Below are 115343 nucleotides of genomic sequence, written 5' to 3' on the forward strand. Positions count from 1 at the left end.
TATTTTTCTATAATTTTCTTATTATAACAGTTATTTTAGAATAAATGAATCTAGTATTGTTGCTAAATCAATAGAGAAAAGAAACAGGTTATTGATATTATTTTAAGATATAAAATTAACCCCTTCTATCCGAGAAGGGGCCTTCCTTATGTCTTTCAATGAATTTCCAATAGGGATGTAGAATTGCTACATTTCTTTACCTTTTAGGGCAGGAGGGTAATTAACGACTACGTTTTCGGGCTTTGTTACTTTCTTCTTATTTACTAAGTGAAGTGCTAGGGCTGTAAAGACAAATCCTCCAATAAAGTTACCAATTGTAACGGGAATTTGGTTCCATACCCACCAATCACCTAGTGTAATATCAGCACCCATGAGAATCGCTGTTGGAATAACAAACATATTTACAACAGCATGCTCAAAACCTTGGGCGAAAAATAAAAAGACCGGTAACCACATGGCAGCAATTTTTCCAATGGTTGAACTAGAAACGAATGCCATAAAGGCTCCTAATGTTACCATCCAATTGCATAAGATGGCTTTTGTTATAACAACGATAAAACCATCTCCACCAATGCTTTTATATGTAAGGGTCTTTCCCTCTGCGACAGCTATCATCTTATCAATCATGGCTCCTTGAGTGATATGCCCGAGTTTTGTAGTAACTATATAAAATAAAACGCCATATAATAGACTTCCTAATAGATTTCCGAGAAAAGCCCAGAAAAAGTTATAGATGACATTTTTGCTTGCGGTAAGATCTCTAATTCTAGCAAGCGTGAGCATCGCGAAATTACCTGTCACAAGCTCAAGACTTAATAATAATACGAGTACAAATCCAACTGGAAAGACAAAAGCTCCAACAATACTTAGGTTCGTTTCGATTGTGGCAGTAAAGGCGAGTGTTGTTGCAAAGCCGAGAAAGGCTCCTGAAAGTATCCCTTTAATCAAAATGTCACTTATTTTTAGGGTGGATTTATAGGCACCTGCATGTGCAACATCCTCTATTAACTGAGTTGGTTTAACATAATCCAAGGTCATTGCCTCCATTTACTTTTGTATGTAGCTCTTTTATTGTACTGAGTAGGATTTTAGCAACGCAATGATTATTTACAAAAACTTACATTTAACTATATGCATGCTAAATATGGTAAACACGGAGGGAATATTGTATATGCTGGAGGTTAGTGAAAAAGTGAGCATGTATAATAAGAAAGGCCCTGCAAAACATAAATTTATATGTTTTGCAGGGCCTTGTGTGATAAAACTGAGATTCATAGATTTTTATCAGTCTAAAATCGTTACCTTTACTTGTTGGACACCATAATTAATTGCATCTTGTTTGGAAGGAATAAAGATATCAATCTTGTTTCCTTTAATCGCTCCACCAGTGTCTCCGGCAATTGCTTCGCCATAGCCTTCTACATGAACTTTGCTACCAAGTGGAATGACAGATGGGTCAACTGAAATCACCTTTGCATCTGGATTTTCCAATAGGTTAATACCAGTAGATGTAATACCTGAGCATCCTTCACATGTAGCGGTGTAAGCTGTAGCTGTTACGGTTATTTCCTTCTGACTTGTACTACTACTCGTTGATGCTGCTTGTTTTGTTGCTGAGCTTTCTTTTGGTTTTTCAGGAGCGGGTGCTACAGGTGCACTTTCTTTTGGCTTTTCTGTAGTCGCTGCAGGTGAAACAGGAGTGCTCTTATTTGTGTCTTTATCAGATGTAACTATGCTTGTAGTTTCTTTTGTTGTTTCTTCAACTGACTGTACCGGTTTATCTGCAACAGCTGTTGCAACTGTTCTTGCACCTTCAAAGAGTACTAGATTTAACCCAGGATGGATAAGATCACTATGTAATTGGTTCCATTCTTTTATTTGCGAAACTTTTACCTGATGATCAATGGCGATGTCCCATAAAGTGTCGCCTTTCTTAACCGTATATTGTTTTTCTGGTGCAATAAATAGTTCATCGCCAGGGTGAATAAGGTCTGTCGAAAGGTTATTCAACATTTTAGTATTTTTAACTGATGTATTTTGTGCACGTGATAGATCCCAAAGGGTATCTCCTTTTTGTACTGTAATCATTGAAGCTTGTACATTAGCACTTACTGTTACTGAGAGTACAGTACCTGTTAAGATTGCTACCATTTTTTTAAGCATTTTTTTACCCTCCATATTCTTTAGTTGCTAATTTTCAATAATCGTATCATAGATATTCTGTAGAAAAAGAACAGGGAGGTGTTAATTTGGTTTCATCTGTGGCAATTATATTGCAAGAATATTTCTAGCGTACTAGTGGTTGAAATATTTGGTTTATCCAGATTGTAAGGAATTCTTCTATTATTTTAGTATAGGAAACAAGTACCGGTTAATATGATATATAGTAAAATTTAACAGTGAAGAACAGCTTATTCTACTAATATAGAGAAGTTTGTAAGTGAAATGAGTATATTGTTGTAAAAATAAACAAAATGTCGATTATTGTCTACTTGACAAGACTGTTAGAACAGTATAGAATCTGATAAAGAACAAGTAGTGATGCGATACGCAACATTTCTTGGTTGGTCAATTTTCTTTAGATAAAACTTTAATAAATGTGTTGCAATTTTACCTATATATAGGACTATTACTCTAGTGGTTTATGCCACTTATTTTTATCGTCCATATGTAAGCACTTGCAGTTCCTTCTTGGGGATGGATAGTAAATGCTAGTGAATTGTACACAATATTATTGAAATCATTGTTCCTTATATAGAAAGTTTTATTTACAAGATCATCTATTGATTAGCTCAAGTGTAATAGTCCTATTTGTGCCGATGTAAAAAAATGTAACCGTATACTTGAAAATGAGAAATATAGTAAGCGGTAATAATCGGTATGTTCTAACAGACCTTTACAAAAATGAAAGCTGGTATCTCATCCATTATTTCAATTCAAATAAAAACACTCTTCAAATTAAGGGGGAAATAATTAAATGGAACCGTCAGGCATCCAAATGGTTTCCGGGCTTATACTCGGGGTAATCGTATTAATCTTACTTGTATTAAAAACAAAAATTCACGCATTTCTAGCACTCATAATAGGAGCTTCAATCGCTGGACTTGTTGGAGGAATGGTTCCTGGTGAAGTTGCTGGAGCTATCTCAGCAGGATTCGGGAGTACATTAGCTTCAGTAGGTATTGTAATTGGATTAGGTGTTATGATGGGCCGTATTCTTGAAATAACAGGTGCTGCCGAAACATTAGCCTATTCATTAATTAAATTTGTTGGTAAGAAAAAAGAAGAGTGGGCAATGGCAATAGCTGGTTATATCATTTCTATCCCAATTTTTGTTGACTCAGCCTTTGTTATTTTAAACCCATTAGTAAAAACTCTTTCAAGAAAAACAGGAAAGTCAGTTATAGCTATTGGTGTTTCTTTAGCAGCTGGACTTGTTATTACACATTCGATTGTACCTCCAACACCGGGTCCACTAGGGGTTGCTGGAATTTTTGGAGTAGACATCGGTCTTATGATTGGATTAGGTCTAGCTTTTGGTATTCCTCTTATCATTGTAGGAGTTTTATATGCGAAATGGCTTGGTAAGAAGATTTATCAACTTCCAAGTGATGAATCAGAATCTGGATATGTTAGACCTGAAAAAGAAATGACTTACCCAGAGTTATTGGAAATTGTAAATGAAAGATCAAAAGAACTTCCATCATTTGCAAGATCGTTCTTACCAATCTTAATTCCGATTATCCTTATTTTTATCAATACAACATTATCAGCTTTAGAATTAACAGAAGGTATTTATGGAATCTTTACTTTCTTAGGTACACCAATCATAGCGGTTGCACTTGGTTTAATCACAGCTATTTATGCATTAGCAGGAAAACTAGGCCGTAATACAACGCTTGAAGAAATGGAAAAAGGTATTCAAGATGCTGGTATTATCTTACTAGTAACAGGTGCAGGTGGTGCGCTAGGAAACGTATTGCGTACAAGTGGTACAGGGGATTACATTGCTCAACAAATAGCAGACCTACCGCTACCAGCAGTTCTAATTCCTTTCTTTGTAGCTAGTATGGTTCGTTTAGTTCAAGGTAGTGGAACAGTAGCGATGATAACTGCAGCGTCCATCTCAGCGCCAATTTTAGCTCAATTAGATGTGAACATGGCACTTGCTGCTCAAGCTGCTGCATTAGGATCACTTATTTTCTCATACTTTAATGATAGCTTCTTCTGGGTAGTAAACCGTATGCTTGGTATTAAAAATGTAAAAGAGCAAATCATGGTTTGGTCAATCCCAACGACTCTTATGTGGTTCACAGGATTAATTCTTATTTTAATTGCTAACATGTTTATCTAAGTTCATAAAGTAAAGAACCGAAAAAGAGCTCAATTACAGGGCTCTTTTTCTTTACTATATACACAGACGAGGAATTATATTGGATTGCCCATGCAATTTATGCCATTAATGAAATCGCTTTAGTAAATTCTTTTACTTTGGTTATAAATCGCTTATAATTAAAAGTGTTGCAAAATGCAAAGATAATTAGATCCTAAACACTATAATCTATTAAGTATCACTTGTTTACTACTAAATTATTGATATAGGTGGAATAAAGAATGCGAGATAAGTATGAACAACTTAAGGAAATATTGAAAGAGATGGAAAATGTGGTGGTTGCTTTTTCTGGTGGAGTAGATAGTACATTTTTATTAAAAGTAGCCATTGATGTTTTGGGAGCAGAGAAAGTTTTAGCGGTTACGGCTGATTCTGAAACATATCCATCCAGTGAATTAGAGGAAGCGAAGAGGCTTGCTAAAGAGATCGGTGCAACACATCAAGTTATTGAAACTTCTGAGCTGAGTATTCCAGGTTATGCGGAAAATGACAGGAACCGGTGTTATTTTTGTAAAAATGGGTTATTCGAGGAAATCGTTCCGATCATGCGTGAAAAAGGATTTAAGAACGTTGTATATGGTTTAATTGCAGATGATATGAGTGAACACCGCCCTGGCGTTCGTGCGGCCAAAGAACATGGTGTACGAGGTCCACTTCAAGAAGCGAATCTATATAAGGAAGAAATACGTGATCTTTCAAAGCAATTGGATTTACCAACTTGGGAAAAGCCTTCGTTTGCATGTTTATCATCAAGAATTGCTTATGGTGAAAAGATAACGCAGGAAAAGCTAACAAAAGTTGAAAAATCAGAGGAATACATTAAAGGGTTAGGCATTAAACAAGTGCGTGTTCGGACGCATGAAGATATTGCTAGAATTGAGGTAGAGCCTCAAGACATGGAGCGCATCTTAACCAATCATCAAGAAATTATCGAAAATCTTCAGTTATTCGGTTATAAATATGTCACTCTTGACCTACAAGGGTACGTAAGCGGAAGCATGAACAAGGTGTTAGCTAAAAGTAACGAATAAATGGATGGTTAAATCAAGTCAAGGGTGATGGGGAAATGATTAAGGCATTGGCAATTGTCCCTTATGAGGGATTATATGAAATGATGAAAGAAGTCACACAAGATGTTCATGATATTGAGTTTCAGATTGAACTAGGGAACTTGCATGAAGGAGTAGCCATTGCGAAAGAGGCTGAAAAGAACGGTTACCATGTCATTATAAGTCGTGGGGGGACAGCTTCATTAATTCAGGAGGCTGTCTCTATTCCGGTGATTGATATTCAAGTATCTGGCTATGATGTGTTACGTATTTTAACTATGGTTAAAGGATTTTCGCGAAAAGCTGCAATTGTAGGCTTCTCCAATATTACACAGGGTGCCGGTACAATATGTAAACTCCTGGATTTTGATATTAAAACATTAACGATTACAAAAGAAATAGAAGTAAAAGAAATGTTAACGAATCTAAAAGATCAAGATTATGAAGTGGTCATAGGTGATGTGGTTACGGTCCAAGTTGCAAAGGAGTTAGGTTTGACCGGGGTTCTAATTACGTCAGGTAAAGAGGCTATTTTTGACGCATTAGAAGAAACTAGAAGAACCTACAATGTCTTTTCGCAATTACAACAGGACGTTTCTTTTTTTAAAACGATTCTCAGTTTTAGCGAGCAAGCAATTGGAGTTCTTAACAAAGATGAAGAGGTCGTTTACAGTAATGAACGCTTCAACCAAGATTTTAATTGGGTGAAGGTAAAGAACTCAGATACGATAAGAAATTTAATACAAGAAATAGTCATTACAGGTCAAAAGATTTCAAAAACAATACACATAAATGATTCGTTTTGGAAAATCACAGCTTGTTCAAAAGAAGATCATATTGTTTTATTTATAGAGAATAATCTTCCTAACGAATCTGCTAACCAAGGAGAAGGGATGAACGGTAATGCAATTGAAATTCACACCCCAGATTCAACTTTCTCTCCTTTTTCAGGAAAAAGCGAACAGATTCAAAATGTCTTGAAGAAAATTGAGCAATACAGTAAAAAGGATGATGCTGTCTGGATTTCAGGCGAACAGGGAAATGGAAAATCAGTAGCAGCTCAATCGATTTACCAAAATAGAAGGTCACAAAGTGAGCCATTTATTATTTTAAATTGCGAACAATTAACCGCGGAACAACTTAAAGAAATAAATGAAGGCTTTTTTCTTACGTTATCAGATGGTGTTATTTTTTTACGAAACATCCATAAATTAAATCCATATGTCCAAAAGGAACTCTATCAAGTTTATACAAATGGAAATGGTAAAAAGCTAAAATGGATCGCGTCTGCCGATGATAATATGGACGATAAGCTGAAAAGTGGTTCTTTCCATCAAGAGCTATATAATGCTTTGGCACAACTAACAATCCATATCCCACCAATACGGGAACGTAGGGAAGATATCGAGGATTTAGTCCATCTATTTATTACAGAATTACACCCGAAGTATGGAAATGGAATCATAGGGATTCGTCAGGAAGCCATGGAAGAGATTATAAAATACGATTGGCCGGGAAATATAGAACAACTTAAACAAGTAATTGAACAATTATTTTTACAATCTCATACTTATTATATTGAAAAAGAAGAAGTTAAGGCACTATTGGAACGAATAGACCTTAAGGAAAAGAAAGATGATCTATTCGTACAGATTGATATAACAGGCACATTAGAAGATATAGAAAAACAAGTGATCAGAAAAGTATTAGAAGAAGAAGGGTTGAACCAATCGAAAGCAGCTAAGCGATTAGGGATTAACCGTTCCACATTATGGCGCAAGCTAAAATAAAGCTTGTGCCTTTCTTTTGTTTTGGGTTGATGTAAAATGCAACATATTTTAAAAATGCGAATAAATATCATTTAATCTATTGCTAAATGCAACATATTGTTTTATGATAAGTGTAAGCGTTTTTAGATCGTTGTTTAAAAATGCCACACGAAAAAGATATAAGGTACTTCAAAAAAAAGAGTTGAAACACTACATGTAGTGTGACGCTTGTTTCGAAACAAAATAAAAAAAGCTAAATTATACAAACTAAGTAGTAAAGGGGGCGGGATGTAGGTGAAACTAGCGGTAATCGCAGATGATTTAACGGGTGCAAACGACACGGGAGTTCAATTTGCAAAACAGGGTTTAAACACAACAGTGCTATTTTCATATACACAATTACAACCGTCACATCTTACTGAAGATGTCATTGTTTTAAATTCAGACAGTCGAGCAATAGAGGCCGGTAAGTCTTACAACATCGTTTTTGATCTTTCGTCACAATTGAAGCAATTAGGTGTTTCTAATGTTTTCAAGAAGATAGATTCAACGATGAGAGGAAATATTGGTCCAGAAATTGATGCAGTAATGGATGCTTTTGACTATAAGATTTCATTTGTAGTACCAGCTTTTCCAAAAAGTAATCGCGCGACTATTAATGGACAACATTTTGTAAACGGAGTTTTATTAGAGAAAGCTGAAATGGCGAAAGACCCTGCCAGTCCAGTAAATGAAAGTTATCTGCCAAAATTGGTACAGAAACAAAGTAAGAGAGATGTTGAGCTAATTACAATCTCTCATGTTAGAAAAGGAATCGACCACTTATCTAATATAATGAAGGAATTATCCTTGAGTGATACTTCGAAAATCGCCATTATCGATGCAACGACGGATGAGGAACTTGAAATCATCGTTAAAGCAGCACAAGCTTTACAAGAGAAATATCTCTGGGTGGGATCCGCAGGAATCGCTTCACACATCTTCTTCGAAGAAACCCAGGAAGAGGTTATAAATACAACTAAGGTTTGTGACCGAGATCCTGTATTAGTGGTTGCGGGTAGTGTAAATTCTATTACTCAGCAACAAATTCAGGTCCTTAAAGAAAAAAATAATGTAGCAGAAATTGTTATTTCTCCTGAAGAATTCTTTTTTGAGGATAGGAGAAAACTTGAAATTGACCGTATTGTGAAAGAAAGTAAAGCATTGCTAGATAAAGGCGACTTAGTAGTAACGACGAACCGAGACCAAGAAGTAATTGGGAAAGTAAAGGATTTACAACGTGAACTTGGTTTATCAAACTTCGATGTTGGAAATACAATTGCCCAATCAATGGGAGAAATTGCTGGTCAATTAATCGAAAGCAAGAAAATTTGCGGTGCCGTTCTAACAGGTGGAGATATTGCAGGTGCTACATGTAAAGAGTTACAAGGTGAAGGGATTCGAGTCATTGGCGAAGTAGAGCCTGGTATACCGTATGGCAAACTCTTTGGAGGATTATATGATGGCATTCCACTTGTCACCAAAGCAGGTGCGTTTGGAACTGAACAAGCACTTTCTAAGGCTCTTCAAAAGGTTACTGAATTAAGTACACGTACTCAATGAGTACTTATATAGAAATTATGACTGATTTTTGCATGTTAAATTAGAGATATTTACAGGAGGAATTAGATATGACTAGCTATAAACCAAGTATCGCGATTACAATGGGAGATCCATCTGGTGTCGGACCTGAAATTATTGTGAAATCTTTGAATGATAAAAACATTTATGATAACTGCAGTCCATTTGTTGTAGGCGACTTAAAAATTTTAAAAAGAGCTTTAAATGTAACAAATATCGATCTTGAATTAAATAGCATTACCAATCCAGAAGAAGCAAAGTCTCAATATGGCATAATTGATATTATCGATCTTGATTTAGTTTCTGAAGATTTACCATGGGGACAAGTTTCACCAGAAGCTGGAAATGCAGCTTTCCGTTATTTAGAAAGATCTATTCAATACGCGAATGAAGGCAAAATTCAAGGGATTTGTACAGCGCCACTAAATAAAGAAGCACTTCATAAAGCAGGCCATATTTATCCGGGCCATACAGAGATTTTAGCAGAATTAACAAATACAAAGGATTTTGCAATGATGCTCTCTGCCCCAGCGTTAAGAGTCATTCATGTGACAACACATATTGGACTTCTTGATGCGATTCATAAGATTAATGCTGAACGTCAATATACAGTTATCAAACTTGCACATGAGACATTACAAAAGGCAGGAATTGAATCTCCTCGAATCGCTGTTTGTGGAATTAACCCACATGCTGGTGAGAATGGGCTTTTTGGTCATGGTGAGGAAGAAGAAAAAATCGTTCCGGCTATTGAAAAAGCGCAAGCAGAAGGAATAAATGTTCAAGGACCACTTCCAGCAGATACATTATTCTTTAGAGCAAGACGTGGGGACTTTGATATTGTTGTTGCACAATATCACGATCAAGGTCATGGTCCAATTAAAGTGTTAGGTCTAGAGGCTGGAGTTAATATTACAGTAGGTCTTCCAACCATTCGTACAAGTGTTGACCATGGAACGGCATTTGATATTGCTGGTAAAAATATTGCGGACGAGCAATCATTAAAAGAAGCGCTACGTATGGCAGTTGAACTAGCTCCAAAGAAAAAAGCATAATCTGAAGAATATCAAGCAAGAGGTCAAACAGATCTCTTGCTGACTTTGTATACAAATCATTTTTTATCAATAAGTAGTATTTCTGTAAAGGAGACAAGGATCATGACTTTACCAAAGGTTGCAAAGATACGTCAGAAATTCCAAACGGAAAGTATAAAAGATATCCCAGGAGCGATTGTAGAGCAATTTCTTCATGTCAATGCGGATGAAAAAATTAAACCAGGTATGGAGATTGCGATAACCGTGGGAAGTAGAGGAATCGCCAATATTCCATTAATCGTTAAAAGTGTTGCAGATGAAATTAAAAAAAGAGGAGCGTCTCCATTTATAATCCCAGCAATGGGAAGTCATGGTGGAGCTACTGCTGAAGGACAAATCGAAGTCCTAGAGGGATTAGGTGTCACTGAGGAGTCAACTGGGTGTGAAATACGTTCATCGATGGATGTTGTTGAAGTGGGTAAAACTTCTGATGGAGTCCCAGTTTACATTGATAAGAATGCTTATCAAGCAGATGGAATTATCGTTATGGGTCGCGTTAAGCCACATACTGATTTTAAAAATAAGGTTGAGAGTGGCGTTTTGAAAATGGCGTCAATTGGAATGGGGAAACATAAACAAGCTTTAGCTTTACATACACATGGTATTAAAGGAATTAGCGAAATGATGCCTGAGGTCGGCAAAGTGGCTATCGCCAATTCAAATACTTTATTTGGTATAGCTATCGTTGAAAACGCTCATGAAGAAACAGCCATCATCGAGGCTATTGAAAATGATCGAGTTGAAGAGCGTGAAAGAGAATTATTAAAAGAGGCATTTGCGTTAATGCCAAGCCTTCCAGTCGAAAATATGGATATCTTAGTCGTTGACGAGATTGGGAAAAACTATAGTGGGACAGGAATGGATACCAATATTATTGGGCGTATCCGGGTGCTCGGAGTTAAAGAGCCCCAAAAGCCAAGCATTAAATATGTCATTGCTTCAGATTTAAGTGAGGCGAGCCATGGCAATGCGTTGGGAATTGGCTTAGCTGACTTAACTACAAAGCGCTTATTTGAAAAAATTGATTATCAGGCAATGAATGAAAATGTAATTACAAGTACATTTTTAGCTCGAGCAAGTATCCCAATTATTCTTGATAATGACCAAGAAGCTCTAAAAGCGGCACTCCGTGCAAATTGGGGTGTATCACCGGAAAAGGCTAGAATTGCTAGGATTCCAAATACACTTCATATCGGAGAACTATATGTATCGGAAGTTATTTTTAATGAACTAAAAGATAAAGAAAACATAGAAGTACTAGAGGACCTACATGAAATGAAGTTTGACGAAAACGGTTATTTCTTACCTATGTAACAGGCCTTTGAAGATCTAGACTTTATATTGAAAAAACAAACAGCTCCTGCTAGAGGGGCTGTTTGTTTTTATCGATATATAAAACCTCTTTATTATGCTTTCGAACTCTAAATAGTTTACCACCAAGTTCATTCAACGCAATCGCTGCTAATATAATGGCTGTTCCAACCCATTGAAGGGGTGTGACCGTTTCAGACAAAATGATACTAGCTGATAAGATAGCGATTGGTAATTCGATTGATGTTAGGATATTGGCAATTCCGCCAGATACCAATGGTGCTCCCACCGCGAAAAATAGTGGAGGAAAGACTGCACCAAATAAAGATACACCAACGGCTGTTGCTACTAAGTTTGTCTCTAATGGAAAAATAGATGGAATGTCGCGCACGAATATGATTAGTATTAAAATGGTTGACCCGGTTGCCATTAATGAAGTACGAGCCAATGGGTCTACATCTACAGCAACTTTTCCACTAAAAAAAATAAATCCTGCATAAGTAAATGCAGATAAAATACCAAAGAGGAAACCTTTAAGAGGTAGCCCTTGGATGTCGCCATTTATTATATTGGAAGCAAAAAAGACGCCAATTAATATTAAAAAAATGGACAAAACTGTGATAGGAGCGGGTTTCACTTTGCTGAAAATCCATTCTAATATAATACCAATCCAAACGAATTGAAACATTAAAATAATGGCCAATGAAGCAGGTAGATATTGCATTGCCCCATAATAAAAAATACTAGTTAATCCGGTAAAGCATCCAGTTATCATGATTAGAGGAAGATTTTTCTTCGTCAGTCCTTTAAAGCTAGGTCGTTTAATTAGAGTGATAGACCATAATAAAAACGAGGAAATCAGCATTTGAACAATATTGATTTGGCCTAGTGAATAGCCGTAGCTAAACCCCAATTTAGCAAAAACCGGTGTAAAGCCAAAACATCCAGCACCCAATAATACAAACAATATGCCCTTATTTACTTTCATTTATGAAACCTCCATGAAGCTAAATACTATTAAACTATTGTATCATAAAAGGGGAAAATAGATGCCTAATAGAGGCTTCCATTATCTTGATAAAAAGCTAGGGTTCGTTTGATGAATTAAAAAATACGGGGAATAAATGTGTCGATTTTATGACAAAACCATGATTCATCATGGATAAAGAAAAAACGATAGTAAAATAGGCTAGAAACAAGGTATATATTAAACTACCATATGGGTAAGAGAGAAAGTTAGGGGAGAAATTGAGACCATATAATAGATTTTTCGCACTTTTTAGTATGTTACTTATGATTAGTTTAGCAGGTTGTGGTAAAGAAGATATTGTCACAAATGTGGGAAAGCTAGACTTTGAGCAACCATTAAAACTTCCACCACTTGTAGAGCCTATAATCGAGGCTGACGGTACAAAAAACTTTACATTGACCATGCAAACGGGAGAGACAGAATTGTTACCAGGTAAGATTACGGAAACTTGGGGGATCAATGGTTCCTATTTAGGTCCAACGATTAGGGCTTCTCGTGGGGACAAGGTTTCTTTTAATGTTGTAAATAGTTTGAACGAACCATCAACTCTACACTGGCATGGTATGAGATTACCAGCCATAATGGATGGAGGTCCACACCAAATGGTGGATGTTGGAGAAACTTGGACTCCCCATTGGACAATTGATCAACCATCAGCAACCACATGGTACCATCCTCACTTACATGGGAAAACAGCCCAGCATGTATATAAAGGACTTGCAGGCATGTTTATCATCGATGATGAGGATTCAAAAAAACTTCCTTCTGAATATGGGGTAGATGATATTCCACTCATTATACAAGATAAATTGTTTACGAATGAGGGACAATTAACAGAGGATGAAGAGGGTGTATTTGGTACACTTGGTGATGAAATACTTGTGAATGGGACGTATGACCCCTATCTTGAAGTTAAAACGAGTCAGGTCCGTTTTCGGTTGCTCAATGGTTCGAATGCAAGAGCCTATAATTTTGGCTTTACCAATGGGAGAGCTTTCAAACTTGTAGGCAACGATGCTGGCCTCCTTCAAGAGCCAGTAACCCTGGAACGATTTATGCTAAGTCCAGGTGAACGTGCAGAAATTGTTGTAGAATTTGAGCCAGGTGAGGAGACGATTCTCCATAGCTTTAGCGGAAATAACGGTATAGATAATGGTGAATTCGATTTGTTAAAGATAGTTGCAGCCACTGAATTAAAAGAGTCAGACCCAGTTTCTGGGCAACTTTCAAGCGTACCACCAATTGAGGCACCAAAAGATGCTAGAGTTCGTCAATTCAAACTAACAATGGAGAATAAGATAAATGACAAGTTAATGGATATGTATCGTATTGACGAGGTTGTTCCAGCAGGAGCAACAGAAATATGGGAGATCAACAACTTTGGATGGTCACATAATTTTCATATTCATAATGCCGCATTTCGAGTCCTAGACATAAATGATAAGCCACCTTCAGAGTATGAGCGAGGAAGAAAAGATACTGTTTTTATTCCAAATGGTTCAAAGGTGAGAATTGTTGTTGAATTTGGAAATTACGCTGACCCTAATTTCCCATTGATGTATCACTGCCATTTATTGCGACATGAAGATGACGGCATGATGGGCCAATTCTTATTAGTAGAACCCGGTACTGAATCGCAGGTGCCAACAACACTTCCTAATAATGGTACGAACGGGGAACATCAGGGTCATCATTAAATAGATAGAAAAACATAATCTGTTTTTTAAGGATATAATCAAGATATGTAATATCAAATATTAAACTTTATAGGAGGAAAAATGAGTAATTTGCCAAATTGTCCAAAATGTAATTCAGAATATACGTATGAGGATGGAGCATTACTAGTATGCCCAGAATGTGCTTATGAGTGGCCATTGAATCAAGAAGAGGAAAACAATGGAGGCGATAGAGTCATCAAGGATGCAAATGGGAATGTATTGGTTGATGGAGATACTGTTACTGTTATTAAAGATTTGAAGGTAAAAGGGAGCTCTTCTGTACTTAAACAAGGCACAAAGGTAAAAAACATTCGCTTAGTTGAAGGAGACCATGATATCGATTGTAAAATTGATGGATTTGGTGCGATGAAATTAAAATCTGAATTTGTTAAGAAGATATAAAAGTAAAAAAGTCGCTATTAACCAGTTAGGTTGATAGCGACTTTTACTATTGAAAAGGATTATTGATGAACGAGATTCTTTTGACTAGAATCATCTGTAGTTGTATCCCAATTGTTTCGAATTAGGTAGTCAAATGCACTTAATGATGCAGTTGCACCTGATCCCATTGAAATGATGATTTGCTTATAAGGGCTGTTTGTACAGTCACCAGCAGCAAATACACCAGGGATATTTGTTGCACCGTGGTTATCAACAACAATCTCACCCATTCGATTGCGTTCGATTGTGTCACCAAGCCAATCTGTATTTGGTACAAGACCAATTTGAACAAATACACCCTGTAATTCAATGTGTTTTTCTTCACCAGAATCACGGTCAACATAAGTAATACCGTTTACTTTGTCAGTACCCGTAATTTCTTTTGTTTGTGCATTCTTAATTACCGTTACGTTTGGAAGACTGAAAAGACGGTCTTGAAGCACTGTATCAGCTTTTAGCTCTGAATTAAATTCAATAACTGTTACATGCTTTACAATACCTGCAAGATCAATTGCAGCTTCAACACCAGAGTTACCGCCACCAATAACGGCTACGTCTTTGCCAGCAAACAATGGACCATCACAATGTGGACAGTATGCTACGCCTTTGTTTTTGAACTCTGCTTCACCTGGTACATTAACATTACGCCAACGAGCACCAGTTGAAAGAATCACGGTTTTACTTTTTAACACAGCACCGTTTTCTAGTTCAATTTCAACAAAGTCTTTCTTTTCAATGCGTTTCGCACGCTGTAGGTTCATTATATCAACATTATATTCTTTAACATGTTCTTCGAGACTTGCTGCAAGCTTAGGACCTTCTGTGTACTTAACACTGATAAAGTTCTCAATGCCAAGTGTATCCATAATCTGGCCACCAAAGCGTTCAGCAACAATACCTGTGCGAATACCTTTACGTGCTGCATAGACTGCTGCACTGCTACCTGCTGGTCCGCCTCCGACAACAAGAACATCAAATGGATCTTTCTCTGCAAATTCTGATGCATCAGGTGCGCTGCCAACTTTTGAAAGAATTTCTTCTAGTGACATACGACCATTACCGAAAACTTCTCCATTTAGGTAAGCAGTTGGAACAGCCATGATATCCTTACTTTCAACTTCTTCCTTGAAAGCAGCACCATCAATCATTGTATGTGTGATGCCAGGGTTGAGAACACTCATCACGTTAAGAGCTTGTACAACATCAGGGCAGTTGTGGCAACTTAAGCTTACATAAGTTTCAAAGTGGTATTCACCTTTAATAGCTTTTATTTGGTCAATTAGCTTCTGATCAATCTTCGGAGCTCTTCCACTTACTTGTAAAAGAGCCAACACAAATGAAGTAAATTCATGTCCAAGTGGGATTCCAGCGAATGTAATACCAGAATCCTCGCCGATACGATTGATGCTAAAGCTTGGTGTTCTTTCTAACTGAACATACTCAACCTTAATTTTAGAAGACATCTCTGCCAACTCATCAACAAGAGCCTGCATATCTTTTGAGACACTATCAGAACCCACGCTAACTTTGAGTAGCACATCACTTTCTAAAAGTTGAAGATATTGAGCTAATTGTTGCTTTATATCAGCATCTAGTATCATTTATAGCACTCCTTAGATTTTTCCTACTAGGTCAAGGCTTGGCTTAAGTGTTGCTTCTCCTTCTTTCCACTTAGCAGGGCAAACCTCACCAGGGTTGTTACGTACATATTGTGCAGCTTTAATTTTGTTAATAAGTGTGCTTGCATCACGGCCAATACCGTCTGCATTGATTTCAACAGCTTGGATTACACCATCTGGATCAATGATGAAAGTACCACGGTCAGCTTGTCCAAGTTCTTCAACTAATACATCAAATTGACGAGAAAGTACGTGAGCAGGGTCACCGATCATAGTATAAGTAATTTTACCAATTGCTTCTGAAGAATCATGCCATGCTTTGTGAGTGAAATGAGAATCTCTAGAAGCAGAGAATACTTCAACACCAAGATCTTGTAATGCTGGGTATTGCTCTTGTAAATCTTCTAATTCAGTAGGACATACGAAAGTGAAGTCAGCAGGGTAGAAGCAAACAATACTCCAATGACCTTTTAAGTCTTCCTCAGTAACCTCGATGAAATCACCATTTCTATAAGCTTGTAATGTGAATGGTTCTACTTGTTTTCCAATAAGTGACATAATAAATTCCTCCAATTAATTATATTTAATATAGATTATTAGCATTATTGACTAATAAATCTATAATTAATACTTGTTTATAATAATTATTATATAGATGTTATTATTTATGTCAATTAAAATGCTATGACAATTATATTCAAATATCAATTAATAGGTTTTGTATTTAAGGGTACCTTTATAAATGGTAATTCTTGATTAATGCTGACTTTCATTGACACAAGTGTAAATTTGATTCATAATATTCCTAATCTATAATTTAAAAGTTATTTACGGACTAATTTAATAATAAGAAGTGATGAGAGGGAACTAGTAAGTAGTTCTCAGGTAAAAGAGAGTAAAATCCATGGGCTGAAAGATTTTATAACCTGCAATGCTATTGAACCTGTCCCTTGAACTGTTAGGAAAACCTAACCGTTGCCTGCGTTAAAGGTTTCGAGTGGATACTAAGAGCGATTCTAGTATCAATAAAGGTGGTACCACGAAAGACATGGTCTTTTCGTCCTTTTTATAGGGATGAAAGGGCCTTTTTTTATACAATTTAATGGGTGGTGAATGAAATGAAGAAGAAGCGAATTGTTGTCAAAATAGGGAGCAGTTCTTTAACAAATCAAAATGGTGGCCTTAGTAACGATAAGCTTAGAGAACATGTGGATGCGATAGCTCGTTTAAAAGAACTTGGGCATGAAGTCATACTCATTTCATCTGGGGCTGTTGCAGCTGGATTTATGGACCTTGGCTATTCTTCCCGCCCTAAAACTGTCGCTGGCAAGCAAGCAGCTGCAGCAGTGGGCCAAGGACTTCTACTAAGAGGGTATACGGAAGAATTTAAAAAGCATGGTATTGTTGCCGCGCAATTACTATTAACAAGACAAAATTTTTTATACAAGGATCAGTACAACAATGCCAATGCTACTCTATCGGAACTTCTAAAACGGAATGTTGTACCGATTATTAATGAGAATGATTCCGTATCATTAGAAGAATTAAACTTTGGAGATAATGACATGTTATCGGCATTAGTAAGTGGCCTTGTACATGCTAACTTTTTAATTATCATTACAGATGTCAATGGCATCTATGATCAAAACCCACGAACACATCCAAATGCAAAGAGGTACAACTTCCTCAATGAGATTAACGATGAATTAGTAAGTGGAGCTTCTGGAGCGGGATCAAAGGTTGGCACTGGAGGAATGAAGTCAAAAATTGAGGCAGCAAGGACAGCAGTTGGTTTAGGAGTAAAAGTGTTTATTGGATATGGTTCTGGAGACGAAAAATTTGTCGATATCCTTGCAGGAAAAGGGGATGGAACGTATATTGGAGACTCCTCACGACCTAGTATGAATACGTCAAAGCAGTGGTTAGCCTTACACTCAATTCCAAGTGGGAAAATTGAAGTCGATCAGGGTGCTGCAGCCGCTATTTTAAGGCACGGTAAAAGTCTACTACCTGCAGGTGTCACAAACATTATCGGTAATTTTAGAATCAATGATGTTGTTGAGGTCGTAAACCTTAAAGGAGATATAATCGGTAAAGGAAAAGTGAATTTTTCTTCTGATCAATTATTAGAAATTAAAGGATTATCGAGCACTAAGGCAATGGTTAAGGTAAACAGTGATCAACGTGTTGTCATTCATAGAGATAATTGGGTAAGTCAAAAAGAGAGGAGAGTTAAGTATGAGTGAGTTAATTCTAAAAGGGAAAAAGGCAAAATCGGCAGCATCACTTTTAGCAAAGGCAACCACAGAACAAAAGAACAAGGCTCTTTCGACAATTTCTGAGCAACTTATCAAAGAACAAACCTTTATTTTGGAAGAAAACAACAAGGATTTACAAGCAGGAAAAGAAAATGGAATGAGTGAGTCTTTACTTGACCGTTTAAAGTTAAATGAAAAGCGGATTCAAGATATGGCAGATGCCCTTGTTCAATTAACGAAGCTAGAGGATCCAATTGGACAATTAATAGAGGAGTGGGAGCGTCCAAATGGCCTTCAGATTGCACAAGTTCGAGTTCCTCTAGGGGTAATCGGAATGATTTATGAGGCAAGACCAAATGTGACGGTTGATGCATCAAGTTTATGTTTAAAAACGGGAAATGCAGTACTCCTTCGTGGTAGCTCTACAGCGATCCATTCAAATAAAGCCCTTGTGAAGGTTATCCAGCATGCACTTGAGTTAAGTAATCTACCAGTCGAGGCTGTTCAACTAGTAGAGGATACAAGCCGAGAAACTGCATCGGAAATGTTCAAGTTAAATGAGTATCTAGATGTGTTGATTCCACGTGGTGGTGCGAAGTTAATTCAGACAGTTGTACAAAATTCGACAGTTCCTGTATTAGAAACAGGAGCAGGAAATTGTCATGTGTATATAGATGAAACAGCTGATCCAAAAATGGCGATTGAGATTGCAATTAACGCGAAAACACAACGTCCATCGGTATGTAATGCGATTGAAAATGTTCTTGTCCAAAAGGATTGGGCATCTAAGCATTTACAAGAGTTGATAACAGCCATGCAGGAAAAAGATGTTCAAATACATGGGGATAAAACGGTCCAAAATGTAGGACAGGAAATTATTCCTGCGCGCTTGGAAGACTGGGGTACGGAATTTTTAGGGCTAGAAATTGCCGTGAAAGTGGTTGAGGGTGTAGAAGAGGCCATTACCCATATTAATCAATATGGAACAAAGCATTCCGAAGCCATTATCTCATCGAGCGTTGAAAATGTAGAGAAATTTTTTACAGAAGTGGATGCAGCAGCTGTCTACCATAATGCATCAACCAGGTTCACAGATGGATTTGAATTTGGATTTGGTGCAGAAATTGGAATTAGTACTCAAAAACTACATGCTCGTGGACCAATGGGACTACAGGCATTAACCTCCACAAAATATACAATTCGAGGTAACGGGCAAATTAAGTAAAAATTGAATACGATTATAGGGGATGTTCCCAATAATTTTGGGAGCATCTTTTTTTATTTTCTTGTTGTTTACAAGTTTGTTTACACGTACACAAAAAGTAAACAAGGTGTATACAAATGCGTTTACATGTTTACAAATCTGTATACATCCCGTCATAACAACATGTAGGCGAGTTTGTATTCAATGTTTACAGAAATGTATACAAAAAACGACATGTTTACAAAGTGTTTACAGGTTTACAGTTTTGTTTCTTTTTGCTGAGAATCATTGTGGAATCTAGTAATCTCTTATACGCTTTTATTAGGTAAAAAAGTTCAACAGACGTACATAGCAACAAATATAACTAAATTGAAAAGGGATGATGTTTGAATGACTATGTCCAGAATTGCAGCAGTTGATGTTGGAAATGACTCTATTAAGGCGATCTTCGGAGAACTAGAGTACGAATTAAATATACCTAATATTATTGCTAGAGACACCGAGGACCGTCCGGTAATTGGAATAGAAGAATTAAATAGTAAGGATCCGTTGGAAGGAATCCATATCAAGGTTCACTCCCCTGCCCTAAAAGAGAATAACGTCATTTATCGTGTAGGGCATTTAGCAACCAAGAGTAACAGTGCATCTGAGCTGGACCCAGGTAGTAGCAAATCAGAAGAGGATCAGACATTAATTATGCTTTTTGCTACTTTGGCATTGGATGCGGTTCGGGAGGGTAACACATCTTCCTTTCCAAGGTCAAAAAATGTAATTGATGCAAATTACACGCTAGGAACAGGATTACCACTTCGAGAAGTTAAAGAAGGAAAAGATGCAGGATATCGTTCAAAGTTAACAGGATCTGTTCATCAAGTGGAATTTCTTGTAACACCAAGATATCAGGGATTAAAGGTCAACATTAAATTCAATGAAGTCAAAATCTATCCAGAAGGTTTTGCCGCTTATATTAATCTTGTAATGGATAATAATCTGAAAGTAATCAATAAGGATCTAATTGATAAGCGGATTTTAATTCAGGATATTGGTGGTCTTTCTACGGATATTGCGGTGATTCGTAACCGAACTGTCGATGATGATAAGGCCCAAGGCTTTAATCTTGGGGTATCCGAATCATTAGAAGCAATTAGAGAAGAAATTCGCTCTAAGCACGGAATAGAGTTAGATAGCCGCCGAGATGTGGTTGATATTATTACAAGAAAAAACAACCGAAATCATATTATGGTAAAAGGTAGTCGGACAAGCGTTCATGACATTACGGACCGTATCTTGCTTGAATTGGCGAAAAAGCAATATCGATTACTTCGCAATGTTTGGCTGAAAAACTCTCAAACGGAAATCTGCTATTTCGTCGGTGGTGGGTCAAATGTGTTAAAAGATTATATTAAAACATTAAATAACAACCTTGACGGTTATAATATTGAATTCTTTGAAGATGAAAAAGAAAGTATTTGGATGATGGCAAACGCCTATTATAAACTTATTACTGACTTTATAAGAAAAAATGAGAAGCAAAAGGTACCACAAGAGCCAGTAAAAAAATAAGTTTTTCAAAAAAATAAGATAAGGTGATCCTATGAACAAAACCTCACCAGAGGTAAAGAGGGGCCAAGCGATTTCGTTTCGAGTACCATCTGATACACCTGATCATTTATTAAAGCATCTACAAAAACTGAAGGAAACAGAGCGAAGGAATTTTTCTAGTAAAATCGCTGAGTTTGTCATGCAGGGAGTCGGCCAGACCTATTCAAGGGAACGGGAAGTGATAACCGTTCCACTCCCTCATAAACTAAGTAAATCTCAGCGGAATTGGCTTAAGCATGAGCATTCGGAGGCATTGCTAGGAAGTATTATTTACCACCTATTATCTGACCCGGTTCGTGCTACTGCTCTACTAGCTTCGTTAAATAGCAAATCTGTAGATTTAGATGAAGCCCTGTATCTCCAAGAGGAATTATCCGTGGAGGAACATAAGGTTAAGCCTATCGCTGAGAAAGGCCATCTACAATCGGTTGACGAAGTCGCGGTAGCTGAAGATGCTGACAACTTTGAGGATGACTTAGATAATTTTAACTGGGAAGCTGCCAAGCAAGATGAACCAAAAGAAGATATTGATGCGGAGAATGCTGATTTAGACAGCCTTTTAGGGGATTTTCTTTCTGCAATGAATAAGTAAAAATGAAGGGACAGTACTCGTTACTATATGGTAGCGTGGTACTGTCTCTTTTAATTGAACGAAGAGAACTGTATCATAGGTAGAAAGAAAACCTAAGGATAAGGATGGAGAACATGGAAACGGAATTGAATATACAAGTTAATTCAAAACTCGCTAATAAGTATAAAGGAGGGTATCCTCTTGTTACAAAGCAAGTGATGAATAATACAAGCCATTTAGAAGAGGGAGCTCTAATTAACCTTGTTGATGAAAGAAATACATTTATTGGGAAGGGCTATTACGGCAAGCAAAACAAAGGATTTGGCTGGATCCTAACGAGAAACAAGGATGAAAAGATTGATCAGTCCTTTTTTGAAAGGAAGATAAAAGCCGCCTTAGAGAAAAGAAAGTCATTTTTTAATGACAAGGAAACAAATGCCTTCCGTGTATTTAATGGAGAAGGAGACGGAATTGGGGGCTTCACCATTGATTATTTTGATGGGTATTATTTAATCAATTGGTATAGTAAAGGTATCTATACATATTCCGATTATGTGATAACCTCTCTTAAAAATCTAGCCCAGTATAAAGCAATTTATCAGAAAAAACGATTTCGTGAAGACGGAAAATTTATTGAAGAAGACGGGTTTGTAGAAGGTGAACGTGGCCAGTTTCCGATTATTGTTAAAGAAAACGGGGTTAATTTTGCTGTTTATTTTAACGAAGAAGCCATGGTTGGGGTGTTTCTTGATCAGCGTGATGTAAGAAGGACAATTCGCGATAAGTATGCAGAAGGGAAGACTGTATTAAATACTTTTTCATATACCGGGGCATTTTCTGTGTATGCAGCACTGGGTGGAGCTGCAAAGACAACTAGTGTGGATTTAGCGAATCGTAGTTTGCCGAAAACGATTGAGCAGTTTAGTGTAAACGGAATTGATTATGAGGCCCATGATATTATAGTTGAAGATGTTTTTCATTATTTTAAATACGCAGGTAAAAAGAACTTGAAGTTTGACATGGTCATTCTTGATCCTCCTAGTTTTGCAAGGTCGAAAAAGATGACATTTAGTGCTGAAAAGGACTATAAAAATCTTTTGAAGGAAGCAATTGTAATTACAGAGAATAATGGGATAATTGTTGCTTCAACAAATAGTGCATCCTTTGATATGAAAAAATTTAAGAGCTTTATTGATGCGGCGTTTAAGGAGAGTAATTGCAAATACGAAATTAAAGAGGAATTTACATTACCTTCGGACTTTCAAACAATTTCGCAGTTTAAGGAAGGTAACTATCTAAAAGTAGTATTTATCAAAAAGCTAAATGGCTAGAAATGAAGATGGAGGCGATGAGATGGATGTCGTAGTGAATAAAGAATGGCTTGTTGAACAATTACATAACAAGGATGTAAAAATTGTGGATTGCCGGTTTGCTTTAGGAAATCCAACCCAAGGTGAAAGTCTCTATCAGGAAAGTCATGTTCCGGGTGCTTTTTATTTTGATTTAGAAAAGCAGTTATCCGCTCCTGTGTCAGAGCATGGGGGAAGACATCCACTTCCAGAAATAGAGCAATTTAAGCTAGAAGTTGAAAAGGTTGGAATCGATCGTTCAAAAACAGTTGTTGCTTATGATGGGGGTGAAGGTCAGTTTGCATCCCGTTTTTGGTGGTTACTAACCTATCTTGGACATGAGAAGGTTTATGTGTTAAACGAAGGCTTTAAAGGTTGGACTAAAGCGGGCTATCCTATAACAAATGAAATACCAGAACTAGAATCAACTTCATTTAACTTAAATATACGTGAAGACATGCTAGCTTCTTATGAAGAAGTTAAGGAAATCGTTGATCAGAAAAAAGACTCTCCCATTTTAATAGATTCGAGAGATGAGAGCCGTTATAAAGGGGAAATTGAACCAATCGATCGAATCGCAGGACATATTCCCCGCGCAATAAATAGATGTTGGATAGATGGTATGGAGCAAGGATCCTTTAAAGATAGTGAAGAACAGAAAAAGAGATTTGCAGACATTAATAAAGAAGAACCAATCATTGTTTATTGTGGGTCAGGTGTAACAGCTACTCCCAATTATATTGCTTTGAAAATGGCAGGATTTAAGAATGTCAGGTTATATGCAGGTAGTTATAGTGATTGGATTTCTTATGAGGACAATCCGGTTGCAAAAGGGAATGAGGGATAAGAGCCTTTCCTAAAGGGAGGCTCTTTTTCATTTACATACTGATGACGTTTACACCCTTAATAAAGTATAATACACTTAAACATTATTTGGACGGTGAGGGTACAGTGAAAAGGATAACCGTGAATGACTTGGTCCGTAAGTTTTCATTGAAGGTATTGGCTGGTGAAGACCAGTTAGAGAATACAATTGCGCAACCCAGGGTACATCGACCGGGATTGGAATTCGTTGGTCACTTTGACTTTTTTCCAACAGAACGGGTACAAATTTTAGGGGAAAAGGAAGTTACGTATTTACATAAACTTACAAAAGAAGAACGTAGAATTCGGATTGGGAATATTGTTAAATACCATCCTCCTTGTTTTATCGTAACATGTGGGGAAGAGGGGTTAACCTATTTAAAACAGCATTGTGTGGAACAAGGCATTCCGCTGTTGGTTACAAATCAGCCTGAGATTACTTCTGATTATATTGTAAGATTGGATGCCTATTTAATTAAGGAATTAGCGGAAGAAATTGCTGTACACGGTGTTTGTATGAACGTGTCTGGGATTGGTATCCTGATTCGTGGGAATTCTGGTGTAGGAAAAAGTGAGACTGCGCATACTTTGATACGCAGGGGACATCGACTTGTAGCAGATGATATCGTAGTCTTAAAAAAGCTAAGTCCACAAACGATTCTAGGTACACATGATGAAAAAACAAAGGAGTTTTTAGCCCTACGCAGTATCGGGTTATTAAATGTGGTTCGAATGTATGGACGAAAAGCTTTTCAGGATGAAACCCGCATTTCCCTTGATATTCATTTGACGAAATGGGAAAAGGATGCTTTGTATAATGATCTAGAACAAGAAATCAACTCAATGGAATATATGGGTGTTAAAATACCTTCGATTGAGATTCAGCTTCAGCCTGGGCGAGATGTCGCGGGGCTAATTGAAGCAGCCGCAAACAACTGGTATTTAAAGCAGCAAGGTTACAATGCGGCAGAGGAATTTATGAGTAGAATTGATGACGAATTAACTACCACTAATGGCGATAAATAAAGGGGAGGTTTCAATAACTGAGAAACTCAATTTGAGTTGGACTTGGTTTTCGGTTTTTATGGGCATTGCCAAATATGGATAAGGTCTTGGCTATGCCCTGAGCAAATACATTATTGCGATTAGGTACTTAGGGAACTACTGCCGGTGCCAAGTGAGGGCACCGCCCATAACCCAGTTACTCTTCTACGGTTATAAAAAAACCCTCTACATTTTTTAAGTATGTAGAGGGTTAACACGTTAAGCGACGTACTCTTCTTTTTTGATATCTGTTGCTTCTTTTTTTATATAATATTTTCCTTTTGTGGCAACGGCTAAAATGATGGTTAGGATAGAAGCAAGGATTGCCGCAAAAAATGCTGCTGTACTTTGTAAAAAGGTTCCCATAAATCCAAGTGCGGCCACTGTACCGAGGGCACTTGAAATTAATAAAGCGGCAACACCGACGGGATTCCATTTATACAAGTTCTCTTGTCTCGCCTCGTAATATCCAGGGCCAATTTTTAATAACCTCTTAACAAAGACAGCATCTGTAACTAAAATAGCTGCCCAAGATAATAAGAAGACTCCTTGGAAGGTCAAGACTGTGCCAAGATGATTGACAATATCGGTAAGCATTAAGAAGATGGCAGATACTCCGGTAACAACTACCCAAAAGCGTCTTCCGGGTTTAAAGTTAAACATGTTTTCGAAGAAGTTTGAAAGAGATAGTGAACCACTATAGATATTAGTGACGTTAATTCTTACTTGGGTAATCATCGTAAACAACGCTCCCCACATTCCTAGCAGCATTACGATATACACACCAGGATTTGGTTCACCTAGACGAACACCAAACCAAATACCTAAACCTCCCATTACACCAAAACAGAAGATTTGCGGGACAAACCCGATTGCAAATACTCCAATTTTCGTGTCCTTTGGTTTAAGGAATCGTGCATAATCGGATGCGAGTAGTGGAGTTAATCCCATAATCCCGTGCTGCATGCCAATACAAAGCAATAGAGCGGTTCCTCCAACTTGAACATTTTCTGGCATATAGGACCAGAAAGTTCCATCGTAAACAGATGGCTTGAAAGCTGCCACTACGATTGCCGCAACTAAAAAGACACCGAACAATGGCAATGACCATTTTTGCAATTTATCCAACTGCTTAATACCAAACCAGTTTAATGGAATGACAATGGTGCCGAAGAAAAGAATTAAAGCCCATTCTGGAATAATAGGTAAGAATTCATGGACTGCGGAAACTAAGATTAAACCTTCAAGTGCACAATACATGATGAAATTTGTGGCATAAATAATGGAGGTTAATGATGCGCCTATATAGCCGAACCCGCCACCCCTTGATAATAAATTTACGTTCATACCTGACTTTGCAGATAGGTACGCAATGAATGTTCCAAGAATACCGGCAACGATAATCGCATATATAGCGGAAATGATGGCGTTAATAGCACCAAATTGAAGTGCCATTACACTTCCCATTTGAAAATAAAATATAGCCGTTGCAATTCCGAATGTAATATTCGTTATACTTAACCAACTCATGTTTCTTTTGTTAAGAGGTACTCTATCCAAGGAATAGTCATCACTCAACGCTTCGTTGCGATTTTGCTCCGGTTGGATATTAGATCCCATCTTATCAACTCCCTTTTTATGTGAATGTTTTCACATTTATGTTTCTTGGTAAATAAATAAGGACGTACAGTCTGCTTAACCAATAATAATTGTAACAATGGTGTATACAAGGTTGCAAATGCGATAAAACAGCATATTTCGTGATAAAACCTATTTACAACATGTCTAGGTTACATAATCCGGGTCTATCTTAGAATTTGCCCCAAATACCGAAGTATACATCCGGAATGCTAATGAATGTGCGTATTATATAGATTGGTTTGATTTATTTACTAATTTCGATTTATAAACTTTCGGATTTTTGGTCTTTTGTTCATTCAAATAGTTACGATAAGGGGCAAAGATGAGTCGGAATCCGGGTGTGATTCGGACAAAGAAAGAGGAGAAGGGGGAGACAGAGTCAAAATCAAGGTGTGATTCAGACAAAGAAAGCGAAAACCAGATTACCAGAGTCAGAAAACGAGCTTGATTTGGACAGATGGATAGGCAAGGTCGCAGAGATGAGTCAGAATAAAGGTGTGATTCGGACAAGGTAGTAGAAAAAGAGAGTACCGGAGTCAGAAAGCAAGCCTGTTTTTGACAGAAGGAAAGGCAAAGGTGCAAAGATGAGTCAGAATGAGGGTGTGATTCGGACAAGGAAGTAGAAAAAGAGAGTACCGGAGTCAGAAAGCAAGCTTGAATTGGACAGATGGATAGGCAAGGTCGCAGAGATGAGTCAGAATAAAGGTGTGATTCGGACAAGGTAGTAGAAAAAGAGAGTACCAGAGTCAGAAAGCAAGCCTGATTTTGACAGAAGGATGCAGAAGGTCGCAGAGATGAGTCAGAATGAAGGTGTGATTCGGACAAGGTAGTAGAAAAAGAGAGTACCGGAGTCAGAAAGCAAGCCTGATTTGGACAGAAGGAAAGACAAGGTCGCAAAGATGAGTCGGAATCCGGGTGTGATTCAGACAATGAAAGAGAAAACGAGATAACCAGAGTCTAAATACTAGCCTCAATGCAAAAAATAAGAGCCCCAAGAAGGACCACCCCAAAAAAATTCACCAACAACAAAAACCCCATCGAAATAGCCAGATGAGGTTGTATCATACATTACTAATTCTTATTCATAGTACGTATTCTTTGTGTTACCAATAGAATTAAAGTTTGCCTTTAGGACTCTCAAATATGTGCGTTTGCATAAGTCAAGTTTACACCAGTCATAAATGGCTTGAGTTGTAATTTTTTGATTAGGAAAAAGCAAACTGAATTCCTTCACATTTCGCAAAATAGCTTGGTCTATTTTTTCCAGCTCTCCACAGTTATTACAAACAAGGTTATGGTGCTTTATTGTAATATGAAAGGACTTACAGTTCCTGCAAAATATTCCTTTTTTAACTTTTTCATAAGTATAAGATGGTAACTTTGTGAAGGGGTTCTTTGACTGATGTAAATCCATTAGTTTTTGGGCAATTTTTTTATGTCCGTCATTTAACTGAGAGGATCCCTTATTTATATCTCTCAAAAATCGATTTACTTGAGTTGGTAAAATAAATGGCTGTTCAAGAGGTGCTTGGTATAATGTGAACTCGGGATTGATAAAAATAATAGAGGCATCCACTAGGTATTGTTGATTGAGATTTTGGAGTAATTGGCGGAATAAAGAAGCACTTCTGTTTATTTGATTTATGGGGTTTTTATATTCACGGCCAGTTGTAACTGAATAAAGATTGTCTGATTTAAGGTAACAATCTCCTTGAAAGTTTTTTATATCTAGCAAATGAATGATGCCCTGTGATATAAGCAACGTATCAATTTGAAAAAAGGAGTTGTTCACTTCTAGTAATAGGTCATTGATTATGTATCTTTCTTCACAGAGATCCTGTAACATGGAATCAAATCTCACCTCTCCTTCATAGCCTCTTTCAAGATTTTGATAGTGAAATTTTTCTTTTGGCGTTAACTCCATTCGAGTATCTAATGAACGTAGAGCTAACAATTCCTCTGATTCAGTTCGCGCTTTAAGTAACAAACTTCCACTTCCTTTCTATTTATTCATCCCTATTTTAATAGAAAAACAAGTATTGGAGTGTAAATATTCTGTTAACATTTTGTGTCCGGTACTCCATAGGAAATACTTATCCATTTCTATAATAAAGATTAAATTTCTTAATCACTCTTTTGCTACTATACTTAAGGTACAAGGGGTGGTAATGAATGGAATATATTATTCTGTTTTTCATTGGGGTTTGTGCGACGACTTTGGGGACACTGGCTGGTGGTGGGGGATTAATCAGTTTGCCCTCGATGTTGCTTTTAGGTGTTCCTGTTCATTCGGCAATTGGAGCAAATAAGGTTTCTAATACAATTAGTTCGTTCTCGAGTTTCTTCTACTTGCTACGGAAGAAGGAGCTGTCTTTAAAAGAATCAATTTGGATTATACCGGTTAGTCTTTCTGGTGGGATAAGCGGGGGCCTTATCGCTTCACGGATTTCAGCTGAAAACATGTATATTGTGGCAATTGTCCTGCTACTATTCGCCTTTATTGTTTCTTTTGTGGGAAAAGGAGATTTTACCGGAAATGAGCCATTGAAGTTCAATAAAATTAGTGCACCTGGGCTATATAGTATTGGCATTTATGATGGGCTGTTTGGACCTGGTCAAGGGACTCTAATGCTTTATCTATATAATCATTTAAATATTGCATACATTCGTGCCGTCGGATTGGTCCGCCTTGCGACATTTTCTAGTTGTTTTGGAGCTGCGATGACCTATATTGCGACTGGTAAGATGATTTGGCCGGTTGCCATTGCCTTGTTACTTGGTTCTTTTACAGGAGCACAAATTGGGGTGCGTATTGCGCAGAAATTAAAGCCTCAATATGTAAAGCCGATTTTAAGGGTTGTAACGGTACTTCTTATTTTTCAAATTGTAACTGAGAATGTTCTTTAAATAAAAATCTGGACTCACTATCAGTCCAGATTTTTTTAGTTTCCTGTGTATTTAAACGAATAGATATGCGTTTTTGTTAATTCAATGACTTCCTCAATAAATTCCTCTTGGGACTCTTTAAAGCCGCTCGTAATCCAATTTTGGATAAGCCCGTAAAAGCCATAGGCTGTATAGCGTTTAAAATAGTCCATGTTGACCGGGATATTGTTGATTGTTTCAAATATAAATTTTTCTTGATAAATTTTTAAAATGGTTTGAGGGAAACTTGTATGTAGCCCTGGTAGAGTGTCGTCAAATTTTATGAGTTCAAAAAAGTCTCGATGCTCATAAATATAGGAAACGATATTAAAAGAAGGCTTGCCAATTTTAGATGTATACACCTTTTGTCCAGGAAGATGGTGTTTTCCAACCGAATTCCATAATCCTACCATCATGGAATCTAGCAAGTCTTCAGCTAAATCAATTTTGTCATGGTAGTGAACATAGAAGGTGCTGCGATTATAGAAAGCCTTATCTACAATGTCTTTTACAGAAACGGTATGATACCCTTTTTCTTTGATAAGGTCAATTAGGGCATGTTTTAAGTGTTCCTGGGTTCGATTTCGTCGTTTAGATATGAGGTCCAATTCATCATTCATAAAAAAACCTCCGTAAAATAGACAGTTTTATTGGAAATGTCTATTATTTAGACATTTTGAATTTCTTTGATGATTGTTAAGTCTAGTCAAGATAGTAAAATAGAATTGTGACCAAATGGTGACAAATTCTATTGGAGTAAATATTACTCTACTATAGGGTAATGCTATCCATATTATACAATAAGGGGGACTTTATAATGGGAAAATTACAAGATAAAGTGGCTATTATAACTGGGGGAGCTTCAGGAATTGGAGCAGCAACAGCTCGTTTATTTGTTGAAGAAGGCGCAAAGGTTGTTCTTGTTGATTTAAATGAAGAAAAGGGAAAAGCTTTTGAGGAAGAATTGAAAGTGCTAAATGCAGAAGCTTTATTTGTAAAAGCAAACATTACAAGTGAAGAAGAAGTAGCAAATATCTATAAACAAACAGTTGAAGCATTCGGTAAAGTGGATATTGTTTTCAATAATGCTGGTATTGGACGAGTTCAACCATCACATGAATTAGAATATTCTGAGTGGAGAAATACGGTTAATGTTGACTTAGATGGTGTTTTCTTAGTAGCACGCGAGGCGATCCGTGAATTCTTAAAAGCGGATGGTGGAGTAATCGTAAACACTGCATCTATGTATGGCTGGGTGGGATCACCAGGTTCAGCAGCCTATAATGCAGCAAAAGGTGGCGTAGTGAACTTAACTCGCTCATTAGCACTTGAGTATGCAGAACAAAATATTCGTGTAAATGCTCTTTGCCCAGGTTTCATTGATACTCCAATTATTCCTGAAGAAAGCAAAGAAGTATTACGTGGCATGACTCCAATGAAGCGTCTTGGACAAGCAGAAGAAATGGCTAAAGCTGTATTATTCCTTGCTAGTGATGATTCTACATTCATGACAGGAAATAGCTTAATCGTCGATGGCGGTTATACGGCTCAATAATAAATTTGCTCATCACCTTAAGGTGATGGGCTTTTATATTTTCGGGGAAATAGTATTCTAGTCTAACATTTTAAATATAGTTGTTGACGATATGGAGATTTTCTGCAATAATAACATTAATTTAATAACTGGTACCTTTAATTCAGTCCAGAGAGGCTGACAAGGACGGCGGGATTTTATTAAAAGACGTGGGGATACGTGTATAAACTTTCCCTGTGCTCTTTTAATAGATGAAGAGGCTAATTGTCAGGATACCTGGTAATTAGCCTCTTTTTTTTCTGCTTGCTTCTGGTATCAGAAATGATCATACAGGAGGAATCAATTATGAAAAAAATGGATTCAGAGTTCTCATGGCAAGCAGTTCCACAATCTAATCGAAACGGTTTTTGGAAGACATTATCCGTAATGCTAGGCCTAACGTTCTTCTCAGCAAGTATGCTAGCTGGTGGGGAAATTGGGATGGGCTTAACTTTTTCAGAGTTTATCATAATCGTGTTAGCAGGAAATCTAGCTTTAGGAATCTTTACAGGAACCCTCGCTTATATCGCATCGAAGACAGGATTATCGACACACCTTTTGGCAAAGTATGCATTTGGTGATAAGGGATCCTATCTACCATCCTTTTTACTAGGATTTACCCAAGTTGGTTGGTTCGGAGTAGGTGTAGCGATGTTCGCAGTTCCAGTTGCAAATGCAATGGACTGGAATGTGTACGCCTTAATATTCATCTTTGGGCTTGCAATGACAGCAACTTCAATTTTTGGCATGAAAGCACTGGTTATTTTAGGATTTGTAGCAGTACCAGCAATTGCAATTCTTGGTAGCTACTCAGCAGTTGAGGCAACCGAGTCCTTAGGTGGAATAGCGGCTCTAATGGAGTATAAACCAAGCGTATCCATCACACTATCAGCAGCACTTACGATTTGCATCGGTTCATTTATTAGCGCAGGAACGTTAACACCAGACTTTGCACGTTTTGCCAAAACATCACGCTCAGCAGTAATAGCAACAGTGATTGCCTTTTTCTTAGGAAACTCATTAATGTTCTTTTTCGGAGCAATTGGATCGATGTCTTATGGTTTAGCAGATATTTCTGAAGTAATGTTTCTACAGGGATTAATGATTCCAGCTATTATTGTACTCGGGTTAAATATTTGGACAACAAATGACAATGCCCTGTATGCTTCAGGCTTAGGATTCGCAAACATCACCAAGATTCCTAAAAAAGTATTCGTAGTTGTAAATGGACTAGTTGGAACCATACTAGCGATGTGGATGTACAACAATTTTGTAGGATTCCTAACACTTCTTGGAGCTGCGATTCCTTCAATCGGTGCCATCATTATTACAGACTATTTCTTTGTAAAGCGAAGAGAATATAAAGCTTTTGAAGAAATGACGTTTAAATCAGTAAACTGGGTTTCAATTGCGGCGTGGGGCGTAGGTGTAGCCTTTGCGCAAGTAGCACCAGGGATTACACCACTAAATGCACTACTAGGAACAGTGGTTATTTACTTCGTATTCATGAAAGTAGCGGACATAAAAAAAATTAAAGAAGCAAAGGTGATTTCAGTTGATTATTAAAAATGCAACCTTACGAGGAAAAGAAGGTCTCTGGCATCTCGTTATCAAAGAAGGTCAGTTTGAAAAAATTACTCAAGAACTAGGCGAAATAGAGGCAAATGAAGAAGTAATCGACGCAGATGGCTCACTTGTTTTGCCACCTTTTATTGAGCCACATATCCATTTAGATACAACATTAACGGCAGGCGAACCTGAGTGGAATCAAAGCGGAACTTTATTTGAGGGGATCCAGCGCTGGTCACAGCGTAAAGAATCCTTAACCCTTAAGGATGTAAAAACACGTTCGAAAACAGCACTAAAATGGCAAATTGCTCAAGGGATTGGGCATGTTCGTACGCATGTTGATGTTACAGACCCTAGCCTAACAGCATTGAAGGCAATGCTTGAGGTAAAAGAGGAAATGAAAGATTATGTAGATATTCAGCTTGTTGCCTTTCCTCAGGAAGGAATTTTATCTTATCCGAATGGAGTGGAATTGCTTGAAGAAGCAATGAAAATGGGTGCGGATGTCGTTGGTGGTATTCCTCACTTTGAATTCACCCGTGAATATGGTGTCGAGTCAATGAAGATCGCCTTTGATTTAGCAGAAAAGTATGATCGATTAGTTGATATCCATTGTGACGAAATTGATGATGAACAATCAAGATTTGTTGAAGTTGTAGCAAAGGAAGCCTATGAGCGCGGAATTGGTACTCGTACAACAACAAGCCACACGACAGCGATGGGTTCATACAATGATGCGTATACGTACAAGCTTTTCCGATTACTAAAGCTTTCTAATATTAACTTTGTGTCAAATCCACTTGTGAATATTCACTTACAAGGTCGATTTGATACGTATCCAAAACGTAGAGGTCTTACTCGTGTTAAAGAACTACTAGAAGCAGGACTAAACGTGAGTTTTGGCCATGATGATATTTTTGACCCATGGTATCCACTAGGAACGGGCAATATGCTACAGGTTCTTCATATGGGAATCCACGCTTCACAATTGATGGGCTATGAGCAAATTGTGAATTCCATTGATTTGATTACGACAAACAGTGCTAAGACACTGCACATTGAAGATCGCTACGGAATTGAAGAAGGAAAGCCGGCAAACTTCATCGTCATGTCAGCAGAAAATGAATATGAAACAATCCGTAAACAAGCGAAAGTTCGCTACTCATTTAGAAATGGAAAAATCATTGCAGAAACAAAGCCAAGTGAAACAATGATTACATTGGATCAAACAGAAGCAGTAGATTTTAATCGATGAAATGAGAAGGGGCATCCACCGACTGGATGCCCCTTTTGAATTATGCTTGTCCCATTTTTTGCGGACTATCATCATTTTTATGGATTGTAACTTGATGAGGAAATGGTATTTCAATTCCATTTTCGTCAAAGGCCTCTTTAATGGCTTTTCGAAGCTGACGCTCGACTCCCCAATGTTCCCCATTTTCTGTCTTGGCAATAACACGTAGAACCACATCTGATACTCCAAGTGCTTGAACTCCGATGACATTCGGACCTTCAACGATCATAGGATTTTCGGCAGCCACTTGGTTACAGACTTCTTGCATCACGGTTATGGCTTTATCAATGTCTTCCCCATAGGCAATTCCGATATCTACAAGGGCACGCATATTTCCGCGGGAATGGTTACTTACACTTGTAATGTCGCGATTCGGAATATAATGTAAGGTTCCATCAAAGCCGCGAATTTGTGTGGTTCGTAAACCCACTGCCTCTACAACGCCATCAATAGCTCCGATGGTGACATAATCGTTAACATCAATTTGCTTTTCTAATAACAAGAAAAAGCCTGTCACAACGTCACTTACCAGACCTTGTGCACCAAAACCAACCGCTAGTCCAACAATCCCAGCACCGGCGATCAGGCTTGCAACAGGAATATTAAAAATGCCAAAAATGGACGCAACTAACATAAAGATTAATGCATATGAAAGTATATTCTCCATAAGCCTTTGAAGCGTATGAGCGCGCCCTAAGGTAATGTTTTGTTTATCCTGTAATTTCGTAAAGGTTCGGTCAATCACTTTGTTTCCAATCTTTTTTACAATGAAAAATGCAATAAAGACCCCGATTAATTTTAAAATGATGATACCGGTATTCAGGAGTAGAGCCTCCCAATTGATATCGAGAAAATCAAACAAAAATATCATCCTTCCTTGTGTCATGAACCACAGGGACGGTTCTCTTGGTTTACGAACCAGGAGAACCGTCCCCATGGTACTTATTTTTGTTTAGTAAGAGAATACCACAAATCACAATAAGGAAACACATTTCAGAAGAAAAAATCCCCTGTTTGAGTACAGGGGATTTGGTAGTCCTTATTTTGTATAGTTATCAAAGTAACCTTGGATATAGATGAACGGGGTACCTTTGTCTCCGCTTCCTGATGTTAAATCAGATAGAGAGCCAATCAGGTCAGTTAGTCTTCTAGGTGTTGTACCTTGTGCTTCCATTTGTCCGACAAGGTCTCCTTCTTTATTTTTAATGAACTCAGAGATTGCCTTTTTAAGTTCTTCACCTTTTAAATCAGCAAAATTATTATCAGCAAGATATTTTAATTTAACCTCATTTGGTGTACCTTCAAGGCCAGCTGTGTAGGCAGGTGAAACAACTGGGTCAGCAAGCTCCCAAATTTGTCCTACAGGGTCTTTAAATGCACCGTCACCGTAAATCATAACCTCTACCATTTTACCAGTTTTCTCTTTGATGATTTCCTGGATTTGATCTACAACTGGTTGGCAATTACGAGGGAAGAGCTTCACACTTTCCTCAGTTGCTTTGTTAGAACCAAGTAAACCATAGTTTTCATTATAGCCACTGCCGTCGATTGATTCTGAAAGAATATTATCAAGGCTATAAATTTTTTCTCCGCCGTTTGCCTTTAAAATTTTCTTTGTACGGAATCTTGTGTGAATGTCACAAGTTAGCACGCTCTTTGTATAGTCTAGGATCGTTCTTGGGTTATTTGAGAAGATGACTTCACATTCAACGCCGTATTCCTCAACCAGCGATTTATAATAATCAATGTAATCTACACCTGTAAAAGTGTGTTTATTATGTCCGAATAGTTCACGGAACTGTTGCTCTGTTAACACATCCGTCCAAGGATTCACGCCTTTTTCATCAAGTAAATCAAGATCCACTAGGTGGTTACCTACTTCATCAGATGGATAGCTTAACATAAGGACGATTTTCTTCGCGCCCTTTGCAATTCCACGAAGATTGATTGCAAAACGGTTACGGCTTAGGATTGGAAAAATAACACCGATTGTGTCATCACCAAATTTTGATTGTACATCCTTTGCAATATGGTCGATTGTCGCATAGTTTCCTTGAGCACGAGCGACAATAGATTCTGTGATCGTTATGATATCTTTATCTTGAATCGTAAAGCCTTCCACCTCAGAAGCGGTTAATACAGTATCAACAACGATTTGCTCGATGCTGTCACCTGTATTGATGATTGGGCCACGTAAACCCCTTACAACTGTTCCAACTACTCTTTCCAAAACAATCACTCCTACATGCTGATAAGTTTTTATGTAAATATTATCTACTAGTACTATACATCTATCATGTGATATAAGTAAAATTAATATATCTAATAATGGGTATAAGGAGTATTAATATGGTAGGTAAATTAGATTTATATAAGGTTTTTAGTGTGGTCGCTAAGAATGGGAGCTTTTCCAAGGCTGCCAAGGACCTATTTATGACACAGCCTGCAGTTAGTCAAGCGATGATGCAGCTAGAAAGAGAATTGGATATAAGACTGTTTAACCGTACACCTAAAGGGGTTACTTTGACAGATGAGGGAAATCTTCTATTTGAATATGTTCATTCGGCAATGAATCTCATCAATGTTGGTGAGGAAATGATTTTGGAATTTAAGAATCTAACAAAAGGGGAATTAAGAATAGGTGTGGGTGATACAATATCGAAATATTTTTTGCTCGCATTTTTAGAAACCTTTCATACGGAATATCCCAATATAAAGTTTAAAATTGAAAATGGGACAACCCAGGAACTTATTTCCTTATTGAAGTTGGGTGAGGTTGATCTCGCGATTTGTAACTTTCCGGTTAGTGACCCTACCCTAGCACAAATACCATGTATGGATATTCATGATATTTTTGTGTGCGGAAAAAACTTTAAAGAACTTCTACATAAAACCGTAAATGTATCCGACTTAGTAGAGTATCCGTTAATATTTTTGGAACCAAAATCCATTTCGCGAAAATATGTCGAGGAATATTTATTGTCAAAAGGATTAAGGATTTCGCCCGAGTTTGAACTCGGTTCCCATGATTTATTATTGGAGTTTGCTAAAATAAATCTAGGTATTGCTTGTGTCACGAGAGAATTTTCGCAAGAATATTTAAAAAGTGGCATCCTACATGAGGTAAAGCTTAAAGAGCAGATCCCAAAACGGAGCATTGGAATCTGTTACGTTAAAAATGTTCCATTATCACCAGCATCAACAAAATTTGTTGAGATTATTAAAAAGGATGGGTGATGAAAGGGATGGTTCCCAAAGAACCGTCCCTAATCTACCTAATCCACATAATAAATCTGGGAATTGGTAGCATCAAGGCAGTAAAGCCTTCCTCCGTATGCACAGCCACCATCAATACCAATGATGTTATTTTCTCCAAAATAAACTTCATTACTCTTATGTAGATATTTGGTTGGTGTATGACCAAAAACAACGGTCTTATGACCGGTGTAGCCATTGTGAAATTCCTCGCGAATCCAGACTAATAAATGGGGGTCAGTTGATTCTAATGGTGTTTCAGGATGAACCCCTGCATGAACAAAAATATGAGTTTCTGTTTCATAGTAGTATGGAAACTCCTTTAAAATTTCTAAATGTGGGTGGATTTCTTTGTTTATTTGAAGAAGATTAGGCATCTCCTCCGTCGTGTACCAATATTTTGCATCATCCTTTTCAATCTGATAGCCGTAGTTTTGTAAGGTTTTAATCCCGCCATTGTAAAACCATCGTTTGACACTCATTGAATCAGCGCGGAAGGCTTCCATCATCATCTTTTCATGATTACCTATCAACGCAATTGCTCCTTTTTCGCGTAATTCAATTACTCTATCTAAAACAGCCCTTGAGTGTGGTCCTCGATCAACATAATCTCCCAACAACAAAAGTTGGTCTTCCTGATCATTGTAGTTTACTAGTTCCAACAGCCGTTCAAATTTATCTAAATCACCATGAATATCACTTATCGCAAGCATTCGTCTCACTCAACACACAACCTTTTTACAATAATAGGTTCTTCTATTTTAGCACACCCTACGTCTTAGTGAGGAATACCCATTTCGTATAAATTTTTCAAGGTGAAAAGATACTAAAAGCGATCAAACTGGAAAGAGTGTGGCGCTAATGAACATAAGAAAACCGTTATCAGTTGCAGTTATTTTTTGTCTTTCATCAATTATTGTGTTTGGGATTCTTGCCTATTTTGTTCATATCCATGATGTGCTGTATTTTGATAGTCAAGTGATAGGTTTGGTTCAGGGGATGGAATCAGTGGGATTAACTTTGCTAATGAAGTTCCTTTCGTTTATCGGATCTGCACCAGTCGTCATTGTTTTATCCCTTATTATTTTGTATTTCCTCTATAAAGTTTTGAAGCATCGTCATGAGTTGGTTTTGTTTATAGGAGTGATGGTCGGTTCTCCAATCTTGAACATCTTACTAAAAGGACTATTTGAAAGGGCAAGACCAGATTTCCACAGATTAGTCGAAATCTCTGGTTATAGCTTTCCGAGTGGTCATGCGATGAATGCTTTCACATTTTTCGGTATTTTCACATTCTTGTTATGGCGCCATATTCCAGTAGTGTGGGGGAGAACAGTACTTCTCATATTTAGTGGAATTATGATAGTAGGGATTGGGATCAGCAGAATATATTTGGGAGTTCATTATCCAACTGATATAATAGGTGGATATTTTGCAAGTGCTACATGGCTTGGATTTTCAATATGGACTTTTCAGTGGTTCAAAGATAGACAAGCCGTCAAGGACACGAGACTACAAACGGGTTGATACCGGATGGAGGATGATTCTAACCATTCCCTACACTTTTCAATTGTCGAATCTTAGGGAAAGGTTTTAATTGAAAATGAAAGCGCTATCAATTATAATGAAGTCAGGTGGATGACATGTGTGGTCATCATGGTATTTGGCGAAGGTGGGGCCGATACTGTAGTGGAGTAACACGTTAAAATGCTTTATTTTAAAGTGTATTATTAAAAAGGGACCATTTAATTCAGGATGCGAATTAAATGGTCCCTTTTTGCGTTGGGTTAACTAATCAAGTCAGCCTCACTAATAAGTACAAGATACTTAGTCAATAAACAAGGACTGCACGTTATGAAATGAACCAAATTTACAAATAATATTTTTATCAATATCTTTTGTGGTTCTTGTCCAAGTCAAATGATATTAAAATAGTTTATACGGACCAATAGATAGATTAAACTAGTACGATGGAACTAAATACCAGAACTTACATTTATTATTTAAAGTATTTTGATATAATTTTATTTTCTGAAAAGTGTTGCTTTTGGATATTTTGTGTGATATATTAGTTCCTATCAAGTTGATGTTTGTAAGCAAGTGAGTTTACTAGTATAATTTTTTATGCTCTAGATGTATTCGGAGAATTAAGTGTCTAGAGTGTTTTAGGAGGAATAGATATGTCATCGAGAGATTCATTTAGCAATGTAATTGCAGTCGGGTTTATGTTGTTTGCATTATTCTTTGGAGCAGGGAATTTAATCTTCCCGGTACAATTAGGTCAGTTAGCTGGAGACAATGTCTTTACAGCGAATCTTGGTTTCATCATTACAGGAGTAGGGTTACCTGTTCTTTGTATACTAGCATTAGCATTCTCAGGTAAAAGTGATTTGGAGTCTTTAGCGGGACGAGTTAATCCTATATATGGTATTTTCTTTACTGTTGCATTATATTTAACAATCGGTCCTTTTTTTGCAATTCCAAGAACGAATACAGTTGCTTATGAAATTGGGATCGTTCCATTCTTAGAAAATCAAACGAGCTATCTTCCGTTATTTCTATTTACAATTGTGTTCTTTGGGGTAACATTATTCTTTTCTTTAAAGTCTAGTAAGATTGTTGATATTGTTGGGAAAATGTTAACACCGATACTATTAATCGTAATTGCTATTCTTATTATAGCGGCATTCGTGAATCCGATTGGTGCGATTCAAGAGCCAACAGAAACCTATATGTCAAATAGCTTCTTTAAAGGTTTCCAAGAAGGTTATAACACAATGGATGCACTTGCAGCGTTTGTATTTGGTATTATCATTATCAACATCATGAAGCAACGTGGAGCAACTTCAAAAAAAGAAATCATGATTTCAACAGGTAAAGTTGCATTAGTAGCAGGGGTTTTACTAGCAGTTATCTATTCTTCACTTGCATTCTTAGGTGCAACAAGTGTTGAAGGGCTTGGATTCTTAGATAATGGTGGATCAATACTATCTGCTGCTTCTCTACACTTCTTTGGTTGGTATGGTAAAGTTATTCTTGCAGTGATTGTTATCGCAGCATGTTTAACAACAAGTATTGGACTTATTACATCTTGTGCGTCTTATTTCACAAAATTAATTCCAGCTCTTTCTTATAAGAAGTGGGCCGTTATCTTTACATTATTTAGTGCTGTGATTTCAAATTTCGGTTTAAATACAATTATCAGTTTTTCTATACCAGTTTTAGTTGCTCTATATCCATTAGCAATTTGCTTGATGGCATTGACATTCTTACACCCACTATTCAAGGGACGTAAGGAAGTATACCAAGTCAGTATTTTAGTTACATTGATCCTAAGTGTTAATGATGGATTAAATGCAGCAGGTGTAAAAATTGCTGCTTTAAATGACTTTTTAGCATCAGTTCTTCCATTATACTCAGTAGGATTGGGCTGGATTGTACCAGCAATAGTCGGTGGTGTAATTGGCTATTTAATTAGTATCATTAAACATGGTGCTCTTAACCCGGAGCCAATTAAAGAATAACAGGAAAGGCTACTTATAACATAAAGTTGTAAGTAGCCTTTTTTATGTAAGTAGCTTAGCTTTGTGTTAAATATATATCTTGTTATAATAGAAAGTAGGATTGTTACTGGTAAAGCAGGCAAAACCTAAGTAAGGTGTTTCTGTTTTAGGGGACAGTTTATTTAGGTTTTTTCATTTTATACGAAAGAGGGATTTGGGATGAAATTGATTGCTTCAGATTTAGATGGGACTCTATTAAACGATAATCATAAAGTAAGTGAGGCAAATGTACGCGCGATTCAAAAGGCAATGGATAAAGGGGTAAAGTTTGTTGTTGTAACAGGAAGGTCTTATGATGCTGCTAACATGCCTCTTGAAGAAGTAGGGATTACTTGCCCAATTATTACCTTGAACGGCGCTAGTTCTTTTGATATAAACGGGAACGTTTTGCGTGATATTCCAATGAATAAATCGGTTTGTAAAAAAGTATACACAGCATGCCATAATGGTGAAATGTATACGGAGTTCTTTACCAACAAGGGCTTGTTTTCTTTTGGAAGAGAGAGGTTTATTGAACGGATGACTAGATGGTGGAAAACAGTCAATCCAAATTTTACAGATGAAGAAATTAATCAAAAAATTGAAATGCGTTTCCAAAATGAGAGTGTTCAGTTTATTGAAGGTTATGAACAATTAGAGGCCATCGATGATCTGAAAATTTATAAACTTTTAAGCTTTGCGGACGATGAGGAAAGACATCAGCAGGTGTATAATGAGCTAAAAGACGAGACCGGAGTGGTAATCACTTCTTCTGGTTACTTAAATCTGGAGTTTAACCATCCAGAAGCTATTAAGGGCTTAGCCCTTGCAGATTTAGCAAAAAGCATGGGGATTGAAATGAAGGATGTCATGTCAATGGGAGATAACCTAAACGATAAAAGTATGCTCGAAATGGCAGGTCGTGGTGTTGCCATGGGGAATGCCGATAAAGAAATAGTAGACATCTGTAAATTTCATACAAAAACAAATGAAGAAGATGGGGTAGCTTTCGCAATAGAAGAGATGCTAAAAGAGTATTATTATTAAAATTTACAGGCATATGTAGGGAATCTATTTGGGCACGGGGTGGATGCATGAAAATCGAAAAGGTTTTAAATAACAATGTTGTGATGTGTAGAAATGAACTGGATCAAGAAATAGTGGTCATGGGCAAGGGCTTAGCTTTTCAACGAAAGTCTGGAGATACTATTGATGCTTCTAAAATTGAGAAAACATTCATCTTACAAAAGCATGGGATTACCGAAAAGCTTGCCAAGTTACTTGAAGATACATCAGAGCTGTATTTAAGCATTTCCTCCAAAATATTAGAATATGCAAAAACTCAGTTACCTCATAAACTAGATGATTACCTATATGTTGCTTTAACAGATCACCTTAGTTTTGCCATTAGTAGGTATAAACAGGGTATTCAATTGAAGAATGCCCTACTATGGGAAATTCGAAAATATTATAGACCAGAATTCCAGGTTGCATTAATAGCATTGGAAATTATTGAGAAAGAGACGGGTATCAGGCTTGATGAAGACGAGGCTGCGTCAATTGCTCTACATTTGGTGAATGGGCAACTCGAAGGAGAAAATATGGGAGCAGCCGTTCAGATTGCACAGATGGTAAATGATATACTAAACATAGTGAAAGATCACTTTGATATGGAGCTTGATGAGACTTCAGTGAACTATGAACGATTTGTAACCCATCTTCGCTTCTTTGGAATGAGGTATATGCGCAAGGAAAGATTATCTGATTCCATTGAAGATTTTTTCCATAAGCAGATCAAACTTAAATATTCAGAAGCTTATAAATGTACGAAGAAGGTTTCGAAGTTTTTAAAGACAGAGTTTGGTTGGAAGATTTCCAAGGAAGAAGAAGTTTATTTGACCGTGCATATTCATCGAGTCACAAATCGACATAAAAATCTGTGATCATGTAGGTTGGAAGAGAACTGCAACCGCATGAAACGCGAAAAAGTAAATTTATGAAAGGGGTTCAACAATGGGCAAGTTTACCGGATATGTTGGTACTTATACAAAAGGGGACAGCAAAGGAGTCTATACGTTTACTTTAGATACAGACGAGCAAAAAATAGAGGATGTAAAGCTTGCAGCAACTTTAGGAAATCCTACATATGTAACAGTGAGCCAGGATAATCGTTTTCTTTACTCGGTTATAAAAGATGGAGAATCGGGTGGAGTTGCGGCTTACTCTATCGATAGCCAAACAGGCGATTTAAAGCCAGTAAACAATTATGTTTCAGAAGGGGCATCACCTTGTCATGTCAGTGTAAATCAGGCAAATAACCAAGTTTTAACGGCTAACTATCATAAAGGCACAATTGAGCTGTATTCAGTTAACAGTCAAACGGGACGAATTGAATCTTCCCAATCGGTTGCTGCACATCAAGGTAAGGGGCCACATGAAAGACAAGAAAAGCCTCATACCCATTTTTCAGGATTTACTCCAGATGAAAGATATGTGGTGGCGGTTGATTTAGGCATTGATAAGCTCATCACATATGCAGTAGAGAATGGATCATTACAAGAAGTAAGTAGTTTATCGGTTCGGCCAGGAAGCGGGCCAAGACATATTGCTTTCCATCCTAATGGGAAACATGCATATCTGATGACAGAAATAAGCAATGAAGTGGTTGCTTTAGCCTATGACAGTAGCAATGGAAGCTTTACGGAACTTCAATATACTTCAACCATTCCTGAGGACTTTACTGAAAACAGTCAAGGTAGCGCTATACATATTTCAAAAGATGGGAAGTTCGTATATGCGGCTAACCGTGGACACAACAGTATTGCTGTTTTCCAAGTGAATGAGGCAACAGGGGAGTTAACATTAGTAGAAATGGCTTCGTCAAAAGGGGATTGGCCGCGTGACTTTGTATTTGATCCAACAGAAAAATTCATCGTGGGCTCCAACCAGGAATCAAGTAACCTTGTGTTATATGCGAGGGACGAACAAACGGGAAAATTAACACTAATTGATTCAGATATCACTGTACCATACCCAGTCTGCGTGAAGTTCTTACATACTTAAATATAGAGGAGGGCCTGGAAAATATACCAGGTTCCTTTTTTTTGAATTTCGGGTCTATTCTATGTAAGCGTTTTAGTATAAAATGATTATAATAGAATAATAGTTTATATCATTCCGGTAAAAGTAAACGCTTACGAGTGATATTTGTTAAAGGGAGTTTTGGGCTATGAAATATAATCAAGTTAGACGAAGTGATGGCGGTACAAGAAGAGAATATGTCTACTCCTATCTAAATGAAAAAATTATAGATTTTTCTTTATGTCCGGGTTCTCCGATTTCAGAAAGTGAGATTGGGACTCAACTAAGTGTTAGCAGAACACCGATAAGAGAAGCTCTAATGCAGCTTGCAAAAGAAGGATTAATAGATATAAAGCCACAGATTGGGACATTTGTATCTTTAATCGATCCGAAACATATTGAGGAATCGAGATTTATGAGGAAAGCTGTAGAGCTTGCTGTGATTCGTGAAGCAACGGAAAAACTAACTCCTGACTCATTATATAAATTAGAAAAATGCTTAACCATGCAGGAAATTGCCTTACGGGAAGAAAATGAAAAGGACTTTTTAGCTTATGATGATGAATTTCATGAACTCATTTATAAAGGGTTAGGGATGGACCGTATTTGGAAAGGAATCGACCAAATGAACGGGCAGTATAAGAGGGTTCGGATGCTTCGACTTATCACAACCAAGGCTGCGGATTGGGAGACTGTTTTGGATGAACATAGAGCTATTTTTAATGCACTTAAATGTAAGGATGTTGTTGCGGCAGAGGAGGTTGTAAATGAGCATATCACAAAAGGTATTGCTCATTTGTATGAATTTAAGAAGGAACAACCTGAATATTTTAAGAAAGAAAGTATCTTAATTTAGTTCCATTTCCTCGTGATTTTGGAATGGGATTAAATAAACAAAAATAGAATAATTTAGCTAAAAACCCACTCATCCCTAAGGTAGAGTGGGTTTGTCTTAATCCATTTCCTTTCGAAGTTCTTCCATTTTACGGATTATCAAGGGATAAAAATATTTCGTGGCGCTTGTTGTGGAGTTGCCGCCGAAAAATCCAGTTCCTGGACAGGTTTTCACATTATAGTCAGGCCCTTTATCCAGCACTCTTTCGCCGTTTCGCAAATCCCACCAATGATGGTAGGTAATACTGTCAATGGAAGGAGTTAATCCAAATTTAAGGCTGAGAGCGGCATTGACATAGATGATTGTGTCGCTTTGTTCTTTCGTCATCACATCATGACCAATATCAAAATTTCCAAGGTGTTCAATTGCGATACCGACAGAGTTAGCCTTACTACCAATTGTGCCTTCTGGGACAATATGTAATGGCCTTGAGACAGCAACCTTCCCATCTGGAAAAGTCGTAATATTTTGGGCGATATGCTTCCAGCCCATCTGATTCTTATGATAATTTTCCATACCGGTTAAAAGCCCAAAATGGTTGGAGCCGTTAAACCGACTATAGTCTGGGACCCATGTATGATGCTGCTGGATAAGGCTTATTTTTCGTTTAATCTTCTGATTGAAGAGCCAATCTTTAAATTCTTCTTTTGTCATTAAAATGTGTTCCCCTTGCATATTCAACCTTCTCGGTGCAATTTTGAGAATCTGTCCTGGAACGACTTTTTCGGTTGAAAGCTTGTTTGTCGTTTTAATCTGCTCAGGGGATGTGTGAAATTTGGAAGAAATCTTCTGCAAGGTATCGCCAGCTACAACCTCATAGGAAATCGGAACCCATAGCTTCTGTCCGACAACAAATAAATCTGATTGAATCCCATTGGTGATTTTTAATTCCTCCACAGAGGTTTCAAACTTTTTTGCAATCCCAGTTAATGTATCCCCTGCTTGGACGACATACATATTTTCAGTGCTATTTGCTCCTACATCCGTAGGGAGGAAAGCGATAAAGGTAAAGAAAAAAACTCCAATTACAAATACTATCCTTTTTATCATGGCTCGTTCCTTTCATAACATGTTAGTATTAGTTTGTAAAAGAAATCTAATATTATGCTTTTTAGGTATTTAGTGTAGGTTCTTTTCAATTTTTAGAGGAAATTAGTGACAGAAAGCGAAGTAGTACTACGAAGTATATAGTATAAATCCGTCTTCACTTAGGAAGAAGGCAGCGGGCGGCAAGGAGGAAAAAGTCATGCTAGAGTTTGAACCATACATAGATCAATTTGCAAGAATAAAAGTAATAGGTGTTGGCGGTGGTGGAAATAATGCCGTGAATCGAATGATTGAAGCAGGGGTAGAAGGCGTTGAATTCATAGCAGTAAATACAGATGGACAAGCACTTAATCAATCAAAAGCAGAAATCACCATTCAAATTGGAGCATCTTTAACGCGGGGACTTGGTGCAGGTGCCAATCCCGAAATAGGAATGAGAGCCGTTGAAGAAAGCAAGAAAGAGATTGAGGATGCTTTAAGAGGAGCGGACATGGTCTTTGTCACCGCTGGAATGGGCGGTGGTACTGGTACTGGGGCTGCTCCGGAAATTGCAAGAATCGCTAAGAAGCTAGGCTCATTAACAATAGGGGTCGTAACAAGACCGTTCCGATTTGAAGGCCGTAAGCGTGCTGTTAATGCAGATGCAGGAATTGATGCAATGAAGGAAGCGGTTGACACCTTAATTATCATTCCAAATGAGAAATTATTGGAGATTGTCGATAAGCGTACACCGATGATTGAAGCCTTCCGCGAAGCAGACAATGTTCTACTTCGAGGGGTACAAGGGATTTCTGATTTAATAGCGGTACCAGGATTAATTAATCTGGATTTTGCTGATGTAAAAACAGTCATGTCACACAGAGGAACAGCTTTGATGGGAATCGGTATGGCAAAAGGGGACGGTCGTGCAGTTGAAGCCGCTAATAAAGCAATCAATAGTCCACTTCTTGAAACTTCTATCAGCGGAGCACGCGGTGTCATTTTAAATATTACAGGCGGAAGAAACTTAAGTCTATTTGAAATACAAGAAGCTGCCGACGTAATTTCATCAGCAACACATGAAGATTTAAACATGATCTTTGGATCAGTCATTAATGACAATTTAAAAGATGAAATTATTGTAACGGTAATTGCGACAGGATTTACTGAAAATTAAAGAGAAGAGGCACCCCTTTTGGAGGTGCCTCTTTCCCTTTTACGGAAGTAGATAACCAGCAGCTTGAAAAATACTGTACCAATCTTCACGGGATAACTGAACTTCACTTGCTTTCACGGAATCCTTTAATCGCTCTATATTCATGGTCCCAATAACCGGCTGCATGTTAGCTGGATGACGCAATAGCCAAGCAATTGCAATGGTCGTATTAGATACACCGTATTTTTCTGCAATTTCATCGATTTTTTGATTTAATTCTGGGCATTTTTCATTACCAAGAAAAGGTCCTTCAAAATAACCATATTGAAAAGGTGACCATGGTTGAATGGTAATGTCATTCAATCGGCAAAAATCAAGGACATCTCCATCACGATTAATAGATTGATCAATTTGCATATTAGCTGTAACGCCACTTGCAATCATGTGGGCATTTGGGATGCTTAATTGCAGCTGATTTGCAACAATTGGCTGCTTCACATATTTTTTTAATAACTGTATTTGCATCGGCTTTTGGTTAGATACTCCAAAATGACGAACCTTCCCTGAGGATTCTAACACATTGAATGCTTCTGCAACCTCTTCAGGCTCAACGAGGGCATCTGGACGATGTAAAAGTAGAACATCAAGATAGTCCGTTTTAAGTCGTTTTAAGATTCCATCAACGGAATTAAGGATATGTTCTTTTGAAAAATCAAACATTCCTTTTCGAATGCCACATTTGGATTGAAGAATAATTTTCTCTCTCACATCATCATTCATATGTATTGCATCTGCAAAAATTTCTTCACAAGTGCCACTACCGTAAATATCGGCATGATCAAAAAAGTTTGCTCCGTTCTCTAATGCCGTTTGCACGAACGCTTCCGCCTCAGGCTTCTCCAATGAGTTGATTCTCATACACCCTACTGCCACAACTGGAACCTCTAGTGAACTGGTGCCTAGTTTTATTTTTCGCATTGTGTAAAACCTCCAAGTTATAATATAGGACTGTTATTACTGTTGCCTATTTCTAGTCTACATATTTCGCTTTTGATTGGAAAGTATAGAAAAAAGGAGGTTTTGTGATGAAACGAATGAAACGTTTATTCATGCTGTTATTATTAGCATTTCCGATGTTTTTCTTAGTGGGTTGTGGGGATGACGAAAGACCAGAGGAAGGCGAGGACATCGAGGAGATCGAAGAGGAAGATGAAATCGGTGACGGCGAGATAGATGATGAGTAGAATGTAAAAAGGAGCTCCCCCTTAACTGGGCGGAACTCCTTTTCTAGTTATGCAGTTGTTGTTGCTGTTTTAGTATCTTTTTTCTCGTTGATTCGTTTTGTTAGGAATGGTATTGCAAATCTATCTACACCGTAGTAGTATGTTGCAGCGCCTGCGAATAAGAGAATAACTGCTAAAGTGTAAAGTACTGGGTTTGTGCTAACTGTTCCGGCAAGTAAGAAGTTCAAGTTCATGAATGCACCTGCAATTAATGCTGGGATTGTTGCAGCACCTAGGATTAATCCAAGGCCTACTAGAACTTCGCCCCATGGAATGAGTACGTTAATAATTTCAATGTTTGGAACGGCAAAGCCTTCTAGGAATGTTGCGTACCAGCCTGCTACTGCAGGGTGTTCGCCACCAGCCTTTGCAAGTGCTCCTTGTAGGAATCCGCCTGCGTCGAATCCTCCTGTTAATTTATGAAAACCAGCTTCTAGCCATTGAATACCTAACCATACACGTAATACTGTCCAAATAACTGCCATTTTAGGTCCTTTTAAGAATGTTCTCATCTTAATCTCCCCTTTTATTTTATATTGTGAAATTATTCACAAGTTGTTTTAAAAAAATATGATTGCTTTAGCTGCCAGCTTTTGTAGTTAGTTTGTGAAGTTCTTCACTAACTTTCTACACTCTTAATATACAGCGGATTTGCAATTAAAGCAATAGGCTTCACAAATATGACACAATTGTTTTTTGGTGGGATTTTCAGAGTCAGTTTTATAGTTTTATATAGGGAAGTAAGATATATAAGAAAATTTCAATAAGGGAAAATTTTTCAAAAAGTGTTTGACTTTGGGTATTTTACATTCTATAATCCATTTATAAAGTAAAACTAGAACGTATTAATTTAATAAAGACTCTTATCCAGAGCGGTGGAGGGACATGGCCCTACGAAACCCGGCAACCTTCAAGATTATTCTTGAAAAGGTGCTAATTCCATCAGGTAAAATTACCTGAAAGATAAGAGGAGGAAAAAGCCCTCTTCTTACTGAAGAGGGCTTTTTTCATCGTTTGGGTATGAAAGTTAGATGTTGTATTAGTACTAATCCTAGTTTTCCTATAAAAATACTGGAGGTATATACATGAAAAAAATAAGCGTTATCTTAACTGCTGTATTACTTTTGATCGGAATTGTAGGCTGTTCGAACAGCTCAAGTAAAGCTAGCCAAGGAAATGAAAAACCAGAAAAAATTACATTAGATTATGCCTTTTACTCGCCTACAAGTCTTGTGCTAAAAGAGTTTGGGTGGGCTGAGGAAGCATTCAAAGAAGAGGGAATTAAGGTTGAATTTGTTTTAAGTCAAGGAAGTAATAAAGCACTAGAATTTTTAAATAGTGGAAGTGCGGACTTCGGTTCATCTGCAGGGGCAGCAGCTCTAATGGCTAAAGCAAAGGGAGCTCCAATTGAATCGGTGTATATTTACTCAAAGCCAGAGTGGACAGCATTGGTGGCAAATAAAGATTCAAAGATTCAAAGTATAAGTGATTTAAAAGGGAAAAAGGTTGCTGCAACAATCGGAACAGATCCTTATATTTTCCTATTACGTGCCTTAAATGAGGAAGGATTAAGTCCATCAGATGTTGAGATCGTTAATCTACAGCATGGAGATGGAGCGGCAGCGTTATCTTCTGGTCAGGTAGATGCATGGTCAGGGTTAGATCCTCATATGGCAAGAGTTGAATTAGAGACGGATGCGAACCTTTTTTACCGCAATGCAGATTTTAATACGTATGGAACTTTAAATGTGCGTTCTGAGTTTGCGGAAAAATACCCTAAGTACGTTGAAAAAGTTATTGAGGTCTACGAAAAGGCTCGTAAATGGGTCCTAGAAAATCCAGAAGAAACAGCGGAAATTTTGGCAAAGTCCGCAAATATTGATATTGAAGTTGCAAATAAACAATTAAATGAACGAAATGATTTTTCTAATCCTGTTCCTGGTGAAATACAAATTGAGGCATTAACAGAAGCAGGTAAGGTCCTTCAAGCACAGGACATCATCGGAAAAGATGTTGAATTGGAACAACTAGTTGAAGAATTGATTAATCCTACGTTTGCGGAAAACGTAATTAAATAATAGAGGTTAGTGCCTCTTTCAAAACGGCACTCCCTTGTGATAGGAGAGGGTAAAATGAGCACAAAAGGCGGAGCGTTGACTAGGCAAATTAAGGTGAAACAAAAGCGTGAGTTTGTATTATCGGGAAGTGTAAAAGTAATTCTACTTGGGAGTATCATCCCTGCTATTTTAATCGTGGTTTGGCAATATTTAAGCCATATTGGTGTCCTTGAAGGGCATCTTATGCCAGCACCAACGGTTATCCTTGCAAAAATCATTGAATTTGCTGGGGATGGAAGTCTTTGGGGCCATATTGGCATTACTTTATATCGAATCTTTTTTGGTTTTGTAATCGGGGTTGTTGCTGCTGTTATCTTTGGTTCATTGGTCGGCTATTTTAGAATTGCTGAACAGTTACTAGACCCAATGATTCAGGCTTTCCGTTCGATTCCGTCCCTTGCTTGGGTACCTCTTTTTATCCTGTGGATGGGGATAGCAGAACCATCAAAAATTACACTAATCGCTGTTGGGGTATTTTTTCCGGTTTATTTAAATATCGTGTCAGGCATTCAGGGTGTTGACCGAAAGTTGATTGAGGTAGGGAAAATCTATAATTTTTCAACGTTTGAGTTAATTAGAAAGGTTATATTGCCTGCATCCCTTCCTTCTTTTCTAGTTGGAATCCGAAGCGGGTTAGGGCTAGGGTGGATGTTTGTCGTTGCAGCTGAATTAATGGGCGCTAGTCAGGGGATTGGATATTTGCTTGTTGTTGGCCAAAACTCCTATTCTCCTGAAACGGTTATCGCAAGCATCGTACTATTTGCGATTTTAGGTAAAATATCAGACTCGATTTTGAAGAAAACAGAGGAAAAAACACTTCACTGGCAGGACAGCTTTGTGAAGTAGACCCGAAAGGATGAATAAAGATGCTGGCAGTTCAAAATGTCTCTAGAACCTTTTCGAACGGTGCGACAGGGTTTAAAAATATTAATCTTGAAACAAAACAAGGTGAAATTGTGGGTGTACTAGGTACGAGTGGGTGTGGAAAAAGCACCTTATTGCGTGTCCTAGCTGGATTAGATTCCGATTATACAGGTACGGTGAAAATAAGTGGTGACATCATTAAGTCCGTTCATGAGAAAGTTGGCGTTATTTTTCAAGAGTCACGTTTAATGCCATGGTTGACAGTATTAGAAAATATCTCATTTGGTTTAAAGAATGATAGTAAGAAAAAAAATGAAAAAGCCCAGGAATATGTAAAGTTAGTTGGATTGCAAGGATTTGAAAATCATTATCCAAAGGATATCTCCGGTGGGATGGCACAACGAGTATCGATTGCTCGTGCACTTATTACGGCACCAGAAGTTTTACTATTAGATGAGCCATTTAGTGCACTTGATGCATTTACAAAAATGCAGTTACAGGATTTACTACTAACAATCTGGGAGAAATACAAATCTACGATGATCGTCGTTACCCATGATATCGATGAAGCACTTTATTTATGTGACCGGATTGTTATTTTAAAAGGGCAGCCGGGTGAAGTCTATCAAACGATTCAAATTAATGATCCAAAGCCTAGGTCCCGTGGGGATATAAAGTTGGCACAATTGAAGGCAGAAATATTATCTCTATTAAGCTAAAGAAAGGGGAGAGTTGAATTGACAACCACACAATTAGGTGCGATAAGACCATTTGATGATGCCTATAATCTTAAAAACTATGATCAGGTGTATAAGGACTTTTCATGGGAAGAAGTTGAAAAAGACTTTAGTTGGTATCAAACAGGGCAAGTCAATATGGCGTATGAATGTATTGATCGGCATGTAAAAGACGGGTATGGAGGCAAAGTCGCCCTTCACTACATAAATGAAGATGAGGAACAAGTTTTTACATTTAAAGATATCAAAGATAAGTCGGACCATTTAGCATCGGTATTAAGAAAGTATGGGGTTAAAAAGGGAGATATTGTGTTTATCTTTTTACCGAAAAATCCGGAAATGTATATTGCGATGATTGCGGCGGTTAAAATAGGGGCCGTTGCAGGACCGCTTTTTGAAGCATTTATGGAGGATGCGGTAAGAGATCGGATTTCAGACTGTGAGGGTCGTTATCTAATCACAGATTCGGAGTTAGTAAAAAGAGTCCCAAAACAAGAATTGCCTTCACTGGAAACAGTATTTATTACGGAGGGACCAGAAAAGTGTCAGGATAATGAAATCTCACTTGTAGAGGCATTAGCAGAAACGAAAAGTGAGAACAGTATCATTGAATGGTTGGAGCTTGAGGATCGCCTTAATATTCACTATACAAGTGGATCAACTGGGAAACCGAAGGGGATTGTGCATGCACATCGCGCGATGATTCAGCAGTACCAAACGGGAAAATGGGTCCTTGATTTAAAAGAGGATGATGTTTATTGGTGCACAGCACATCCCGGCTGGGTGACAGGAACGGTGTACGGAATCTTTGCTCCTTGGCTAAATCGTGCCACAATTGTCGTTAACGGCGGGAGATTTAATGCAGATTCCTGGTATTCCACAATTGAAAAAACAGGGGTAACGGTTTGGTATAGTGCACCTACAGCATTCAGGATGCTAAAGGCAGAGGGAAATGAAGTGCTAAACAAATACGATTTACGTTCTTTACGACATATTCTAAGTGTGGGAGAGCCATTAAACCCTGAGGTTATTACCTGGGGGATTGAAACTTTAGGGAAAAGAATCCATGATACATGGTGGATGACAGAAACGGGCGGACAATTGATCGTCAATCTTCCATCTGAGGTTATTAAACCGGGCTCAATGGGGAGGCCTTTTCCAGGTATTGAAGTTGCAATAATCGACGATGACGGAAATCCGCTTCCGAATGGTCAGGTTGGTCATCTTGGCATTAAGGCATCTTGGCCATCAATCATGAGAGAAGTTTGGAAAAATGAAGAGAAATATCATTCATACTTTGTAAATGGTTGGTATGTATCAGGTGACTTGGCTATTTTAGATGAGGATGGCTATGTGTTTTTCCAAGGGCGGAGCGATGATATGATTAATTCTTCTGGTGAGCGAATAGGTCCATTTGAGGTCGAAAGTAAACTAATTGAACATCAAGCGGTTGCTGAAGCTGGAGTCATCGGAAAGCCAGACCCAATAAGAGGGGAAATCGTAAAGGCCTTTATCGTTCTAAAGAATGGTTACAGTCCAACGAAAGATTTACTAGAGGATATCCGCGTATTTGTAAAACAACATCTTGCGGCACATTCTGCTCCAAGGGAAATTGAAGTATTGGATGAACTGCCGAAAACAAAGATTAGCGGTAAAATTTTAAGAAGAGAGCTAAAAGCACGAGAATTAGCAAAGGAAGTTGTAAATTAACAACAGGGGGCGAGTAGCCCTTTTTTTTATGGGGATAAAAGCGTGGAATTCACACTAAAAGGAGGTATCTGTTATAATTTGTGAAAAAGGGCGGTGGGTAGATTGTGTTTAATTTTGTTCGCCTATCAGGCACATCCGGTTTATAAATTAATTGTTGCGGCTAACCGGGATGAGTTTCTACAGCGGCCAACAGCTCCGATTCATTTTTGGGAGGATGAACCTACTCTGTTGGCTGGAAGAGATCTTGAAAAAATGGGAACCTGGATGGGTGTAACCAAAGCTGGGCGTTTTGCAGCCATAACGAATTATCGAGATCCAAGTGAAGTCTCAGTAGGAAAACAATCTAGAGGAACGCTTGTAAAAGATGCTCTCATCTATAAAGGCGATATTGCTGAATATATGAAGCAGCTAGAAGGGATGAACTCCCAGTATCCTGGTTACAATCTCTTAGTAGGTGATCCTGAACAACTCTATTATTATTCGAATGTCGGAAAAAGTTTGGAAAAGGTACAACCAGGTATCCACGGGCTAAGCAACCATTTGCTTGATACAGGTTGGCCGAAAGTTCAAAAAGGTAAAGAAGAACTTTCAAAGATCATTAAAGGAGAAGATTTAGTAGAAAGCCTGTTCGAGCTACTCCAAAACACGGACCGTCCGAACGACAACCTTCTACCCAAAACTGGCGTGTCGCTCGAATGGGAACGGATTCTTTCTTCATTATTTATTCAAACAAATGGGTATGGGACAAGAAGCTCGACCGTATTATTAATGTCGGATACAGAAATTCAATATGTTGAGCGGGTGCACGCGAGTACGGAACAGAGCAATCGAGAGTTTCGCTTTCAGATTAAGTCGTAACAGTGAACGTATCGCCGATGGTATATAATAGAACAAAGATGATAAATCTACTAAAAAAGATGAATGGGGAAATGAGTCGAAAATAGGGTATGGAGTACGAACGTATATATATTGTACTCTATTTTTTGTTTCTATTTTTCATTTATGTTACAGCTTGATAACAAGCGGGATTAAGGTGTATTTCATCTTGAAAGACCCATTATTCTGTGTCAATATGGAGAATGTGATAATTGTCGAAAAAACGTATATAGCAATTCGAGTCTACTTATTCAGTAGAGAGTAATTTTGATATAGATACTAGGGAGATCGATAAAAAATGAATAATAAAGCAGTCATTTTAGGTTGCAATTACTATATAGGGTTAAGCACGATAAGGTGTTTAGGGAGAGAAGGCATACATACGGTTGCAGTGGATTATTCATATGAAAATACGTATGGTGCAGATTCAAAATACTGTACGGAGCATATTATTGCACCACATTACAGAAAAGATACAGAAGGCTTTATTGCTTTTTTAAAAGAATATGCAAGAAAGCAAACAGCAAAGCCTGTTCTTATCCCCTGTCATGATAACTATGTGGAGGTCATTGACCAATATTTAAATGAATTAAAAGAGTACTATCTAATCCCGCAAACGGAGCAGGGTCTTTATACGAAAACAATGGATAAACAACTCCTTCATCAGTTAGCAACGGAACATGGAATGCTTGTTCCTGAAACGGTTCGTTTAAATGAAGAAAATTTTTATGAAAAAATCGAGGAAACGATCAAATATCCATGCGTTGTGAAGCCAACCGATTCACCAACCTTTGTTTCGATTTTCCGTAAAAAGTTATTTATCGTCAACAATCGTGAGGAGTTAGATGACGCTCTCCAAAAGGCAAAGGAAGCGAAACAAGAGGTCATTGTTCAGCGAATCATTCCTGGTTTTGATGATCATATGTATACCTTTGATGCATATTTGAATCAGGACGCGAAAGTTACTCATTGGGTGACTGCTCAAAAGTTCCGCCAATATCCGATCAATTTCGGGGCTTCTGTGTACACAGGTCAACGCTATGTTCCTGAGCTATATGAAATAGGTTCACGCTTTTTAGAGGCGATTGGCTTTAAAGGATTTGTAGAAATTGAGTTTAAAAAAGATGCTGAAACTGGGCAATATTATTTAATTGAATTAAATGTGAGGATTACCAATTTTAATGTGTTATTAAATAAGGTAGGTTTTAACTTCCCGTATATTACATATCGAGAACTTACGGGTAATCCACTTCCTCCAAAAGGCCTTAAGCATGATACGAATCAAGTATTTTGGTATGCCTATGAGGATTTTTATGCCGTGAAGGGCTATCTAAAAACAGGTCAGCTTTCACTTGGTGAAGTTATTAGGTCTTATTTTAAACCAAAGGCCTACGCAATTTGGGATTGGAACGATCCAAAACCGTTTATCTCATTTGTAAAAATGATATCAGGGAAGAAATCAAAGAAACGTTAAGAAAAGAGGGAACAAAATGGTTAAATTACATGAGCTTCTAACAGCAATTGAGGTTCAAAAAACCATTGATGATAAGGATATTGAAATTAGTGGACTATCATACCATTCTGGCAAGGTGAAGGACGGACATCTTTTCGTATGTATAAAAGGCTATAAAACAGATGGCCATAAATACCTATCACAGGCGATTTCAAATGGTGCAGTAGCTTGTGTTGTTGAGGATGTGCAAGAAGGATTAGAGATTCCTCAAATCGTGGTAAAAAACAGCCGTATTGCATTAGCTCGACTTGCAGCTGAATTTTATGGGAAGCCATCTGAGAAAATGAATATGATTGGAATTACAGCAACGAACGGGAAAACCACAACTTCGTTTATGACGAATGCAATCTTAGAGGAAGAGGGTTACAGAACAGGTCTTATTGGTACAGTGTCCATTAAGATTGACGATTTTGCGATTCCTTCAGAACTAACAACTCCTGAATCCCTTGATTTACAGTTCTACTTGGGTCAAATGGTAGAAAAAGATGTATCCCATGTGACAATGGAGGTTTCATCAAACGCACTAGAAACACATCGTGTTGAAGCGGTAGATTATGATATTGTCACTCTAAATAATATTAGTCGTGAGCACATTGATTCCCACGGTTCTTTTGAAAAATATTTTGAAGTGAAATCAGGTTTAATCCGCCATGCAAGTGAAAAAAGCTTTGCCATTTTAAATCTGGATGATGAGTATTCCACTTCCTTAATTGATCAAACGAAGGCACAGGTTATCACATTTGGATTAGACAGCAAAGACGGTCATATTGCCTGCAAAAATTTGGATTTGACCACTGGTAGAGCGAAGTTTACAATTGAGATTTTAAAGCCTTTTTCTCGCTATGAAACCAAGATTGAACCAGGTGAATTCGAGATCGAACTATCTGTTCCTGGCTTGCACTCTGTGTATAATGCGATGGTGGCTATTACAATTGGACTTCTTTGCGGAGTGCCAGTATCCTCCATTCAAAAAGGGTTAAAAAACTTTGGTGGAGTGGAACGTCGCTTTGAGTTTATTTTTGAAGATGACATTAAAATCATTGATGACCACTTTGCGAATGCAGGGAATATTGATGTGACACTTCAAACATTGAAATATATGGAATATAAGGATCTCCATTTAGTGTATGCGATTCGCGGAGAGCGAGGCCCGACGGTTAACCGTGAAAATGCAGAGGCTATCGTCAAGTGGGCAAAAACGCTAGGGTTCAACGAGATTATTGCGACAAAGAGCGTCTCTCATGTCACTTCAAAGGACTACGTAACTGATGAAGAAACAGCTGTGTTCGAGGAAGTTATGGCTGAGGCGGGAGTTCAGGTTGCTCTTTATGATGAGCTTGATGACGCCATTGCACAAGCCTTAACTCATTCCGAGCCGGGGGATGTTGTAATCCTTGCAGGTGCACAAGGTATGGACTATGGTGCAGGTGTTGCCCTACAGCAAATCGCCAAAATGAGACCTAATTTATCACGTGAAAAATTATTCTTCCCATTACGTAACCGTGTAGCCGGACTAACAAAGGAACAACGTCAAATGTTAGGACGCAGTGAAGGATAAAACAATAAGGCAAAAGCGATCTGTAAAAATCTAAGATGTAAAGGTGATTAAAACTATGTGTGGCTTCGTTGGTTTTGCTGATTCAAAGCTTGAAATAGATAAAGTACAAGTAATAAATGAAATGATGGATACAATAATTCATAGAGGTCCAGATAGTGGTAATCACTATTCGGACGAACATGCAACATTAGGATTTCGTCGCCTAAGTATCATTGACTTATCGGAAGAAGGAAGTCAGCCAATGTTCAATGAAGACGGGAGCTGTGTTTTAGTCTTCAATGGCGAAATCTACAACTATCAAGAACTTCGTGAGGCCCTCATTCAAAAAGGTCATATTTTCAAATGTGATGCAGACAGCGAAGTCGTAATCCATGCATATGAGGAATATGGAGTAGACCTTTTACAAAAGGTACGCGGGATGTTTGCATTTGCAATTTGGGATAAAAACAATGAATCCATGTTTTTAGCGCGTGACTTCTTTGGAATTAAGCCTTTATACTATTCACAAAATACAACAGACAACTCACTTATTTTTGGCTCTGAAATCAAAGCATTTTTAAAGCAGCCAGCATTTAAGAAAGAGTTAAATAGAGACGCGTTAAAACCCTATTTAACCTTCCAATATTCAGTTCTTGATGAGACTTTCTTCAAGGGTGTCTATAAATTAAAGCCTGGTCATTACATGATTTATAAAAAAGGAAATCTTGAAATTAAGCCGTATTGGGATGTTAATTTTGATGTGGATAATAAAGGACTTGACCACTATATTGAAGAAATTAATAATACATTAAAAGAATCGGTTAACTATCACAAAATCAGTGATGTTAAAGTTGGTTCTTTCTTATCCGGTGGGGTTGACTCTAGTTATATCACGGCCTTATTAATGCCAAACAAAACCTTTTCTGTTGGATTCCAGGATTATGAAGGAATTTTCAATGAAACGAATCTGGCTAAGGATTTATCCGATATACTTGAAATAGAGAACTATAAAGAACTGATGACGGCAGATCAGGCATTTGAAATGCTGCCTACAATCCAGTATCACATGGATGAACCGCAATCAAATTTATCCTCTGTTCCGTTATACTTTTTATCAAAATTAGCAAGTGAGCATGTAACAGTTGTCCTTTCTGGTGAAGGGGCAGATGAGATCTTCGGAGGCTATGTCTGGTACCAAAAGTCTGCGAAGCTAGAAAAATACGAAAAGATTCCATTTGGGATTCGTCGTGCGATAGCGGCTGTAAGTGGTGCTCTTCCGAAAAATACAATCACCAACTTCCTTGTAAAAGGTGGCCAACCGGTAGAGGAAAAGTTCATCGGTCAAGCAAAAGTATTCGAGGAAGAAGATGCTCGTAAAGTTTTAAAAGAGGAATATCAAACAGGCCCTTCTATTCAAAGTATTACGAAAAAAGTGTATGATGATGTAAAGGGTAAAGACGATGTTACAAAAATGCAGTATCTTGACCTCAAACTTTGGTTGCCAGGGGATATCCTTTTAAAAGCAGACAAAATGAGTATGGCTCACTCGATTGAATTACGGGTTCCGTTCTTAGATAAAGAAGTGATGTCCATGGCATCACACATCCCAAGTAATTTACGTGTGAATCAAATCGATACAAAATATGCTCTTCGTGCAGCATCGAAAAAAGTGCTACCAGAGGAATGGTCAAATCGAGAAAAGGTTGGATTCCCAGTTCCAATGAGACACTGGCTTCGTGAAGAGAAATACTACAACATCGTAAAGGAAATGTTTGAATCCGATATTGCGAAAGAATTTTTCCATACAGAAGAGCTCGTTAAATATCTTGATGACCATTTTCACGGAAGACATAACTACGCTAGATACATCTATACGGTCTATGTATTCCTTGTATGGTACAAGAAATTCTTTATTGAGTTATAAAGTCTGTTTTTTTCACATATACATGGTTTCTAGTAATTGTCTAAAGATTGTCTTACAGAGTAAAGGGGCAGAGAGAAGTGAAAAAAATAGTAAGAGGACTATTATTTTTGAATTTCGTTTGTGTCGTTTATTTAATGTTTAATGTTGAAACGGTTAAAGGCATTGCTAGAAGTCTGATATCAGGGACTGACGGAATCACTTCTGGGCTCACAACTGTGTATGCCCAGGAAACGAATCCATATCGAGAGGTATCTAATGGTAAAGTAGAAGTTTTCATACCAGTTGAAAAGGTTCTACAATTACCGGAGCTTCCAAATGGCTGTGAAATTACGTCACTTACTTCCGTGTTAAATTTTTACGGTTATAGAGTCTCGAAAGTGGATATGGCTGATAATTATTTACCGAAGCAGCCCTTTACAACGATCAACAATGTCCTATATGGGCCAGATCCAAATAAGGCATATGCGGGAAACCCAAGGGAGTGGAGCGGATTCTTCTCTTATGCGCCTCCAATTGTACAAGCAGCGAATGCATATTTAGGGAAAGAAGGGGCTAAATTAGAACCTGTTGACCTAAGCGGAAGCACGCGTGAGCAAATTATAATGGAGCTTGAAGAAGGGAACCCTGTAGTGATTTGGGTAACTTTAGACTTAAGTAAGAAGAAGGTTAATTATTCTTGGAATATTCATGACACACAAACAATGTTTAATGCTCCTACTAACTTACATGCCGTGGTTCTAAATGGTTATGTAGGTGATAAGGTGCATGTCATGAACCCATTGCAAGGGCAAGTCACATACGATGCAGATGCATTTTTTGCGAGCTATGTTGACTTAGGGAGTCATGCAATGACAGTTAAGTAGAAACTAGGTGTTTAAACATGGAACAAAAAACATTAGGTGTTATCGGTGGCATGGGTCCGAAGGCTACTTCTGTATTTTTTGACAAAATTGTCAACCAAACAGAGGCTCATAAGGACCAGGACCATCTAAATATGGTCATTCTTAATCATGCTACCCTTCCAGACCGGACAAATGCAATCCTTACAAATACAGGCGAGACGTTCTTAGATGCTGTAAAAAATGATTTCAAGTTGCTAGAAGCAGCGGGTGTCGCTAATATTGCAATTCCTTGTAACACATCTCATTATTTTTACGAAGAGCTTCAGAAGCTGACGAATATCCCTATCATCAACATGGTCGAAGAGACAATTAAAGAAATTCATAATCGGCATGGTGAAGGTACGAAGGTCGGAATTCTTGCAACAAACGGTACAATTCGCAGTGGGATCTATGCAAATGTTTGTAAGAAATATAATCTTGATCTAATGGCCCCAAATGATAGCTTACAAGAAAAGGTCATGGATATTATTTATAACAATGTAAAAAGTGATCTTGATGTTGATTCTAGTGAACTTGAGCAGCTAATCAAGCATCTTGTTGAAAAAGAGAATTGTAAAATTGTGATATTGGCTTGTACGGAATTGTCCTGTATTAAGTTAAGTGATGAGGCTGTTAAAAGTAGTATTGATGCGATGAATGTACTCGTTGAAAGATCAATTTTACGTTCTGGCAAGCGTCTAAAATAAGATAACAAATGAAAATGAACCAGTTCGAACTGGAAACTAAACTCACCTTCATACGGTGAGTTTTTTTATAGTATAATTCAAGATGCTTGTCGAAATTTTGGGGGATTTAGCGTTCCTAGAGCTTGTCGAAAAATCTTAAGGAAATCCAGTATTTTCAAGTGTTTATGAAATATAATTGTAATATTACTTTGACGTTTTAAGACAATTTTTTATGATATAATACAAAACGTGAGAATATATAGCAAAATATGATACTTTTGGTGAAAAATGAATATTTTTCATCTTTTTATAGGTTGCTAGTTTGGTAGAAGGAGATGTGGCCGGTTGAAAAGAAAACTTCTTATGATTGGAATGGGTATATCAATAGGACTTGGAAGTTTATTGACATCTATGCCTAATACTGTATTAGCGATTCAAAAGAATGAAGAGCTAGAAAATGAAAAGCAAGAAGTTCAGGAAAAAAAGACAGAAGTAGAGTCTGAAATCTCCCAAAAGGAGGGGGCTCTTAATGAAGTCAAACAACAACAGGTTAGTGTGGAGCAGGAAATTAAAAGACTTGATTTTGCTGTAAGTGAAACGAGAGGTAAAATTGAGAGTGAAAAAGCAAAGATTCAAGAAACGAAAGAAGAAATTGCGCGTCTTGAGGCGGAAATGAAAGTGCTCGAGGAACGGATTCAAAAACGGGACGAGCTTATCAAGGAGCGAATGCGTAGTCTTCAACAAAGTGGTGGAGTGGTTAGTTATGTAGATGTGTTACTCGGTGCAAAAAGTTTTAATGATTTTATCAACCGAGTTAGTGCGGTATCTACATTTGTACAAGCTGACCGCGAAATTATGAAAGAACATGAAGCAGATATTAAATTACTTGAGGAAAATAAAGCAGAAGTAAAGACCTTACTTGCACAGCAGGAAGACCAATTAAAAGAACTTGATCGGTTAGAGGTTCAGCTCCAAGCACAAATCCAAGAACAAAATAAAGTGATGAAGCAATTAGAGGCCCAGGAGCAGAAAATGCATGATGAGCTCCATGCGTTAGAGGATGTTGGAGAATTATTAGCTGCGCAGGAAAAGGCAATTCAAATGGAAATCAATGCATGGAACCAAAGGCAAAAGGAGCTTGAAGAGCAAAGAAGAAAAGCCGAAGAGGAACGGAAAAAAGCTGAAGAGGAACGGAAAAAGGCCGAAGAGGCTGGTACTACACCGCCACCACTACCACCAGCACCTCCAGCTGCTGTGAACAATAGCGGGTTTATTAAACCAACAACAGGCGGAGTCACATCCGAATTTGGAATGCGCTGGGGTAAAATGCATTTTGGGATTGATATCGGAAAAGGTGGACGACCAGGAAACATTCCAATTTATGCGGCTGCAGGCGGTACGGTTACACGCTCACGCCTTGAAAGTAGCTACGGCAATGTCATCATGATTACCCACTATATTAATGGACGTCAAATGACCACCGTATATGCGCACTTACAGGAACGTTTCGTTGGTCAATACGACCGAGTGGAACAAGGAGATTTGATCGGCTATATGGGGACTACAGGTGACTCAACCGGTCCGCATCTCCATTTTGAAATCTATAACGGACCATACAGTCCAACTCAATACAGTGGAGGACACTCAAACGCAGTGAACCCACGTCAATATATTTCCTTTTAAGGATTTACGCGCCCGACCGAAGATGGTCGGGCATTTTTGTATGAGAATTAAGGCGTCACCGTTTTCCAACAAAACAAAAAACCCACATCAGATGTGGGTTTAGCAACTTATAATGTTTTTGCCTTCTTTTTTAAGCCCTCAAAATCGAGGATATGAATATCCCTTTGTCCATTTACCTCAACTAGGTTTTCAGAAATAAATTTAACAAACTTCCGGCTAATGGTTTCAGGTGTTGTGCCGATGAGAGACGCTAGAACCTTTTTAGTAATAGGGAGCGTAAAGCGGCCATCCTTGGAGCGAACCCTGTCATTGAACAAGAGGAGCACACTTGCTAATCGTTGTTCAACCTCCATTAGGCTGAGTAAACTCATCCATTCGTCGGCTTGATAAATCCGCTCATTTAATGCCCGCATGAAGCGGAGGGCCATTTTGTGATTTCGCTCTAACGTATTAAAAAAATCCTGTTTTTGAATCGTATAAATAACAGTATCGTTAATTGCTACTGCATTCGCATAATGATTTTCTGATTGGAGCATCGCGGACTGGCCGAAAAAGTCATCAGGGAATAAGAGACGAACGATTTGTTCTTTACCGTCCTCTGCCACTTTTGTGATTTTAATGATCCCCTCACCAATAATATAAAGGGTATCGGAAGGATCACCCTCTCTAAATACAATTTCCCCTTTTCGGTAATCGCGAACTTGCGTGACCTTTTGTAATAGGTTCATTTCCTTCTCATTTAAACCATGAAAAATAGGTACCTGTCGAATAGAGCTTGGATCATGTGGACTGCTAATCATACAGAACACTTTTTCTCCTTTCAAATGCCCATAAAATGCGGACTCTTGTTGTACTATAGTTTACCTACCTTGTCGAAGTCTAAACGACTTATCGTTTCGAAAGTGTAAGAGCATGACTTACTTTTTTCGGTTCCTTTACTTCAAGAGGATTGTTGTACTACAATAGAGTTTCACTTTATGTTATTCCAAAACTTTTTATTTAAAAAAATTACTTGTAAAACTTGATTTACATCAAGGAAACTTTCTGTTTTCGACTATAAGATAAGAATAACATATTTATTAAGAATTATGACTATATAATGACACTTATTTTGCCTATTTTTTCGGCTTTTTTTAGGAATTTTCCAATGTAAGCATTTTACTAGAAATCAGTGGAAAATGAGGTATAGTAGGTGTAGACGTCATATTTCTATAAAATACAAATTTTGTCTATTAAGTATTACAAGTGCAAGTTTAAAAAGGAGGATGAAGAGGACCAAGAAGTTCAAGGCGGTGCAGCTTTGAGTACCAGATCGTATGCAGTTAATACGTGAGGAACGGAGAAGCAAGCCAACACAGAAATTCGAAGTGTCATATTCACCGCACTTTTTAAACATCTATACAAGTATGTAATGTAATATGGAGGCTAATCACAAATGGATAATCAACAAAGGAAAAATGTGTGGGAGTCATTCTATGGCCCGAACATGGGTTATGTCTTTGACATGTATGAAAATTACAAGAATGATCCAAGTTCAGTAGACCCTTCCGTGAAAGCGCTTTTCGAAGAACTTGGGCCACCACCAGCAGATGAGCAAGCAGCAACAGCAGAGTTAGTAAGTGGGGGTATCTCACCGAAGACAATCAAGACGATCACATCTGGAGTTAAATTAATTAAGAGCATTCGTGCGTACGGCCATATAGCGGCAGATATTTACCCAATTCGCACTAGACCAATGCCAGATACCAGCTTTTTAGAGCCTGGTTATTATAATCTTACAAAAGAAGATTTAATGGATATCCCAGCGACATATATTTGGGAGGAAGCACCTCCTTCAGTTCAAACAGGTTGGGATGCGTATAAGCATTTAAAATCTGTTTATACTCAATCAATTGCTTATGAATTTGGACATGTTGATTCCGAAGATGAAAGACAATGGTTAAGGCAACAAGTCGAAATCAATGGACTTAACTTAAAGCTAACTGCAGATGAAAAGAAACAATTAGCTGAGCGTCTAATGAATGTCGATGGTTTTGAAAAATTCTTACACAAAACATTCGTTGGTCAAAAGCGTTTCTCAATCGAAGGATTAGATATGCTCGTCCCAATGCTTGAGCGCTTAATTCAAGAAGGAAATAGTGACGGTACTGACAATATTATGATCGGTATGGCTCACCGTGGCCGTTTGAATGTGCTTGCACATGTTTTGCATAAGCCATATGAACTCATTTTCTCTGAATTCCACCATGCACCAAACAAAGATTTAATCCCATCAGAAGGTTCTAGAGGGATTAACTATGGTTGGTCTGGTGATGTGAAATATCACTTAGGTGCTGACCGTGCTGTTAAAGGTCCTAAAGAGCATGTAACTCGTATTAATCTTGCAAACAACCCAAGTCATTTGGAGTTTGTAAACCCTGTAGTGTTAGGGATTACTAGAGCGGCTCAGGACAACACAAGTAAAGCTGGTTACCCAGTTCAGGATAAGCAAAGTGCAATAAGTGTACTTATCCATGGTGACGCAGCATTCCCTGGTGAAGGAGTAGTAGCTGAAACTTTAAACTTAAGTAGATTGAAAGGCTACGATACTGGGGGAACTGTTCATATTATTGCAAACAATATGGTTGGTTTTACAACAAATAATACAGACTCTCGTTCAACTCGTTTTGCGAGTGACCTTGCGAAGGGTTATGAAATTCCAATCTTACGTGTAAATGCAGATGACCCTGAAGCTTGTCTTGCTGCAATTCATTTTTCGTATGAGTATCGTAAGCGTTTTGAAAAGGATATCTTAATTGATTTAGTTGGATACAGACGATTTGGTCACAATGAAATGGATGACCCGAGCGTAACACAACCGTTATTGTACAAAAAGGTTGCAAATCACCCTGTTATTGCAGATAAGTACGGAAATCAGCTTGTTGCTGAAAATGTAATAACAACAGAAGAACTAACCAAAAAACGCGAGGAATTCATGCAAAGTCTTCAATCTATTTTTGATGATTTTGTGGAAAATGAAGAGCGCGTGAAGCCGAAGAAGCCAAAAGCATTGTCTTCTATTCCAGAATTCGATACAACAGTACCTGCAGACCTATTAAGAAGTATCAACAGAGGACTATTACAGTGGCCTCAATCACTAACGGTTTATCCGAAGCTTGAACGTATTTTAAAACGACGTGAAACGGCTTTAGATGAAGAAAACAAAGTAGATTGGGCATTAGCTGAAACACTCGCTTACGGATCTGTTCTTGCTGAAGGGAAAACAGTTCGTTTAACAGGTCAGGATAGTGAAAGAGGAACATTCGCTCATCGTCATGTTGCTTTAAATGACTATGAAACTAATGAAAAATATATCCCATTGCATAATATTCCAGAGGCGAAGGCATCATTCTCAATCTATAACAGTCCATTGTCTGAAACAGCTGTTCTAGGATTTGAATATGGCTATAGTGTTCAAGATGAAAATGCACTTGTCCTTTGGGAAGCACAATTTGGGGACTTTGTGAACGTGGCACAGCCAATTATTGACCAATTCATATCTTCAGGTCACGCAAAATGGGGCCAAAAATCAGGTCTTGTTATGCTTTTACCACATGGATACGAAGGACAAGGTCCAGAGCACTCAAGTGGAAGAGTGGAACGTTTCTTAAATGCCGCTGGGGAATATAACTGGATTGTTGCGAACGTAACAAGCGCTTCTCAATACTTCCATTTATTAAGAAGACAATCATTGCTTACTTCAACTGATGAAGCAAGACCATTGATTGTGATGACTCCTAAGAGTCTACTTCGTCACCCACAAACAGCATCATCACTAGCTGATTTAACGGATGGAAGCTTTAAGCCACTACTTGAGCAACCAGGAATGGGAACGAACAAAGACAAAGTAACTCGCCTAATCTTATGTACAGGTAAAGTAGCTATTGATTTAGCAACAGAAGCTGCGAATTTACCGGCAGAAAAGGCGGATACTCTTCATATTGCGAGAGTGGAGCAAATGTATCCATTCCCTAAGAAAGAGCTAGAAGAACTAGTAAGCCAGTATCCTAACCTAGAAGAGGTTGTTTGGGTTCAAGAAGAGCCGAAAAACATGGGAGCATGGCCAGCTCTACAATCGGTATTAATGGATATTTTATCTGATGAAATTAAACTAGATTATATTGGTAGACCGAAGCGTTCAAGTCCTGCTACGGGTGACCCAGATATTCACAAACAAGAACAAGCATGGATTATGCAAGATGCATTGCTTACAGACAAAGGAGGGAATCAGCAATGATCGAAATTAAAGTACCAGAATTAGCTGAGTCCATTACAGAAGGAACAATTGTTGAATGGTTGAAAAAAGAAGGCGAACTCGTGAATAAAGGTGAGTCAATCGCTGAACTTGAAACAGATAAAGTAAACGTTGAGATTAACAGTGAACATACTGGCGTTATTAAGCAATTCTTATTCCAACCAGGTGATAATGTTGAAGTTGGTCAAGTTATTGCAAAGCTTGATGAAAATGGTTCAGAATCAAGCGCACCAGCACCTGCTGAAGAACCTAAAGCTGAGGCAGCACCACAAGCTGAAGAAGCAAAATCAGAACCAGTTGCAGAAGCATCTACTGAAGAAAAAGGCAAGGCGGCAATTGCTTCACCTGCAGCGAGAAAAAGAGCAAGAGAACTTGGCATTGACTTAAATGAAGTACCATATAAAGATCCACTAGGACGCGTTCGTGTTGAAGGTGTTGAGGCTTATAAGCAAGCTCAAACAGCACCAGCAACTCCAGCACCAGCTGCAAAACAACCTGCAGCAGCACCAGTGGTAAATGACGATCCACGTGTAGAACGCATTAAAATGTCTAGACGTCGTCAAACAATTGCAAAACGTCTTGTTGAAGCACAACACACAGCAGCAATGTTAACAACATTTAATGAAGTTGATATGACTGCTGTTATGGACGTAAGAAATCGTCGTAAAGACGCTTTCTTCAAAAAGCATGGCGTAAAACTTGGTTTCATGTCATTCTTTACAAAGGCGGTTATTGGAGCATTAAAGGCATATCCATATGTAAATGCTGAAATCCAAGGAAATGAAATCCTTCTTAAGAATTTCTATGACATCGGTGTTGCTGTATCTACAGATGAAGGCTTAGTTGTACCAGTTGTTCGTAATGCAGATACATTAAGCTTTGCAGGAATTGAATCTGAAATCGGCCGCTTAGCTGAAAAAGCAAGAAACAATCAATTAGGTTTAGGCGACCTTCAAGGCGGAACTTTCACAATTACTAACGGTGGAACATTCGGTTCTCTTAACTCAACACCTATTATTAACGCACCACAGGTTGGTATTTTAGGAATGCACAAGATCCAAAGACGTCCTGTAGTAGTTGATAAAAATGATACGGTTGAAGTACGTCCAATGATGTATGTGGCATTATCTTATGACCACAGAATCATCGATGGTAGAGACGCTGTAGGATTCCTAGTAAAAGTAAAAGAATTATTAGAAGACCCAGAAGATCTATTATTAGAAGGTTGATTAATAAAGGCACATGCTCCGTTTGAGGGAGCATGTGCCTTTTTGTTTTTAAGTGTATGAAAAAAGCTGTTTCCTGAAGAGGAAAACAGCTTTTAATGACTTATTAAATGACACCGTGAGCGATCATTGCGTCAGCTACTTTTAGGAAGCCGGCGATGTTAGCTCCATATACAAGGTTTCCAGGATGGCCATATTCTTCAGCAGCATCCATGCTGTTGCGATAGATCGAAGCCATGATGTCCTGAAGCTTGCTGTCGACTTCTTCAAATGACCAAGACAGTCTCATGCTGTTTTGTGACATTTCAAGTGCAGAAACGGCAACACCACCCGCATTAACTGCTTTCGCAGGTCCAAATAGGACATTGCTTTCGATAAATAAATCAATTGCTTCTAAAGTAGAAGGCATGTTTGCACCTTCACCAATTGCCTTCACACCATTTGAAATAAGTGTTTGAGCTGATTCACAGTCAATTTCATTTTGAGTTGCACAAGGTAATGCAATATCACAAGGGATTGACCAGATACCTGAGCAGCCTTCAATATATTCTGCTTCTGGGTGTTCTAATACATATTCTTTAATACGTTTACGTTCAACTTCTTTAATACGTTTGATGCTTTCAAGGTCTAAGCCATTTTCATCATAGATATAGCCGTTTGAATCACTACATGCAACTACTTTTGCACCAAGTTGTTGTGCTTTTTCAATCGCATAAATAGAAACGTTACCGGAACCTGAAACGACAACTGTGCTTCCTTCGAATGAAAGACCTTGTTCCTTCAGCATTTCCTCTACAAAGTATACAGTACCATAGCCTGTTGCTTCTGTACGAACTAAGCTTCCGCCATAGCCAAGGCCTTTGCCAGTAAGAACGCCTGCTTCAAAGCTTCCTTGAAGTCTTTTGTATTGACCAAACATGTAGCCGACTTCTCTTGCTCCTACGCCGATATCTCCAGCTGGTACATCGATATCAGGGCCGATATGTCTAGCTAATTCAGTCATAAAGCTTTGTGTAAATCGCATAATTTCGTTATCTGACTTTCCTTTTGGATCAAAGTCAGATCCGCCCTTACCTCCACCAATTGGAAGGCCAGTTAAAGAGTTTTTAAGAATTTGTTCAAAGCCGAGGAACTTAATGATACTTGAGTTAACGGAAGGGTGGAAACGCAAACCACCTTTATAAGGGCCAAGTGCACTGTTAAACTGAACACGATAGCCACGATTAACATGGATTTGGCCTTGGTCATCAACCCAAGGTACTCGGAATGTAATCATTCTTTCCGGTTCAACGAGTCTTTCCAAAATCGCGTGTTTCATGTATTTTGGATTTTTAGCAAACACAGGTACAAGAGAAAGGAAAATTTCTTTTACTGCTTGGTGGAACTCTGGTTCATGAGGATTTCTCTTCTTAACCTCCTCATATACTTTGTTCATATAATCGGTTGCTTGTTTTAACTCTGGTACAGGAATAGACTTTTCGATCATAGCCATCGTGTACATTCACCCTTTCTTTGCTATATATTTTTTGATGAAGTCAATAAGGCCGGTTAAAATGACACATCGAAATTCTTGGTCCTTTTAACCCTACTATTTGAACTCCATTTTGAATACAAAAAAAATAAACGGACGTTTTATCTGTAAATTCTTGATATTTATTATTTTATAATGAATAATTAATCTAAACAATATTAATAAAAGATATAAACAATGCCGTAATGAGATGGATTGAGGAGGACACCTTGTGGAACTTAGACAGTTAACTTATTTTATTGAAGTAGCAAAACGTGAACATGTTACAGAAGCGGCGAATTCAATGCATATTGCACAATCGGCAGTAAGCAGGCAATTGTTCAACCTTGAATCCGAATTAGGTGTAGATTTGTTTATCCGAGATGGACGGAATGTGAAATTAACGCCAATCGGAAGAGTTTTTTTAGATCATGTCGAGCAGGCATTAAATGTATTAGATAATGCAAAACGTGAGATTGAAGAATATTTAGATCCGGAACGAGGAACGATTCGCATCGGATTTCCAAGTAGTTTAGCAGCTTATACCTTACCAACAATGATTTCTGCATTTCGTGAACGTCACCCACAAGTTAAGTTTTCATTGTCACAAGGAAATTATTATTCTTTAATTGAACGAGTGAAAACAGGCGAAATCGACATGGCTCTACTAGGACCCGTGCCAAATCAGGAAAAGAAGATTACAGGCACGACTCTGTTTACGGATAAGATGGTAGCTCTTTTACCGCGCGCGCACCCACTTGCAGAGAATAAGTCATTAAGTCTTAGTCAATTAAAAGAAGAACAGTTTGTATTATTTCCGAATGGATTTATCTTACGAGATATCATTGTAAAAGCGTGTAATCAGTTGGGCTTTCAGCCGACAGTTTCCTTTGAAGGAGAAGATATTGACGCCATTAAAGGTCTTGTTTCAGCAGGACTAGGAATAACAATTATTCCTGAGGTGACCTTAATTGAAAATATACCACGTTCTACTGTAAAGGTTTCGGTTTTACAACCTGAGGTGACCCGTTCGGTGGGTGTTATTATTCCCAAAGAGCGAAAATTGCTTCCTACTGAACAGCTCTTTTATGACTTTTTAAAGGATTATTTCTCATTTTTAGACAAGTTTCAATACTGAGGTTTGTTCTATTTCCGTGGAAATAGACGGATTTTGTCGATTGAAGGGGGGGGCTGTTGAAGGCTCCCCTTTAGGTTAACCTACTAGTTTCAAGCCGACGGCTGAACTAATAATGAGTCCAATAAACAAGAATCGTTTCCAATCTTTTGGTTCGCCGTATAGGATCATTCCTAAAATCGCTCCACCAGATGCTCCAATTCCTGTCCATACCGCATATGCAGTGCCCATAGGCAAAGTTTCCATCGCTATACTCAGGAATAGGAAGCTTCCGCCAAAAGAGGCAAGCAGTAAGACTAATGATTGCCAATTTTTCTTTTGATGAAGTCGATTAATCAGCACGACCCCTAGCATTTCAAATACACCTGCAATAATAAGTGAGAACCATGCCATTAACCTTCAGCTCCTTCCGAGTCCTTCTCTTTTGTAACAAGCTTCAGACCAATTACTCCAACTAACAGCACTCCTATTAATAGAAGCTTTGCCAGTTTGACTGGTTCATTAAAAAACAGAATTTCAGATATAACGGTTCCGGCAGTACCTAGTCCAACAAAGACAGCATAAGCCGTACCAACTGGTAACTTTTTCCCTGCTACAATAAGTGCATGAAAGCTAATATAGATCGCAATAACAGTTCCAGTCCATGTCCAAAAACTATCTGCATGCTTTAATCCAATCACCCAAAATACTTCAAAAAAAGCCGCAAAAAAGACTTTTACCCATTCTAAATTCATCTATAATTCCCCCTTTTAGTTTCGGTTAAAAAGAAAAAGCCCAAGAGATTATAACAAATGTATAATCTCCCAGGCTTTTGTCCCTCCGTGGCATAGCATATTTGCTATGAGTTTTCTCTCGGACCAGACTAGCGATGGCTACGGAACCCTAGAAAACCTTTTTATTCAACTTTTCTCATTATACAATAGAAAGCTTTTTGAAGTAAGAGGGAAAAATTACTTGCGGGCGGTTTTGGATGGTAATGGATGTTTTTGATTGATTTATAAAAAAGGTTTCAATATAATGAGAGTACAATCCATGAAGGAAGTGACATGATGTTAACTCCAGAAAGACATCAGCTTATTTTATCGTTACTAAAAGAACATGGGGTTGTGAAACTTCAAGAGCTGATTGAAAGAACAAATTCATCGGAATCAACGATTCGTCGTGATTTAGTACAGCTTGAAAATGAAAACAAATTAAGAAGGGTCCATGGTGGGGCGTCATTCGTTCACGGAAATCAAATGGAACCGAGTTATATAGAAAAAACAGCAAAGAATATAAAAGAAAAGCAAGCGATTGCTAAATATGCATCAGCGCTTATTCAAGATGGTGACTCCATTTATTTGGATGCAGGGACAACGACACAAGAACTCATCCCATTTCTTGACCACAAGGGACTTACTGTGGTGACCAATGGAGTAAACTTGATTGAACCCTTACTTGAAAAAGGGATTACTACCTATCTAATAGGTGGTGTTTTGAAACCGAGTACAAAGGCCTTGATTGGGAGTCGAGCATTATCAAGCTTGAACCTTTATCGGTTTGATAAGTGCTTTTTAGGAGTGAATGGGATTGATTTGAAGTATGGCCTTACAACCCCAGATCCTGAAGAAGCACTGATTAAACAAACAGCAATGGGCTTAGCGAAGGAAAATTATATATTGGCTGATCACACGAAATTTAATGAGGTTTCTTTTTCGAAAATTTCCTCCTTAAAGGATGCCACTTTAATAACAGATAATGGATTAATAAAGAGTGAGCTTACATTTTATCAAGAACATATCAACATAAAGGTCGTGACAACATGATTTACACAGTTACGTTAAATCCCTCCATCGATTATTTTATCGAATTGGATGATTTTCTGGTGGGTGAACTGAATCGTATTAAAACGGATCGAAAAAGCCCGGGTGGAAAAGGGATCAATGTTTCTACTGTTTTACAAAATGTCGGGGTAGAGAGTGTTGCCTTAGGGTTTATAGGCGGTTTTACTGGCAAATTCCTTATTGATACCTTAACAGAAAAGAATATCCAGACAGACTTTGTCACTGTAGAAGGCGATACAAGAATCAATGTGAAACTCCATTCTGATGTGGAGACTGAGATAAATGGGGCAGGTCCACAAATAACATCTACGGAACTTGATCAGCTTTTAGTGAAGTTTGATCAAATGCAAAAAGGAGATGTGGTGGTACTAGCAGGGAGTATACCGGCATCGTTACCGTCGACACTGTATCAACAGGTCGCCGAAAAATTACAAGACAAGGAAGTTAAAGTTGTTGTTGATGCCACAAGAGACTTATTAGTCGAAGTACTTCCATATAAGCCGTTTTTAATTAAACCAAACCACCATGAATTAGGTGAAATTTTCGGTGTTCAAATCAAGAATGCCGAAGAAGCGATTCCTTACGGGAAAAAGCTTATTGAAATGGGAGCGCAACACGTCATTGTTTCGATGGCGGATAAAGGTAGTTTGCTATTTGTGGATGATGAGGTCTTTTTTGCGAACATTCCTAAAGGGAAACTAGTTAACTCAGTAGGTGCTGGGGACTCAGTCGTGGCAGGTTTTATTGCATCTTATTCAAAAGAACAGGATGCGACAGATGCATTCCGTTTTGGAGCAACAGCCGGCAGTGCCACAGCCTATTCTGAAGGATTAGCAACGGAAGAGAAAATAAATGAATTGATTTCACAAGTACAAGTGAAAAAGATATAGAAAGGAACATGCAGGATGAGAATTACGGATCTGTTAAAGAAAGATACGGTCATTATTGACCTCGTTTCTTCATCAAAGCTTGATGTCATTGATGAATTGGTCTCAAAACTTGATGAAGCTGGTCGCCTACAGGATAAAGAACAATACAAACAGGCAATCTTAACAAGGGAAAGCCAAAGTACAACAGGAATTGGTGAAGGCATAGCGATACCACATGCGAAGACTGCTGCGGTGAAAACACCAGCGATTGCATTTGGACGCTCCATAAAAGGAGTAGATTATGAATCATTGGATGGACAACCAAGCCATTTATTTTTCATGATTGCGGCAAGTGAAGGGGCAAATAATGCACATCTTGAAACACTGTCAAGATTATCTTCATTATTAATGGACGTTGGTTTTCGTGAAAAGATTATGCAGGTTCAAACTCCAGACGAGTTAATCGATGTGATAAATGAAAAAGAAAATGAGTCAGAGGAAGTAGAAGCGCCGGTTGAGAAAAAAGAAGGACAGAAAAAAGTTCTTGCGGTAACGGCATGTCCAACTGGAATTGCACATACGTATATGGCTGCAGACTCACTAAAGGCAAAAGCAAAAGAAATGAACATCGATATTAAGGTTGAAACAAATGGTTCAACAGGTGTGAAAAACGAACTTACTCAAGAGGATATTGATGAGGCAGTAGCAATCATTGTAGCTGCAGACAAGCAAGTAGAGATGGCTCGTTTTAATGGTAAAAAGGTGATTCAGGTACCGGTTGCTCAAGGTATCCGCATACCCGAGGAATTATTAACAAGAGCGGTTAATCAGGATGCCCCAATCTACCAAGCTGAACAAACTGAAAAGAAAAAAACTGAAGGCGGAGAAAGAAGTGGCTTTTATAAGCATTTAATGAATGGTGTTTCTAATATGCTTCCGTTTGTTGTTGGTGGCGGGCTATTAATTGCCATTTCGTTTATCTTTGGGATCAATGCTTCTGACCCGAATGATCCATCTTATCATCCGATTGCAGGCGCGTTGATGACAATCGGAAGTGCCAATGCGTTTCAACTAATGATTCCTGTTTTAGCAGGATTTATCGCCATGAGTATTGCTGACCGTCCTGGATTAGCACCTGGTATGATTGGTGGTCTAATGGCAACGACTGGCGGAGCTGGATTTTTAGGTGGATTAATAGCTGGTTTCCTTGCAGGGTATGTGGTCTTATTACTGAAGAAGGTCTTTTCTGGTTTACCATCATCATTTGAAGGTCTAAAACCAGTGTTGATTTATCCGTTCGTTGGGATTTTGATTACCGGCGCAATTATGTATGTACTTGTTGGTCCGTTAAAATTTGTAATGGACGGGTTGACCGGTTGGCTTGAAGGGCTAGGCACTGGGAATTTGATCGTACTTGGTTTAATTCTAGGTGGAATGATGTCGATTGATATGGGTGGCCCAATTAATAAGGCCGCATTTACCTTTGGAATTGCCATGATTGATGCTGGAAATTATGCACCACATGCAGCTATTATGGCGGGCGGAATGACACCACCACTTGGTCTAGCTTTAGCGACAACTCTCTTTAAAAACAAATTTACAAAGCAAGAACGTGAGGCTGGAAAAACAGCTTATTTCATGGGTGCGTCGTTTATTACAGAAGGTGCGATACCATTTGCAGCTGCTGACCCAGGACGTGTCATTCCTTCTGCGGTTATTGGTTCTGCAGTTACAGGTGCACTAACGATGTTGTTTGGTATCGGCTTACCTGCTCCACATGGAGGAATTTTTGTCATTCCTTTTGTAAATGGGAGTTGGGCATTATATGTACTTGCGATTCTCATCGGTACAGTAATAACGGCATTATTAGTTGGATTCTTGAAAAAACCTATTAAATAAGGAAGATACCCTGTGCTACTTAGGCACGGGGTATTTTTAATGGTAATGAGATTGGTTTAAAAGTGATGGTGTTATTGTTTTGAAGTAGCGCATTGTTTGCTGAGGTCGGAGTGAGTACAAGGTGACCAAGATTATTTCCGGTTTCAATGATTGGCCCTTGATCCATTGAGAGGTAACGAATCTTTTCTTTCCACGTGAAGTTGGTGGGACAAGGGGTATTTCCTTTTTGTTTAACGATATCGTAGGTAGCATCACAATATCTGTTGATTTCTTTGTTCCTTCTTTTCGCTGCATTTATGGTAACGATTGCTTTCATCAATCCGCCTTGAATTCCCGAAAAACTCATGTTGTTCATTGGACTACTTGTAAATTGGTAGATACATAGATCTTCACCATCGGGAAATTTGATATTGGTTGATACAGCAGAAGCGTAATGAACATCCCCGGATAAAATAAAGCAGTGACTCGGGTTCCATTCTTTGATCTGATGCAAGAGTTCACTAAAGCCCTCTCCGTTATACTTCCAAGACTCAAAATCAAATGCTGTTGTTGCAGGAACTCCAATTGTTTTTAATGGATAAATATATTGATTGAGGAAGGACTCAATTAAGCCAATTCCATAGACCGGTGATGGGGAGATAACAAGGAGTGGTTCACCGCTTTTCCAACCACTCCCGTATAAACAATCTGTTAAGGTCTGCCAACCGCCTTCACCAATGAGCTGCGGAGGACGATCCTTTTCTTCGATAGTACGACCAAGGGAAACTGGAAGTGGAGTATGGTCGTATTTTCGTTGTGTTCTCGTATCAAGGAAAATGGATGTTGGGTTTGTCGGTGCAATAAAGTTCCATTGATTATAATTCCAAAGTAGATCCTCCCATATATCATGTGAATGTGAACGAATTTCGTAATCTTTACTATATCTCCACATTTTACCGAGAAATGCCCGATCAAAACGATCTGGGTCATTGCCCCATCCTTGAAACAGCCAATAAGCCATAAGTCCATTGGCAACTACATGTCTCCCAAGGTTTGATGAGTAGACGTTACTTTTCCAATTGTGACTGATGTTCCAATCATCTGTAATATCATGGTCATCAAAGATCATATAGGTTGGTATGTTGGCAAGTAATCTTCTTACCTTCGAAAGTGTTTGATAGGTTTCCTTCACATCGGCCACTTGTTCGTTATATTCTTTCTCGTAAGCCTTCTTTTCCTTTTTTCGCTTCCCTTTTTTGTAAATATAATATATTTGATCTTTATTGGTATGGTCTTTAAATGAAGGAAAGTCACCATCATCTGTATAAGCATCCCACAGCTCAGGAGACCAAGATAATAAATATAGAGCGGCATATTCTCCGAATGTCATTGCATGGTTCCGGGCGTGTGAAGAGGTGAATTTACAAAAACGTTCCATGATGAACTGTCTCCCACGAGCCTGGTTAATAGATTTGTTGAATGGTTTATCTTTGAGGCGAGGCTCTATATCAATAAGGTTTTCTCCTTTACCAATGAGTTTTTCACCTGCTTCCGTCATGATGTGAAACACCGGATCAGGCACATCATCCGCATAAATTTGGTCACCTAATAAAAATAAAGCGTCTGGGCGCTTTTCGAGGTCTAAATAGTTCATTTCGATTGTTTCGTCTCCTTGGCTAAGGGCATCCTCACCTTTTCCATGAAGCTTTCGACATGACCCATATAGGATATTGGTTTTTTGCTTGGATAGGTCTGGAATAAAAAAGCTAGGAAAGGTGAGGTCTCCATATGTGATGGAGTTTGGTTGCTCTTTTCCTAGAAGTTCGAAATCTTGTAAGTCATGAATCTCAGAATTCTGTTGGAAAAGGAGATTATAGCCTAAGAGTGTATTTACAGGGAACTGTGCTTGATACGGTGGTGTTAGTTTGATTAGGCTAATATAAAGTTGTTTTCCTGCACGGAAAGTGGTTGTTTCAGACTCACAATCTATTTCATGGTACGTAAAATTTGTACCATCTATTCTTTCAATTTGATACAGCTTTGCACCTAGTCTGTATCTTTTTCGTAATGCAATCCAAATATAAATGTGAGAAGGCTCAACTCGTCGCAGGATTGGCCCCGATAAAACTGTCGGTAAATCCATTTTGTTCACCATCCCATTTTTTTATATCCTATTCAGGGTTCTAGGCGGCCGTTCATTTCAGGTATGTAACAGAGTTGTGTTGGGAATGGGAGAGTTAGAGAGTTTATGGTACAAGCTAGGGTGAGACAGAGTGCTAGCGTGTACCGTGAGAAAGGTTTCGCGATACAAGCTGTAGTGAAAAGAGAGCGAGCATGTACCGCAAGAGAGGTTTCGCGTTACAAGCTAGAGTGAAAAGAGAGTGAGCGTGTACCGCAAGAGAGGTTTCACGTTACAAGCTAGAGTGAAAAGAGAGCGAGCATGTACCGCAAGAAAGGTTTCACGGTACATGCTGGAGTGAAAAAAGAGTGAGCGTATACCGCAAGAGTGGTTTCGCAGGACAAGCCGGCGGAAAAAGAGCATAAGCGAGAAAAGCCAAACCAAAAAATTTCGAGTAACAAAATAGTTTGTCAAATTTAGGTGAAACGGCTTATAATTCGTTATAGCAGTAGAAATCACAAGGAGAGAGCAAAATGATTCGACGTTTTTTTACATATTATAAACCGCATCGTACACTGTTTTTAATTGATTTTAGTTGTGCGGTGATTGTTGCGATTCTAGAGCTGGCCTTTCCGCTTGCAGTGCAGTGGTTTATTGATAAACTTTTGCCAACCAGTAACTTGTCTGCAATCGTTTGGGTGAGCATTGGATTGTTAGTATTATATTTAGTTAGCTCAGGTCTTCAATTTATTGTAGGATATTGGGGTCATAAGCTAGGGATTAACATTGAAACGGATATGAGGCAGCAGTTGTTTCAACATGTGCAGCGACAATCATTTCGCTTCTTTGATAATACAAAAACAGGTCATATCATGAGCCGTATTACGAATGACTTATTTGATATTGGCGAGCTTGCTCACCATGGTCCTGAGGATTTGTTCATTGCCATTATGACCTTTGTTGGTGCATTTTGGATTATGTTAACGATCAATGTGAAGCTTGCACTAATTGCGATTATTGTTGTGCCATTTTTAGTATGGTTGATTGCTTTTTCAAATGTTCGTATGAATCGTGCTTGGAAGGCGATGTATAGCAATATTGCAGATGTAAATGCCAGGGTCGAGGATAGTGTGGCAGGGGCACGTGTTGTCCAATCCTTCACAAATGAAGAATTTGAAATTTCTAGATTTACAGTTGATAACCGTAAGTTTCGTCGTTCAAAGCTTAGTGCTTATAAAGTTATGGGGTCAGCATCTGCTGGTATCTACCTAATGACACGTCTGTTTGTCCTTATCGTGCTAGTTGTCGGCGCGTGGTTAAGCTTTAGCGGGGAGCTTACTTACGGAGAATTAGTTGGATTCGTCTTATATGCCAATGTCCTTTTTAAACCGATTGATAAAATTAGTGCCCTCTTGGAACTGTATCCAAAAGGGATGGCTGGTTTCAAACGTTTTACAGAGCTACTCGATATGGAGCCAGAAGTGAAAAATGCGAAGGATGCGGTTGCTGTTCCATCTCTTCGTGGAGATATCGTGTTTGAACAAGTAACCTTTGGCTACGATGAAAAGCAAGGACCTGTCTTAAAAGATATAAATCTAAAGGTTCATGCTGGAGAGACAGTGGCGTTTGTCGGTCCATCAGGAGCCGGGAAAACGACGATTTGTTCATTAATTCCACGTTTCTACGATGTGAATGGAGGTTCCATTTCGATTGACGGAATGGATATTCGAAAAATGACAAAGGAATCGTTGCGTTCCCAAATTGGAATTGTTCAGCAGGATGTTTTCCTTTTTACAGGAACCCTACGCGAAAATATAGCATATGGGATGCTTGGAGCATCGGATGAACAAATTGAAGAGGCTGCAAGGCGTGCTCACTTAGAGGAGTTTATTGCTGGACTACCAGATGGCTATGAAACACAGGTTGGGGAACGTGGCCTTAAACTTTCAGGTGGTCAAAAACAACGGATTGCGATTGCCCGAATGTTTTTAAAGAATCCACCAATCCTAATATTGGATGAAGCCACTTCTGCTTTAGATACAGAAACAGAGCAGATTATCCAAAAAGCATTAACAGAGCTTTCTAAAAATCGTACAACACTTGTTATCGCCCATCGTTTAGCTACAATCCGAAATGCAGACCGCATTATCGTAGTGACAGAAGACGGTATTGCAGAACAAGGCGGACATGACGAACTGCTAGAAAAGGGCGGGATCTTCGCAAATCTTCATCAGGTTCAATATCAATCATAATAACCAGGAAATCCTGGTTATTTTTTATGCCTAAAAATGGGTCAAAGGTCATATAAAAATTTCAGTCATTTGGCGGCCAAAAGCATGAAAAAGGGTAGAAGAAAAATGAATCTTGTCAGTTTTAATCGGATAGTAGGGAACTTGTAAAATCTGTTTTTGAAATTTTATTTTAAAAGATAGTAAATTTGTATGAAAGGATGTTTTATTCTTCTTAACGAACTTAAGAGTATGACGAAAAATTGTAGGGGGAATTGTGCGTGAAAAAAGTGTTGAAGCTATTATTTGTTTTTACCTTTTTGAGTATTTTTTCACTTCAGGGAATCTGGGGCAACCCAGCAGAGGCAAGTGAGGGAGAGGAACCAGATATTCGGATCGGAGTTGTTCCTTCTGTTGAATCATTGGTAGTTGGTTCGGAAGGTAAGTTTGATGTTATTGACAAAGAAACAGGCGAAGTGCTTTTAACAGGAGAAAATGAGGAAGTTCAGGTTGAGCTTGCAGGATCATCTGTTGTAAAAACAAACTATCGATTACAGGTTTCCTTTACAACAAGCAATGCGGCTGTTGCGGATTGGTTACACCTTGCCGAATCAAATGGTTATTCAACTTATGTTGAAGAATATAATAATGGTTGGCGTTTACTAATCGGTGAGTTTCCGTCAGATGCCTCATTTGCAGTAAGAACTGCTTTTAAAAATGAAATTGTTGCAAAAGGCCTAGGGGCTAGTGATGCCTATTGGAGATTAATCACGACTGTTGAAGGAGAATCAACAATCAAAGTCTTAAAAGGAGAAACAGCAATTACAACAACAAATCCTATTCAAGTTGTTTCAGAGGATTTAGTGACGATTAACGGGAATCAGTATCGTGGAATCGCTGAGGTTGGTTTCAATAGTTCAGGGGCACTTGCGGGAATCAATGAACTTCCAATAGAGGAGTATTTATATGGTGTTGTTCCACGAGAATTGCCACCTGTACCATACGGTGAATTAGAGGCACAAAAATCACAAGCCATTGCTGCCAGAACCTATGCCTTATCAAACATGGGTAAAAGAGGTAAGGACGGGTATGATCTTCTTCCAACAACGTCTGACCAAGTGTATGGCGGTTTTGAGGCTGAACATCCAATCTCAAATGATGCAGTTAATGGTACACGTGGGATTGTTGCAACTTACGAAGGGAAGTTAATTACAGCTGTGTTTAACTCTACTAGTGGCGGTTTTTCGGCCAATAATGAAGATGTGTGGAGTTCAGACCCTGTTCCTTACTTAAGGGGAGTGCCTGATGCACAAAGAGGTAAGGCATTTGAACATGTTCCATCTCTAGAAGTTTTCAAAAATCATAGCAATTCCAAATCATTACGTGCAGCAAGTGAAGGAGATTTTGAAGCAGATTGGTCAAAATACCATCGCTGGAATTTTGAATGGACCGCAGAGGAAATGAGCGATGTATTGAGTACATCCTATAACACTGAGGTTGGTAAGGTTTATGAAATTAACGTTATAGAGCGCTCAAGTTCAGGTCGTGTACTCGAAATTGAGTTTGTTACGGAAAATGGTACATTTTATGAATACAAAGATCGTATTCGAACTACTTTAAAATATATTAATGCAAGTGGTAACCAAGCTTCACTACTAAGCACGCTGTTCCACATTGAGCCTGTGAAGGATAATAATAAAGAAGTTACTGGGTTTAAAGTATACGGTGGCGGCTGGGGCCATGGTGTAGGCTTGTCACAAACGGGTGCAGTCGGAATGGCTGAGAAAGGGGCAACCTTTGAGGAGATTCTGAAGCATTACTACCAAGGAATTGACATAGAGGATAGATACTAATAAAGAAGACTCGTGCATGGGCACGAGTCTTTTTTTGTCTAGTTTCAGGCGCCATCGGCTCGAGGTCATAAGCCACTCACTTCGGAAGGTAAAATCACCTTCTGTCAGTGAGTGGCTTATGCTTGTCGCCGATAAGCGGGCGCCTTGCACTTTTCTTATAATTTAAATGAACTTTTCAATGAGACAATTCGGTTAAAGACTAGATGGTCGTCTGTAGTATGTTTTGGATCGACGTTAAAATAACCATGTCTAAAGAATTGGAACTTGTCATGTGGCTTCACATCTTTCATGTTCGGCTCAACAAATCCATTTAAAATTTCAAGTGAATTCGGATTGACGTAATCAAGGAATGTTTTGTCCGCATCTTCCTCATTTTCGTCTGAATCTAAAATAAGTGGCTCATATAGACGGAACTCAGCAGGCACCGCTTGTGTCGCCTCAACCCAGTGAATCGTACCTTTTACCTTACGACCTGTAAAGCCAGTACCACTCTTCGTTTCAGGGTCATACGTACAATGAAGTTCCACCACGTTTCCTTCATCATCTTTAATGACTTCTTCACATTTAATGAAATACGCGTGCTTTAGACGAACTTCATTGCCAGGGAAAAGACGGAAATACTTTTTCGGTGGGTTCTCCATGAAATCTTCTTGCTCGATATAGATTTCACGAGAGAATGGGATTTGTCTTGTTCCCATTTCCGGATTTTCAGGGTTGATTTCCGCATCCAGCATTTCTACTTGTCCTTCTGGATAGTTGGTAATGACTACTTTAAGCGGTTTGATAATACCCATTGTTCGTGGTGCTTTTAATTTTAAATCCTCACGAACAAAATGCTCTAGCATTTGAGTATCAACGGTTCCATTGTTTTTCGCTACGCCTAACTCACGGCAGAAAGTACGGATTGCTTCAGGTGTATACCCTTTTCTTCTAAGTCCAGAAATGGTTGGCATACGAGGGTCGTCCCATCCGTCCACGTAGCTTTCCTCAACAAGCTGCTTAAGCTTACGCTTACTCATCACGGTATTTGTTAAATTGATGCGCCCGAACTCGATTTGCTGTGGATTACTCTCCATTTCACAATGCTCAACAACCCAATTATAAAAAGGGCGTTGGTCCTCGAACTCAATCGTACATATGGAGTGAGTTACACCTTCAATTGCATCCTCAACAGGATGTGCAAAAGCATACAATGGATAGATGCACCATTTATCACCTGTATTATGGTGAGTCGTATGCGAAATTCGGTAAATAACAGGATCACGCAGATTGATGTTTGGAGATTTCATATCAATTTTTGCACGTAAAACTTTTTCACCATTTCCGTATTTACCAGCACGCATGTTTTCAAATAGTTCAAGGTTTTCCTCGATTGTACGATCGCGATAAGGACTTTCTTTTCCAGGCTCTGTTAAGGTACCACGATATTCACGGATCTCATCTGCGCTTAAATCGTCCACATACGCAAGGCCCTTTTTAATAAGTAAAACAGCCCGGCTATACATTTCCTCAAAGTAATCCGATGCAAAAAATAAACCGTCCCAATCATATCCAAGCCATTTTACATCTTCTTTAATCGAGTTCACAAACTCAATATCCTCTTTTAAAGGGTTTGTATCATCAAATCGTAGGTTTGTTTTACCTTTAAATTCATCCGCAAGGTCAAAATTCAGAACGATTGATTTAGCATGTCCGATATGTAAATACCCATTTGGTTCTGGTGGGAAGCGGGTCACGACATGGTCACGCTTTCCAGTTTCTAAATCGTCGATTATGATATTTCTAATAAAATTTGAAACGTTATTATTTTCCACGGCCATAACCTCTTTCGTTATCCTATACTGGGCGTTCAAAAAGTCTTGGTACAACTAATTGCTTCCTTTCTTATTGAACGGTACTATAATTGATGAATATATCATAAAACCAGAATAATTTCCATTATTCTCATGTTTACCAAAGTTTAAGTTGATTATTAGGACGTCTTTCATATAAGCTTTACTGTATCTCAAATTTTATAACCATCGGAGCGAGGTTTTATGGAAAATAAGATAGAAATTATGGAGATCTGCCTGTTAGCGGGGAAAATCATGCTCGAGAGTGGGGCAGAGACGTATCGGGTAGAGGACACGATGAATCGTATGGCCGCAGCTTTTGGGAATGTAACGTCTCAAAGTTATGTAACACCTACGGGGATTATGTTCTCGACAAGTGGAACAGAACCTACAAATATAATACGAATTAATGAGAGGTCTACCGATTTAGAAAAGGTAACCCTTGTAAATAATATTTCGCGTAAAATTAGCAGCGGGGAATTAACGCTTCAAGAGGCAAAGCGTGAGTTAGAAGAGCTCTCAAAAAGGGATCTTTCTTACCCGATTTGGATTCAGATTCTATCAGCAGCCATAGCTAGTGGCTGTTTTACGATTATGTTCCTTGGAAGCTGGACCGACTTTTTACCAGCTTGTATCGCTGGAGGAGTGGGCTTTGCCTTTTTTATCTATCTTCATCAGCTGGTTCGAATAAAGTTCTTCGCGGAATTTATGGCGTCATTTTTAATTGGAATGATCGCCTATCTGTTTATCGTAACTGGACTAGGGGCTGAGCTCGATAAAATTATTATCGGTTCTGTGATGCCACTTGTTCCTGGTTTATTGATTACAAATGCTGTTCGTGATTTAATTGCAGGACATCTTGTTTCGGGGATTTCAAAGGGGGCAGAAGCATTTCTAACCGCCTTTGCCATTGGAACGGGAGTAGCGGTGATTCTTGCCATTTTCTAAGTTGAAAGGAGTTTATAATGCTTTCCCATTTGATTACAAGCTTTGTTGCTTCAAGTACATTTGGCATCATCTTCAATGTTCCGAAAAAGTCGCTTATTAAATGTGGCCTAGTCGGAATGATTGGTTGGATGTTATATATCTTTTTATTTCTACAAGGGATTGATGCGGTTTATGCGACACTTGCTGCCTCTTTTTTGGTTGCAGTCATCAGCCATATCTTTGCAAAGGTCTATAAAAATCCAGTGATTATCTACAGCATCGTTGGAATCATTCCCTTAGTACCTGGTGGAATCTCATACGACGCAATGAGGAATTTTGTTGAAAACGACTATTCAACAGCACTTCCACTGGCAGCAAGGGCATTTATGATCTCAGGCGCAATCGCCTTCGGACTTGTTTTATCCGAGGTGTTGAATCAGTTGATCATTAGGCGAAAGAAGAGTTCAGTTAAAGCTTCCGGAATTTAGATTCCAGGAGGCTTTTTATTTTGGATAGGTTTATAATTTTTAGCTAAAATCGATAGCTTGAGCCCGATCAAAAAGTTCATGAAATATAAAGGAATTTCGGCATATTCATAGAAAGTAAGGGTGTATAATCGTTTCGGTCATACAAACTTCATCCTCAAGTCGAAGGGAGACGTCTATGAGCAAAAACGACGGCATTTACAATGATTTATCAAAGGACATGACTTATGGTGACTATCTTCAGTTAGATACATTACTCTCGAGCCAGCAACGCCTTTCTGAGCATCATGATGAAATGCTTTTTATTATCATTCACCAAACGAGTGAACTATGGATGAAGCTTATTTTGCATGAGGTCAATGCGGCGAAAGCATCTATTTTAAAAAATGACCTTGAACCGGCTTTTAAGAAGCTATCAAGGGTCTCAAAAATTCAGCAGCAATTGATTCAGTCCTGGGACGTTCTCTCAACATTAACCCCCTCTGAATATATGGAATTTAGGGGAGAGCTCGGAAAGTCGTCGGGGTTCCAATCCTATCAAAATCGGTTAATCGAGTTTGCACTTGGTCATAAGAAACCGAATGTGCTTGGCGTATATAAGCATCAACCTGAAATTTACAAACAGGTTGAAGATGCTCTTCAAGAGAAAAGTATCTATGATGCAGCGATTTTGGCTCTTTCAAAAAGGGGCTTTAACATTGATAAATCATGCCTCGAAAGGGATTGGACGGAGGATTATAAAGCGAACGAAAGTGTTGAACAGTCATGGCTAGAAGTCTATCAAAATGTTGAAAAGTATTGGGATTTTTACGAGCTTGCGGAGAAGTTAGTTGATATAGAATCCCACCAACAGAAATGGCGCTATAACCACATGATTACGGTTGAACGGATTATCGGATATAAGAGAGGGACTGGTGGCTCAGCAGGGGTTGAATACTTAAAGCAGGTGATCAACCATCGCTTTTTCCCAGAGTTGTGGAATATGCGGACGAAATTATAAAGGGGCTTAACGTAAAAATGGACATACAAATTCAAGCCGTTTCAAAAGAGGAAGAAGACGTTTTACATAATCTCATGCAATTTTATATCTATGAATTTACGAAGTACATGAGTAGTATAACGATAAAAGAAAATGGCCGTTTTGGTAGATTTAATCTGGATGTCTATTGGACCGACCGTAATCATCATGCATATTTTGTGAAAGTGGATGGTTTACTCGCAGGATTTGTTTTGCTGCACAGTCTATCAGATAAAGAACCCAATTCAATAGAAGAATTTTTTATCATGAGAGGTTATGAGGGAAAAGGTATCGGCTCCAATGTTGCCGAGCAAATCTTTTCAATGTTTCCTGGAAGGTGGTATGTGCAACAGTCGGAAAAGAATGAGCGTGCCCGGGCGTTTTGGAGAAATATCATTTCAAAATGTACGAAGGGAAACTTTGAGGAACGATTTGATGAAAGAAAATGTTCGATTCAGGAGTTTACTATAGAAGAAAGTAAATAAGAAGTTCGCCAAACGGTGAACTCCTTATTTGATCATAAATTCATCAAACGGCAAGTAATAAACGGGGTAATGTTCTAGCTGTTCAAAGCCGAGTTTCTTTGCAATTACTATGGAGTCTTTGCGAAACGACTCTGTTGTCCAATGAGGTGTTACATCCCGTCTCAGACATTCTTCGATAAAGGCCCTTGCCATTGCGGTAGCAAGTCCTTTGCCCCGGTGGTTTGTGTTATATGTGTTAATTCCAATTTCGTATTCATTTTCAGATACAAAAACAGAGAGACAAGTTCCGATTACAGTTGATCCTTGAACAACGGCATAGCCAAAGCCCTTTTGAAAAAATGAATCAAGGGATTCTCCCCAGAATTTTGTAATTTCATTTTTAACGATATGGTCTCTATCTCCTTCAATTAGTTCCGGACTAATTGGTTTTACCTCATAACCTTCAGGCACACCTCTAGAATCGCTAGCATTAAACCATTCTTTATGAAAAACAAACGGCACACGCTCACCTTTCAAAAGGGAAACTCTCGTAAAAATGGATTCAATAGTTCCCTTCCAATCATGATTTGGGTAAATTTCAAGATTTAAAGTATCCTCCTCTGGGAGTGCCTCATGGCGAATCACAGATGCAATATATTCTTCAAGTTCTGAATTAAACTTCTGATTATCAACCCTTCCGCAAAGATAGAACATCTCATTTTTCGCCCAAATAAAGGCAGTTTTAGGATTGCTCAGGTTGTCTACGTAGATCTCACCAGGATTAATACCATCAATCACTCCATTCATGACGGGGTGGTTTTCTAGTCCAGTGAGGAGTGGTTTCACATTTTTAAAAGTAACAGCATCGAGCTTAACAATCATTTTCTTCACGACCTTCTATCGAATCAGGTGTCTATTTAATTCCTGTTAAAACAAATATTCTCCAAATCGAATAAAATTCCTTTTGTCTCTGAAAGTTTTGTGTAAAATAAAGAGGATGAAATGTAATGGAGGAAATGACATGATTACGATGAAGGAAATTGCGAAGCTGGCTAATGTGTCTAGTGCAACTGTTTCACGCGTGCTGAACAACTCAGGATATGTGAGTGATGATGTTCGCAAGCGAATCTTAAAAATTATTGATGAAACAGGTTATATTCCCAGTGAGCATGCAAAGGCATTACGGACAAAGCAATCCAATGTCATTGGTGTCATTTTACCAAAATTAAGCACTGAGACAGCTAGTAGAATTGTGAGTGGAATCAGCGAAGAACTAGCCAAACACGGCTATCAAATTCTATTAACCAATACAAATCTGGATCCGAAAAAAGAAATCGAGTATGTGAAACTTTTAAAAAGCAAACAGGTTGATGGTATCATTCTTCTTGCGACAAACCGAAGTGAAGCACTACTTAAGGAAATCGAAAAACTTAAAATTCCTTTTGTGTCGACTGGACAGGAGTTCGAGGGGATACCATCCGTTATTAACAATAATCACGGTGCTGCAAAAGACATCACCAAACTCTTGATTAATAAGGGTCATACTAAAATTGCCTTTATCGGTGTAGACGAGTCAGATTATGAGGTAGGATACAAGCGTAAAGCGGGATATTTGGCTGCGTTAGAGGAAAGCCAATTACCTGTTATAGATCAGTGGATTCAAAAAGGGGAGTTTACGATTGAATCAGGCTATATGATGGCAAAAGCGATCATTGAATCTTCTTCTGAGAAACCAACTGCAATTGTCGCTGTTACGGACCGATTAGCCATTGGAGCAATGGAGTACCTCAAAGAGCAAGGATTACATGTTCCAAAAGATGTGGCTCTTACAGGTATGGGTGCGTCCGATTTATCAAAATATATTACGCCTAAATTAACAACGGTTGACCTATTAAGTGAGCACACTGGAGCAGAAGCAGCGAAGACATTACTACAGATATTGCAGGAAGGGATTTCCTTAGAAAAAAAACAAATCGACTATAGACTAATAATTAGAGATAGTATATAATCGGTTTTGTAATGAATGTGTAATCGATTACACATAAGTGCTAAATTTTTTTGAGTGATATGTAATCGATTACCTATTTTTATAACGAATATGAAATCGATTACACACAAACACTATTTAATAGAGGTGATAGTAATGTCAGAAAATCGTATAATTGCTGAAGAGATCATTGAAGCAGTCGGCGGTAAAGAAAACATCCTATCTGCCGCACACTGTGCGACAAGATTACGAATTATGGTACAAGATAAAGAAAAAATCAACCAAGAAAAGATTGAAAATGTAGATAAAGTTAAAGGTGCATTCTTTAACTCCGGTCAATTCCAAGTCATCTTAGGTACAGGAACAGTAAATCGTATTTATGAAGAAGTCGAGAAACTTGGAGTTGAAACATCAACGAAAGCTGACCAATCAAAAGAGGCAGCGAAAAGTGGAAACGCCTTTCAACGTGCTATAAGAGCATTCGGTGACGTGTTCGTTCCAATCATCCCAGCTTTAGTTGCAACAGGTCTTTTCATGGGTGTTCGGGGCTTGGTGATGCAGGAGCAAATCCTTGCATGGTTTGGCTTAACTCCTGCTAGTATCCCAGAAAACTTCATTTTATTTACACAAATCTTAACGGATACAGCCTTTATTTTCTTACCGGCACTAGTAGCATGGTCAACATTCCGCGTGTTTGGCGGAAACCCAACTATCGGACTCATACTTGGATTAATGTTAGTTAGTCCTTCGTTGCCAAACGCATGGGGAGTTGCAGGTGGTGAAGTTGAACCGCTGAAATTTTTTGGATTTATCCCAGTGGTTGGTTATCAAGGTTCTGTAATTCCAGCATTTATCACAGGTATTGTTGGTGCAAAGCTTGAAAAATGGATTCGTAAACGTGTACCAGAAGCATTGGATCTAATTGTAACGCCGTTTTTAACATTACTAATCATGATTGCTTTAGCACTCTTTGCAATCGGACCAGTATTCCACACAGTTGAGAACCTGATTTTAGACGCAACAGTAGCGGTACTTGAGTGGCCATTTGGATTAGCGGGTATTATCATTGGAGCCTTAAACCAAATCATCGTTATTACAGGTGTCCATCACGTCTTTAACTTATTAGAAATACAACTACTTGAAAACTTCGGCAATAATCCTTATAACGCGATTGTTACTTGTGCAACTGCGGCACAAGGTGGAGCGGCTTTAGCTGTAGGGTTAAAAACAAAATCAAAAAAATTAAAAGCTTTAGCACTACCATCATCATTATCGGCATTTTTAGGAATCACAGAACCAGCTATTTTCGGGGTTAATCTTCGTTATGGAAAACCGTTTATTATGGGTATTATCGGTGGTGGAGTTGGTGGTTTCTTTGCCTCAATCTTTGGACTAAAAGCAACAGGGATGGCAATCACTGTAATTCCTGGAACACTCCTTTATCTAAATGGACAAATTTTGCTCTATATTCTCGTGAATGTAATTGCAATAGCGGTAGCATTCATCCTAACTTGGATGTTCGGTTATTCAGATAAAATGCAAGAAGGCAAGTAATGACTTGCCTTCTTAACGTAAGGAGATCATCATGAATCAGCATGAATTAATAGAAAAGGTAAATCAAGAAGTTGAACGAAATAGGGAAATGGTAGAAAGTGACCCGAATCGTTTGCGATTTCACTTAATGCCCCCGGTTGGTTTGTTAAATGATCCAAATGGGTTTATTCAATTTAAGGGAGTATACCACTTATTTTATCAGTGGAACCCCTTTGAAACGGCACACGGTGCGAAGTTTTGGGGGCATTTTACCTCAAAGGATTTCATAAACTGGGAGCATCAGCCAATTGCTCTAGCTCCAAGCGAATGGTATGAGAAAAATGGCTGTTATTCTGGAAGTGCCATCGAGCATGAAGGGAAGATGGTGTTATTTTATACGGGAAATGTGAAGGATGAAAATGGGGAACGTGAGACGTATCAATGTATGGCGGTTTCACAGGACGGGATTACGTTTGAGAAAAAGGGCCCAGTGATTCATCTCCCAGAAGGCTACACTGCCCATTTTCGTGATCCTAAGGTTTGGAACAAGGACAATACATGGTATATGGTGCTAGGAGCACAAGATCTAGACGAGCAAGGGAAGGTTGTTCTCTATTCTTCTTCAGATCTAAAGAATTGGGATCTACTTGGTGCGATAACGGGTTCGTTTATGAATCAACTGGGCCCGTTCGGTTATATGTGGGAATGCCCTGATTTATTCGAGTTAGACGGGAAGGATATTCTTCTTGTTTCACCACAAGGGCTTGACCCAGAGGGAGACTTTTATCATAACCTATTCCAAGCGGGTTATTTTGTTGGGGAGTTAGACTATAAAAAAGCTGCTTACCAGCATGGCTCTTTTACTGAATTAGATCGCGGCTTTGATTTCTATGCCCCGCAAACAACCGTTGATGAAAAAGGAAGAAGACTCCTTTTTGCATGGATGGGAATTACAGATGATAATGAAAAATATCAACCGACCATTGAAAAAGGTTGGATCCATGCGATGACCCTGCCACGTGTTCTTACACGTAAAGGGGAAAAAGTTATACAGCAGCCTGTGGAAGAGTTACAGCAGTTACGTAGAAATGAAGTGTCTTATAATGAGGTTCAACTCACAACATCAAATGTTGCCCTTGAAGGGTTAAAAGGTGAAGCGGTTGAACTCCTTCTTGATGAAATGATTTGCGAAGGGGACACCTTTGAAATCAACTTTCGAGGTGGAGCAAGGTTTGTATATTCTCCAAAAGTAGGAAAAATGAGCCTCCACCGCGAAAACTTTAAGGATGCAAGTATCGAATCACGCCATTGTATGATTGATTCGGTTAAAAATCTACACGCGTTTATGGATACTTCTTCGATAGAGATTTTTGTGAATGGTGGCGAAGAAGTGTTTACAGCAAGATATTATCCCGATGTTACGGATCAATCCATAACATTTTCAGCAGAAGGTAAGGTCCAGTTTAATTTGAAGAAATGGGACTTGGGCTGAGGTACACGCTGGTGGGAAAAGGGCGGAAGCGTGTAGCGTAAGAGGGGACTTGAGGTACATGCTCAGCATCAAAAGGCTCAAGCGTGTCCCGCAAGAAGGGTATCGCAGTACAAGCTCAGCGTCAAAAGGCTCAAGCGTGTCCCGCAAGAATGGTTTCGCGGTACAAGCTCAGCGTCAAAAGGCTCAAGCGTGTCCCGCAAGAATGGTTTCGCGGTACAAGCTCAACACCAAAAACCCCAAGCGTGTACTTTTAGCTCCTAAAAATAAGCAGTCTAATCTTAACGAAAGAAAGTGAAGCAATGAAACAGGGTGTTATTTGTTTAGGTGAAGCATTAATTGATTTCATTCCACTTGACCAAGACAATATGCAGTTTCTTAAGAGTCCTGGAGGTGCGCCGGCGAATGTTGCTGTAGGTGCAGCAAGACTTGGTGCAAAGTCGTCCTTCATCGGTAAAGTTGGGGATGATGTTCTTGGCAATTTTTTAAAAGATACATTAGATAACTATAACGTCCAGACTCAGGCAATGTATCTATCGAAGGAAGTGCGCACAGGACTAGTGTTTGTCACGCTTGGAGAAGACGGTGAACGGGAGTTTTCGTTTTATATTGAAAAAAGTGCAGACCGCTTTTTAACTCCTGAAGAGATTCCAGCGTCTCTTTTTGACGAGCATAATGTGTTCCACTTTGGTTCCATTTCTCTCATTGATGACCCAGCGGAGTCGGCGACGAAGAGGGCGCTCCAACTGGCGAAGGAAAAAGATTTAGTGGTTTCCTACGATCCAAACCTCAGGCCAATGCTATGGAAGGATTTAGACACAGCGAAACAGAAAATCACTTCTATGCTCAGTGAGGCGGATGTCGTGAAATTATCAGAGGTTGAGTTAGAGTTTATAACGGGCGAGACTGATATTGAACGTGGTGTACCAAAACTAGCACAATACAATATTCCACTTTTGTTCATCACGCTTGGTAAGGATGGAGTGCATGCTTTCTTTAAGGGTGAGTCCATTTTTGTTGAAGCGAGAAAGGTAAAAAGCGTGGATACAACAGGTGCAGGAGATGCGTTTGTGTCGGGATTACTGTACCAGTTCAGCGAGAGGGATAAAAAGATAACGGAATATACGCTAGGCGAAATCAAGGAAATTGCTACGTTTGCTAGTGTATCAGGTGCGCTTGCTGTCTCACAAAAGGGTGCAATGACCGCTTTGCCGACAATTGAGCAGGTACAAGCGTTCTTAGCTGAAAAATGAAGTGGGTCCATTGTGGATCCACTTTTTAATAGCGTTTAAATGAACTATTATTGCGTTTTATTTTTCGGATATACGCTTTATTTTTGATAATTGCGCATTAATTTCCGTAATAGCGCTTTATTTTCGATAATTGCGTTATAGCAGTGCTCATACCAAAAAAAGGTGGATCCCCCAACCCGGGAATCCACCTTTTCTCTTACAATGACTTTTCTAATTCAAACCAATATGTGCATAGCGTTTCCAACCCTTTGTCAAAATTTTCGAGGTGGAAGTGCTCGTTTGGTGCATGGAAGTTTTCCGTTGGAAGTCCAAAGCCCATCAACACAATTGGTGCGTGGAGGACCTCATCCAGGGTAGCGATAATCGGTAATGATCCGCCACCACGTGTGAATGAAGTTGGAACCTTATATACTTCTTCATACGCACGGCTTGCTGCTTGAATCGCTGGGTGGTCAAATGGTGTTACATATGGCGCACCTTTGTCAAACAGTTGTAAGCTTACCTCAACGCCGGCTGGTTTATTTTTTTCAATATGTTGCTTAAGCTGTTCGACGATCACTTCAGGGTCTTGGTTCGGAACGAGACGACATGTAATTTTTGCATGTGCCTCCGATGGGATAACTGTTTTGATGCCATCTCCCTGGAAACCACCATAAATTCCGTTAATATCAAGGGTTGGGCGGACCCAAGTTCGCTCAAGATAGCTATAGCCTTTTTCCCCATAAAGTGCAGGTACGCCAAGCTCTTGACGTTGTTTTTCCTCATCGAAATTTAAATCCTCATATGCTTGTTTTTCTTCATCTGTTAATGGAAGTACATCATTATAGAATCCTTCAACGGTTACCTTTCCGTCTTCATTATGGAAAGATTCCAGTAATTGAACTAGTGCATTAATAGGATTATGTACACCGCCGCCATATAGGCCGGAATGTAGGTCGCTATTTGAGCCTTTTATATCAATTTGAAGACCTGCTAAACCTCTAACACCATAGCAAATTGTTGGCTTACCGCGTTCATTCATGCTTGTATCAGAAATTACGATGACATCTGCGGCAAGTAACTCTTGATTTTCCTTAACAAAAGCTGGAAGGTTCGGGCTTCCGATTTCTTCTTCACCTTCGATACAGAATTTGAAATTTAGTGGCAGTGTGCCCTCTGTCTTTAAGATGGTTTCCAGTGCTTTAAGGTGCATGAAGGTTTGACCTTTGTCGTCACTTGCTCCTCGTGCAAAGATTTTATCGTCACGAATTTCTGGCTCGAACGGTGGGCTGTCCCATAAGTGAAGCGGGTCAACTGGCTGAACATCATAGTGCCCGTAAATCAATACAGTTGGCTTTCCTTCCGCATGAAGCCAGTCTCCATATACAACCGGATGTCCTTTGGTAGGGTGAATGCTCACATTGTCCATACCAATGTTTCGTAAGCCTTGAGCAACCCATTCTGCAGTCACGTTTACATCTTCTTTGTGATCAGGCAGTGCACTGATACTAGGGATTGAAAGGAATTTGAAAAGTTCCTCTAAATGTGAGTCTCGCTTTTCGTTTAGATAGGTTTGGATATTTTCATTCAAAGCTGTTTCCCTCCTTTTTTTGTGTAAAAGACAGCTCTATTACATTATTTTACATCAATTAAATCAGTAGGGAAATGATTTAGAATTTTACTAACTAAAACCAAAGCACTAAAATTTAATTTCAAAAAATGATACGAAAGTATGAAGGTAAATTTCAGTAACATAAAGAAATAGAAACTATACCTAAAAATTTTTTTCAATGCACAAAGGAGTAGGCTTAAAAACAATGGGGGAGTGGGGAAGTATATGCTGATTAGAAAGGCACGTAAGTTTTTAGGAGTTATGGTCATGATTGTTCTTGTAACAAGTCTTTTTTCACAGGTTGGACAAGCTTCAGCAGCTGAAGAAGAAAGATCATGGAAAGATTACACAGAAAAAATTATGGCAAAGGATAATGATAATGGAACCTTAGAACTAGAGCTTCAGGGTACCTTTAAGCTTGCGAAAAATTATGATGTTACTCTAAAAGGGGAAAACAGAGTGTACCAAAAAGCCCTTGCGGATGTAAGAGTTGGTGCGGAAAATGTAACCGTTCGAGTGAATCACAAAAATGAAATTACGAAAATTTTTATCGATAGACCGACTCCAATTGAAACAATGAGGGTTGGGATTATGACATCAGGGTTCGCATCTGTTGACCACGATACAATCGTGTTAAGTTCTAAAGCGGGACTAGAAATTGTCGATAAAGTGGCTGGTGAAGCATTCACAATTCCGGCAAATGAGATAGTAACCTTCACACCTTCTGAAAACGAAATCACATTAACGAATGCGACTGGAGAGGTATTATATACAACTCCGAACAGACTTTATGCTTTTACTGAAGAGGGAAGTAAAATTAAAGTTGAAAATATTACACGAGCAAGTGGAGACCCATCCTACCGTGGGTTCTTTGAAATAACGACATCACAATCAGGGGATAAATTGAATTTAATCAATGAAGTTGATTTTGAGCAATATTTATATCAAGTGGTTCCGAGTGAAATGCCTGCATATTTTGGCGTAAATGCACTAAAGGCACAGGCAGTAGCGGCTAGAACCTACGCGTTAGGCGACTACTTAAGTGACCGTTTTGCAAAAGATGGATTCTTTGTATTAGACAGTGTCATGAGTCAGGTGTATAACAATACACCTGAGAATGCTGCAACCACACAGGCTGTGAATGAAACAGCGGGAGTTATTATGTTAGGTGAAGATGGTAGTTTAGTAGATGCACGATATTATTCAACCTCAGGGGGATATGGTGCGTCTAAACATCAGGTATGGGCTGAAGCTGACGGTACATTCCCAAGTAAGGTTCTACCTTACCTAATCACACAAAGTCATACATTTGATCCAAATGATCCTAGTAAAATGCTAGAAATTGACACGCAAAGTGAAGAAGAAATTCTTGCATTCTATAAAACATTATCTCATACGGGGTATGATGGAAATTCACCTTGGTTTAGATGGAAGACGAGTCTATCTAAGGAAGAGCTAGAGAATACAATCAACGCTAACATTGTGAGTAGACAAGCAGCAGACCCTAAGTTTGTGTTAACTCAAAATGAAGCGGGAGAGTTTGTAAGCCAGCCGATTCCTGCAGAAGGAATTGGGGAATTTGTTGATATGTACGTTGCGAAACGCGGCGATGGCGGGAACATCATGGAGCTTGTCATCGAAGGTACGACAGGAACGTACAAAATCATAAAAGAGTACAATATTCGTTTCACAATTAGACCATCTAATGCTTTTACAAAAGGTGAAACGGTTGTGTTGCATCGTGCTGTTGCAGGAAGCACAGATTACACAGGCACACTTAACAACTACACAATCCTTCCATCAGCTTTCTTTGGTTTTGAAATTGATGAAGAAAATGGCGTAACTTTTTATGGAGGCGGTAATGGCCATGGTGTTGGTATGAGTCAATACGGCGCATATTATCTTGGAACTACGTTAGATTATGAGTTTGATAGAATCCTGACTTCCTATTATCCAAATATGACTCTCCAGAATACATCTGTATTAACTCAAGAATAAAAATGCATGAAACTGCTATCCAAAAATGGGTGGCAGTTTTTGTCGTTAAAATAATATTTTAATTAAACGTAAAATATATTGAAATATAATTTCCGATACGTATAATAAAAGTAACGACCAATTGAAAATTGGGGGATATGAATCATGTATGTTATGGGGATTGATGGAGGTGGGACGAAAACAAAAGGGGTTATTTCCGATGAATTTGGGAATGTCTTTGCAGAGGCATTGGTTGGGGCAACCAATCAAAATGGGGCTGACCACCAAAGCGTTGAAAAAGAGTTAGAGTCCTTGTTTTCATCCTTAAAAGGTCAACATAAAGAAGCTTTTGAAAATCTTCATACAATCTTTGCAGGGATAGCAGGCGTTGACCGACCTGAGGCAAAGAAGATTATGGAGGGTATTCTAGTAAAACTCGCTCCATCACATGCAAAGGTCATCATTGACAATGACGGGGTGAATGCTCTGTATTCCGGAACACTCGGAGCGCCAGGAATTGTCCAGATTTGCGGAACTGGCTCAATCACCTTCGGAGTGAACGATAAAGGTGAGCGAAAACGTGTTGGCGGTTGGGGGTACTTAATTGATGATGAAGGCAGTAGCTATGAACTAGGCAGGGAGGCACTACATTCCATTTTTAAGTCTTACGACAATCGAGGTCCTAAGACGGTTTTAACGGAAATGATTGTCCAGCATTTTCACATTGCTGATCCTTCAGATTTAATTTCTGTTGTATATGGGGCTAAGCATCCACGCGAGATAATTGCGCCATTAAGTAAGTATGTTACAGAGGCCGCTGACCAAGATGATGAAGTGGCAAAGGAACTGATTCGAGAATCGGGAGCTAAAATTGCAAGTTCAATCCATCATTTGTACAATCAGCTTTTTCCATCGAATGAAAGGGAAGTTCCAGTGGTGCTTGTAGGTGGCTTATTTACACGAAGTGATTTGTTTGTCCCTATTATTGAAGGGTTTTTGAAACATATTCAACTCCCAATCACACTTGTCAAACCTCTTACTGAACCTGTAGGTGGAGCGGTGGCTGCAGCACTTTATCATGCGGGAGGCAAACTCAATACGAGATTTGTAGAAAAAATAAATGAAACAATAGTACAATAGTTTGATATTTTGGTTGAATTTTTATTTTAAAAATTTTAAATATTTGCTATAATATGTTCAAATGGTAAAAATAGTAATGCGACTGACGGGGGAACCGTAATGAAATATATACAGTTGGATGAGCAATGGGAATCACAAATCGTCAATCTTTGGAATCGTGAGCTTGGTTCTGATTTTCCGATGAGGGAAGAGCTTTTTAAACAAAATAGTTTTCGTGATCCTCATATACTTCTTTCAGGTTCGTATCTTGCAGTAAATGAACAGAATAAACTTGTTGGTTTTGTCCTCTCGAAATGTATTCAAGATAAGCAGGAAACGCTTCTTAAACAAGAAGATGGTTGGATTCAAGTGTTGCTTGTTGATTCAACGTTTCGTGAAAATGGAATTGGAAGCGTTTTAGTAGAGAAAGCTGAAAAAGCCTTACAAAAACAAGGCTGTAAAGCTATTTTTCTCGGTAGAGACCCTGCACATTATTTTCCTGGAGTTCCACTACAAGATGAGAACACGAGAAAATGGTTCGAAAATAGAGGCTATCAAGCTTCAGGGATTGAATCTGACTTAATCAGGATATTTACACCAAATGAACAATTTGAGTTTCGTAAGCCGAAGAATATTGAAGTTTCCCTAGCAGAAAATAAAGATGAACTTCTAACTTTCCTACACCGTTGTTTCCCAGGAAGATGGGAATATGAAGCAAAACAATATTTTAATAACGGTGGAACGGGAAGGGAAATTGTTTTATTTCGAAAAGAAAATAGGATTATTGGCTTTTGCCGGATTAACGATTCCAAGTCACCGATTATTGGCCCGAATGTATATTGGGCGCCAATGTTCGAAAATGAAGTGGGCGGTGTTGGGCCACTTGGAATTGATAAGAATGAAAGAAAAAATGGGTATGGGCTAGCGATTGTAGAGGCAGGTATCTCTTTTCTAAGAGAAAGGCATATAGATAACATCATTATTGATTGGACAGGATTACTAGACTTTTATAAAAAGATAGATTTCAAGGTTTGGAAACAATATCAGCAATATAGTAAACAGATTTAGTCCTTTCTAATGAAAGAAAAAGAAACCAGATAGGTTGGAAAGGCGTGGCGAAATTGAAGGTTAATATTACATCATTAACAACTGAGCAACGAAATCAACGGTCCTTAAATATCGATCAGCTTACGACATCTCAAATTATTGGAATGATGAATGAGGAAGATGAAACTGTTTCAAAAGCTGTTCGAAAAGTTCTACCTCAAATTGATAAAGCAATTGAGGCAATTTATGCAACTTTAAAACAAAATGGAAGACTTTTTTATATAGGTGCCGGAACGAGTGGCAGACTGGGCGTTCTAGATGCAGCTGAATGTCCGCCAACATTCTGCACACCTCCGGAAATGGTTCAGGCCATCATGGCTGGTGGCGAATCAGCGATGTTTACAGCCGTTGAAGGTGCTGAGGATGACCTCGATGGTGGGGCGAAAGATTTAGAAAAAAGAGGCTTTACGAAGAATGATATTTTAGTAGGCATTGCGGCAAGTGGCCGTACTCCTTATGTGATTGGTGCCTTAAAATATGCTCAAAATCTCGGAGCGATTACGGTTTCGTTAGCATGCAACGAGAATGCAGAAATCAGTAAATATGCGCATCAAAGCATTGAGGTAATTGTGGGGCCTGAAATTTTATCAGGGTCAACTCGGTTAAAGTCGGCAACCGCTCAAAAAATGATTTTAAATATGTTGTCAACGACTGCAATGATTAAACTCGGTAAGGTATATGGAAACTTAATGGTCGACCTTCATGCTAGCAATTTAAAGCTCATTGAGCGAGCGAGAAGAATTGTTATGGATGTGACAGGAATTACGTATCAGGAAGCCGAAGTCATACTCAATCAAACGAATCAAAAAGTAAAACCGGCAATTGTGATGGCATTAGCAGGAGTTTCATTGGAAAAGGCTAATGAAGTAATTGATAGGGCCAATGGATTCACAAGAAGGGCGATTGAGTTTGCGAACGAAGGGAAGTGAATTGAGATGAGGGAGAAGGTATTAGCATTCCTACAGCGAGAAATTGACCAACAGCATATCCCAGGTGCTGTCATTCACATCTCATTTCAAAAGCAAACGATTCTCCAAGAGGTAATTGGAAATCGAGTCGTTTATCCGAAAAAGGAACCGATGAAGCTTACTACCATTTTCGATCTTGCTTCTTTGACAAAGGTGGTTGCCACCCTGCCCTCTATTTTATTACTTGTAGAGGCAGGGAAACTGCACCTTGATGACAAGGTTTCATTTTTTCTACCAGAGTTTGCACGACACGGAAAATCCAATATTACACTTAAAGATTTACTCACACACTGTTCTGGTTTACCGGCACATCGGGAGTATTTTAAAGAGTCTTTAAATACAGAGCAGATTATTGAACGAATTTTTGACGAAAAATTAGTTGCGAATCCGGGTGAGAAAGTCATCTATAGTGACTTAGGTTTCATCCTTCTCTATAAGATTATTGAAAAAGTAACAGAAGAAGATTTTCAGAACTTTGTACAACGAGAGTTATTTGAAAAATTGGAGATGGGCGAAACTAGCTTTCTTCCAAACGTTGAGAGAGAAAGATTTGCAGCAACTGAATACAGTGAAACTTTACAAGATTATAAGCATGGAATTGTACATGATGACAACACGGAAAGCATGGGTGGCGTAAGTGGTCATGCAGGTTTGTTTTCCACTATATCTGATCTCGCAAACTATGCTTCCATGATTGAAAATAATGGGGTCTTTCGAGGGAAAAGAATTCTATCCGAGCAGTCAATACACATCACAAAACGAAATTTCACCCCATACAGCAATGAATATAGGGGGTTAGGCTGGATCTTGAAAAGCCCTGGATTCTCAAGTTGTGGTGACCTATTCTCAAGTTCCGCCTACGGTCACACGGGGTTTACAGGAACAAGCATCTGGTTTGATCCAGATATCCAGTTACATGTCATTCTACTGACGAATCGTGTTCATTTTGGAAGGAAGGATCCGATTCTGAGGCTAAGGCCGAGGCTACATAATTTGATTGCAGCACATTTTCCGAGGGGGTAATGAGGTGTCTGAAAGAATACATTTAATGATTGTTGGCGCTCACTGTGGAGACGGAGAAATTCAAGCGGGAGCCATCGCCCATAAATATGCAAAAGCAGGACATGAGGTTACCTTTCTTCATCTAACAGCAGGAGAAAAAGGCACACCGCCCCATTTAAGCGTAGAGGAGTACCGCATTCAAAAAATAAATGAAGCAGAAAAAGCAGCTGAAATATTGGGTGCAAAAAGCATTACTCTTTCCTATAAGGATGCGGAACTGAAAGAGGATGAAGAAACAGTAACCGAGCTTGCAACGATTTTTAGAAGACTAAAACCAACGCTGGTTATTACCCATTGGGAAAAAAGTATGCATCCTGATCATGCCCTTTGTCCACGACTTGTTCAGTCGGCTTGGCTAAAGTCAGCATTGCCTGGCTTTGATTTAGATGGGCTTCCGCCTCACTCCCTTCGAAGAATGCTTCATAGTGAGAATTGGGAGGACATGGAAGGGTATGTTCCGGATATTTATGTAGATGTAACAGATGAATTTGACACGTATTTAGTGGCGCTATCACAATACTGGTTTATTATGAATTCTACTGATTTCAGGTATTACGACTATTATAAAGCGCTTGGAACAATGAGAGGATGCTTAAACCGTACAACGTACGCTCAAACTCTTAAGTTTCCGGTTGGGGCTAATGTTCGAAAAGGTTCAAGTATACCTGGCTTTGAATTATAGATGTGGAGGTGAGCCTTATGAATCAAGCAGAACTAAGAAGAAAAGTCGGCCAACTAATGGTTGTGGGCTTTAAAGGAATAACAGCCTCCGATGAAATAAAAGAGTTGATTCGCGAGCATCATGTCGGTGGAGTCATTCTCTTTGGCCGAAATATTGGCACACCAGAGGAAATTCTTTCGTTAACGACGGAGCTTCAACATGTGGCGAAGGATGCTGGGCATGAGCACCCACTCTTAATCTGTATTGATCAAGAAAATGGGGTTGTTCGTAGACTAGGAGAAGGTACAACAATATTTCCTGGGGCCATGCTTTTAGGTGCCACAGGCAATCCAGACAACGCCTATGAGGTAGGTGTTGCGACAGGTAAAGAGCTCAGGACACTTGGGATCAACTGGAATCTAGCACCAGTAATGGATGTGAACAATAACCCTGAAAATCCAGTCATTGGCGTAAGGTCCTTTGGTGAGTCAGCCGAAAAAGTTTCCGAGTTTGGAAGAATGGCAATGAAGGGGATGCAGGAGGCTGGTGTCATCACAACGTTAAAACATTTCCCAGGTCATGGAGATACAAATGTCGATTCCCACTTAGACCTACCTGTGATTACACACAACATTGAACGTTTGGAACAAATTGAGTTAAAACCTTTTGTTGATAGCATAGAGGCTGGTGCGGATACGGTTATGTCGGCCCATGTCTATTTTCCAGCAATTGAAGATACCCCAGGTGTCCCTGCGACATTGTCGCGTAAAGTCATCACGGGCCTCCTCCGAGAAAAGCTTGGCTTTGATGGAGTAGTAACAACAGATTGTATGGAAATGAATGCAATTGCCAATACCATTGGCACCGCAAAAGGTGGGGTAGAAGCGATAAAAGCAGGTGTTGACCTCATTATGGTTTCTCATCTCCACCATCTTCAAAAGGAAACGATTGATGCAATTGTTGCTGCAGTGGAATCTGGAGAAATTGATGAAGTCCAGATTGAAGCAGCGGTAGCAAGAGTTACGAGATTAAAAGAAAAGTATTGTAGTTGGGAAGAACTCGGCTCAAAAGAGGTACCTTCATTTGTTGGTGGGAAAGAGCATCAACAGCTTGCGCATGACATTTATAAGCAAGGAATAACGATTGTAAAAAACAATGGTATTTTGCCATTAAAGAATAAACGTGTGCTAGTGGTTTACTCGGAAAATAAATATACGATGCAGGTTGAGGATAGACGCTATTCCTCGATGTATCTTGGTGAAACAATCAAAGAGATTGACGATACTGCGGAAATAGTTGAACTATCAAACCCGGCAACAGATGAAGAAATCCAAAGAGTAGCCGCAAAAGCTCAACAATTTGAAGCGGTTATTGTGGGAACCTTGACTGTTCAAGAAGGTGACGCACAAACAAAGCTAGTGAAGGCATTGTCAGATACGGGGGTACCGGTCATCGTCATTGCGACAAGAAGTCCGTATGATTTGGCATACTTACCAGAGATTCAAGCCTATCTTTGCACATATGAATTTCCCTACCCAGCTTTGAATATGGCGGCAAAGGCTATTTATGGACGTGAACAGGTAACAGGGAAACTGCCGGTTACTATTCCTCAGGTAAGGGAGCGGTTGAAGTGAGTCAAAAGGTAGTTGTGGGTTTAATGTCGGGTACATCTTTAGATGGTATTGATGCAGCTTTAGTTACTATTTCTGAAGATGAACATCAAAAAATCCAAGTGAAACTGATTCATTTTTCAACACTTTCTTATTCAGAAACCATGCGTGAAAGAATCTTGGCATTATGTGACCCGAGTAAAGCTCGGCTTGAGGATATATCTTTAACAAATATGCTACTAGGGGAGCTGTTTTCTGAAGCAGCGAAAAAGGTTGTAGCTCAAGCGGGTCTTGAGATGAAAGATGTGAACCTGATTAGCTCTCATGGTCAGACGATTTTTCATCAGCCTGCAGGTATACAGGTAGAAGACTATACGATTACCTCAACCTTACAAATTGGGGATATTGCCGTGATTGCAGAACGAACGGGTGTTATGACGGTTGGGGATTTCCGGACACGTGATATGGCAGTGGGTGGCCAAGGTGCGCCATTAGTTCCATATGCTGATGACCTATTATTTAGGGCAGATACGAGTGGTAGAATCCTAGCCAATATCGGTGGAATTGCGAATATAACCGTATTACCCCCAGTTGAGAGTCATGAACAAGTGCTTGCGTTTGATACAGGCCCAGGAAACATGCTGATTGATGCCTTTACAACGTGGGCAACGAATGGAAAACATACCTATGATAAAAACGGAGAACTAGCAGCAGCTGGTACCGTAGATGAACAATGGCTTGATGAGCTTTTAGATCATGACTATTACCGCTTACCGGCACCAAAAAGTACTGGTCGAGAGCTATTTGGATTCGATTATGCAAAAGAACTTTGGAATGCAAAAGCCAATTTAGGACCAGAAGATAAGATAGCTACTATTACTGAGCTGACAGCACGAACAATTGCTGAAGAGTGTAAGAGATTTATAGATTCGTATAAAATCCAAGAGATTTTTATAAGCGGTGGTGGTTGGTACAATCAAACACTACGAAAGAGATTGCAAGCTAATCTGCCTCCGTCGATCAAATTAGGAAGTACAGATGAGCTGGGCATACAGGCTGATGCTAAGGAAGCCATTGTATTTGCATTACTAGGCTACCAATGCATCAACAAACGACCAAATAATCTTCCATCTGCAACAGGAGCAAGCGCCCCGGTTATTATGGGGAAAATTGCTCTAGCATAAAAATAAAAAACTGAAGGGAGGCGAGGGCAAGAGCTACAAATATAGTGTTCTGTTGGTACTGGAAAAAACAATGATGAAAGATACGTAAGGGGGAAAAGTAGAATGAAAAAATGGCTTAGTCTTTTTCTTATAAGTATTTTAGTAATTGGATTGTTAGCGGCATGTAGCAAGAAAGAGAACACAACAAAAGATGGCGGCGGAGATAGTGAAAAGGAATGGACAGGTACAATCACAGTATGGGATGGACCACGTTGGCCAGATGATAAAGACAATAAATTCCACTGGATGGAAAGTAAAATTAAAGAATTCGAAGCAGCACATGAAGGGGTAAAAGTTGATTTAGTTCAAGTTCCTTGGGCAGAGCTTCCTGATAAATTAGGTGTTTCGATTGCAGGGCAATCTTGGCCAGATGTTGCACCAGTTGATATTAGTGGTAGTGCAGTAAGTATTGACCATATTGAACAAGGTGTAATTGAATCAGTTGATGAGTTATTTACAGAAGATGAACTTAAGGACTTTTATGAAAATGCATTAGATGCTTACACATTTGACGGGAAATTATATGGAGTTCCAAACTCTCTAACTGTACACGCAATGCTATTAAACTTAGATCTTTTTGAAGAGCGTGGAGTTGAGCCTCCAGCAAACGGTGAATGGACATGGGATGAGTTCTTCGCAGCAGCTGAAAAGCTAACATTTGACCGTGATAACGATGGTAAAACAGATGTATACGGATTCTCAACATATATCCTTCCTGGTTACTATGAGGCATGGCCGTTCTTCTATATCAATGGTGGAAGCCCATTAAATGAAGATATGTCAAAATTCACGTTCACAGAGCCAGAAGCAGTAGAAGCGATTCAACAACTTGCTGATTTGAAATTAGAGCATAACGTAGCTCCTGAAACATTAGGTGGTCAGGACGTTGGTGGTACATTCCAAGCATGGGCAAACGAAGAGCAACGTACTGTTGCAATGCAGCCATGGGCTACATGGGCAATTAGCTCAGCTCAAACAAAATACCCTACAAACTTTGCAGTTGCAAACTACCCAACTGGTAAATCAGGTGAGCCTGTAACAATCGGTGGTGTAGGTGGTTGGACAATGTTCCACCAAGAAGAAGAAGGAAAAAAAGAAATGGTTGGCGAGTTTATTAAGTTCATCTCAACAACAGATGAGCAATTTACGATGGCAACTGAGTATGGTATTTTCCCTGCACGTAAGAGCGCTGCAGACATGGACCCTTATAAGGACAATCCAGAAATGAAGCGTGCACAAGAAATGTCTTCACAAGTTGTTATGCTTCCACGTCACCCTGAGTGGAAGAAAATTGATGAAGCCATTCAAACAGAGCTTCAGTTAGTATTCAATGGTGAAAAGACAGCAGAAGAAGCGATGAAAGCTGCTGAGAAGAAGGTCAATGAATTGTTAGGTGAGTAGTAATAGGCATAAGGTGGGTAGCCCTTAAATGGGCTACTTGCTGCCAAATGAAAGATTGGGGGAATTGCGTTGAAACCCGTTCATCAAACTGCAAATGCAGTAGTACAGACAAAAAAACCAACTATCTGGCTACAAATGAAAAAGAACTATTCCGCATATTTATTTTTACTTCCAAAACTTATCCTGTTTATTGCATTTATTGCGATCCCGGTTGTGTGGGCGTTTATCATCTCCTTCCAGGAATACAAAATTTTTGGGAGTGAATGGGCAGGTTTAGACAACTATATAAAGGTTTTTAAAAGTGATGCCTTTTACGACGCGCTAGGAAATACATTCCTTTTTACGGTTGTAACGGTACCTTTTAACGTAATAAGTGCACTTATCATTGCTTCTCTCATCCATCCTCTTGGAAAACTGTCTCAAAGCTTCTTCCGAGGAGCCTTTTATTTACCAACAGTTACATCAATGGTAATTGTTGCAATGGTCTGGCGCTGGATGTACAACTACGACTTTGGACTGTTTAACTATGTGTTAGGGTGGTTTGGAATGGAACCACTTAACTGGTTGGGACAATCATCATCCGCACTTTGGGCCTTAATCATCATGCAATGTTTAATTCCATTTGGTGTTGGAATCATTCTCTATCTTGCTTCAATGGGTTCAATTTCACATTCACTATATGAAGCGGCTACTATTGACGGGGCAAATAGTTTTCAAAAATGGTATCGCATTACATTGCCATTATTAAAACCATCTACCTTATATTTAGTTTTACTAAGTACAATCGGTTCGTTTCAGGTATTTACACAAATTATTATGATGACGGGCGGAGGACCAGGCACGGCTACAGAAACTCTTGTTCACTTAATCTATAAGACAGGCTTTAGAGATTTCGAGTTTGGCTTTGCAGCAGCACAATCCGTTGTTTTATTCTTTATCATTCTTTTATTTTCAATTATCCAATTCCGTTTACTTCGGTACGATGACTAGGAGGGAAGCATAATGACGACATCAGGTATTCAAAAAGTAAACAAGCTTATTATTTATGTACTACTATCGGTTTTCGCCATTGTTTCCCTTTTACCATTGTATTGGGTGTTTAGTACCTCCTTGCAGCTTAGCAGCTACCAAGATGAAGAATTAGAACGTCAAGTATCTTATGTTGATTCAAATCCTCCGAAAATGTACCCAGTTGGGATTACAGAGTACTTTGAGCACTGGGGGAAGGCTAGGGACGCAGAAAGGGCTGGTGATGCTGAAGCAGCAGCTTATCATCGTGATGTTATGGACTACATCATTGAAGATACGTTTTCAGGATTTACGACCTTGTTTAATAAAAACAACGTAGGCATCTGGTTTTTTAATAGTTTTTATATAGCGGTAGTGGTTACAATTGGGATACTCCTCTTTGACTCAATGGCCGGGTATGTTCTCGCGAAAAAGCGGTTCCCGGGACGAAATCTCATTTTCTGGTCGATTATTGCCACGATGATGATTCCCGGCCAAGTAACGTTAGTGCCGTTGTTTATCATGGTTCGAAACTTTGGAATTATGGATACGCACTGGGCGCTTATATTCCCAGACTTAGCAATGGTATTTGGGGTATTTTTAATGAGGCAATTTATGCACTCGATCCCGGATGAACTAATAGATGCAGCGAAAATTGATGGTGCAAGCGAATGGAAAACGTACTGGAAAATCATTCTGCCATTGGCGAAACCAGGTCTAGCAGCTCTAGGAATCTTTACATTTATGAACGTTTGGAATTCATTCCTGTGGCCAATTATCGTGTTAAACGATGCAAATCTATATACATTACCGGTAGGGTTAAAAACATTACAGGATGCAAACCTGGCGAGCTTCAAGCTTCTAATGAGTGGAGCAGCGATAGCATCCGTTCCAATGATTATTGTATTCATGATGTTCCAACGCCACTTTGTAAAAGGATTAACCCTGGGCGGAGTAAAAGAATAATGACTGATGGAGAGAGCAATCTCTCTTTTTTTGAGGGGAGGGCAAGGAATGGAAATAGGTCTTGACCGCTTTTTAACGAAATCCGTTGATTTATGTAAGGGTAAAAGAGTCGGGGTGGTTACTAATATGACAGGTGTTAACCAACGACTTACTCCAACAATAGATTTGTTCCATGAGCATCCAGATATTCATGTTACTGCATTATATGGACCTGAACATGGAATTAGAGGAAGTGCAAAGGAAGGGGAAAAGATTGATTTCTTTGTCGATCCTTATACCAATTTACCTGTGTATAGTCTTTACGGAGCAACGAAAAAGCCAACAAAAGAAATGCTAGAGAATGTGGATATGATTTTCTTTGATCTTCAGGATATCGGGGCAAGGTACTATACATTTATTTATACGATGGCATATGTGATGGAGGCTTGTGCAGAGTTCGGAAAGGAATTCGTCGTTCTTGATCGGCCAAATCCAATCACAGGGACCGTAATGGAAGGGAATCTAGTGGATGAGGACGTTCGTTCCTTCGTGGGCCTCTATCCAATTCCAAATCGTCACGGTATGACCGTCGGGGAAATTGCGCTCATGTATAAGCATGAATTCGGAATCGATTGTGAATTAACGGTTATTCCGATGGAGGGCTGGAGTCGTGATATGTTTTATGATGAAACCGGCTTGTTTTGGATTCCACCGTCGCCTAATACGACAGGAATGGATATGTGCACGTTATACCCTGGGACCTGTTTGGTTGAAGGAACGAATCTATCGGAGGGAAGAGGCACAACACGACCTTTTGAATACGTGGGAAGTCCCTTTATTGAGGGATACCGGTTGGCGAAGTATTTTAATGAGAAAAAACTTCTTGGGGTGTTAGCTCGACCGATTTCCTTTGTTCCAACGTATCAAAAACATAAGGATCAGGTCTGTGAAGGTGTTCAACTGCATGTAACCGATCGATGGAAAATTCACTCCTTGAAAACAGGACTTACGTTGTTAGAAACAATAGCGGAAATGTACCCTCATGATTTTGAGTTTCTTCAATTTGGTGAAAAGAAAACCTATATGTTTGACCTTTTAGCGGGGACAAAGGATCTTAAGAATCTAGTTTTGAATGGTGGAATTAATCGTTTTATAGAATTATGTGAAGCGGAAACGGAAGCCTTTAAAATGAAAAGAGAACCTTATCTACTTTACAATTAGGGAAGGGGATGGACCGTGTGGTTTCATTTCGATATTATCAATCAGGCGATGAAATAGGAATTGTTCGCCTCTGGAATGAGTGCTTGCTGAAGGATCCAATCACACAGCTTAGGTTTCGAAATCTCGTTCTTTTAGACGCAAACTTTGACCCAAAGGGATTACGAGTTGCGGTTGACGGAGATCAAATAATCGGTTGTGTGTATGCGATACGAAGATTGCTACCAATGGCTGGTACAGACTTAGAGCCGGAAAATGGCTGGATTCCTTTCTTTTTCGTTCATCCGGAGTTCTCGCGGTCTGGTATCGGAGAAAAATTGTTGAAAGATGGGGTGGAATTCCTAGCATCTGAAGGTCGGAAGAATGTTTTCTTTGCTTCGTATGCTCCGAATTATATTCTGCCTGGAATCGATGAAGAAGCATATCCAGAAGGCTATTCCTTTCTCCTCAAGCAAGGATTTGAAAAACAATACTCACCCGTCGCGATGGACCGAAGTTTAGTAGGCTTCACGCCACCCTCTGATGTGCTTGAATTAAAGACACAGCGGGAACAAGAAGGGTACTCATTTTTAACTGCAGAAGATAAGGATTTATACGAAGTGATCCAATTTGCTAACAATGTGTTTAACCCGGATTGGGGACGTGCGATTCGAGAAGGAATTCTACAAGGGCTGCCACTCCACCGCATTTTAATTGCAAGAGTTCGTGAAAATTTAGTAGGCTTCTGCATTTATGGCGGTTATGAAGGAATTCCAGATCGCTTCGGACCATTTGGGGTTGACCCCAACCAGCAAGGTAAGGGGTTAGGCAAGATTTTATTAAATGAATGCTTAAAAAATATGCGTGCAGAAGGATTGCATGGTGCGTGGTTTCTCTGGACGGGAGAGAAGAGTTCAGCGGGACATCTCTATAAGAAAACAGGATTTGAGATAACACGAAAGTTCCATGTTATGAAAAAAACGTTATAATGTTAATAGATTGAATAAAGAGAGTTGATGAAAATGTCCTTTATGACCGGAGGACTCGTAATGCTCCAGGAAATGCATGATAACCTCCCACCGTCTGAAAAGAAAATTGCTTTATATATATTAGAAAATCCACAAGAGACGATTACACTAACGGCCAGTGAGCTTGGTAAAAGAAGTTCAACAAGCAGTGCGGCGGTTATTCGACTATGTAAATCACTTGATTTAAAAGGGTTTCAGGATTTAAAGCTTCGTATCGCAGGAGACCTGCAAAAGAAGAAAGCAACGGGATTCCGCGATATTGAGCCAAATGAATCTACTTTGTCTATTATTGAAAAAATGACAGACAATAGTGTTCAAACTTTACGGGAAACGGCTGAGTTGCTAAACAATGAAGAGCTTGAAAGAGCGGTTGAAATCTTAATAAATGCCGGGACAATTCACTTTTTTGGTGTGGGCGCATCAAGCATCATCGCTCAAGATGCTCAGCAAAAATTTTTAAGAATTAATAAAAAAGCAACAGCATTTCCGGATCTACATATGGCCGCAACCTTGGTTGCGAATGCGGATGAAAATGATGTTGTTGTTGGGATTTCGTTTTCGGGGGCAACGTTTGAAGTTGCGAAAATCCTTGAGCTCGCGAATAAAAAAGGAGCACATACGATTAGCTTAACAAAATACGGCTCATCAATTGTTACAGAGCAGGCAGGCATTCGCCTTTATACCTCTGCTACCAGAGAGCCGACTTTCCGAAGCGGTGCAACTTCATCAAGAATCGCCCAGCTTCATGTGATGGACATTCTTTTTATGAGTGTCGCCTCACAGGCATATGACCAAACCGTCCAACACCTTGATGAAACAAGGGAAATGATTAATATCTTGCACGACCCAATAAAATGAGACCAGAGATGGTCTCTTTTTTTGTAGTGTGGGGGAGACGCTGTTCACCGCTAATGTGAACAGTTTCTTCAAAAAGCCTAACTTGCTGTGCATCAGAGGGTTTGGAGTGTAGTCAGCCACCTAGAAACTTCCAAATGATGATACTCCAGCGGGTTTGGAGTGTAACCAACTACCTAGAACTTACCAATTGGTAATGCTCCAGCTGACTTGAGAGATACTTAATCTCCTAGAAAAGCAAAATGGTTACTTTCTAAAAGTTTTTTACTATCTGTTTTTCCTTTTTTATACAAGGTATGTCATAACTTGCGCTTAAGCTGCTGGATATTGAAATAATTTCCAAAGGTCCCCTCATATTCTCCTTTTATAACACATCTTTCTCCTAAATATATACAAAAGTCCAGTCAAATCCCTCGTTTATGCTCTTGATTTACCATAATTTCCCAAAAGTACAACCATACCCCTCATTTATACTTTAGGGATTTACCATAATCCCCCAAAAATACCCTTAAACCAGATCAATGTCCTCCAAAACTCAAAACCATACCGATAAAATCTCACTCTTTGTATCACAAATCCAAAACTAACAAATAATATAATAATAATAAGAAAAAGTGTCCACTGGGTATAAACATTTGATGAATAATGTGGTAAAGTAGGAAGTATAAATGTTGATATAAAAGGGTTTATAAAAATTAAAATGTATTCCCTAGAAATACACTTGTGTTTTGTAAACATACAAAGGAGGATTCTAATGTCGAAGGTGTTGGACTCATTTTTGCATGAAAATCTGGAGGACTTAAAGACGAAAGGTCTTTACAATGTAATCGACCCTCTACAAGGTGCAAACGGACCTATTATTAAAATTAATGGAAAAGAGCTTATTAACTTATCTTCTAACAACTACTTAGGATTAGCGACTGATGAGCGTCTAAAAGAGGTTGCTAAGGAAGCAATTGATACGTACGGAGTTGGGGCAGGTGCGGTTCGAACCATCAACGGGACACTTGATCTTCATATAAAACTAGAAGAAAAGCTTGCTGAGTTTAAACATACAGAAGCAGCGATTTCATATCAATCTGGCTTTAACTGTAATATGGCAGCCATTTCAGCTGTGATGGATAAAAATGATGCGATTCTATCCGATGAGCTAAACCATGCTTCCATTATTGATGGATGCCGTCTTTCAAAGGCGAAAATTATTCGTGTCAACCACTCTGACATGGATGATTTACGCAAGAAGGCAAAAGAAGCAACTGAATCTGGTTTATATAACAAAGTCATGGTCATCACAGACGGGGTTTTCTCTATGGATGGTGACATTGCGAAACTACCTGAAATCGTACAAATTGCAGAAGAATTTGATCTCATTACATATGTAGATGATGCCCACGGTTCAGGTGTTTTAGGTAAAGGTGCTGGTACGGTGAAGCACTTTGGTCTTTCTGATAAAGTAGATTTCCAAATTGGAACTCTTTCAAAAGCGATTGGCGTTGTCGGTGGTTATGTAGCGGGTAAGAAGGCGTTAATTGACTGGCTAAAAGTTCGAAGCAGACCATTCCTATTTTCAACTGCTGTCACGCCAGCGGATGTTACTGCTGCTACAAAAGCAATCGAAATTCTAATGAGCAGCACAGAACTCCACGACAAGCTATGGGATAATGCCAACTACTTCAAGCAACAGTTAAAAGAGCGTGGCTTTGATATTGGACACAGTGAAACTCCAATAACACCCGTGATTGTTGGGGAAGAAGTAAAAACCCAAGAGTTCAGTAAGAGATTAATTGAAGAAGGCGTCTATGCAAAATCCATTGTATTCCCAACTGTACCAAAAGGAACAGGAAGGGTCCGCAATATGCCAACAGCGGCACATACAAAGGAAATGCTAGACGAAGCAGTTGCGATTTATGAAAAAGTAGGCAAGGAAATGAACATTATCTAAAAGCTGATCAGACGATCATCTTGGGGGAATGAATAATGGAGAAAATTATAATTACCGGAGCATTGGGCCAAATCGGTTCAGAGCTTGTTACCAAACTGCGTAAGGTTTATGGTGCTCAAAATGTTGTTGCGACAGATATTCGAAAAACGGATTGCGAAGTTGTTCACTCAGGTCCGTTTGAGATTTTAGATGTAACAGACGGAAAAGCAATGTACGATATTACGAAAAAATACGATGCAGACACATTGATTCATTTGGCAGCATTGCTATCTGCAACTGCAGAAGCAAAGCCACTTTTAGCTTGGAACTTAAATATGGGTGGGCTTGTCAATGCATTAGAGGTTGCTCGTGAATTGCGTTGTCAGTTTTTCACACCGAGCTCAATTGGGGCATTTGGTCCGTCCACACCAAAGGATGGAACCCCACAGGACACCATTCAGCGCCCTACTACAATGTATGGTGTGAACAAGGTTTCTGGCGAATTACTTTGTGATTATTACAATCATAAATTTGGTGTTGATACAAGAGGACTACGTTTCCCAGGGCTTATTTCGTACGTGACACCACCTGGTGGTGGGACAACAGATTATGCAGTTGAAATTTATTATGAAGCTCTGAAAAATAAAAGCTATACATCGTATATTGATAAAGGGACGTTTATGGATATGATGTATATGCCAGATGCGCTTCAAGCCATTGTAGACTTAATGGAGGCAGAGGAGTGCAAGTTAAAACACCGAAATGCTTTCAATGTGACGGCGATGAGCTTTGCGCCTGAAGAAATTGCAGCAGTTATCAAAAAGTATATTCCAGAGTTTGCGATGAGTTATGATGTTGACCCAGTCCGCCAAGCGATCGCTGAAAGCTGGCCAAATTCAATTGATGCAACTGCAGCAAAAGAAGAATGGGGCTTTAAAGCACAATATGATCTCGAATCAATGACAAAAGATATGCTAGAAAAATTGAGTGTCAAGCTAGTGAAAAATGCTGGATAAATAACATGAGGAGTATGAATCTTACGGATTCATACTCCTTTTTATTCATCTTAGACGCCCATTTTTCTGCGAGTATTACTCGGTTTTTTTGTTTGCTGGCTTTTCATTTTTTTTGTTGAAAGGTCGCCATTCATTTTTCCTTGTGAATTAGAAGACTGGGCTTTTTTGTTTTCAAGCTGTTGCTTCATAGCCTCTTGCAGGCTAATCTTCTTTTTTGGTGCTTCGGGTTGATTGTTCTCGGTCATAGAAAATTCCTCCTTAATGGATACGATAGTCAGTCTAGTATAATCTATTTTGATTCAAATGGGAAAGGTCCATTATAGTGAAAACGATAATAGGGTAGCTGAAAAGAAGAAAAACCACTAAACAGTGGTTTATTAGTCCCGCATTGCTCCTGCTTCTCTAGAGGTCATGGCACCCTGACCTTGGCTTACATCCTTTGCAATTTCTTGTTTTACTTTTTGTGGATCTGTTCCTGCGACATCTGTTTGCATCGTATTCTGTTTAGGTTGTTTTTGTGGCATAGTGATTCCTCCTGCATTTTTATTCTACAACCATAGTATTAGCAATACGTCTCGTTACATCCAGACTTTCATTTTTAAGACTAAAAAGTACTAGGAAAAAAATCCCTAGCACTTCTCAAATATCTTAATTCATTTCAACCTGTACATTTTGCTTTTTCAATTTCACTGCAAAATACCCAATCGTAATCGCTATGAAAGCTACCATATAGGTTAAAAGAATGAAGTTGTTATGCCACATATAACCGAAGTCACCACTTGAAATGACAGCTTTAAATGACTGTACGGAATATGTCATTGGTAAGAGTGCGTTAATTGGCTGTAAGGCATTTGGAATTAGTTCAAGTGGGAACGTTCCAGCACTCGTTGTTAATTGTAAAATTAAGACGATGATCGCAATGAAACGACCAGGGTCCCCCATTATAGTCACAAGCATTTGGATTAACGTTAAGAAAGTAAAGCTTGTGATTAAAGATGTGACAAAGAATAATGGAATACTTGCGACTTCAATTTTTAGACCTTCTAATAGGATGATGTCGACAAGAGCTGCCTGGAACACACCGACGATGGCTAATACACCAAATTTGCTAAAGAACCAGCGGAATGCATTAGTTGGTTGTACAACAGGTTCTTTAAGTTTAAATACAATTGACATTAGTAATGCACCAACAAATAGACCAAGTGAGATAAAATAGGGTGCAAATCCTGTTCCATAGTTAGGAACGGTGTTCATTTCTTGCTTTTTAACGGTGACAGGTTCGCCCATCATGTCGTAGGTTTCGTTAGAAGCTTCCACAGAATTTGCTTGTTCGGCACCTTCCGCAAGTTTCTCAGCAAGTTCATTCGAACCCTCAGCAAGTTGAACAGTACCCTCTTCTAACTCTTTAGACCCATCGGCAAGCTGTCCTGCACCATTTTGTATTTGACCGGCACCATCTGTTAATTGGTTCATCCCATTAGTTAAATCGTGAGCGCCGTTATTAAGTTCTACAGAACCGTTGTATAATTGGCTAATTCCCTGTTGTAAACTTATCTGACCTTCGTTAATCTGTTGAAGCCCAGCTAATAATTGGTTAAAGGTAGGACTCGTTTGAGATATAAGTTCTTCCTCTAAACCAGTTGTTGCGGCACCAAACTGTTGATGTAGCCCAGTTTTAAATTGGGTGAATCCTTGGTTAAGTCCATTTTCAACGCCTGCTGATATTCCTGGTTCGAGATTTTGTTTCAATTGCTGTTCTAATTGTTGTTGTAACTGTTCTTTCGTTGGCTGTTTTTGAGCCATTTGCGCAATAAAAGCAGAAGCATGCGTTTCGTCCATTATTTGGTTTTCAATTAAGGTCGTTTTAAGCTGCTCCATTTGTTGTGTTTGAGATGCGAGCATTTGGTCTGCTAATTGTTCAGAAAGATTGGCTGCAATCCCATTTGTTAGTTGAGTTGATAGTCCAGTGCTAAGTTTCTTCTCAAGTTCATCTAAACCTTCATCAACTTTGCTCACATTACTATTAA

95 protein-coding genes, 1 pseudogene, 2 riboswitches and 1 other annotated feature (1 of these 99 only partly in view) are annotated in these 115343 nt (G+C 38.8%); of the genes and pseudogenes, 71 read left to right on the top strand and 25 right to left on the bottom strand.

The genetic code is table 11. From position 1 onward, the window contains the following. Positions 1-186: 186 nt before the first annotated feature. Positions 187-1032, bottom strand: coding sequence for a formate/nitrite transporter family protein (locus CKJ95_RS00275; RefSeq protein ID WP_099351413.1), 846 nt, complete (start codon positions 1030-1032; stop codon positions 187-189). 252 nt (positions 1033-1284) lie between these two features. Then, positions 1285-2163 carry a 3D domain-containing protein gene (locus tag CKJ95_RS00280; protein WP_099351414.1) on the bottom strand — a complete coding sequence of 293 codons (879 nt, stop codon included), beginning with the start codon at positions 2161-2163 and terminating at the stop codon, positions 1285-1287. Positions 2164-2977: 814 nt separating this feature from the next. On the opposite strand from CKJ95_RS00280, the gene CKJ95_RS00285 reads away from it, so the two are divergent. The 6 genes from CKJ95_RS00285 to CKJ95_RS00310 all read left to right on the top strand — a co-directional run bounded on the left by CKJ95_RS00285 (position 2978) and on the right by CKJ95_RS00310 (position 11239). After that, positions 2978-4354 carry a GntP family permease gene (locus CKJ95_RS00285; RefSeq protein ID WP_099351415.1) on the top strand — a complete coding sequence of 459 codons (1377 nt, stop codon included), beginning with the start codon at positions 2978-2980 and terminating at the stop codon, positions 4352-4354. A gap of 260 nt (positions 4355-4614) precedes the next feature. Further along, positions 4615-5424 (top strand): ATP-dependent sacrificial sulfur transferase LarE, encoded by an 810-nt coding sequence (larE, locus tag CKJ95_RS00290; protein WP_099351416.1) that lies wholly within the window; start codon positions 4615-4617, stop codon positions 5422-5424. A 35-nt stretch (positions 5425-5459) separates the two neighbouring features. Beyond that, positions 5460-7232: a sigma-54-dependent Fis family transcriptional regulator gene (locus tag CKJ95_RS00295; RefSeq protein WP_099351417.1), complete on the top strand. Its 1773-nt coding sequence runs from the start codon at positions 5460-5462 to the stop codon at positions 7230-7232. A 273-nt stretch (positions 7233-7505) separates the two neighbouring features. Beyond that, positions 7506-8813: a four-carbon acid sugar kinase family protein gene (locus CKJ95_RS00300; protein WP_099351418.1), complete on the top strand. Its 1308-nt coding sequence runs from the start codon at positions 7506-7508 to the stop codon at positions 8811-8813. A 68-nt stretch (positions 8814-8881) separates the two neighbouring features. Next, positions 8882-9886 carry a 4-hydroxythreonine-4-phosphate dehydrogenase PdxA gene (gene pdxA, locus CKJ95_RS00305; protein WP_099351419.1) on the top strand — a complete coding sequence of 335 codons (1005 nt, stop codon included), beginning with the start codon at positions 8882-8884 and terminating at the stop codon, positions 9884-9886. 102 nt (positions 9887-9988) lie between these two features. Further along, positions 9989-11239 (top strand): lactate racemase domain-containing protein, encoded by a 1251-nt coding sequence (locus tag CKJ95_RS00310; RefSeq protein WP_099351420.1) that lies wholly within the window; start codon positions 9989-9991, stop codon positions 11237-11239. Positions 11240-11288: 49 nt separating this feature from the next. On the opposite strand, the gene CKJ95_RS00315 is transcribed toward CKJ95_RS00310, so the two are convergent. Next, positions 11289-12224 (bottom strand): EamA family transporter, encoded by a 936-nt coding sequence (locus CKJ95_RS00315; RefSeq protein ID WP_099351421.1) that lies wholly within the window; start codon positions 12222-12224, stop codon positions 11289-11291. A 260-nt stretch (positions 12225-12484) separates the two neighbouring features. Between CKJ95_RS00315 and CKJ95_RS00320 the strand changes: the two genes are divergently transcribed. Together CKJ95_RS00320 and CKJ95_RS00325 are read left to right on the top strand one after the other, a co-directional pair. Further along, positions 12485-13963: a multicopper oxidase family protein gene (locus CKJ95_RS00320; protein ID WP_257215690.1), complete on the top strand. Its 1479-nt coding sequence runs from the start codon at positions 12485-12487 to the stop codon at positions 13961-13963. Positions 13964-14044: 81 nt separating this feature from the next. Further along, positions 14045-14386, top strand: a complete 342-nt coding sequence (locus CKJ95_RS00325) for a zinc ribbon domain-containing protein YjdM (RefSeq protein WP_099351422.1) — start codon at positions 14045-14047, stop codon at positions 14384-14386. Between the two features lie 59 nt (positions 14387-14445). On the opposite strand, the gene ahpF is transcribed toward CKJ95_RS00325, so the two are convergent. Then, positions 14446-16026: an alkyl hydroperoxide reductase subunit F gene (gene ahpF, locus CKJ95_RS00330; RefSeq protein WP_099351423.1), complete on the bottom strand. Its 1581-nt coding sequence runs from the start codon at positions 16024-16026 to the stop codon at positions 14446-14448. A 12-nt stretch (positions 16027-16038) separates the two neighbouring features. Beyond that, positions 16039-16602: an alkyl hydroperoxide reductase subunit C gene (ahpC, locus tag CKJ95_RS00335; protein WP_099351424.1), complete on the bottom strand. Its 564-nt coding sequence runs from the start codon at positions 16600-16602 to the stop codon at positions 16039-16041. 289 nt (positions 16603-16891) lie between these two features. Beyond that, positions 16892-17112 (top strand) — a binding site (T-box leader). A gap of 50 nt (positions 17113-17162) precedes the next feature. On the opposite strand from ahpC, the gene proB reads away from it, so the two are divergent. The 7 genes from proB to hprK all read left to right on the top strand — a co-directional run bounded on the left by proB (position 17163) and on the right by hprK (position 24918). Beyond that, entirely contained in the window at positions 17163-18290 is a 1128-nt protein-coding gene (gene proB, locus CKJ95_RS00340) for a glutamate 5-kinase (RefSeq protein ID WP_099351425.1), read from the top strand. Next, positions 18283-19527, top strand: coding sequence for a glutamate-5-semialdehyde dehydrogenase (locus tag CKJ95_RS00345; RefSeq protein ID WP_099351426.1), 1245 nt, complete (start codon positions 18283-18285; stop codon positions 19525-19527). Before proB ends, CKJ95_RS00345 begins: the two co-directional genes overlap by 8 nt. Positions 19528-19896: 369 nt before the next feature. After that, positions 19897-21069 carry a ParM/StbA family protein gene (locus CKJ95_RS00350; protein ID WP_099351427.1) on the top strand — a complete coding sequence of 391 codons (1173 nt, stop codon included), beginning with the start codon at positions 19897-19899 and terminating at the stop codon, positions 21067-21069. Positions 21070-21100: 31 nt separating this feature from the next. After that, the gene (locus CKJ95_RS00355) at positions 21101-21700 is read left to right on the top strand and encodes a hypothetical protein (RefSeq protein ID WP_099351428.1); all 600 of its coding nucleotides are present in this window, start codon (positions 21101-21103) and stop codon (positions 21698-21700) included. 113 nt (positions 21701-21813) lie between these two features. Beyond that, entirely contained in the window at positions 21814-23010 is a 1197-nt protein-coding gene (locus CKJ95_RS00360; RefSeq protein ID WP_099351429.1) for a class I SAM-dependent rRNA methyltransferase, read from the top strand. Positions 23011-23032: 22 nt separating this feature from the next. Beyond that, positions 23033-23875 (top strand): sulfurtransferase, encoded by an 843-nt coding sequence (locus CKJ95_RS00365; protein WP_099351430.1) that lies wholly within the window; start codon positions 23033-23035, stop codon positions 23873-23875. A gap of 104 nt (positions 23876-23979) precedes the next feature. Next, positions 23980-24918 carry an HPr(Ser) kinase/phosphatase gene (gene hprK / locus CKJ95_RS00370; RefSeq protein ID WP_099351515.1) on the top strand — a complete coding sequence of 313 codons (939 nt, stop codon included), beginning with the start codon at positions 23980-23982 and terminating at the stop codon, positions 24916-24918. Between the two features lie 237 nt (positions 24919-25155). Here hprK and CKJ95_RS00375 read toward each other — a convergent pair whose 3' ends face one another. Together CKJ95_RS00375 and CKJ95_RS00380 are read right to left on the bottom strand one after the other, a co-directional pair. Then, on the bottom strand, positions 25156-26556 hold the full coding sequence (locus tag CKJ95_RS00375) for a purine-cytosine permease family protein (RefSeq protein ID WP_099351431.1): 1401 nt from the start codon (positions 26554-26556) through the stop codon (positions 25156-25158). A gap of 1099 nt (positions 26557-27655) precedes the next feature. Further along, entirely contained in the window at positions 27656-28564 is a 909-nt protein-coding gene (locus CKJ95_RS00380; protein ID WP_099351432.1) for a nuclease-related domain-containing protein, read from the bottom strand. A 185-nt stretch (positions 28565-28749) separates the two neighbouring features. Between CKJ95_RS00380 and CKJ95_RS00385 the strand changes: the two genes are divergently transcribed. Continuing rightward, positions 28750-29484, top strand: coding sequence for a sulfite exporter TauE/SafE family protein (locus CKJ95_RS00385; RefSeq protein ID WP_099351433.1), 735 nt, complete (start codon positions 28750-28752; stop codon positions 29482-29484). Positions 29485-29519: 35 nt separating this feature from the next. On the opposite strand, the gene CKJ95_RS00390 is transcribed toward CKJ95_RS00385, so the two are convergent. Further along, a complete protein-coding gene (locus CKJ95_RS00390; protein ID WP_099351434.1) occupies positions 29520-30122 on the bottom strand; it encodes a TetR/AcrR family transcriptional regulator in 603 nt (200 codons plus the stop codon). 197 nt (positions 30123-30319) lie between these two features. On the opposite strand from CKJ95_RS00390, the gene CKJ95_RS00395 reads away from it, so the two are divergent. From CKJ95_RS00395 to CKJ95_RS00405, 3 genes are all read left to right on the top strand, one after another. Further along, positions 30320-31057 (top strand): SDR family NAD(P)-dependent oxidoreductase, encoded by a 738-nt coding sequence (locus tag CKJ95_RS00395; RefSeq protein WP_099351435.1) that lies wholly within the window; start codon positions 30320-30322, stop codon positions 31055-31057. Between the two features lie 324 nt (positions 31058-31381). Then, entirely contained in the window at positions 31382-32641 is a 1260-nt protein-coding gene (codB, locus tag CKJ95_RS00400) for a cytosine permease (protein ID WP_099351436.1), read from the top strand. Beyond that, positions 32631-33899, top strand: coding sequence for a cytosine deaminase (locus CKJ95_RS00405; RefSeq protein ID WP_099351437.1), 1269 nt, complete (start codon positions 32631-32633; stop codon positions 33897-33899). The genes codB and CKJ95_RS00405 overlap by 11 nt, the downstream gene beginning before the upstream one ends. A 40-nt stretch (positions 33900-33939) precedes the next feature. Here CKJ95_RS00405 and CKJ95_RS00410 read toward each other — a convergent pair whose 3' ends face one another. Next, positions 33940-34800: a mechanosensitive ion channel family protein gene (locus CKJ95_RS00410; RefSeq protein WP_099351438.1), complete on the bottom strand. Its 861-nt coding sequence runs from the start codon at positions 34798-34800 to the stop codon at positions 33940-33942. Positions 34801-34977: 177 nt separating this feature from the next. Continuing rightward, the gene (locus CKJ95_RS00415) at positions 34978-36168 is read right to left on the bottom strand and encodes a coenzyme F420-0:L-glutamate ligase (RefSeq protein WP_099351439.1); all 1191 of its coding nucleotides are present in this window, start codon (positions 36166-36168) and stop codon (positions 34978-34980) included. Between the two features lie 119 nt (positions 36169-36287). Here CKJ95_RS00415 and CKJ95_RS00420 point away from each other — a divergent pair, with 119 nt between their 5' ends. Further along, entirely contained in the window at positions 36288-37175 is an 888-nt protein-coding gene (locus CKJ95_RS00420; RefSeq protein WP_099351440.1) for a LysR family transcriptional regulator, read from the top strand. A 38-nt stretch (positions 37176-37213) separates the two neighbouring features. Here the strand turns inward: CKJ95_RS00420 and CKJ95_RS00425 are convergent, their stop codons facing one another. Continuing rightward, a complete protein-coding gene (locus CKJ95_RS00425) occupies positions 37214-37915 on the bottom strand; it encodes a metallophosphoesterase family protein (protein WP_099351441.1) in 702 nt (233 codons plus the stop codon). 139 nt (positions 37916-38054) lie between these two features. On the opposite strand from CKJ95_RS00425, the gene CKJ95_RS00430 reads away from it, so the two are divergent. The 6 genes from CKJ95_RS00430 (at position 38055) to CKJ95_RS00455 (ending at position 44672) form a co-directional block, all read left to right on the top strand. Then, positions 38055-38720, top strand: a complete 666-nt coding sequence (locus CKJ95_RS00430; RefSeq protein ID WP_180271376.1) for a phosphatase PAP2 family protein — start codon at positions 38055-38057, stop codon at positions 38718-38720. Between the two features lie 653 nt (positions 38721-39373). Next, on the top strand, positions 39374-40717 hold the full coding sequence (gene brnQ, locus CKJ95_RS00435) for a branched-chain amino acid transport system II carrier protein (RefSeq protein WP_099351442.1): 1344 nt from the start codon (positions 39374-39376) through the stop codon (positions 40715-40717). Positions 40718-40915: 198 nt separating this feature from the next. After that, positions 40916-41782 (top strand): Cof-type HAD-IIB family hydrolase, encoded by an 867-nt coding sequence (locus tag CKJ95_RS00440; protein WP_099351443.1) that lies wholly within the window; start codon positions 40916-40918, stop codon positions 41780-41782. 47 nt (positions 41783-41829) lie between these two features. Continuing rightward, positions 41830-42678: a BglG family transcription antiterminator LicT gene (gene licT / locus CKJ95_RS00445; protein ID WP_099351444.1), complete on the top strand. Its 849-nt coding sequence runs from the start codon at positions 41830-41832 to the stop codon at positions 42676-42678. 70 nt (positions 42679-42748) lie between these two features. After that, the gene (locus CKJ95_RS00450) at positions 42749-43798 is read left to right on the top strand and encodes a lactonase family protein (RefSeq protein ID WP_099351445.1); all 1050 of its coding nucleotides are present in this window, start codon (positions 42749-42751) and stop codon (positions 43796-43798) included. Between the two features lie 166 nt (positions 43799-43964). After that, a complete protein-coding gene (locus CKJ95_RS00455; protein WP_099351446.1) occupies positions 43965-44672 on the top strand; it encodes a GntR family transcriptional regulator in 708 nt (235 codons plus the stop codon). A 96-nt stretch (positions 44673-44768) separates the two neighbouring features. Here CKJ95_RS00455 and CKJ95_RS00460 read toward each other — a convergent pair whose 3' ends face one another. Then, the gene (locus CKJ95_RS00460) at positions 44769-45761 is read right to left on the bottom strand and encodes a LysM peptidoglycan-binding domain-containing protein (protein ID WP_099351447.1); all 993 of its coding nucleotides are present in this window, start codon (positions 45759-45761) and stop codon (positions 44769-44771) included. 196 nt (positions 45762-45957) lie between these two features. Between CKJ95_RS00460 and ftsZ the strand changes: the two are divergent. Then, positions 45958-46911, top strand: a pseudogene (gene ftsZ / locus CKJ95_RS00465) (cell division protein FtsZ); the annotation flags it as partial. A gap of 42 nt (positions 46912-46953) precedes the next feature. Here ftsZ and CKJ95_RS00470 read toward each other — a convergent pair. Further along, a complete protein-coding gene (locus tag CKJ95_RS00470) occupies positions 46954-47871 on the bottom strand; it encodes an aldo/keto reductase (RefSeq protein ID WP_099351449.1) in 918 nt (305 codons plus the stop codon). 107 nt (positions 47872-47978) lie between these two features. Here CKJ95_RS00470 and CKJ95_RS23250 point away from each other — a divergent pair, with 107 nt between their 5' ends. Beyond that, positions 47979-48137 (top strand): hypothetical protein, encoded by a 159-nt coding sequence (locus CKJ95_RS23250; protein ID WP_180271372.1) that lies wholly within the window; start codon positions 47979-47981, stop codon positions 48135-48137. A 47-nt stretch (positions 48138-48184) separates the two neighbouring features. Here CKJ95_RS23250 and CKJ95_RS00475 read toward each other — a convergent pair whose 3' ends face one another. After that, positions 48185-48688, bottom strand: a complete 504-nt coding sequence (locus CKJ95_RS00475) for a DoxX family membrane protein (protein WP_099351450.1) — start codon at positions 48686-48688, stop codon at positions 48185-48187. A gap of 348 nt (positions 48689-49036) precedes the next feature. Continuing rightward, positions 49037-49146: riboswitch (SAM riboswitch) on the top strand. Positions 49147-49261: 115 nt separating this feature from the next. Here CKJ95_RS00475 and CKJ95_RS00480 point away from each other — a divergent pair. From CKJ95_RS00480 to CKJ95_RS00530, 11 genes are all read left to right on the top strand, one after another. Next, positions 49262-50254 carry an aliphatic sulfonate ABC transporter substrate-binding protein gene (locus CKJ95_RS00480; RefSeq protein ID WP_099351451.1) on the top strand — a complete coding sequence of 331 codons (993 nt, stop codon included), beginning with the start codon at positions 49262-49264 and terminating at the stop codon, positions 50252-50254. A gap of 54 nt (positions 50255-50308) precedes the next feature. Then, the gene (locus tag CKJ95_RS00485) at positions 50309-51139 is read left to right on the top strand and encodes an ABC transporter permease (protein ID WP_099351452.1); all 831 of its coding nucleotides are present in this window, start codon (positions 50309-50311) and stop codon (positions 51137-51139) included. A 20-nt stretch (positions 51140-51159) separates the two neighbouring features. Continuing rightward, positions 51160-51876 (top strand): ABC transporter ATP-binding protein, encoded by a 717-nt coding sequence (locus CKJ95_RS00490; protein ID WP_099351453.1) that lies wholly within the window; start codon positions 51160-51162, stop codon positions 51874-51876. Positions 51877-51894: 18 nt separating this feature from the next. Beyond that, positions 51895-53604 (top strand): acetate--CoA ligase, encoded by a 1710-nt coding sequence (acsA, locus tag CKJ95_RS00495; RefSeq protein ID WP_099351454.1) that lies wholly within the window; start codon positions 51895-51897, stop codon positions 53602-53604. A 102-nt stretch (positions 53605-53706) separates the two neighbouring features. Then, entirely contained in the window at positions 53707-54462 is a 756-nt protein-coding gene (locus CKJ95_RS00500; RefSeq protein WP_099351517.1) for an NRDE family protein, read from the top strand. Positions 54463-54778: 316 nt separating this feature from the next. After that, a complete protein-coding gene (locus CKJ95_RS00505) occupies positions 54779-55954 on the top strand; it encodes a carboxylate--amine ligase (protein ID WP_099351455.1) in 1176 nt (391 codons plus the stop codon). 16 nt (positions 55955-55970) lie between these two features. Next, positions 55971-57551, top strand: a complete 1581-nt coding sequence (locus CKJ95_RS00510) for a Mur ligase family protein (protein WP_099351456.1) — start codon at positions 55971-55973, stop codon at positions 57549-57551. 55 nt (positions 57552-57606) lie between these two features. Continuing rightward, positions 57607-59454: an asparagine synthase (glutamine-hydrolyzing) gene (gene asnB / locus CKJ95_RS00515; protein WP_099351457.1), complete on the top strand. Its 1848-nt coding sequence runs from the start codon at positions 57607-57609 to the stop codon at positions 59452-59454. A 77-nt stretch (positions 59455-59531) separates the two neighbouring features. Next, positions 59532-60317: a C39 family peptidase gene (locus CKJ95_RS00520; RefSeq protein WP_099351458.1), complete on the top strand. Its 786-nt coding sequence runs from the start codon at positions 59532-59534 to the stop codon at positions 60315-60317. Positions 60318-60334: 17 nt separating this feature from the next. Continuing rightward, on the top strand, positions 60335-61042 hold the full coding sequence (locus CKJ95_RS00525) for an aspartate/glutamate racemase family protein (protein WP_099351459.1): 708 nt from the start codon (positions 60335-60337) through the stop codon (positions 61040-61042). A gap of 324 nt (positions 61043-61366) precedes the next feature. Further along, complete coding sequence (locus CKJ95_RS00530) at positions 61367-62704, top strand: murein hydrolase activator EnvC family protein (RefSeq protein WP_099351460.1); 1338 nt, start codon at positions 61367-61369, stop codon at positions 62702-62704. Between the two features lie 107 nt (positions 62705-62811). Here the strand turns inward: CKJ95_RS00530 and CKJ95_RS00535 are convergent, their stop codons facing one another. Then, positions 62812-63504, bottom strand: coding sequence for a Crp/Fnr family transcriptional regulator (locus CKJ95_RS00535; protein ID WP_099351461.1), 693 nt, complete (start codon positions 63502-63504; stop codon positions 62812-62814). A 635-nt stretch (positions 63505-64139) separates the two neighbouring features. On the opposite strand from CKJ95_RS00535, the gene CKJ95_RS00540 reads away from it, so the two are divergent. Both CKJ95_RS00540 and odhB read left to right on the top strand, forming a co-directional pair. Continuing rightward, the gene (locus tag CKJ95_RS00540; protein ID WP_099351462.1) at positions 64140-66980 is read left to right on the top strand and encodes a 2-oxoglutarate dehydrogenase E1 component; all 2841 of its coding nucleotides are present in this window, start codon (positions 64140-64142) and stop codon (positions 66978-66980) included. Then, on the top strand, positions 66977-68227 hold the full coding sequence (gene odhB / locus CKJ95_RS00545) for a 2-oxoglutarate dehydrogenase complex dihydrolipoyllysine-residue succinyltransferase (protein ID WP_099351463.1): 1251 nt from the start codon (positions 66977-66979) through the stop codon (positions 68225-68227). Before CKJ95_RS00540 ends, odhB begins: the two co-directional genes overlap by 4 nt. Positions 68228-68330: 103 nt before the next feature. On the opposite strand, the gene gdhA is transcribed toward odhB, so the two are convergent. Then, positions 68331-69710, bottom strand: coding sequence for an NADP-specific glutamate dehydrogenase (gene gdhA, locus CKJ95_RS00550; protein ID WP_099351518.1), 1380 nt, complete (start codon positions 69708-69710; stop codon positions 68331-68333). A gap of 256 nt (positions 69711-69966) precedes the next feature. On the opposite strand from gdhA, the gene CKJ95_RS00555 reads away from it, so the two are divergent. Further along, positions 69967-70872 (top strand): LysR family transcriptional regulator, encoded by a 906-nt coding sequence (locus CKJ95_RS00555; protein ID WP_099351464.1) that lies wholly within the window; start codon positions 69967-69969, stop codon positions 70870-70872. Positions 70873-70947: 75 nt separating this feature from the next. On the opposite strand, the gene CKJ95_RS00560 is transcribed toward CKJ95_RS00555, so the two are convergent. After that, on the bottom strand, positions 70948-71262 hold the full coding sequence (locus CKJ95_RS00560) for a DMT family transporter (RefSeq protein WP_099351465.1): 315 nt from the start codon (positions 71260-71262) through the stop codon (positions 70948-70950). Next, positions 71262-71603: a DMT family transporter gene (locus CKJ95_RS00565; RefSeq protein ID WP_099351466.1), complete on the bottom strand. Its 342-nt coding sequence runs from the start codon at positions 71601-71603 to the stop codon at positions 71262-71264. Before CKJ95_RS00565 ends, CKJ95_RS00560 begins: the two co-directional genes overlap by 1 nt. Before the next feature lie 64 nt (positions 71604-71667). Beyond that, positions 71668-71766: riboswitch (guanidine-I (ykkC/yxkD leader) on the bottom strand. 152 nt (positions 71767-71918) lie between these two features. Between CKJ95_RS00565 and CKJ95_RS00570 the strand changes: the two genes are divergently transcribed. Genes CKJ95_RS00570 through CKJ95_RS00580 form a run of 3 tightly spaced genes read left to right on the top strand, consistent with a single transcriptional unit; the run spans position 71919 to position 75460 of the window. Continuing rightward, positions 71919-72674, top strand: a complete 756-nt coding sequence (locus tag CKJ95_RS00570; protein ID WP_099351467.1) for a DeoR/GlpR family DNA-binding transcription regulator — start codon at positions 71919-71921, stop codon at positions 72672-72674. Continuing rightward, entirely contained in the window at positions 72671-73582 is a 912-nt protein-coding gene (gene pfkB, locus CKJ95_RS00575; protein ID WP_099351468.1) for a 1-phosphofructokinase, read from the top strand. Before CKJ95_RS00570 ends, pfkB begins: the two co-directional genes overlap by 4 nt. A 15-nt stretch (positions 73583-73597) precedes the next feature. After that, complete coding sequence (locus CKJ95_RS00580) at positions 73598-75460, top strand: PTS fructose transporter subunit IIABC (protein WP_099351469.1); 1863 nt, start codon at positions 73598-73600, stop codon at positions 75458-75460. Between the two features lie 19 nt (positions 75461-75479). Here the strand turns inward: CKJ95_RS00580 and CKJ95_RS00585 are convergent, their stop codons facing one another. Further along, positions 75480-77582 carry a hypothetical protein gene (locus CKJ95_RS00585; RefSeq protein ID WP_099351470.1) on the bottom strand — a complete coding sequence of 701 codons (2103 nt, stop codon included), beginning with the start codon at positions 77580-77582 and terminating at the stop codon, positions 75480-75482. 509 nt (positions 77583-78091) lie between these two features. Between CKJ95_RS00585 and CKJ95_RS00590 the strand changes: the two genes are divergently transcribed. Both CKJ95_RS00590 and CKJ95_RS00595 read left to right on the top strand, forming a co-directional pair. Next, complete coding sequence (locus CKJ95_RS00590) at positions 78092-79810, top strand: ABC transporter ATP-binding protein (protein ID WP_099351471.1); 1719 nt, start codon at positions 78092-78094, stop codon at positions 79808-79810. Between the two features lie 257 nt (positions 79811-80067). Next, positions 80068-81639 (top strand): SpoIID/LytB domain-containing protein, encoded by a 1572-nt coding sequence (locus CKJ95_RS00595; protein ID WP_180271378.1) that lies wholly within the window; start codon positions 80068-80070, stop codon positions 81637-81639. Between the two features lie 155 nt (positions 81640-81794). Here the strand turns inward: CKJ95_RS00595 and CKJ95_RS00600 are convergent, their stop codons facing one another. Then, positions 81795-83459 (bottom strand): glutamine--tRNA ligase/YqeY domain fusion protein, encoded by a 1665-nt coding sequence (locus tag CKJ95_RS00600; protein ID WP_257215691.1) that lies wholly within the window; start codon positions 83457-83459, stop codon positions 81795-81797. A 216-nt stretch (positions 83460-83675) separates the two neighbouring features. Here CKJ95_RS00600 and CKJ95_RS00605 point away from each other — a divergent pair, with 216 nt between their 5' ends. The 4 genes from CKJ95_RS00605 (at position 83676) to CKJ95_RS00620 (ending at position 86386) form a co-directional block, all read left to right on the top strand. Beyond that, positions 83676-84419 (top strand): threonine/serine exporter family protein, encoded by a 744-nt coding sequence (locus tag CKJ95_RS00605; protein ID WP_099351474.1) that lies wholly within the window; start codon positions 83676-83678, stop codon positions 84417-84419. A gap of 17 nt (positions 84420-84436) precedes the next feature. Beyond that, entirely contained in the window at positions 84437-84886 is a 450-nt protein-coding gene (locus CKJ95_RS00610) for a threonine/serine exporter family protein (RefSeq protein ID WP_099351475.1), read from the top strand. Positions 84887-85061: 175 nt separating this feature from the next. Beyond that, a complete protein-coding gene (kynA, locus tag CKJ95_RS00615) occupies positions 85062-85883 on the top strand; it encodes a tryptophan 2,3-dioxygenase (protein WP_099351476.1) in 822 nt (273 codons plus the stop codon). A 17-nt stretch (positions 85884-85900) separates the two neighbouring features. Then, on the top strand, positions 85901-86386 hold the full coding sequence (locus tag CKJ95_RS00620) for a GNAT family N-acetyltransferase (RefSeq protein WP_099351477.1): 486 nt from the start codon (positions 85901-85903) through the stop codon (positions 86384-86386). Positions 86387-86410: 24 nt separating this feature from the next. On the opposite strand, the gene CKJ95_RS00625 is transcribed toward CKJ95_RS00620, so the two are convergent. Further along, positions 86411-87247: a GNAT family N-acetyltransferase gene (locus CKJ95_RS00625; protein WP_099351478.1), complete on the bottom strand. Its 837-nt coding sequence runs from the start codon at positions 87245-87247 to the stop codon at positions 86411-86413. Positions 87248-87386: 139 nt separating this feature from the next. Here CKJ95_RS00625 and CKJ95_RS00630 point away from each other — a divergent pair, with 139 nt between their 5' ends. The 4 genes from CKJ95_RS00630 to CKJ95_RS00650 all read left to right on the top strand — a co-directional run bounded on the left by CKJ95_RS00630 (position 87387) and on the right by CKJ95_RS00650 (position 92627). After that, positions 87387-88373: a LacI family DNA-binding transcriptional regulator gene (locus tag CKJ95_RS00630; RefSeq protein WP_099351479.1), complete on the top strand. Its 987-nt coding sequence runs from the start codon at positions 87387-87389 to the stop codon at positions 88371-88373. Between the two features lie 135 nt (positions 88374-88508). Continuing rightward, entirely contained in the window at positions 88509-89906 is a 1398-nt protein-coding gene (locus CKJ95_RS00635) for a sucrose-specific PTS transporter subunit IIBC (protein ID WP_099351480.1), read from the top strand. A 31-nt stretch (positions 89907-89937) separates the two neighbouring features. Beyond that, positions 89938-91377: a glycoside hydrolase family 32 protein gene (locus CKJ95_RS00640; RefSeq protein WP_099351481.1), complete on the top strand. Its 1440-nt coding sequence runs from the start codon at positions 89938-89940 to the stop codon at positions 91375-91377. Positions 91378-91676: 299 nt separating this feature from the next. Beyond that, entirely contained in the window at positions 91677-92627 is a 951-nt protein-coding gene (locus CKJ95_RS00650; protein ID WP_099351483.1) for an aminoimidazole riboside kinase, read from the top strand. A 196-nt stretch (positions 92628-92823) separates the two neighbouring features. On the opposite strand, the gene CKJ95_RS00655 is transcribed toward CKJ95_RS00650, so the two are convergent. Further along, positions 92824-94197, bottom strand: coding sequence for a dipeptidase (locus tag CKJ95_RS00655; RefSeq protein ID WP_099351484.1), 1374 nt, complete (start codon positions 94195-94197; stop codon positions 92824-92826). Between the two features lie 246 nt (positions 94198-94443). Between CKJ95_RS00655 and CKJ95_RS00660 the strand changes: the two genes are divergently transcribed. The 16 genes from CKJ95_RS00660 (at position 94444) to CKJ95_RS00735 (ending at position 113316) form a co-directional block, all read left to right on the top strand. Further along, positions 94444-96216, top strand: a complete 1773-nt coding sequence (locus CKJ95_RS00660; protein WP_099351485.1) for a SpoIID/LytB domain-containing protein — start codon at positions 94444-94446, stop codon at positions 96214-96216. 144 nt (positions 96217-96360) lie between these two features. Next, positions 96361-97335: an N-acetylglucosamine kinase gene (locus CKJ95_RS00665; RefSeq protein ID WP_099351486.1), complete on the top strand. Its 975-nt coding sequence runs from the start codon at positions 96361-96363 to the stop codon at positions 97333-97335. 99 nt (positions 97336-97434) lie between these two features. Next, the gene (locus CKJ95_RS00670) at positions 97435-98382 is read left to right on the top strand and encodes a GNAT family N-acetyltransferase (protein WP_099351487.1); all 948 of its coding nucleotides are present in this window, start codon (positions 97435-97437) and stop codon (positions 98380-98382) included. A gap of 44 nt (positions 98383-98426) precedes the next feature. Next, on the top strand, positions 98427-99350 hold the full coding sequence (gene murQ, locus CKJ95_RS00675) for an N-acetylmuramic acid 6-phosphate etherase (RefSeq protein ID WP_099351488.1): 924 nt from the start codon (positions 98427-98429) through the stop codon (positions 99348-99350). 6 nt (positions 99351-99356) lie between these two features. Further along, the gene (locus CKJ95_RS00680) at positions 99357-100412 is read left to right on the top strand and encodes a serine hydrolase domain-containing protein (RefSeq protein ID WP_099351489.1); all 1056 of its coding nucleotides are present in this window, start codon (positions 99357-99359) and stop codon (positions 100410-100412) included. Positions 100413-100416: 4 nt separating this feature from the next. Further along, positions 100417-101133 (top strand): PIG-L deacetylase family protein, encoded by a 717-nt coding sequence (locus CKJ95_RS00685; RefSeq protein WP_099351490.1) that lies wholly within the window; start codon positions 100417-100419, stop codon positions 101131-101133. Positions 101134-101150: 17 nt separating this feature from the next. After that, positions 101151-102746 (top strand): beta-N-acetylhexosaminidase, encoded by a 1596-nt coding sequence (gene nagZ / locus CKJ95_RS00690; protein WP_099351491.1) that lies wholly within the window; start codon positions 101151-101153, stop codon positions 102744-102746. Further along, complete coding sequence (locus CKJ95_RS00695) at positions 102743-103906, top strand: anhydro-N-acetylmuramic acid kinase (protein WP_099351492.1); 1164 nt, start codon at positions 102743-102745, stop codon at positions 103904-103906. The genes nagZ and CKJ95_RS00695 overlap by 4 nt, the downstream gene beginning before the upstream one ends. 102 nt (positions 103907-104008) lie before the next feature. Further along, positions 104009-105346, top strand: a complete 1338-nt coding sequence (locus CKJ95_RS00700) for an ABC transporter substrate-binding protein (protein WP_099351493.1) — start codon at positions 104009-104011, stop codon at positions 105344-105346. Between the two features lie 69 nt (positions 105347-105415). Further along, complete coding sequence (locus tag CKJ95_RS00705) at positions 105416-106336, top strand: carbohydrate ABC transporter permease (RefSeq protein ID WP_099351494.1); 921 nt, start codon at positions 105416-105418, stop codon at positions 106334-106336. A 12-nt stretch (positions 106337-106348) separates the two neighbouring features. Beyond that, complete coding sequence (locus CKJ95_RS00710; RefSeq protein ID WP_099351495.1) at positions 106349-107320, top strand: carbohydrate ABC transporter permease; 972 nt, start codon at positions 106349-106351, stop codon at positions 107318-107320. A gap of 48 nt (positions 107321-107368) precedes the next feature. Beyond that, a complete protein-coding gene (locus tag CKJ95_RS00715; protein ID WP_099351496.1) occupies positions 107369-108520 on the top strand; it encodes an exo-beta-N-acetylmuramidase NamZ family protein in 1152 nt (383 codons plus the stop codon). A 17-nt stretch (positions 108521-108537) separates the two neighbouring features. Next, positions 108538-109485, top strand: coding sequence for a GNAT family N-acetyltransferase (locus CKJ95_RS00720; protein ID WP_099351497.1), 948 nt, complete (start codon positions 108538-108540; stop codon positions 109483-109485). A gap of 60 nt (positions 109486-109545) precedes the next feature. After that, entirely contained in the window at positions 109546-110382 is an 837-nt protein-coding gene (locus tag CKJ95_RS00725) for a MurR/RpiR family transcriptional regulator (protein WP_099351498.1), read from the top strand. 751 nt (positions 110383-111133) lie between these two features. Beyond that, positions 111134-112321: a glycine C-acetyltransferase gene (locus CKJ95_RS00730; RefSeq protein WP_099351499.1), complete on the top strand. Its 1188-nt coding sequence runs from the start codon at positions 111134-111136 to the stop codon at positions 112319-112321. A 35-nt stretch (positions 112322-112356) separates the two neighbouring features. Next, a complete protein-coding gene (locus tag CKJ95_RS00735; protein WP_099351500.1) occupies positions 112357-113316 on the top strand; it encodes an L-threonine 3-dehydrogenase in 960 nt (319 codons plus the stop codon). A gap of 50 nt (positions 113317-113366) precedes the next feature. Here the strand turns inward: CKJ95_RS00735 and CKJ95_RS00740 are convergent, their stop codons facing one another. The 3 genes from CKJ95_RS00740 to CKJ95_RS00745 all read right to left on the bottom strand — a co-directional run. Then, complete coding sequence (locus CKJ95_RS00740) at positions 113367-113561, bottom strand: hypothetical protein (protein WP_099351501.1); 195 nt, start codon at positions 113559-113561, stop codon at positions 113367-113369. Positions 113562-113693: 132 nt separating this feature from the next. Then, the gene (locus CKJ95_RS23255) at positions 113694-113840 is read right to left on the bottom strand and encodes a hypothetical protein (protein ID WP_180271380.1); all 147 of its coding nucleotides are present in this window, start codon (positions 113838-113840) and stop codon (positions 113694-113696) included. Between the two features lie 124 nt (positions 113841-113964). Continuing rightward, positions 113965-115343 carry the 3' portion of a YhgE/Pip domain-containing protein gene (locus CKJ95_RS00745; RefSeq protein ID WP_099351502.1) on the bottom strand. Its footprint extends 850 nt past the window's final position, so only the last 1379 of its 2229 coding nucleotides appear in the window; the start codon falls outside the window, past its right edge; the stop codon is at positions 113965-113967.

It is taken from the genome of Fredinandcohnia onubensis (assembly GCF_002734285.1).
GTDB classification, from domain to species: domain Bacteria; phylum Bacillota; class Bacilli; order Bacillales; family Bacillaceae_L; genus Ferdinandcohnia; species Ferdinandcohnia onubensis_A.

Excerpts from the sequence above, each read along its gene's own strand:
- CKJ95_RS00280 (WP_099351414.1), bottom strand. The coding sequence starts at position 2,163 with ATGCTTAAAAAAATGGTAGCAATCTTAACAGGTACTGTACTCTCAGTA.
- CKJ95_RS00285 (WP_099351415.1), top strand. The coding sequence starts at position 2,978 with ATGGAACCGTCAGGCATCCAAATGGTTTCCGGGCTTATACTCGGGGTA.
- larE (WP_099351416.1), top strand. The coding sequence starts at position 4,615 with ATGCGAGATAAGTATGAACAACTTAAGGAAATATTGAAAGAGATGGAA.
- CKJ95_RS00295 (WP_099351417.1), top strand. The coding sequence starts at position 5,460 with ATGATTAAGGCATTGGCAATTGTCCCTTATGAGGGATTATATGAAATG.
- pdxA (WP_099351419.1), top strand. The coding sequence starts at position 8,882 with ATGACTAGCTATAAACCAAGTATCGCGATTACAATGGGAGATCCATCT.
- CKJ95_RS00310 (WP_099351420.1), top strand. The coding sequence starts at position 9,989 with ATGACTTTACCAAAGGTTGCAAAGATACGTCAGAAATTCCAAACGGAA.
- CKJ95_RS00315 (WP_099351421.1), bottom strand. The coding sequence starts at position 12,224 with ATGAAAGTAAATAAGGGCATATTGTTTGTATTATTGGGTGCTGGATGT.
- CKJ95_RS00325 (WP_099351422.1), top strand. The coding sequence starts at position 14,045 with ATGAGTAATTTGCCAAATTGTCCAAAATGTAATTCAGAATATACGTAT.
- ahpF (WP_099351423.1), bottom strand. The coding sequence starts at position 16,026 with ATGATACTAGATGCTGATATAAAGCAACAATTAGCTCAATATCTTCAA.
- ahpC (WP_099351424.1), bottom strand. The coding sequence starts at position 16,602 with ATGTCACTTATTGGAAAACAAGTAGAACCATTCACATTACAAGCTTAT.
- proB (WP_099351425.1), top strand. The coding sequence starts at position 17,163 with ATGAAGAAGAAGCGAATTGTTGTCAAAATAGGGAGCAGTTCTTTAACA.
- CKJ95_RS00345 (WP_099351426.1), top strand. The coding sequence starts at position 18,283 with ATGAGTGAGTTAATTCTAAAAGGGAAAAAGGCAAAATCGGCAGCATCA.
- CKJ95_RS00350 (WP_099351427.1), top strand. The coding sequence starts at position 19,897 with ATGACTATGTCCAGAATTGCAGCAGTTGATGTTGGAAATGACTCTATT.
- CKJ95_RS00355 (WP_099351428.1), top strand. The coding sequence starts at position 21,101 with ATGAACAAAACCTCACCAGAGGTAAAGAGGGGCCAAGCGATTTCGTTT.
- CKJ95_RS00360 (WP_099351429.1), top strand. The coding sequence starts at position 21,814 with ATGGAAACGGAATTGAATATACAAGTTAATTCAAAACTCGCTAATAAG.
- CKJ95_RS00365 (WP_099351430.1), top strand. The coding sequence starts at position 23,033 with ATGGATGTCGTAGTGAATAAAGAATGGCTTGTTGAACAATTACATAAC.
- CKJ95_RS00375 (WP_099351431.1), bottom strand. The coding sequence starts at position 26,556 with ATGGGATCTAATATCCAACCGGAGCAAAATCGCAACGAAGCGTTGAGT.
- CKJ95_RS00385 (WP_099351433.1), top strand. The coding sequence starts at position 28,750 with ATGGAATATATTATTCTGTTTTTCATTGGGGTTTGTGCGACGACTTTG.
- CKJ95_RS00390 (WP_099351434.1), bottom strand. The coding sequence starts at position 30,122 with ATGAATGATGAATTGGACCTCATATCTAAACGACGAAATCGAACCCAG.
- CKJ95_RS00395 (WP_099351435.1), top strand. The coding sequence starts at position 30,320 with ATGGGAAAATTACAAGATAAAGTGGCTATTATAACTGGGGGAGCTTCA.
- codB (WP_099351436.1), top strand. The coding sequence starts at position 31,382 with ATGAAAAAAATGGATTCAGAGTTCTCATGGCAAGCAGTTCCACAATCT.
- CKJ95_RS00420 (WP_099351440.1), top strand. The coding sequence starts at position 36,288 with ATGGTAGGTAAATTAGATTTATATAAGGTTTTTAGTGTGGTCGCTAAG.
- CKJ95_RS00430 (WP_180271376.1), top strand. The coding sequence starts at position 38,055 with ATGAACATAAGAAAACCGTTATCAGTTGCAGTTATTTTTTGTCTTTCA.
- brnQ (WP_099351442.1), top strand. The coding sequence starts at position 39,374 with ATGTCATCGAGAGATTCATTTAGCAATGTAATTGCAGTCGGGTTTATG.
- CKJ95_RS00440 (WP_099351443.1), top strand. The coding sequence starts at position 40,916 with ATGAAATTGATTGCTTCAGATTTAGATGGGACTCTATTAAACGATAAT.
- licT (WP_099351444.1), top strand. The coding sequence starts at position 41,830 with ATGAAAATCGAAAAGGTTTTAAATAACAATGTTGTGATGTGTAGAAAT.
- CKJ95_RS00450 (WP_099351445.1), top strand. The coding sequence starts at position 42,749 with ATGGGCAAGTTTACCGGATATGTTGGTACTTATACAAAAGGGGACAGC.
- CKJ95_RS00455 (WP_099351446.1), top strand. The coding sequence starts at position 43,965 with ATGAAATATAATCAAGTTAGACGAAGTGATGGCGGTACAAGAAGAGAA.
- CKJ95_RS00460 (WP_099351447.1), bottom strand. The coding sequence starts at position 45,761 with ATGATAAAAAGGATAGTATTTGTAATTGGAGTTTTTTTCTTTACCTTT.
- CKJ95_RS00470 (WP_099351449.1), bottom strand. The coding sequence starts at position 47,871 with ATGCGAAAAATAAAACTAGGCACCAGTTCACTAGAGGTTCCAGTTGTG.
- CKJ95_RS23250 (WP_180271372.1), top strand. The coding sequence starts at position 47,979 with ATGAAACGAATGAAACGTTTATTCATGCTGTTATTATTAGCATTTCCG.
- CKJ95_RS00475 (WP_099351450.1), bottom strand. The coding sequence starts at position 48,688 with ATGAGAACATTCTTAAAAGGACCTAAAATGGCAGTTATTTGGACAGTA.
- CKJ95_RS00480 (WP_099351451.1), top strand. The coding sequence starts at position 49,262 with ATGAAAAAAATAAGCGTTATCTTAACTGCTGTATTACTTTTGATCGGA.
- CKJ95_RS00485 (WP_099351452.1), top strand. The coding sequence starts at position 50,309 with ATGAGCACAAAAGGCGGAGCGTTGACTAGGCAAATTAAGGTGAAACAA.
- CKJ95_RS00490 (WP_099351453.1), top strand. The coding sequence starts at position 51,160 with ATGCTGGCAGTTCAAAATGTCTCTAGAACCTTTTCGAACGGTGCGACA.
- CKJ95_RS00505 (WP_099351455.1), top strand. The coding sequence starts at position 54,779 with ATGAATAATAAAGCAGTCATTTTAGGTTGCAATTACTATATAGGGTTA.
- CKJ95_RS00510 (WP_099351456.1), top strand. The coding sequence starts at position 55,971 with ATGGTTAAATTACATGAGCTTCTAACAGCAATTGAGGTTCAAAAAACC.
- asnB (WP_099351457.1), top strand. The coding sequence starts at position 57,607 with ATGTGTGGCTTCGTTGGTTTTGCTGATTCAAAGCTTGAAATAGATAAA.
- CKJ95_RS00525 (WP_099351459.1), top strand. The coding sequence starts at position 60,335 with ATGGAACAAAAAACATTAGGTGTTATCGGTGGCATGGGTCCGAAGGCT.
- CKJ95_RS00535 (WP_099351461.1), bottom strand. The coding sequence starts at position 63,504 with ATGATTAGCAGTCCACATGATCCAAGCTCTATTCGACAGGTACCTATT.
- CKJ95_RS00540 (WP_099351462.1), top strand. The coding sequence starts at position 64,140 with ATGGATAATCAACAAAGGAAAAATGTGTGGGAGTCATTCTATGGCCCG.
- odhB (WP_099351463.1), top strand. The coding sequence starts at position 66,977 with ATGATCGAAATTAAAGTACCAGAATTAGCTGAGTCCATTACAGAAGGA.
- gdhA (WP_099351518.1), bottom strand. The coding sequence starts at position 69,710 with ATGATCGAAAAGTCTATTCCTGTACCAGAGTTAAAACAAGCAACCGAT.
- CKJ95_RS00560 (WP_099351465.1), bottom strand. The coding sequence starts at position 71,262 with ATGGCATGGTTCTCACTTATTATTGCAGGTGTATTTGAAATGCTAGGG.
- CKJ95_RS00565 (WP_099351466.1), bottom strand. The coding sequence starts at position 71,603 with ATGAATTTAGAATGGGTAAAAGTCTTTTTTGCGGCTTTTTTTGAAGTA.
- CKJ95_RS00570 (WP_099351467.1), top strand. The coding sequence starts at position 71,919 with ATGTTAACTCCAGAAAGACATCAGCTTATTTTATCGTTACTAAAAGAA.
- pfkB (WP_099351468.1), top strand. The coding sequence starts at position 72,671 with ATGATTTACACAGTTACGTTAAATCCCTCCATCGATTATTTTATCGAA.
- CKJ95_RS00580 (WP_099351469.1), top strand. The coding sequence starts at position 73,598 with ATGAGAATTACGGATCTGTTAAAGAAAGATACGGTCATTATTGACCTC.
- CKJ95_RS00585 (WP_099351470.1), bottom strand. The coding sequence starts at position 77,582 with ATGGATTTACCGACAGTTTTATCGGGGCCAATCCTGCGACGAGTTGAG.
- CKJ95_RS00590 (WP_099351471.1), top strand. The coding sequence starts at position 78,092 with ATGATTCGACGTTTTTTTACATATTATAAACCGCATCGTACACTGTTT.
- CKJ95_RS00600 (WP_257215691.1), bottom strand. The coding sequence starts at position 83,459 with ATGGCCGTGGAAAATAATAACGTTTCAAATTTTATTAGAAATATCATA.
- CKJ95_RS00605 (WP_099351474.1), top strand. The coding sequence starts at position 83,676 with ATGGAAAATAAGATAGAAATTATGGAGATCTGCCTGTTAGCGGGGAAA.
- CKJ95_RS00610 (WP_099351475.1), top strand. The coding sequence starts at position 84,437 with ATGCTTTCCCATTTGATTACAAGCTTTGTTGCTTCAAGTACATTTGGC.
- kynA (WP_099351476.1), top strand. The coding sequence starts at position 85,062 with ATGAGCAAAAACGACGGCATTTACAATGATTTATCAAAGGACATGACT.
- CKJ95_RS00620 (WP_099351477.1), top strand. The coding sequence starts at position 85,901 with ATGGACATACAAATTCAAGCCGTTTCAAAAGAGGAAGAAGACGTTTTA.
- CKJ95_RS00625 (WP_099351478.1), bottom strand. The coding sequence starts at position 87,247 with ATGATTGTTAAGCTCGATGCTGTTACTTTTAAAAATGTGAAACCACTC.
- CKJ95_RS00630 (WP_099351479.1), top strand. The coding sequence starts at position 87,387 with ATGATTACGATGAAGGAAATTGCGAAGCTGGCTAATGTGTCTAGTGCA.
- CKJ95_RS00635 (WP_099351480.1), top strand. The coding sequence starts at position 88,509 with ATGTCAGAAAATCGTATAATTGCTGAAGAGATCATTGAAGCAGTCGGC.
- CKJ95_RS00640 (WP_099351481.1), top strand. The coding sequence starts at position 89,938 with ATGAATCAGCATGAATTAATAGAAAAGGTAAATCAAGAAGTTGAACGA.
- CKJ95_RS00650 (WP_099351483.1), top strand. The coding sequence starts at position 91,677 with ATGAAACAGGGTGTTATTTGTTTAGGTGAAGCATTAATTGATTTCATT.
- CKJ95_RS00660 (WP_099351485.1), top strand. The coding sequence starts at position 94,444 with ATGCTGATTAGAAAGGCACGTAAGTTTTTAGGAGTTATGGTCATGATT.
- CKJ95_RS00665 (WP_099351486.1), top strand. The coding sequence starts at position 96,361 with ATGTATGTTATGGGGATTGATGGAGGTGGGACGAAAACAAAAGGGGTT.
- CKJ95_RS00670 (WP_099351487.1), top strand. The coding sequence starts at position 97,435 with ATGAAATATATACAGTTGGATGAGCAATGGGAATCACAAATCGTCAAT.
- CKJ95_RS00680 (WP_099351489.1), top strand. The coding sequence starts at position 99,357 with ATGAGGGAGAAGGTATTAGCATTCCTACAGCGAGAAATTGACCAACAG.
- nagZ (WP_099351491.1), top strand. The coding sequence starts at position 101,151 with ATGAATCAAGCAGAACTAAGAAGAAAAGTCGGCCAACTAATGGTTGTG.
- CKJ95_RS00700 (WP_099351493.1), top strand. The coding sequence starts at position 104,009 with ATGAAAAAATGGCTTAGTCTTTTTCTTATAAGTATTTTAGTAATTGGA.
- CKJ95_RS00710 (WP_099351495.1), top strand. The coding sequence starts at position 106,349 with ATGACGACATCAGGTATTCAAAAAGTAAACAAGCTTATTATTTATGTA.
- CKJ95_RS00715 (WP_099351496.1), top strand. The coding sequence starts at position 107,369 with ATGGAAATAGGTCTTGACCGCTTTTTAACGAAATCCGTTGATTTATGT.
- CKJ95_RS00725 (WP_099351498.1), top strand. The coding sequence starts at position 109,546 with ATGCTCCAGGAAATGCATGATAACCTCCCACCGTCTGAAAAGAAAATT.
- CKJ95_RS00730 (WP_099351499.1), top strand. The coding sequence starts at position 111,134 with ATGTCGAAGGTGTTGGACTCATTTTTGCATGAAAATCTGGAGGACTTA.
- CKJ95_RS00735 (WP_099351500.1), top strand. The coding sequence starts at position 112,357 with ATGGAGAAAATTATAATTACCGGAGCATTGGGCCAAATCGGTTCAGAG.
- CKJ95_RS00740 (WP_099351501.1), bottom strand. The coding sequence starts at position 113,561 with ATGACCGAGAACAATCAACCCGAAGCACCAAAAAAGAAGATTAGCCTG.
- CKJ95_RS23255 (WP_180271380.1), bottom strand. The coding sequence starts at position 113,840 with ATGCCACAAAAACAACCTAAACAGAATACGATGCAAACAGATGTCGCA.